The 115343-nt window shown below is 60.6% G+C and carries 92 protein-coding genes, 1 tRNA gene and 7 pseudogenes (2 of these 100 cut by a window edge); 39 read left to right on the top strand and 61 right to left on the bottom strand.

Features of this window, described 5'->3' with window-relative positions:
- The 6 genes from C6382_RS01005 to C6382_RS00980 all read left to right on the top strand — a co-directional run.
- Positions 1-293: the 3' end of a sugar ABC transporter ATP-binding protein gene (locus tag C6382_RS01005; RefSeq protein WP_107022698.1), read on the top strand. Its footprint begins 1258 nt before the window's first position; 293 of the gene's 1551 nt are visible here — the last part of the coding sequence; its start codon lies beyond the left edge, outside the window; it ends in the stop codon at positions 291-293.
- Positions 290-1282 carry an ABC transporter permease gene (locus C6382_RS01000; RefSeq protein ID WP_107022697.1) on the top strand — a complete coding sequence of 331 codons (993 nt, stop codon included), beginning with the start codon at positions 290-292 and terminating at the stop codon, positions 1280-1282. Before C6382_RS01005 ends, C6382_RS01000 begins: the two co-directional genes overlap by 4 nt.
- 3 nt (positions 1283-1285) lie before the next feature.
- Positions 1286-2308, top strand: a complete 1023-nt coding sequence (locus tag C6382_RS00995) for a LacI family DNA-binding transcriptional regulator (protein ID WP_107022696.1) — start codon at positions 1286-1288, stop codon at positions 2306-2308.
- A gap of 13 nt (positions 2309-2321) precedes the next feature.
- Complete coding sequence (gene rbsK, locus C6382_RS00990) at positions 2322-3230, top strand: ribokinase (RefSeq protein WP_107022695.1); 909 nt, start codon at positions 2322-2324, stop codon at positions 3228-3230.
- The gene (gene rbsD / locus C6382_RS00985) at positions 3227-3631 is read left to right on the top strand and encodes a D-ribose pyranase (protein WP_107022694.1); all 405 of its coding nucleotides are present in this window, start codon (positions 3227-3229) and stop codon (positions 3629-3631) included. The genes rbsK and rbsD overlap by 4 nt, the downstream gene beginning before the upstream one ends.
- Before the next feature lie 77 nt (positions 3632-3708).
- Positions 3709-4683, top strand: coding sequence for a nucleoside hydrolase (locus C6382_RS00980; protein WP_107022693.1), 975 nt, complete (start codon positions 3709-3711; stop codon positions 4681-4683).
- Here the strand turns inward: C6382_RS00980 and C6382_RS00975 are convergent.
- Positions 4655-4861 carry a hypothetical protein gene (locus C6382_RS00975; RefSeq protein WP_107022692.1) on the bottom strand — a complete coding sequence of 69 codons (207 nt, stop codon included), beginning with the start codon at positions 4859-4861 and terminating at the stop codon, positions 4655-4657. The two genes, C6382_RS00980 and C6382_RS00975, sit on opposite strands and share 29 nt — an antisense overlap.
- A gap of 191 nt (positions 4862-5052) precedes the next feature.
- Here C6382_RS00975 and C6382_RS00970 point away from each other — a divergent pair, with 191 nt between their 5' ends.
- Together C6382_RS00970 and C6382_RS00965 are read left to right on the top strand one after the other, a co-directional pair.
- Entirely contained in the window at positions 5053-5355 is a 303-nt protein-coding gene (locus C6382_RS00970; RefSeq protein WP_107022691.1) for a hypothetical protein, read from the top strand.
- A 144-nt stretch (positions 5356-5499) separates the two neighbouring features.
- Positions 5500-5808 carry an I78 family peptidase inhibitor gene (locus C6382_RS00965; RefSeq protein ID WP_107022690.1) on the top strand — a complete coding sequence of 103 codons (309 nt, stop codon included), beginning with the start codon at positions 5500-5502 and terminating at the stop codon, positions 5806-5808.
- A 104-nt stretch (positions 5809-5912) separates the two neighbouring features.
- On the opposite strand, the gene C6382_RS00960 is transcribed toward C6382_RS00965, so the two are convergent.
- Both C6382_RS00960 and C6382_RS00955 read right to left on the bottom strand, forming a co-directional pair.
- Positions 5913-6125, bottom strand: a complete 213-nt coding sequence (locus tag C6382_RS00960; RefSeq protein ID WP_007956027.1) for a cold-shock protein — start codon at positions 6123-6125, stop codon at positions 5913-5915.
- A 160-nt stretch (positions 6126-6285) separates the two neighbouring features.
- On the bottom strand, positions 6286-6585 hold the full coding sequence (locus C6382_RS00955; protein ID WP_107022689.1) for a hypothetical protein: 300 nt from the start codon (positions 6583-6585) through the stop codon (positions 6286-6288).
- A gap of 324 nt (positions 6586-6909) precedes the next feature.
- On the opposite strand from C6382_RS00955, the gene thrS reads away from it, so the two are divergent.
- From thrS to C6382_RS00895, 12 genes are all read left to right on the top strand, one after another.
- The gene (thrS, locus tag C6382_RS00950; RefSeq protein WP_107022688.1) at positions 6910-8832 is read left to right on the top strand and encodes a threonine--tRNA ligase; all 1923 of its coding nucleotides are present in this window, start codon (positions 6910-6912) and stop codon (positions 8830-8832) included.
- On the top strand, positions 8832-9383 hold the full coding sequence (gene infC, locus C6382_RS00945; protein ID WP_174446961.1) for a translation initiation factor IF-3: 552 nt from the start codon (positions 8832-8834) through the stop codon (positions 9381-9383). Before thrS ends, infC begins: the two co-directional genes overlap by 1 nt.
- A 60-nt stretch (positions 9384-9443) precedes the next feature.
- Positions 9444-9638 carry a 50S ribosomal protein L35 gene (gene rpmI, locus C6382_RS00940; protein WP_027620572.1) on the top strand — a complete coding sequence of 65 codons (195 nt, stop codon included), beginning with the start codon at positions 9444-9446 and terminating at the stop codon, positions 9636-9638.
- A gap of 29 nt (positions 9639-9667) precedes the next feature.
- Entirely contained in the window at positions 9668-10024 is a 357-nt protein-coding gene (rplT, locus tag C6382_RS00935; protein WP_081818697.1) for a 50S ribosomal protein L20, read from the top strand.
- Positions 10025-10128: 104 nt separating this feature from the next.
- The gene (pheS, locus tag C6382_RS00930; protein WP_028941672.1) at positions 10129-11145 is read left to right on the top strand and encodes a phenylalanine--tRNA ligase subunit alpha; all 1017 of its coding nucleotides are present in this window, start codon (positions 10129-10131) and stop codon (positions 11143-11145) included.
- 36 nt (positions 11146-11181) lie between these two features.
- Positions 11182-13557, top strand: coding sequence for a phenylalanine--tRNA ligase subunit beta (gene pheT, locus C6382_RS00925; RefSeq protein WP_107022687.1), 2376 nt, complete (start codon positions 11182-11184; stop codon positions 13555-13557).
- Between the two features lie 3 nt (positions 13558-13560).
- Positions 13561-13863 carry an integration host factor subunit alpha gene (gene ihfA, locus C6382_RS00920; RefSeq protein ID WP_002553164.1) on the top strand — a complete coding sequence of 101 codons (303 nt, stop codon included), beginning with the start codon at positions 13561-13563 and terminating at the stop codon, positions 13861-13863.
- Complete coding sequence (locus C6382_RS00915) at positions 13844-14200, top strand: MerR family transcriptional regulator (protein WP_010222411.1); 357 nt, start codon at positions 13844-13846, stop codon at positions 14198-14200. Before ihfA ends, C6382_RS00915 begins: the two co-directional genes overlap by 20 nt.
- 106 nt (positions 14201-14306) lie before the next feature.
- Positions 14307-14383: transfer RNA gene (locus C6382_RS00910), tRNA-Pro, on the top strand.
- Between the two features lie 1032 nt (positions 14384-15415).
- Complete coding sequence (locus tag C6382_RS00905; RefSeq protein ID WP_107022686.1) at positions 15416-16786, top strand: hypothetical protein; 1371 nt, start codon at positions 15416-15418, stop codon at positions 16784-16786.
- A complete protein-coding gene (locus C6382_RS00900) occupies positions 16783-18675 on the top strand; it encodes a hypothetical protein (protein ID WP_107022685.1) in 1893 nt (630 codons plus the stop codon). Before C6382_RS00905 ends, C6382_RS00900 begins: the two co-directional genes overlap by 4 nt.
- Complete coding sequence (locus C6382_RS00895; protein ID WP_107022684.1) at positions 18668-21391, top strand: DEAD/DEAH box helicase; 2724 nt, start codon at positions 18668-18670, stop codon at positions 21389-21391. The genes C6382_RS00900 and C6382_RS00895 overlap by 8 nt, the downstream gene beginning before the upstream one ends.
- A 151-nt stretch (positions 21392-21542) precedes the next feature.
- On the opposite strand, the gene C6382_RS00890 is transcribed toward C6382_RS00895, so the two are convergent.
- Genes C6382_RS00890 through C6382_RS00825 form a run of 14 tightly spaced genes read right to left on the bottom strand, consistent with a single transcriptional unit; the run spans position 21543 to position 42727 of the window.
- Entirely contained in the window at positions 21543-24887 is a 3345-nt protein-coding gene (locus C6382_RS00890; RefSeq protein WP_107022683.1) for a DUF2357 domain-containing protein, read from the bottom strand.
- Positions 24877-27432 (bottom strand): chromosome partitioning protein ParA, encoded by a 2556-nt coding sequence (locus C6382_RS00885; protein WP_107022682.1) that lies wholly within the window; start codon positions 27430-27432, stop codon positions 24877-24879. Before C6382_RS00885 ends, C6382_RS00890 begins: the two co-directional genes overlap by 11 nt.
- A 3-nt stretch (positions 27433-27435) precedes the next feature.
- Entirely contained in the window at positions 27436-29376 is a 1941-nt protein-coding gene (locus C6382_RS00880; protein WP_178082723.1) for a hypothetical protein, read from the bottom strand.
- Complete coding sequence (locus C6382_RS00875) at positions 29370-32813, bottom strand: DEAD/DEAH box helicase (RefSeq protein ID WP_107022680.1); 3444 nt, start codon at positions 32811-32813, stop codon at positions 29370-29372. The genes C6382_RS00880 and C6382_RS00875 overlap by 7 nt, the downstream gene beginning before the upstream one ends.
- On the bottom strand, positions 32810-34144 hold the full coding sequence (locus C6382_RS00870) for a serine/threonine protein kinase (RefSeq protein WP_107022679.1): 1335 nt from the start codon (positions 34142-34144) through the stop codon (positions 32810-32812). The genes C6382_RS00875 and C6382_RS00870 overlap by 4 nt, the downstream gene beginning before the upstream one ends.
- The gene (locus C6382_RS00865; protein WP_107022678.1) at positions 34131-34847 is read right to left on the bottom strand and encodes a PP2C family serine/threonine-protein phosphatase; all 717 of its coding nucleotides are present in this window, start codon (positions 34845-34847) and stop codon (positions 34131-34133) included. Before C6382_RS00865 ends, C6382_RS00870 begins: the two co-directional genes overlap by 14 nt.
- Positions 34844-35311 (bottom strand): hypothetical protein, encoded by a 468-nt coding sequence (locus C6382_RS00860; protein WP_107022677.1) that lies wholly within the window; start codon positions 35309-35311, stop codon positions 34844-34846. The genes C6382_RS00865 and C6382_RS00860 overlap by 4 nt, the downstream gene beginning before the upstream one ends.
- Positions 35308-37092: a Card1-like endonuclease domain-containing protein gene (locus C6382_RS00855; RefSeq protein ID WP_107022676.1), complete on the bottom strand. Its 1785-nt coding sequence runs from the start codon at positions 37090-37092 to the stop codon at positions 35308-35310. The genes C6382_RS00860 and C6382_RS00855 overlap by 4 nt, the downstream gene beginning before the upstream one ends.
- Positions 37089-39854, bottom strand: a complete 2766-nt coding sequence (locus C6382_RS00850; RefSeq protein WP_107022675.1) for an FtsK/SpoIIIE domain-containing protein — start codon at positions 39852-39854, stop codon at positions 37089-37091. Before C6382_RS00850 ends, C6382_RS00855 begins: the two co-directional genes overlap by 4 nt.
- Positions 39851-40081, bottom strand: coding sequence for a hypothetical protein (locus C6382_RS00845; protein ID WP_146146882.1), 231 nt, complete (start codon positions 40079-40081; stop codon positions 39851-39853). The genes C6382_RS00850 and C6382_RS00845 overlap by 4 nt, the downstream gene beginning before the upstream one ends.
- On the bottom strand, positions 40074-40409 hold the full coding sequence (locus C6382_RS00840) for a hypothetical protein (protein ID WP_107022673.1): 336 nt from the start codon (positions 40407-40409) through the stop codon (positions 40074-40076). The genes C6382_RS00845 and C6382_RS00840 overlap by 8 nt, the downstream gene beginning before the upstream one ends.
- On the bottom strand, positions 40406-41716 hold the full coding sequence (locus C6382_RS00835) for a hypothetical protein (protein ID WP_107022672.1): 1311 nt from the start codon (positions 41714-41716) through the stop codon (positions 40406-40408). The genes C6382_RS00840 and C6382_RS00835 overlap by 4 nt, the downstream gene beginning before the upstream one ends.
- A 16-nt stretch (positions 41717-41732) precedes the next feature.
- Positions 41733-42002 carry a WXG100 family type VII secretion target gene (locus C6382_RS00830; protein WP_107022671.1) on the bottom strand — a complete coding sequence of 90 codons (270 nt, stop codon included), beginning with the start codon at positions 42000-42002 and terminating at the stop codon, positions 41733-41735.
- On the bottom strand, positions 42002-42727 hold the full coding sequence (locus C6382_RS00825) for a VWA domain-containing protein (RefSeq protein WP_256588875.1): 726 nt from the start codon (positions 42725-42727) through the stop codon (positions 42002-42004). The genes C6382_RS00830 and C6382_RS00825 overlap by 1 nt, the downstream gene beginning before the upstream one ends.
- Positions 42728-43798: 1071 nt before the next feature.
- Between C6382_RS00825 and C6382_RS00820 the strand changes: the two are divergent.
- The 5 genes and pseudogenes from C6382_RS00820 (at position 43799) to C6382_RS00800 (ending at position 56396) form a co-directional block, all read left to right on the top strand.
- A pseudogene (locus tag C6382_RS00820) lies at positions 43799-44990 on the top strand (IS3 family transposase).
- A gap of 427 nt (positions 44991-45417) precedes the next feature.
- Positions 45418-49824, top strand: coding sequence for a hypothetical protein (locus tag C6382_RS00815; protein WP_107022669.1), 4407 nt, complete (start codon positions 45418-45420; stop codon positions 49822-49824).
- Entirely contained in the window at positions 49824-52988 is a 3165-nt protein-coding gene (locus C6382_RS00810; protein ID WP_107022668.1) for a hypothetical protein, read from the top strand. Before C6382_RS00815 ends, C6382_RS00810 begins: the two co-directional genes overlap by 1 nt.
- On the top strand, positions 52985-55402 hold the full coding sequence (locus C6382_RS00805) for a hypothetical protein (RefSeq protein WP_107022667.1): 2418 nt from the start codon (positions 52985-52987) through the stop codon (positions 55400-55402). The genes C6382_RS00810 and C6382_RS00805 overlap by 4 nt, the downstream gene beginning before the upstream one ends.
- Positions 55403-55552: 150 nt before the next feature.
- Positions 55553-56396 (top strand): annotated as a pseudogene (locus C6382_RS00800) (IS5 family transposase).
- A 310-nt stretch (positions 56397-56706) separates the two neighbouring features.
- Here the strand turns inward: C6382_RS00800 and C6382_RS00795 are convergent.
- The 5 genes and pseudogenes from C6382_RS00795 to C6382_RS00775 all read right to left on the bottom strand — a co-directional run.
- A pseudogene (locus C6382_RS00795) lies at positions 56707-57584 on the bottom strand (cation:dicarboxylate symporter family transporter); the annotation flags it as partial.
- Positions 57585-57895: 311 nt separating this feature from the next.
- Entirely contained in the window at positions 57896-59242 is a 1347-nt protein-coding gene (locus C6382_RS00790; protein ID WP_107022666.1) for a hypothetical protein, read from the bottom strand.
- The gene (locus C6382_RS00785; RefSeq protein WP_107022665.1) at positions 59239-65547 is read right to left on the bottom strand and encodes an AAA domain-containing protein; all 6309 of its coding nucleotides are present in this window, start codon (positions 65545-65547) and stop codon (positions 59239-59241) included. Before C6382_RS00785 ends, C6382_RS00790 begins: the two co-directional genes overlap by 4 nt.
- A 14-nt stretch (positions 65548-65561) precedes the next feature.
- Positions 65562-66197: a 4Fe-4S single cluster domain-containing protein gene (locus C6382_RS00780; protein ID WP_107022664.1), complete on the bottom strand. Its 636-nt coding sequence runs from the start codon at positions 66195-66197 to the stop codon at positions 65562-65564.
- Positions 66198-66199: 2 nt separating this feature from the next.
- On the bottom strand, positions 66200-68032 hold the full coding sequence (locus tag C6382_RS00775) for an AAA family ATPase (RefSeq protein WP_107023008.1): 1833 nt from the start codon (positions 68030-68032) through the stop codon (positions 66200-66202).
- Between the two features lie 399 nt (positions 68033-68431).
- Between C6382_RS00775 and C6382_RS24100 the strand changes: the two genes are divergently transcribed.
- Positions 68432-68656 carry a hypothetical protein gene (locus C6382_RS24100; protein ID WP_178082722.1) on the top strand — a complete coding sequence of 75 codons (225 nt, stop codon included), beginning with the start codon at positions 68432-68434 and terminating at the stop codon, positions 68654-68656.
- Positions 68657-68683: 27 nt separating this feature from the next.
- Positions 68684-69976, top strand: coding sequence for a DUF4303 domain-containing protein (locus C6382_RS00765; RefSeq protein ID WP_158262093.1), 1293 nt, complete (start codon positions 68684-68686; stop codon positions 69974-69976).
- 650 nt (positions 69977-70626) lie between these two features.
- On the opposite strand, the pseudogene C6382_RS00755 reads toward C6382_RS00765, so the two are convergent.
- Positions 70627-71074 (bottom strand): annotated as a pseudogene (locus tag C6382_RS00755) (transposase); the annotation flags it as partial.
- 157 nt (positions 71075-71231) lie between these two features.
- Here C6382_RS00755 and C6382_RS00750 point away from each other — a divergent pair.
- Both C6382_RS00750 and C6382_RS00745 read left to right on the top strand, forming a co-directional pair.
- A complete protein-coding gene (locus tag C6382_RS00750; RefSeq protein WP_256588874.1) occupies positions 71232-72278 on the top strand; it encodes a DUF1837 domain-containing protein in 1047 nt (348 codons plus the stop codon).
- Positions 72275-74914, top strand: a complete 2640-nt coding sequence (locus C6382_RS00745) for a DEAD/DEAH box helicase (RefSeq protein WP_107022661.1) — start codon at positions 72275-72277, stop codon at positions 74912-74914. The genes C6382_RS00750 and C6382_RS00745 overlap by 4 nt, the downstream gene beginning before the upstream one ends.
- A gap of 258 nt (positions 74915-75172) precedes the next feature.
- Here the strand turns inward: C6382_RS00745 and mobH are convergent, their stop codons facing one another.
- The gene (mobH, locus tag C6382_RS00740) at positions 75173-76912 is read right to left on the bottom strand and encodes a MobH family relaxase (protein ID WP_107022660.1); all 1740 of its coding nucleotides are present in this window, start codon (positions 76910-76912) and stop codon (positions 75173-75175) included.
- Between the two features lie 511 nt (positions 76913-77423).
- Here mobH and C6382_RS00735 point away from each other — a divergent pair.
- Entirely contained in the window at positions 77424-77789 is a 366-nt protein-coding gene (locus C6382_RS00735) for a histone-like nucleoid-structuring protein, MvaT/MvaU family (RefSeq protein ID WP_107022659.1), read from the top strand.
- 86 nt (positions 77790-77875) lie between these two features.
- Here C6382_RS00735 and C6382_RS00730 read toward each other — a convergent pair whose 3' ends face one another.
- The 3 genes from C6382_RS00730 to C6382_RS00720 form a co-directional block, all read right to left on the bottom strand.
- Complete coding sequence (locus C6382_RS00730; protein ID WP_107022658.1) at positions 77876-78814, bottom strand: ArdC family protein; 939 nt, start codon at positions 78812-78814, stop codon at positions 77876-77878.
- Between the two features lie 86 nt (positions 78815-78900).
- Positions 78901-79224 carry a hypothetical protein gene (locus C6382_RS00725; protein WP_256588872.1) on the bottom strand — a complete coding sequence of 108 codons (324 nt, stop codon included), beginning with the start codon at positions 79222-79224 and terminating at the stop codon, positions 78901-78903.
- 301 nt (positions 79225-79525) lie between these two features.
- Complete coding sequence (locus C6382_RS00720) at positions 79526-79891, bottom strand: DUF3085 domain-containing protein (protein WP_107022657.1); 366 nt, start codon at positions 79889-79891, stop codon at positions 79526-79528.
- A 464-nt stretch (positions 79892-80355) separates the two neighbouring features.
- Here C6382_RS00720 and C6382_RS00715 point away from each other — a divergent pair, with 464 nt between their 5' ends.
- Entirely contained in the window at positions 80356-80712 is a 357-nt protein-coding gene (locus C6382_RS00715) for a hypothetical protein (RefSeq protein ID WP_107022656.1), read from the top strand.
- Positions 80713-80716: 4 nt separating this feature from the next.
- Here C6382_RS00715 and C6382_RS00710 read toward each other — a convergent pair whose 3' ends face one another.
- From C6382_RS00710 to C6382_RS00695, 4 genes are read right to left on the bottom strand one after another with little or no spacing between them, the layout of a single operon-like run.
- Positions 80717-82255 (bottom strand): conjugal transfer protein TraG N-terminal domain-containing protein, encoded by a 1539-nt coding sequence (locus C6382_RS00710; protein ID WP_107022655.1) that lies wholly within the window; start codon positions 82253-82255, stop codon positions 80717-80719.
- 10 nt (positions 82256-82265) lie between these two features.
- Positions 82266-82571 carry a hypothetical protein gene (locus C6382_RS00705; RefSeq protein WP_107022654.1) on the bottom strand — a complete coding sequence of 102 codons (306 nt, stop codon included), beginning with the start codon at positions 82569-82571 and terminating at the stop codon, positions 82266-82268.
- Complete coding sequence (locus tag C6382_RS00700; RefSeq protein ID WP_107022653.1) at positions 82568-83923, bottom strand: integrating conjugative element protein; 1356 nt, start codon at positions 83921-83923, stop codon at positions 82568-82570. The genes C6382_RS00705 and C6382_RS00700 overlap by 4 nt, the downstream gene beginning before the upstream one ends.
- Positions 83923-84900, bottom strand: coding sequence for a TIGR03756 family integrating conjugative element protein (locus C6382_RS00695; RefSeq protein ID WP_107022652.1), 978 nt, complete (start codon positions 84898-84900; stop codon positions 83923-83925). Before C6382_RS00695 ends, C6382_RS00700 begins: the two co-directional genes overlap by 1 nt.
- Here C6382_RS00695 and C6382_RS24240 point away from each other — a divergent pair.
- Positions 84899-85027, top strand: coding sequence for a hypothetical protein (locus tag C6382_RS24240; RefSeq protein ID WP_256588871.1), 129 nt, complete (start codon positions 84899-84901; stop codon positions 85025-85027). The genes C6382_RS00695 and C6382_RS24240 overlap by 2 nt on opposite strands.
- Positions 85028-85120: 93 nt before the next feature.
- On the opposite strand, the gene C6382_RS00690 is transcribed toward C6382_RS24240, so the two are convergent.
- Genes C6382_RS00690 through C6382_RS00650 form a run of 9 tightly spaced genes read right to left on the bottom strand, consistent with a single transcriptional unit; the run spans position 85121 to position 92546 of the window.
- A complete protein-coding gene (locus C6382_RS00690) occupies positions 85121-87862 on the bottom strand; it encodes a conjugative transfer ATPase (RefSeq protein ID WP_107022651.1) in 2742 nt (913 codons plus the stop codon).
- A complete protein-coding gene (locus C6382_RS00685) occupies positions 87862-88281 on the bottom strand; it encodes a TIGR03751 family conjugal transfer lipoprotein (protein ID WP_107022650.1) in 420 nt (139 codons plus the stop codon). The genes C6382_RS00690 and C6382_RS00685 overlap by 1 nt, the downstream gene beginning before the upstream one ends.
- Positions 88244-89752 (bottom strand): TIGR03752 family integrating conjugative element protein, encoded by a 1509-nt coding sequence (locus tag C6382_RS00680; RefSeq protein ID WP_107022649.1) that lies wholly within the window; start codon positions 89750-89752, stop codon positions 88244-88246. Before C6382_RS00680 ends, C6382_RS00685 begins: the two co-directional genes overlap by 38 nt.
- Positions 89742-90548, bottom strand: a complete 807-nt coding sequence (locus C6382_RS00675; RefSeq protein ID WP_107022648.1) for a TIGR03749 family integrating conjugative element protein — start codon at positions 90546-90548, stop codon at positions 89742-89744. The genes C6382_RS00680 and C6382_RS00675 overlap by 11 nt, the downstream gene beginning before the upstream one ends.
- Complete coding sequence (locus tag C6382_RS00670; protein WP_107022647.1) at positions 90548-91186, bottom strand: PFL_4703 family integrating conjugative element protein; 639 nt, start codon at positions 91184-91186, stop codon at positions 90548-90550. Before C6382_RS00670 ends, C6382_RS00675 begins: the two co-directional genes overlap by 1 nt.
- Positions 91183-91584 carry a TIGR03750 family conjugal transfer protein gene (locus C6382_RS00665; protein WP_107022646.1) on the bottom strand — a complete coding sequence of 134 codons (402 nt, stop codon included), beginning with the start codon at positions 91582-91584 and terminating at the stop codon, positions 91183-91185. The genes C6382_RS00670 and C6382_RS00665 overlap by 4 nt, the downstream gene beginning before the upstream one ends.
- 7 nt (positions 91585-91591) lie before the next feature.
- A complete protein-coding gene (locus tag C6382_RS00660) occupies positions 91592-91969 on the bottom strand; it encodes a TIGR03745 family integrating conjugative element membrane protein (protein ID WP_107022645.1) in 378 nt (125 codons plus the stop codon).
- 15 nt (positions 91970-91984) lie between these two features.
- Entirely contained in the window at positions 91985-92224 is a 240-nt protein-coding gene (locus tag C6382_RS00655; protein WP_041167230.1) for a TIGR03758 family integrating conjugative element protein, read from the bottom strand.
- Complete coding sequence (locus C6382_RS00650) at positions 92211-92546, bottom strand: RAQPRD family integrative conjugative element protein (RefSeq protein ID WP_107022644.1); 336 nt, start codon at positions 92544-92546, stop codon at positions 92211-92213. Before C6382_RS00650 ends, C6382_RS00655 begins: the two co-directional genes overlap by 14 nt.
- Before the next feature lie 215 nt (positions 92547-92761).
- Between C6382_RS00650 and C6382_RS00645 the strand changes: the two genes are divergently transcribed.
- Both C6382_RS00645 and C6382_RS00640 read left to right on the top strand, forming a co-directional pair.
- The gene (locus C6382_RS00645) at positions 92762-92971 is read left to right on the top strand and encodes a hypothetical protein (protein ID WP_107022643.1); all 210 of its coding nucleotides are present in this window, start codon (positions 92762-92764) and stop codon (positions 92969-92971) included.
- Between the two features lie 201 nt (positions 92972-93172).
- Positions 93173-94156, top strand: coding sequence for an IS5 family transposase (locus tag C6382_RS00640; RefSeq protein WP_107022642.1), 984 nt, complete (start codon positions 93173-93175; stop codon positions 94154-94156).
- A 294-nt stretch (positions 94157-94450) separates the two neighbouring features.
- Here C6382_RS00640 and C6382_RS00635 read toward each other — a convergent pair whose 3' ends face one another.
- Both C6382_RS00635 and C6382_RS00630 read right to left on the bottom strand, forming a co-directional pair.
- The gene (locus tag C6382_RS00635; RefSeq protein WP_107023005.1) at positions 94451-95623 is read right to left on the bottom strand and encodes an MFS transporter; all 1173 of its coding nucleotides are present in this window, start codon (positions 95621-95623) and stop codon (positions 94451-94453) included.
- Between the two features lie 184 nt (positions 95624-95807).
- A complete protein-coding gene (locus C6382_RS00630; RefSeq protein WP_178082721.1) occupies positions 95808-96734 on the bottom strand; it encodes an alpha/beta hydrolase in 927 nt (308 codons plus the stop codon).
- A 121-nt stretch (positions 96735-96855) separates the two neighbouring features.
- On the opposite strand from C6382_RS00630, the gene C6382_RS00625 reads away from it, so the two are divergent.
- From C6382_RS00625 to C6382_RS00615, 3 genes are all read left to right on the top strand, one after another.
- Positions 96856-97794: a LysR family transcriptional regulator gene (locus C6382_RS00625; protein WP_107022641.1), complete on the top strand. Its 939-nt coding sequence runs from the start codon at positions 96856-96858 to the stop codon at positions 97792-97794.
- Positions 97795-97986: 192 nt separating this feature from the next.
- On the top strand, positions 97987-98313 hold the full coding sequence (locus tag C6382_RS00620; RefSeq protein ID WP_256588912.1) for an iron-containing alcohol dehydrogenase: 327 nt from the start codon (positions 97987-97989) through the stop codon (positions 98311-98313).
- A gap of 218 nt (positions 98314-98531) precedes the next feature.
- The gene (locus tag C6382_RS00615) at positions 98532-99038 is read left to right on the top strand and encodes a substrate-binding domain-containing protein (RefSeq protein WP_107022640.1); all 507 of its coding nucleotides are present in this window, start codon (positions 98532-98534) and stop codon (positions 99036-99038) included.
- Between the two features lie 18 nt (positions 99039-99056).
- Here C6382_RS00615 and C6382_RS00610 read toward each other — a convergent pair whose 3' ends face one another.
- Both C6382_RS00610 and C6382_RS00605 read right to left on the bottom strand, forming a co-directional pair.
- Positions 99057-100004 (bottom strand): nuclear transport factor 2 family protein, encoded by a 948-nt coding sequence (locus tag C6382_RS00610; RefSeq protein WP_107022639.1) that lies wholly within the window; start codon positions 100002-100004, stop codon positions 99057-99059.
- Positions 100001-101005 (bottom strand): LLM class oxidoreductase, encoded by a 1005-nt coding sequence (locus C6382_RS00605; RefSeq protein WP_107022638.1) that lies wholly within the window; start codon positions 101003-101005, stop codon positions 100001-100003. The genes C6382_RS00610 and C6382_RS00605 overlap by 4 nt, the downstream gene beginning before the upstream one ends.
- A 235-nt stretch (positions 101006-101240) precedes the next feature.
- On the opposite strand from C6382_RS00605, the pseudogene C6382_RS00600 reads away from it, so the two are divergent.
- Positions 101241-101366, top strand: a pseudogene (locus C6382_RS00600) (transposase); the annotation flags it as partial.
- Positions 101363-101752, top strand: a pseudogene (locus tag C6382_RS00595) (transposase); the annotation flags it as partial. The pseudogenes C6382_RS00600 and C6382_RS00595, both read left to right, overlap by 4 nt.
- A gap of 271 nt (positions 101753-102023) precedes the next feature.
- On the opposite strand, the gene C6382_RS00590 reads toward C6382_RS00595, so the two are convergent.
- The 17 genes and pseudogenes from C6382_RS00590 to C6382_RS00510 all read right to left on the bottom strand — a co-directional run.
- Positions 102024-102752, bottom strand: a complete 729-nt coding sequence (locus C6382_RS00590) for a TIGR03747 family integrating conjugative element membrane protein (RefSeq protein WP_107022637.1) — start codon at positions 102750-102752, stop codon at positions 102024-102026.
- A 35-nt stretch (positions 102753-102787) separates the two neighbouring features.
- Complete coding sequence (gene traD, locus C6382_RS00585; protein ID WP_107022636.1) at positions 102788-104914, bottom strand: type IV conjugative transfer system coupling protein TraD; 2127 nt, start codon at positions 104912-104914, stop codon at positions 102788-102790.
- Between the two features lie 9 nt (positions 104915-104923).
- Positions 104924-105343, bottom strand: coding sequence for an integrating conjugative element protein (locus C6382_RS00580; RefSeq protein ID WP_107022635.1), 420 nt, complete (start codon positions 105341-105343; stop codon positions 104924-104926).
- Positions 105340-105894, bottom strand: coding sequence for a transglycosylase (locus tag C6382_RS00575; protein WP_107022634.1), 555 nt, complete (start codon positions 105892-105894; stop codon positions 105340-105342). Before C6382_RS00575 ends, C6382_RS00580 begins: the two co-directional genes overlap by 4 nt.
- Entirely contained in the window at positions 105876-106595 is a 720-nt protein-coding gene (locus tag C6382_RS00570; protein WP_107022633.1) for a TIGR03759 family integrating conjugative element protein, read from the bottom strand. Before C6382_RS00570 ends, C6382_RS00575 begins: the two co-directional genes overlap by 19 nt.
- A gap of 10 nt (positions 106596-106605) precedes the next feature.
- Positions 106606-107277 carry a hypothetical protein gene (locus C6382_RS00565; RefSeq protein WP_107022632.1) on the bottom strand — a complete coding sequence of 224 codons (672 nt, stop codon included), beginning with the start codon at positions 107275-107277 and terminating at the stop codon, positions 106606-106608.
- Entirely contained in the window at positions 107274-107771 is a 498-nt protein-coding gene (locus tag C6382_RS00560) for a PilL N-terminal domain-containing protein (RefSeq protein WP_107022631.1), read from the bottom strand. The genes C6382_RS00565 and C6382_RS00560 overlap by 4 nt, the downstream gene beginning before the upstream one ends.
- Positions 107772-107900: 129 nt before the next feature.
- Positions 107901-108185 carry a hypothetical protein gene (locus C6382_RS24235; RefSeq protein ID WP_256588869.1) on the bottom strand — a complete coding sequence of 95 codons (285 nt, stop codon included), beginning with the start codon at positions 108183-108185 and terminating at the stop codon, positions 107901-107903.
- Positions 108186-108245: 60 nt separating this feature from the next.
- Positions 108246-108617, bottom strand: a complete 372-nt coding sequence (locus C6382_RS24230) for a hypothetical protein (protein WP_256588868.1) — start codon at positions 108615-108617, stop codon at positions 108246-108248.
- Between the two features lie 65 nt (positions 108618-108682).
- The gene (locus C6382_RS00550) at positions 108683-109177 is read right to left on the bottom strand and encodes a JAB domain-containing protein (protein ID WP_107022630.1); all 495 of its coding nucleotides are present in this window, start codon (positions 109175-109177) and stop codon (positions 108683-108685) included.
- A gap of 66 nt (positions 109178-109243) precedes the next feature.
- Positions 109244-109501 carry a hypothetical protein gene (locus C6382_RS00545; RefSeq protein WP_107022629.1) on the bottom strand — a complete coding sequence of 86 codons (258 nt, stop codon included), beginning with the start codon at positions 109499-109501 and terminating at the stop codon, positions 109244-109246.
- Positions 109502-109568: 67 nt separating this feature from the next.
- Positions 109569-110108 carry an STY4534 family ICE replication protein gene (locus C6382_RS00540; protein ID WP_107022628.1) on the bottom strand — a complete coding sequence of 180 codons (540 nt, stop codon included), beginning with the start codon at positions 110106-110108 and terminating at the stop codon, positions 109569-109571.
- Between the two features lie 741 nt (positions 110109-110849).
- On the bottom strand, positions 110850-112817 hold the full coding sequence (locus tag C6382_RS00535) for a DNA topoisomerase III (RefSeq protein ID WP_107022627.1): 1968 nt from the start codon (positions 112815-112817) through the stop codon (positions 110850-110852).
- Positions 112818-113064: 247 nt separating this feature from the next.
- Positions 113065-113301: pseudogene (locus C6382_RS24225) on the bottom strand (helix-turn-helix domain-containing protein); the annotation flags it as partial.
- Positions 113302-113720: 419 nt separating this feature from the next.
- A complete protein-coding gene (locus C6382_RS00520) occupies positions 113721-114149 on the bottom strand; it encodes a single-stranded DNA-binding protein (RefSeq protein WP_107022625.1) in 429 nt (142 codons plus the stop codon).
- 5 nt (positions 114150-114154) lie between these two features.
- Positions 114155-114649: a DUF3158 family protein gene (locus tag C6382_RS00515; RefSeq protein WP_107022624.1), complete on the bottom strand. Its 495-nt coding sequence runs from the start codon at positions 114647-114649 to the stop codon at positions 114155-114157.
- On the bottom strand, positions 114646-115343 hold the 3' portion of the coding sequence (locus C6382_RS00510) for a PFL_4669 family integrating conjugative element protein (protein WP_107022623.1). Its footprint extends 58 nt past the window's final position; 698 of the gene's 756 nt are visible here — the last part of the coding sequence; the start codon falls outside the window, past its right edge — the gene reads right to left on this strand; it ends in the stop codon at positions 114646-114648. Before C6382_RS00510 ends, C6382_RS00515 begins: the two co-directional genes overlap by 4 nt.

Genomic DNA, 115343 nt, shown 5'->3' with positions numbered 1-115343 from the left:
CGGTGCTGCTGTTCGACGAGCCGACCCGTGGCATCGACGTCGGTGCCAAGTTCGACATCTACGGCCTGCTCGCCGAACTGGCGCGCCAGGGCAAGGCGCTGGTGGTGGTCTCCAGTGACCTGCGCGAACTGATGCTGATTTGTGACCGCATCGGAGTGCTCAGTGCCGGACACCTGATCGACACCTTCGAGCGCGAACATTGGACCCAGGATCAACTACTGGCCGCAGCCTTTGCCGGCTATCAGAAACGTGATGCGTTGCTGCATGAAGCGGCACCCAGGACACCCTCATGAAAACCACTCCAGTGGACAGCGCTGCCCCCAGCGCCAAGCGCAACAGCAGCTATTACGGCCTGGGTACTTACCTGGGCCTGGCCGGCGCCTTGCTGGCGATGATCGTGCTGTTTTCCTTGCTCAGCAGTCATTTCCTGACTTACGGCACCTTCAGCACCCTGGCCAACCAGATCCCCGACCTGATGGTTCTGGCGGTCGGCATGACCTTCGTCCTGATCATCGGCGGCATCGACCTCTCGGTGGGCTCTGTGCTGGCCCTGGCGGCCTCGGCGGTCAGTGTGGCGATCCTCGGCTGGGGCTGGAGTGTGCTGCCGGCCGCGCTACTCGGCATGGGCGTGGCGGCGCTGGCCGGGAGCATCACCGGTTCGATCACCGTGGCCTGGCGGATTCCATCGTTCATCGTCTCCCTGGGCGTGCTGGAGATGGCCCGGGGCCTGGCCTACCAGCTGACCGACTCGCGCACCGCCTACATTGGTGACGCCTTTGCATGGCTCTCCAACCCGCTGGCTTTTGGCGTGTCGCCATCGTTCATCATCGCCTTGCTGGTGATCATCCTTGCCCAGCTGGTGCTGACCCGCACCGTGTTCGGCCGCTACCTGATCGGCATCGGCACCAACGAAGAAGCGGTGCGCCTCGCCGGTATCGACCCCCGCCCGTACAAGATCCTGGTGTTCTCGCTGATGGGGCTACTGGCCGGGCTGGCTGCGCTGTTCCAGATTTCCCGCCTGGAAGCCGCCGACCCCAATGCCGGCTCCGGCCTTGAACTGCAGGTCATCGCCGCCGTGGTTATCGGCGGCACCAGCCTTATGGGTGGGCGCGGTTCGGTGATCAGCACCTTCTTCGGTGTACTGATCATCTCCGTGCTGGCCGCAGGCCTGGCCCAGATCGGCGCATCGGAACCGACCAAACGCATTATCACCGGGGCGGTCATTGTGATCGCCGTGGTCCTCGACACCTACCGTAGCCGACGTGCAAGTCGGCGGAACTGACCCATGGCAACCATCAAAGATGTCGCGGCACTGGCGGGGATTTCCTACACCACCGTGTCCCATGTATTGAACAAGACCCGACCGGTCAGCGAACCGGTGCGCCTGAAAGTCGAGGCGGCCATCGCTGAACTCGACTATGTGCCTAGCGCCGTGGCCCGTTCGCTCAAGGCGCGCAGCACCGCCACCATCGGCCTGCTGGTGCCCAACAGCGTCAACCCGTATTTCGCCGAGCTGGCCCGAGGCATCGAGGATGCCTGCGAGCGCAACGGCTACTGCGTGATCCTGTGCAACTCCGACGACAACCCACAAAAGCAGCGCAGCTACCTGCGCGTGCTGCTGGAAAAACGCATTGATGGCTTGATCGTTGCCTCGGTGGGTGAAGACAGCGACCTACAGGGCAGCCTGGCCAATGTGCGCACGCCGATGGTGATCGTGGACCGCGCCCTGGACGGCGTCGAAGCCGATCTGGTGCGCATCGATCACGAGCTGGGCGCTTACCTGGCAACCCAGCATTTGCTTGAGCTGGGTCACCGTGATATCGCCTGCATCGGCGGCCCGGCCAACACCAGCACCGCGCAATTGCGCCTGGCCGGGTTCCAGCGCGCCCTCGCCGAAGCCGGGATCACAGCGGCTGACGAGCACATCGTCAACAGTGATTTCACCAGCCTGGGCGGCTATGCCGCCGCCGCGCAGTTGCTCGACGGTCAGCGGCCGACGGCGATTTTTGCCGGTAACGACATGATCGGCATCGGCGTGTTGCGCGCCGCCGCCGAGCGCAACATCTGCGTGCCCGGCGAGTTGTCGGTGATCGGTTTCGACGACATCCAGCTCAGCCGCTACGTGTTCCCGGCGCTGACCACCGTCGGCCAGTCGATACGTGAACTGGGCGAGAGCGCCGCAGCCCTGTTGCTGTCGCGTATCGCTCAGCCGCTGCACGGCGCGCCGGAGCAGCGCATCGTCGCGCCAAAGATCGTGTTGCGCGAGTCCACCGCCCCGCGTCCAGACCTTTTCAATGATTACCGCTGAGAACAGAACAGCCATGCACGCCAAGGTAGTAGTGGTAGGTAGCCTCAACATGGACCTGGTAGCCCGCGCCCAGCGACTGCCACGTGCCGGCGAGACCCTGGCGGGCGAGTCGTTTGCCACCGTGCCGGGCGGCAAGGGCGCCAACCAGGCGGTGGCCGCGGCGCGCCTGGGGGCGCAAGTGGCGATGATCGGCAACGTCGGCGACGATGCCTACGGTCAACAGCTGCGCCAGGCCTTGCTCGACGAGCAGATCGACTGTCAGGGGGTAGCAGTGTGTGCGGGGGTATCGAGCGGCCTGGCACTGATCGTGGTCGATGCCAGCAGCCAGAATTCCATCGTCATCATTCCCGGTAGCAACGGCCAACTGCTGCCTGCATCGGTGCAGGCCTTCGATACCTTGCTGCAAGGCGCCGAGGTGATCATCTGCCAGCTGGAAGTGCCCGCGCAGACCGTGGCCTATACCCTGGAGCGGGGTCGTGCGCTGGGTAAGACGGTGATTCTCAACCCGGCGCCATGCACCGGCCCGTTACCGTTGAGCTGGTACAACGCCATCGACTACCTGACCCCCAACGAAAGCGAAGCGCAGGCGCTGACCGGGCTGCCGGTGACTGACCTTGCCGGCGCCGAAGCCGCGGCCAGCCATCTGCGCAGCCTCGGCGTGAAAAACGTCATCGTCACCCTCGGCGCCCAAGGCGTGTTGTTTGCCAATGCTCAGGGAGTCACACACTTCCCGGCGCCTGTGGTGCAGCCAGTGGACACCACGGCGGCGGGCGACACCTTTGTCGGTGGTTTTGCTGCGGCGCTGGCGCGCGGGATGGAGGAGGGCGAGGCGATTGCCTTCGGCCAGCGCGCTGCGGCCCTATCAGTCACCCGCGCTGGCGCCCAGCCGTCGATTCCCTATCTGGCCGAGTTGCAGCCATGAAAAAGACGCCCTTGCTCAATATTGCCCTGTCACGGGTCATCGCCTCGCTGGGCCATGGTGACATCCTGGTCATCGGAGACGCCGGTTTGCCGGTGCCGCCAGGCGTCGAGCTGATCGACCTGGCGCTGACGCCCGGGATGCCGGACTTTGCCAGCGTCCTGCGCACTGTGTTGAGCGAGATGCAGGTGGAAAGCCATGTGCTGGCCGATGAGATCTTCAAGGCCAATCCCCCAGGCCTGACCGCCATCGAGCAATGTCACGCACAGGGTCAGCTCGGTGCCCGCAACCTGCTCAGCCATGCCGAGTTAAAACAGCTCAGCCGTGGCGCCCGCGCCGTGGTGCGTAGTGGTGAATGCAAGCCCTACAGCAATATCGTCTTGATCGCGGGCGTCACTTTCTAGAAGCTTGCCTTACAAGGACCTGTGCGACGAATGAATGGATTCAACCTGCCGAACGTTTGCTTCAAGGAGTACTGCTGATGTCTCTGCTGTCGGCAGGTGCCGCCCAGGCTGCACCGATCGATCTGATCATCGACACCGACCCCGGTGCCGACGACGTGGTGGCCTTGCTTCTGGCCATGGCCGCGCCGGATGAACTGAAGATCCGCGCCATCACCACTGTGGCCGGCAACGTACGCCTGGACAAGACTTCGCGCAATGCGCGGCTGGCCAGGGAGTGGGGTGGGCGCGAGGACATTCCGGTGTATGCCGGTGCACCCAAGCCGTTGCTGCGCACGCCCATCTATGCGGCGAACATTCACGGCGAAGAGGGCCTGCCCGGTGTGCCGGTGCATGAGCCCAGGCAAGGCCTGGCCAAGGGCGGCGCCGTGCAGTACCTGATCGACACCCTGGGCAAGGCCGAGCCGTATAGCATCACGCTGGCCATGCTCGGCCCGCAGACCAACCTCGCCCTGGCCTTGATCCAGGCCCCCGAGATCACCCGCGGGATCAAGGAAGTGGTGGTGATGGGCGGTGCCCATTTCAATGGCGGCAACATCACCCCGGTGGCCGAGTTCAACCTGTTTGCCGACCCGGAAGCCGCCGAAGTGGTGCTCAGCAGCGGGGTCAAACTGACCTATCTGCCGTTGGACGTCACTCACAAAGTGCTGACCAGCGACGCGCGCCTCACCCAGCTGGCAGCGGTGAACAACCAGGCCAGCAAGCTGGTGGTAGACATTCTCAATGCCTACATCAAGGCCGACATGGCGCGCTACGGCATGCCCGGAGGCCCGGTGCATGATGCCAGCGTGATCGCCTACCTGCTTAAACCTGAGCTGTTCAACGGGCGGCAGATTCATCTGCAGGTAGACAGCCGAGAAGGCCCGACCTATGGTCAGACCATCGCTGACTGGTACAACACCCTTGAACAGCCGAGCAACGTGATGTGGATCGACAGCGCTGATGCTCAGGGCTTTTTTGACCTGCTCAGTACGCGGCTTGCGCGTCTGAAGTAGCGTGCGAATAGTGTTCAAAGACCTGGTCGACGAAGCTGCGCGCAGCCTCGTTGCCCAGGTCTTTGACCAGCAGGTCGACGGCGATCAGCATCAGTTCTTCGGCGCTGGCGGGGCTATAGGCGCTCTGGCCCTCGGGCCATTTGACCTTGATGTCGGCATCGATGATGTGGCTTGTCATAAGCTGTTCCGGGAAAAAACTGCGCGCACTGTGGGTTCAAATGCCGGGCCCTGGCGTTTGAAGGGGAGGCCTGACTGCGCTCCACCCAAGGCAGCAGTAAATCATGCCGTTGCCTGCCAAGGCACTGCGACTTAGGCATAAGCGCGGGGGTCGTGGCAAACTAACGGTTTCCAGCCAGTCGGAACAACGCTGTGCAGATCGATTTGAACAACCCCGAACAGTTCACCCTTGAGGCGGTGCGCAGCTTGCTTGGCGCTGGCAGCAATGCCGTGCACAACCAACTGCGGGTCAACCGCAGCGGTATCGCCTGGCTGTCGCAGGTGGTCGGTGGCCGCGAACTGCAGGGCCTGGCCTTTCGTCTGGAAACCTGGGCGGCCGGTTCTGGCTGCGTCGGTGAGCAGGCCGCGGCGGACGAGCGCTGGGTGCTACAGGTGTTCAACGTGTTACAGGCCAACTGGCCGAAACCTTCAAGCGATTACATCGACCTGTACTGAGTTGCGACGGCGTTTGTGCAAAATTCCGTGACGATTGCGCTTTTACCTGAGTGCGCTGGCTCAGGCAGACTTGACGGGTTTTGCAACGAAAAACCAGCGAGACTGTCAGATAGGCAGCAGTATTTCTGTATTTAAGGAGGATTCATGTTCCGTGCATCATTGATGAGCCTGTTGGCGGTTGCCGTTCTGGCCGGTTGCAGCAGCACTGGCGGTTCGTCGTCGAAAGCGCCAGCGGCGGCGAACAACGATGGCCGTTGCCAAGCCCGTGGCGCTGAGTTCGCCATCGGCAAGCAGGCCACCCCGGCGCTGGTCGAGCAGGCGCGCAAAGCCAGCGGCTCGCAAATGGCCCATGCCCTTGGTCCGCGTGATGCTATGACCATGGACTACCGTTCCGAGCGCCTGAACCTGCACACCAACGCCCAAGGCGTGGTCACCAGCGTCAACTGCGGCTGATGTGTAGGCGCCAGCAACGCTGGCGCCTACAGGTGCTGTGCATGGGCAAATGCCAGGCACAAAAAAACCCGTCACATGGACGGGTTTTTTTATTCGGTCAGAGCTTACTCTGGACGAACTTGTGCAGCCTGCATGCCCTTCTGGCCTTTTTCGGCAACGAAGGAGACAGTCTGGCCTTCCTTCAGGCTTTTGAAACCGTCGGTTTCGATAGCCTTGAAGTGAACGAACAGGTCGTCGCCGCCACCTTGTGGAGTGATGAAGCCGAAGCCTTTCTCATCGTTGAACCATTTTACGGTGCCGGTTTGGCGATTAGACATGGGTGTATCTCCAAGAAACATGATTTTCAGTAGTGCGGTGTTGCCGAGGCCAACAGGGTGCACGCCGACCATCATAGTCTAATTATGGGCTTGTAGCCCCTTTTACCTTCGCAGATTGCTGATCTGGAGCAAAATAACGATGGATTACCTGGCCAAAGGCCTATTTTTTCGGGGCGCAAGCAGCTGCGACCTGTTTTCGCGTGTTCTCCATTAGTGTCGCATTGACGCCATCCTGCAGGGTGTCCAGGTCTTTTATCTGCTCATCGGTGAGGTTTTTTTCAAGCACCTTTGCGGCGCAGCTGCAGTGCGCTTCGGCTTTGTCCTTTGTCACGCCTTGCTGCTTCAGCGCCTGAGCCACGCAGGACGTCTGGTAGTCGGCGGGTAGCTTGCCGGCATTGGCGCTTAGCGGTAGCAACAGGGCAGAGGCAGCGGCCACGGCCAGAAGAGACTGAAGTCGCATAACCAAACACTCCTTGGGGGGGGCTAGTTTCACAAGAGTAGGACGCTTCACAAACTCTGAGCGGAAAATTTCCACCCAAGTTCCCCGCAATCGCCGCAAAGCTTTGTGCTAGCATGCTCCGCTCGGAAACGCCGCCAGCACCTGCTGTAGCGCGCCGCTCCCAACTTTTTATTCCAGTCACTCTGGTTCGTTCCCTGGCAGGCTTTCGGGCTTCTGCCACTGTGAGGCAGGCTTTGCTTGTGCAAAGACAGGGGCGGATCGCGTACTGGCTCATCCCAACCCACGTGACCTTTGGTAGGGGTCACCACTAGGAGAGGAGGCGCCATGCCCATTATTACTCTTCCCGATGGCAGTCAACGTTCTTTCGACAAGGCCGTATCCGTAGCCGAAGTCGCCGCATCCATTGGTGCCGGCCTGGCTAAAGCCACCGTCGCCGGTAAAGTCGACGGCAAACTGGTCGACGCTTGCGATCTGATCGAACACGACGCTAGCCTGCAAATCATCACGCCCAAGGACGAAGAGGGGCTGGAGATCATCCGTCACTCGTGCGCCCACCTGGTCGGCCACGCGGTCAAGCAACTGTACCCGACCGCGAAAATGGTCATCGGTCCGGTCATCGACGAAGGCTTCTATTACGACATCGCCTACGAGCGTCCTTTCACGCCTGACGACATGGCTGCCATCGAGCAGCGCATGCAGCAGCTGATCGACACCGATTACGACGTGATCAAAAAAGTCACGCCGCGCGCCGAAGTGATCGAAGTGTTCAAGGCCCGCGGCGAAGACTACAAGCTGCGCCTGGTCGAAGACATGCCGGATGAACAGGCCATGGGCCTGTACTACCACGAAGAATACGTCGACATGTGCCGCGGTCCGCACGTGCCGAACACCCGTTTCCTCAAATCGTTCAAGCTGACCAAGCTGTCCGGCGCCTACTGGCGTGGCGATGCCAAGAACGAGCAGCTGCAGCGCGTCTACGGCACCGCCTGGGCCGACAAGAAGCAGCTGGCTGCCTACATTCAGCGCATCGAAGAAGCGGAAAAACGCGATCACCGTAAAATCGGCAAGCGCCTGGGCCTGTTCCACCTCCAGGAAGAAGCGCCGGGCATGGTGTTCTGGCACCCGAACGGCTGGACCCTGTATCAGGTACTGGAACAGTACATGCGCAAGGTTCAGCGCGACAACGGCTACCTGGAGATCAAGACTCCGCAGGTTGTTGACCGTTCGCTGTGGGAAAAGTCTGGCCACTGGGCCAACTACGCCGACAACATGTTCACCACCCAGTCGGAAAACCGCGACTACGCCATCAAGCCAATGAACTGCCCTTGCCACGTGCAGGTGTTCAACCAGGGCCTGAAGAGCTACCGCGAGCTGCCGCTGCGTCTGGCCGAGTTCGGTGCCTGCCACCGTAACGAGCCGTCCGGTGCCCTGCACGGGATCATGCGCGTGCGTGGCTTCACCCAGGACGACGCACACATCTTCTGCACCGAAGAGCAGATGCAGTCCGAATCCGCGGCGTTCATCAAGCTGACCATGGATGTCTACGCCGACTTCGGCTTTAAAGACATCGAAATGAAGCTGTCGACCCGCCCTGAAAAGCGCGTCGGATCCGATGAGCTGTGGGATCGTGCCGAAGCCGCCCTGGCCGCCGCCCTCGACAGCGCCGGCCTGCCGTACGACCTGCAGCCGGGCGAGGGCGCCTTCTACGGTCCGAAGATCGAGTTCTCGCTCAAAGACTGCCTGGGTCGCGTCTGGCAGTGTGGTACCCTGCAGCTCGACTTCAACCTGCCGATCCGTCTCGGTGCCGAATTCGTCTCCGAAGACAACGGCCGCAAGCACCCTGTGATGCTGCACCGCGCGATCCTCGGATCGTTCGAGCGCTTCGTCGGAATTCTCATCGAGCACTACGAAGGTGCGTTCCCGGCCTGGCTGGCGCCAACCCAGGCGGTGATCATGAATATCACCGACAAACAGGCTGAATTTGCTCAGCAAGTGGAAAAAACTCTGGCCGAAAGCGGTTTCCGTGCCAAGTCCGACTTGAGAAATGAGAAAATTGGCTTTAAGATCCGCGAGCATACCTTGCTCAAGGTTCCTTATCTCCTGGTTATCGGGGATCGGGAAGTCGAAACGCAAACTGTCGCTGTGCGTACCCGTGAAGGTGCAGACCTGGGCTCGATGCCCGTCGCCCAGTTCACGGAGCTGCTCGCGCAAGCGGTTTCCCGGCGTGGTCGCCAAGATTCGGAGTAATTACTATTAAGCGTGATATGAGACAAGACAAACGAGCTGTACCGAAAGCCCCGATCAACGAGAATATCTCGGCACGTGAGGTTCGGTTAATTGGCGCTGACGGCGAGCAGTTAGGCATCGTCTCGATTGAAGAAGCGCTTCGTATCGCTGAAGAAGCGAAACTGGATCTGGTAGAAATTTCTGCTGACGCTGTTCCACCTGTGTGCAAAGTCCTCGACTACGGCAAGAGCCTGTTCGAGAAGAAAAAGCAGCAGGCTGCGGCGAAGAAGAACCAGAAGATCATCCAGATCAAAGAAATCAAGTTTCGTCCAGGGACGGAGGAAGGGGATTACCAGGTAAAACTACGCAACCTGGTACGTTTCCTTAGTGATGGGGACAAGACCAAAATCTCTCTGAGATTCCGTGGTCGTGAGATGGCCCACCAGGAGCTGGGTATGGAACTGTTGAAGCGGATCGAAGCTGATCTCGCCGAATACGGGACCGTCGAACAGCATCCTAAGATGGAAGGACGCCAGCTTTTGATGGTCATCGCCCCCAAGAAAAAGAAATAACCACCAGGGCACGGCAGGCCTTGCGGTTATGTTTATCAACTGAATGCGGAGTATCCGAACATGCCAAAAATGAAAACCAAAAGCGGTGCAGCCAAGCGTTTTTTGAAAACCGCTAACGGCATCAAGCACAAGCACGCTTTCAAGAGCCACATCCTGACCAAAATGTCGACCAAGCGTAAGCGTCAACTTCGCGGTAGCAGCCTGCTGCACGCGTCGGACGTGGCAAAAGTCGAGCGCATGCTGCGCCTTCGTTAATTTTTGGTTCTAGATAGAGGAAGTTACTCATGGCTCGTGTAAAGCGTGGCGTCATCGCTCGTAAGCGTCACAAGAAAATTCTGAAACTGGCTAAAGGTTACTACGGCGCTCGCTCGCGCGTTTTCCGTGTTGCCAAGCAAGCGGTCATCAAGGCAGGCCAATACGCCTACCGCGACCGTCGTCAGAAAAAACGTCAGTTCCGCGCTCTGTGGATCGCTCGTATCAACGCTGGTGCGCGTATCAACGGTCTGTCCTACAGCCGCCTGATCGCTGGCCTGAAAAAAGCGTCGATCGAAATCGACCGTAAGGTTCTGGCTGATCTGGCAGTGAACGAAAAAGCGGCGTTTGCTGCGATTGTCGAGAAAGCTAAAGCCACGCTGGCTTAAGTACCCCCGACAATCACCTGGCGTCATTTCCGGCGCCAGGTGTTAAACGTCTTAATAGGGGAAGAGCCTGCGCTCTTCCCCTATTTTGTATCTGGAGTCTGTACATGGAAAACCTGGACGCGCTGGTCTCCCAAGCCCTGGAGGCCGTGGAACGCGCTGAAGACATCAATGCCCTGGAACAGATCCGGGTTCAATTCCTTGGCAAGAAAGGCGAACTGACCCAGGTGATGAAGACCCTGGGCAATATGCCTGCCGAAGAGCGGCCAAAAGTTGGCGCGCTGATCAACGACGCCAAGGAACGCGTCACCGAGGTGCTCAACGCGCGCAAGGCGGCCTTCGAAGAAGCCGAACTCAGCGCCCGTCTGGCCGCCGAGTGCATTGATGTGACCCTGCCGGGCCGTGGCCAGACCTCCGGTGGTCTGCATCCGATCACCCGCACCCTGGAGCGCATCGAGCAGTTCTTCACCCACATCGGCTACGGCATCGCCGAAGGCCCTGAGGTCGAAGACGACTACCACAACTTCGAAGCCCTCAACATTCCCGGCCACCACCCGGCCCGGGCAATGCATGACACCTTCTACTTCAATGCCAACATGCTGCTGCGTACCCACACCTCGCCGGTGCAGGTGCGGACCATGGAGTCCAGCCAGCCGCCAATCCGCATTGTCTGCCCGGGCCGCGTATACCGCTGCGACTCGGACCTGACCCACTCGCCGATGTTTCACCAGGTCGAAGGCCTGCTGATCGATCGCGACATCAATTTTGCCGACCTCAAAGGCACCATCGAAGAATTCCTGCGGGTGTTCTTCGAAAAGGAACTGGCGGTACGTTTCCGTCCGTCCTTCTTCCCCTTCACCGAGCCATCGGCTGAAGTCGACATCCAGTGCGTGATGTGCTCCGGCAAAGGTTGCCGCGTGTGCAAGCAAACCGGCTGGCTGGAAGTCATGGGTTGCGGCATGGTTCACCCGAACGTGCTGCGCATGTCTGGCATCGACCCGGAAGAGTTCCAGGGCTTTGCCTTCGGCATGGGTGCCGAGCGCCTGGCCATGCTGCGTTACGGCGTCAACGATTTGCGCCTGTTCTTCGACAACGACTTGCGGTTCCTTGCGCAATTTCGCTAGGTCGCGCACCCGTAACGAATCTTTCAGGAGAGCAGGATGAAATTCAGTGAACAATGGCTGCGCGGTTGGGTCAACCCGCAGGTATCCCGAGACGATCTGGTTGCCCGTCTTTCGATGGCCGGCCTTGAAGTCGACAGCGTAACCCCGGCTGCCGGTCAGTTCAGCGGCATCGTCGTCGGTGAGGTGCTGAGCACCGAACAGCACCCCGACGCCGACAAACTGCGCGTGTGCCAGGTCAGCAACGGCAGCGAGACCTTCCAGGTAGTGTGCGGCGCGCCTAACGTGCGCCCTGGCCTGAAAATCCCGTTCGCGATGATCGGCGCCGAGCTGCCGGGCGACTTCAAAATCAAGAAGGCCAAGCTGCGTGGCGTTGAGTCCAACGGCATGCTGTGCTCGGCTGCAGAGCTGCAGATCAGCGAAGAGAACGACGGCCTGCTGGAACTGGCTGCCGACGCCCCGGTGGGCGAAGACATTCGCGTGTACCTGGACCTCGACGACGCCAGTATCGAGATCGGCCTGACCCCGAACCGTGGCGACTGCCTGTCGGTGGCGGGCCTGGCGCGTGACGTCGGTGCCTTGTACGACGTACCGGTGACCCGCCTGGCGGTGCCGGCCGTTGCTGCCGCCCACGACGAAGTGCGTCCGGTTGAGGTGCTGGCTCCAGCGGCCTGCCCACGCTACCTGGGTCGCGTTATCCGTAACGTCGACCTGTCGCGCCCGACCCCGCTGTGGATGGTCGAGCGCCTGCGTCGCTCCGACGTGCGCAGCATCGACGCGGCCGTCGACATCACCAACTACGTGATGCTCGAACTGGGCCAGCCGATGCACGCCTTCGATCTCGCCGAAATCAACGGCGGTATCCGCGTGCGCATGGCCGAGGAGGGCGAGAAGCTCGTACTGCTTGACGGTCAGGAAGTGGCGCTGCGTAGCGACACCCTGGTCATCGCCGACCACTCCCGCGCCCTGGCCATCGCCGGCGTTATGGGTGGCGAGCACAGCGGTGTTTCCGCTACTACTCGCGACATCTTCCTCGAAAGCGCCTTCTTCGAGCCGATTTCGGTCGCTGGCAAGGCCCGTTCCTACGGCCTGCACACCGATGCCTCACACCGCTACGAGCGTGGCGTCGACTCGCAGCTGGCCCGCGAAGCCATCGAGCGTGCGACTGGCCTGCTGCTGGAGATCGTCGGTGGCGAAGCCGGCCCTGTGGTCGACGTCACCAGCGAAGCGCACCTGCCGAAGGTTGCGCCGATCACCCTGCGTGCCGAGCGCCTGACCCAGATGCTGGGCATGGAAATGGCCAGTGCCGAAGTCGAGCAACTGCTCAACGGCCTGGGCCTGAAAACCACCGCGGGCGAAGGGCAGTGGCAGGTTGAAGTACCAAGCCATCGCTTCGACATCAGCCTGGAAGTCGACCTGATCGAAGAGCTGGCCCGCCTGTACGGCTACAACCGCCTGCCGGTGCGTTACCCGCAAGCGCGCCTGGCCCCGCAGGCCAAGGCCGAAGCCCGTGGCGAACTGCCGGCCCTGCGCCGTCTGCTGGTTGCCCGTGGCTATCAGGAAGCGATCACCTACAGCTTCATCGACCCGAAACTGTTCGAGCTGTTCACTCCTGGCGTCGAGCCACTGCTGCTGGCCAACCCGATCTCCAGCGACATGGCGGCCATGCGTGCCTCCCTGTGGCCGGGCCTGGTCAAGTCGCTGCAGCACAACCTTAACCGTCAGCAAGACCGCGTACGCATGTTCGAAAGCGGCCTGCGCTTCGTCGGCCAACTGGGCGACCTCAAGCAAGAGCCAATGCTTGCCGGTGTCGTCTGCGGCAGCCGCCTGCCGGAAGGTTGGGCCAACGGTCGCGACACCATCGACTTCTTCGACGTGAAGGCAGACGTAGAGGCGGTGCTGGGCTTCTCCGGTTCCCTGGCCGAGTTCAGCTTCGTACCGGGCCAACACCCGGCGCTGCACCCGGGCCAAACCGCACGCATCGAGCGTAATGGTCGCGAAGTCGGCTACCTGGGTGCCATCCACCCGGAGCTGGCCAAGACCCTCGGCCTCGACCGTCCGGTGTTCGTCTTCGAGCTGGTCCTGGGCGAAGTGGCCGATGGCCGCCTGCCGAGGTTCAGCGAACTGTCGAAATTCCCGGAAGTGCGTCGTGACCTGGCTTTGGTCGCAGGACGTGATGTTGCTTCGAGCTCGGTGCTTGAAGTAATTCGTGACAATGCAGGCGAATGGCTCACGGACCTCAGGCTGTTTGATGTTTATCAGGGTAAAGGCATTGATCCTGATAGAAAAAGCCTGGCCGTAGGCTTGACCTGGCAGCATCCGTCGCGCACTCTTAATGACGAAGAGGTGAATACTGCGACACAAAATATCCTCACCTCGCTCGAACAAAGGTTGAACACCACGTTAAGGAAATAGCGTATGGGTGCTCTGACGAAAGCTGAGATGGCCGAACGGCTGTACGAGGAGCTGGGCCTGAACAAACGTGAAGCCAAGGAATTGGTTGAACTGTTTTTTGAGGAAATCAGGCACGCTCTGGAAGACAACGAGCAGGTCAAATTGTCCGGATTCGGCAATTTTGACCTGCGTGACAAACGCCAGCGGCCGGGCCGCAACCCCAAGACCGGGGAAGAGATCCCGATCACGGCGCGTCGAGTCGTCACCTTTCGTCCAGGGCAGAAGTTGAAAGCCCGAGTTGAGGCCTATGCTGGAACCAAGTCATAACGACGAGCTTCCGCCGATTCCAGGCAAACGCTACTTCACCATTGGTGAAGTGAGCGAGCTTTGTGCGGTAAAACCGCACGTGCTCCGCTACTGGGAGCAGGAATTCCCGCAACTCAACCCGGTGAAGCGCCGCGGTAACCGGCGGTACTATCAGCGTCAGGATGTGCTGATGATCCGCCAGATCCGCGCGCTGCTGTACGACCAGGGCTTCACCATCGGCGGGGCGCGTTTGCGCCTCTCTGGCGATGAAGCCAAGGACGACACCACCCAGTACAAACAGCTGATCCGGCAGATGATTGTCGAGTTGGAAGATGTGTTGGTGGTGCTGAAGAAGTAGCCCGTATCGGGCCGGGAATTTTGGAAAAAATGCTTCCATAATTCAAAAGGTTAGGGTACATTCTTCAACGTTCTCAGCAACTAGGGGAACATGCTTCAAGCCCAGTCGGGGCGTAGCGCAGCCCGGTAGCGCACTTGCATGGGGTGCAAGGGGTCGAGTGTTCGAATCACTCCGTCCCGACCAAATAACTCCAAAAAATCCAGTCACTTAGCAGTGACTGGATTTTTTTATGGCTGTCCGCTTTTTCCTTGTTAGCAATTTTGCCCCACTTTTTGCCCCACCGAATTTCAGCTGCCCGCTTCTCAAAAATTCTGAGTCGGCAGAATCTTAGGCACTGCACCGCTCATGCAGAATGGCGTCTAGCCGACAAGGGGGGGTACTTGATGGTTCGAATTCCTACGCTTCCGCCACTAATTTTCATCAAAGCCCTGATTTTTCGGGGCTTTTTTGTGTCTGAGTGTTTTTGGTCCCCCATCTGGTCCCCCACTTCTAGTTTGGCTTCCTCTGGTCTTCTGCGGATTGTGATGGACTGGCTACGTTCATGAGGGCGGCTGGTTCAAGCAAGCGAGGGGCGATTTTTCGAAGGCAGTATTGGTGGTAGATATGCTTGGCTCTTGCCGGCATCGACCCGGCGCCTGACTATTGGGGCCGCTTCGCGACCCCATCGACGACAAGCGCGGCTCCCAAGGGAGGTGGTGCAGGTCTGGAAGCTGGTGATATCCAAAAAACATCTGGACATGTCTCTAAAGCGGTATTTCTGGTTAGCAAAAGCATGAATGTACCCCCAGAAATACCCTTCGATACCCCCAGCAGGATGCGCGATCGAGAATGGCGATTCCTGACAGCTGTCGTGGTGGTGCACCCTGGACTTCAGATTAGCTACATGGCGGGATGGCCAGAAGCAGGGCGAGGCCGCGCCTTTAGGGGGGCGCTTGTCTCGAGCGGCAGCTATATCCACCCTGACTGTGTGATAACGGCCCGAGCACATCAAATATGAGGGGAGGTGGATTAGCCCTGCGGATCCAGAAGATGAAGCGCGGATCATTTTTTTTCACTACCCCGGAGCAGGGCATCTTGGCTTGAAAAATACCCTACTCAACGACGGCACCGGCCTTGACAGTGATAGTGGCAAAATGCAATTTTTCGGGCCGGGTTGGATCCAGCCAGCTTCAAGGGCGGATACAAAGGGATTGTCCGTTTTAGAGGTGTCCGGGTGTGTTGCTAGATGCTTTTCTGACCGAGTACGACGAAAGCCTCGGTAATGAACTGAATATCGACCCCTTGGGGTTGCAGGTGATCTGGTCTGGGTTTGGCCAGCAGATTTTCCAGAACCGGATCAGTTCCATTTCCAACGATATCCGCAATTTCACCCTGAACCTGTTCAATCACTTCTTGATCAAGAGCCTGGTCGAGGACGACTCGATTGCGCTAGGCATCGGGTTGAGGAAGATCTACAACGGCAAACACGACCTCAAGTTCAAGCATGCCTGTTTGGTGTACTTGGAAAACCTCAACGTCTACAGCGTCATCGCCCATGAAAATACCGCGGGCCTCGAAACCACTGGCGTGCTGGGGATCAGCAAGGCGCGAAGAGGGTGGTTCGACAGTACAGGGAACCCTTCGCTCACCTTCAGCCATGTCCCCGAAGCGCAGGTGCTGGTTCGGCAAACCCTGCTGGGCGTGAGCGGCCGCTACAAGACGCCGTTGGTGGAAATGGGCTTCTTCGACCGTCACTATCGCTACAACCTGCCCACGGCCACGCTGCTGTGGAAAGACGTAGATGCGTTGATCAGCAACACTCCAACGCTTTTTCGTCTCTACAACCTCCTGCGTCCTCACTTGAAAGACCTGCTGGCAAGCAGTCGCAGCCAGCCTAAGACTGACTTCCAGGACATACCAGCAACGCTTCCCAAGGCTATGGTCGAGGCCTTTGCGTCATCGGCGGCGGTAGGTGCCAGAACATGCGATTTCTGGTTGTCCATCACAGGCCTGGATCGGGGTGCCCCGGGAGCCTTGTATAACGTGTTGAGTTCGCCCAAGCACGGCGACGGGTCTGCTGCGAATGTCTTCGAGGAGGCGATGAAGCAGCCGCTGGCGAAAGACGCACAGCGAAAGCTCGCGCATGTACGCTTGCTGGAACCGCTGCTCAGCGAGGTGGACCTGTTGTTCCACCTGATGCTGGCCGAGAAGTCTCAGCCCGTCAGAAGGGTCTGGCAGCGCTGGAAAGCCTTGGGGCGTAATACCTCGACCCTGGCCACCTGTGCGGCTGCCATCAATGCAGACACGTCCATGACGACGGTGCTTTCCACTACCGGGCAAGCACGTCTGCAAAGTTTGTTGAACGTGGCAGGGCAGGGCGGTGCCGACGCACAGATGGACACATTGTTGAGCTATCACGCGCTCATTATGGAAAGTCGTGGCCAGTCGCCGTGGGTGACCCGGGCAGATGGTAACCAGCTAAAGATTCATGTGCGGCCCCGTAGTGAGCCGACCCCTGCCGAGCGACCGTTGGGTGGCTGGGTGCACCAGTACTACATTCCCCAGTTTCGGCACTTGCTTGCGGGCTTGCACGGGGTGGCCGCATGAAACTGATCGAGGCCTTCAAGCAGCAACTGAAGGAAATGGGCGAGCTCAAACGGGTCTGGCTGACCACCTTCAACCTCAATCTGGGTTTTGTCGAATCCCATCTGCTGCCGGCAGTGCTGAATATGGACCCGCCGCGCAACCGCCTGGACTTCGAAGGCTTCCAGGCACACCTGGTTGAGAAAGACATCGACTTCCGGGTGTTCTGCGACAAGCGAATGATGGGGGCCGACCAGTACAAGCGCACGGCCATCAACGTTCACTGTGTATCTGCTCGCGCCCTGAACACTTACCCTGGTTTTACCGAGCACACGTTGTTTCATCCCAAGCTCATCTTTCTGGAGAGTAAGAAAGGGGACATGGTGTTGGGTGCGGGCAGCGCGAACCTGAGCGTCGGCGGCTGGGGGCGCAATCAGGAGGTGTTCACCTTCCAGCGCGTCTGCAATAACGAGCAATACAGGCAGATTCAGAAGTTCTTCGATGCCTTGGCCGAGCCTCTGGAACTTGAGCTCCGCTGGCGCACCCAGCCTCGTCTGGCCGAGGGGCCTGATTGGCAATTCGTGCACAGTTTCGACAAACGCACCTTCCTTGAGCATCTCATGGTGCAGGACCGCATCACCTCGCTGCAGGTCTGGTCCCCCTACCTGGCGGCCGACATGCCCGACTTGCTGGAGCGACTCCGGGCGCAATCAGGTAATCCTGATTTGAAGGTGGCTCTGGTCGCAGACCGCTTGGAGGGCCGGTACTTCCGGACGCCCTGGAGCGAGGCGTTGGCGGCCTGCATCGAGACGGACGCGCTCGCGTTCCACAAAAACCCGTCTGCGCCTGATCCGCTCACCGAAATCACCCATGCCAAGGCCTGGCTCTTTCACGCCCCTCAGGGGGGGCGCCTGGCGATCGGCTCGTGGAACTTCACCCATGCCGGGACCAGCAGTTTTGATCAGCGCAATATCGAAGCCGGTATCGTGCTGAACGTCAAACGCAACGCAGACATGCTGGGAGCGCGCATTGACGTCACCGAGGCCGATTTTGCCAGCGACCAGTTGTTGGCGGAGGATCGCCTGGATGTGCCGCAAGAGCTGCCCTTCGACCTGCAAGTGCACTACGACTGGAAGCGTGCCTGTTTTTCGGTATCAGGCAACTGGTGGGTAGACAAACCCGGCAATGTTTATTGGCTGAAGTTGCCGGGTGTAAGCGAACCGATACCCCTGCAGTGGCGCACACGGCGCCAGCAGGGCAAGTGGTTGCTGATACCGATCGAGCAGGTGACGCCGGATAACGAGGCCATGCTCGCCGACCATAGCTACGCCATTCTTCTGCGCAAGAAGGGCCCAGCGGTGTTTAGGGGCATCATTGTCGAGAGCGACCAGTCGTTCCGGCGCGTACAAGGTTTCGAATCGCTGAAGGACCTGCTCGACAGCCTGGTGGCTGGGGTCGATCCGAACAGCGATACCAACACCGTGTTGCGTGCCTGCCTGCGCAATGGTGCCGGGCCGGATGAGGACCCAACGGCGCCTTCACCTGTCATCGAACAGGACGCGTTGTCTTACTTCCGGTTGTTCCAGGCAATCGAGCAGTATCGCGAGCGTTTGCGCGCAGCTTCCGATATCGAACAATGGGCATTCGTTCATCCGGGCTGCCTTCAGGAACTGGCGGCCAAGGCACGCCAGCAGATTAGCGGCAGCCAGCCCAGCGTGTTCAACTGGTTCCTGGCCCAGGAGGTCAATTCGCTTCACCAACTGGCCGCCGGGCTGTACCGCAAGGCCGGGCACCGTAAGCCTGGGGACGAACTGTGGTCGACACTGAGGGTGCAGACGCCGCGCTTGCCAAAGGAGCTGCAAAGAAAGCTGGCCTATGTTCGCCGCGTGCAGAAGGAGTGTGGCTATGCGTGAAATCGACTGGGGTGGTTTGAAGCCGGAACAGGTCGCGAACTGGATCAACTTCGACGCAGGCAATGACGCGTGGCAGTACTCGGGCCAGGACATCTCCATGCCCGCCCGGCAAATCGAAGGTGTTGCCGGTTTGTGGAACAAGTTGTCCATGCACAATGTGGCATTGCTGGCCGATGAGGTCGGCATGGGCAAGACGTTCCAGGCATTGGGCATCATCGCGTTGCTGTGGAAGCTGAAGCCCAATGCCAAGGTGCTGGTCATGGCTCCCAGGGAAGACATCTGCCACCAGTGGGCGCGTGAGTATGCCGCGTTCCTGCGCGATCACTATAAAGGCGGTTCGCACCTGACCTGCAATGGGCCTGAGAAAAAGCCGTTGCACGAGGCGCAGATTTACAAGCGGCTTCGTGAACTGAGTGATGCGGTGAAGGAGGGCAGCGGGCAGTTTTACTTCACCACTATCCATTCCCTCAGCAACCTGGTTGAGTGGCAGGACAAGCAATCGGGTGATGTGGCCGGCAAAGCCCAGGTTGAGGCTGCCAGGATTCACCGTGAGCTCAAGTCATCGCTGGGAAACAAGGGTTTCGACCTGGTCGTGGTGGATGAGGCTCATTATTTCCGTAATGCCGATGGCGGTTCTCAACGTGCCAAGGCCGCACGCAGGTTCTTCGGGGAAGTGGGGGGGCGGCTCGGGCAGAAAGTTTTGTTGCTTACCGCGACGCCCAGCCATTCCTCGCTTCGGGACATAGCCTCCATTCTCGGCTACTTCATCGACCCACCGGCTGACGGGTCGCAACCCGCTCCGGATAAGCTGCTGACCCAGTATGCATTGCGTCGTTTGCGCCTGATGCAGGGGGCTGAGGGTTACCGTAACAAATATAACTACCGTCATGAAAAAACGCTGCCAGCCAGTTTCCATAACAACCCCGAGGCCGAGATGTTTTTCGCGCTGTACCAGAAGAAGCTGGTGCAGCAACAAGGCCATAAGAGTGGCGGCCGCAGGTTCCTGTACGGCTATCTCGAAGGCTTCGAGTCCGTTGGTACCCAGCCAGGTAGCGCGGCCAGCGCGACCGCACCGCTGGAACAGGAACACTCCGCTCAGGCATTTTCCGGTGCCCCGGATACCGGGATCCTGACTCAGCTTACCCAGCTGCACCGTGAGTACTTCCAGAGCCACCCTGATCATCCCAAGTACGACACGTTGATGCTTGAATGCCAGCCCGAGGATGTCTTCGACACGCGAATACCGTTGCAAGAGCACAAGCACCTGGTATTTGTGCGGCGGATCGCTTCGGTGCGGGAGATTACCCAGCGCATGAACGCGGACAGTGACCTGAAGCTGGCGCGGCGTATCGTCCAGGCCTGGCGTCCGGAAGACTCGGAAAGGCTGTTAAAGGGGTGGCAGAAGAAGAACTGGTCGCGGGCGTTTTTCAGCCGGTATGTCTGCCAGCAGACGGTCGAAGAATCGGACGACCAGGATCTTCTTCACGATGACGACCAGGCGCAAGCCATTGATGGCCTGGAGGGTGATGAAAAACTGGCCTCGCACATTGCTGACCTGTTCGTGGTCAAGAAACAGGGAAAGGACCGCAGTACGGATTGCTCGAACTTCAGCTTGCGCTTGCGCAAGCCGGACAGTCTGTTTTCGTTGTTGCTGGAGCCGGCAAGTGACTACCGCAAGGGCGGATACACCGGGTATGACCGCAAGCGTGTGGGCGAGCGTAATCGGGACGACTATGGCGGTGCGGCGCTGCGAGCGCGTCTTGTGCTGCACGGGGAACACGCGTCGCCAGCGGGTGAACAATACGAAGAAATGATGCCGACCTTGTGGGGCCTGATGTATGAAGGGTTGCCTGATGCCACACGCCGGCGGCTGGAGGCGTGGTTGGCGCTTGGGCCACACGGCCGAGCGATTGCAGAAAATTTCGCCAATTATGTAAAAGCGGGTTTTCTGTTTGCCAGCCCGGTCATCATTGAGCTCTACAGTTGGTTCACGGAGTTTCGTCGCCAGCATGCGGGGGGCGATGCTCAACGTCGTTATCTGGATTTCATCGATTGGCTGAGCCCGCGCCTTCACGACTCGTTGATTCGGCAGTACTTCATTGCGGCCTTGGATTGCTTCGAGCAGATCTGTGGAAAGATCACGGCCCACGGGCTGGCCGACTGGAAAAAAGACTGGCGTATCCTTACCAGCCTGCAAAGCCCTGCCTGGTACGCCAGTAGTCATTCTGGCGATCGCCGGCGCTTGATTCTCGGTTTTAACAGCCCGTTCTACCCCAACGTGCTGGTAGCGACTTCGGTCTTTCAGGAGGGTGTGAACCTGCATCTTCAATGCAGCAAGGTGCACCACTACGGAATTGCCTGGACACCCGGTGACAACGAGCAGCGTGTCGGGCGTGTGGACAGGTTGTTCGGCCGGGTGAACCGGCAATTGCAGGAGAAGGGCGAGGCTGAGCTGGCGATCCACTATCCCTATCTCGCGCAGTCGTTCGACCAGGAACAACTGGCTTCATTCGTGCTTCTCAAATACGCGGTCGAGGCGCGCATGGATGCCTGCCGACATACGTCGTTCGATGATGAAATCGACTTGCGCCATGTTGCCGATGACTGGAAGCGATACCTGCGAACGCCAGTGAAGGGGATGAATTCGGCGGACCCGTTCCCCGCGTGTTTTGGCACGGGGTCGGTTCCATTGGAGGCCTATAATCCGAGTGAGTGAGGTTGGGAAGGTAGTTGCTGAGCTGGGCATACGGACACAGCATGCCCAGCAAGCGCGGCCTTCCCGTTACTCCCGCGTACGAAGCCTTCCAACGCCCATCGTCGACCACAACCTCACCAAACCCAGGCACCTTCGCCTGGGTTTGCGCTGATCATGCGTCCTGACTGTCGGAAATTCTGGTTATGTGGATCGCGTTCGCGCCATCGTCGCCGGTCAGATAAAGGCGCAGGGCAAAAAGCAGGTCCGGGGTATGATCACCTTCGGGTTTTTCGATATTGATCTGTACCCGGCAAGACAAAGCGACAGTCGATTGTGCAACGAGTTCGCTCACCCGCTCGACGCTGCGGGCCAAGGCCTTGGTGATCTGCTGATGAGGCTGGAGCAACATCCTCAGTTGCATATCCGCTGCATCTCGCGTTCGAAGCACACCCAGCAGGAGTTCAAGTAACTCGGTGGTTGTGCGCATCCAGTTGACAGCAGCTCTGTTGTCATCGGCACCTTTTATCCCCGGGCATGGATTGATCTGCCCCAACGCCAGGTTGAGAGACTTCAGCACCATTGTCATTTGGGTCGCTTCGAATTGTTCAACGAAGTGCCGGTCTCGCCAGATCGCACAAGCGAAGGTGCGCAGAACGCTTTCCGTGATGTTGCGCATGAGGCCCGAGAAAAGCGCCCGCTGCCAGGGTTGATCCAGGCGTCCCAGGGCGAAGCCAATGGCTTGTGGGTTGCGAATGCTGCCGTTCTCGAGCTGCCCGGACAGATGCTGGATGAAGCCACGTGGGACGTCCTTGTGCATGCAACACATCAGCACGAGAATTACGCTTTTCACCGACGTTGGAAAATCGTTTTCCTGCAGCAGAGAAACGAGGTAGTCGATATTGCTGCGGGCTGCTTTGGCAAAAACACCGGGGCAGTCGATATCGTCGATGGAGCGACCATCGCGCCATATCTGGATGATGGGGTAATAGACAGATTTGCGGATCTGGATAACGAGATTCTTGCTGGTTGTTTCGTCGAACCGCTTGAGTCGTTCCACCTCCTCGTGATACTCGCCGGCAACCCGACGGCCAGAGCATTTGCCGCCCTGCTCATGGCGTTCGTATGAAATGGTGTCGCCAACGCCGAAGTCCGTGTACACATGTCCGTCCAAGATATTTTTCTGATGGACGAACACTCGTTCCTGAGTGGCGCTGGTGGTAGCGAACGTGAAATAGCCTCCGTTCTTGTCAGGGCGCCACTCCTTGTTGATCACGGCCTTAGCCCTGGCCTTGGGACGGATGTAGATATCCTGGTCCAGTCGTGCGATCGCGCGGGTTATCCAGTTGAGCAAGTCAGTGGTTTCACTGCTGCCGGGTTTTGGCAAATGACGCAGATCGGCCCAGGCCATCGGAGCGGGGTACTCCGGAGCGGGGGCATCGGTGACGACCAGGTCCCTGGTACGCCGCCAGGTAGCCTGCACCTGTGCAAACGCGCCATTGCGCGGCATGAAGGTCAGCTGATAGGGGGCGTCCGCACCGTATTCGAACGTCAGGTGGAGCGCACAGTCGACACTTTCCTTGAGTGGAAACGCGCAGGAGTCCAGGCGGGCCGAGTAGCCCAAGTCTTCGCGGCTGTCGCCCAGGAAGAGGGGGAACTGGTAGAACGGCCTGTCCGCCGGGAGGGTGAAATCTTCCTTTACCTCTATGCTGACTGGCCTGCCACGGATCGGCGTGACCGTCGTGCCACGGGACACCAGTTGGAAGCGCTGAGGACGTCCGTCCTTGAACACCTTGATCGTCAGTTCAGGTATCTCGTCGCGCCACAGGGGGATATCTCCCGCACGTTGTTGCAGCGTATGAAAATGAAGGCCTCCGGATACCGGGCTTTGCGTCACGGTGATGGCGAAGGCGAAGCCGCCGATGCGCGGGTCCTGTTTCAGCACCGAGTTGTCGAGGGCGGGAGGCCTGGCGGCGATAGCTGGCGGTTGCCATTGGTTCTGGCCATCGATGGACGTAATGGCGCAGCCGGGTTCCGACTCATCCGCTGGGGTGTCCGAAATGATCACCGAAGGATGCCGCTCCCAGTAGAAACCTCTCGTTTCCGGGAGTTTGTCCTTGAGGGCCGGGTCGAGCCTGGCTACCAGTTTCGTGACGCAGGTTTTGCCGCCGACATTGTCGATCACGACTATCGGATAGCCAGCGCTCACTTTCGAGTAGTCCACGTGTTGAATCGCAGCGGCAATACTGCGCGGCAGGGGCACTGCGCCCTGGAAGCGAGCATTGAGATTGCGTCGGGTGACGTCGAGTTCGAAATCATTGAGGACATCGGGCACGAGCCAGATCAGCGTGTCGTGCCTGAACATCTCCTGCAGTCTGCCGGTGAAGGCGTGTGCGGCGCGCTCCAAGTGCTCGTGCGCGGCTTGGGAGAAGAACAGGTCCGTCGGGAATAGGGTCGTCACCTGCGGGTGCCGATAGATCGCATCGGAGGTAAACAGGTCGAGTGCTACCTCGGCATCCTCGCCTTGCCATTGTTGCCATGCAAAAGAACCAGGTAGGTGCCTGGCCATTTTGCCCGCAGCATAGCGTGGGAGTGAGGTCGCCAGATCGACGCACACCGGTGTATGGATTTCGATCCTGGCGCCGCGCTTGATCTTTTCCTGTACCGACTGCATCGCGACGCTGTTGAACCAGGGACGGATCTCGAAGGTATCGAAGTCGAAGAAAACCGGCATGTCCGCCAGGCAGTGGCGGCCCTCGCTCCATATACGGCTGTAGGTGATCCAGCGATGCCGGGTCTGGCGACGTGCGTGGACCTCGGACAGGTCGCGAGCAGTGTCATCCTCCAGGGACTGCAGCCAACGCCAGGCGTCCCATACCTGTCGGTAATCGCGATGTGACAAAAGCGTGTTGTTGGGCGGCAGGTTCTCCCAGCGGCCAATGTCCCGCGCTTCGCCGGAGCGCAGCCAGGACAGAATCGTCAACAACAGGTCGTTCTGGTGTTCATGGCGCTCGACGCACAGCTCCAGGTATTGCGCCAGACGCACCATGCATGCCTTGAACAGGCGGTTCTCCGGCAGGTCGACGGACTGGGAGCGCCGAACGCCTTGCAGATAGGGGTTGCCTGCCAGCTTTTCCCTCAGTGTGCGTCCCGGGCGATTGCTCAGCTTGATGAAGCTGTTGGCATCGAGTTCGCGTACCGCATGGGCGGGCAGTAAAGCGTGTTCCCGGCGAGGAGCCTCGTTGAGGCAGTGGACAAGCCGATCCACCGCCGCGCTGCAATGTTCGGTGATGCGCCACAGGCGGTCGCGGTACGGGGACCCGGTCTCGGGCGGTGAGTACCCTTCGATCCTGGCCAGAAACACCGACAGCGATTGCGGCAGTGCCTGCCCGCTCCTGGGGTCGAAGTCGACGGCATGGCAGAACCAGTCCGACTGCTCGAGCACCTCGCTGATGGCGGTGCTGTCGTGCGCCTTGTTGCGGGGCACGGAGTCAAGGCTCGACAGGTGCTCACTGGTCATGGCCGGTGATTCCCCCTTTCCTGGCGTTCTCCTCCAACGTCTTGCGCAGTTCGTCTCGTTTCTCCGGGGACCTCAGGTTCCAAGCCCTACGGCGCTCGTCAGGATCTGTCAGGCCGATGTTGAACAGTGACGGCGGTTCTTCCTGGGTGTTCGAGGCTGTGGGGGCAGGGTGGTCGACCTGTGTCGGCGCTGTTGACGAACCAGGCGCGTTGAGATAGTTCGCCGATTGCCAGATGAACTGGCCGTAGCCCAGTTCGCAGGCAATATCGAAGTCCTCGGTGAGGTGGAAAGGACGGCCAGCGATGCCCCTGTCCAACTGGTGGCGGATCTTGTCGAGGCAGTCGGTCTTGCTCTTGCCGCGGGTGTCGATGCCGCGGAGCTTGGGCATGACCTTCTGTACCAGCTGGTCTTCGAACGCAGTATGCATCGCCTCGGCAAGTCGGGATGGGGAGTTGTCATTCTTCGCCGCCCGGACCTCCGGGTAGTTGGCCATGTAGTACTCGATGGATTGCCATACCCGATGGCCAAGTGCCCGGCCAGCCACGCAGAGTGCTCCATTCAACGCCTCTATGAAGGCCATGTACGGCTTGACTTCGTCTTCCGAGAAGCTGCTGCCCTCTGCCAGCCAGCTTTGCCAGACGGATTTGTGCAGCGCCGGGCCGCGATTGCGCTCATCGAGCGGCAGCAATTTCAGGCGGCGTTTCAATTCGGTCGGCCGCGGGAAATTGACGATGATGGAGCGGTCCAGCACCTTGTCGGAAAGAGACTTGGTGGTTTCATCCTGGTTCATCGTTCCAGTCCACAACACATTCCGGCCCAGTGGTAGTTTGTAGGCTGGCATGCCTGCGCCGACCTTCACCGGCAGCCAGGGCACGTCGCTGCCCTTCCTGCCACGGCGCAGTTCGAGCTTGCTCAGGAATTCGGCAAAGTACAGCTCCGGATGGGCAAGGTTCATCTCGTCGAGCAGGACCAGGCACATGGCCTCGGACAGGCCGGGGTAGTCCTCGCTCCAGGGCTTCTGGCTCTGTGCGAGGAAGTTCAGCACCGGTTGGGCGTCGAATTTGTTGTCGATTGAGTTGAAGAAGCCGAGCATGGACTCCTGCGAGTCCCAGTTTGGCTGCACCGACAGCGGCTCGAAGAAAATGCCGCCGAAGTGGGCGTACAGGCGCGGCAGTTCGGACTTGCCGGTACCGGAGACGCCCGAGAGCACGGTCAGGGGCGACCACTCTGCGGTCTTCAGGGCCGTGTGGAAGGCGTTGAGGATCCGTGGGTTGAAACTCAGGCCGTAGTGGCTGCACGCATTGCCGATACCTCTGAGCCAGGTCAGCTCGTCGATCTGCGCCTTCACCGGCAGCCTGGCTCGGTCCACGGCAAAATGTGGCCGTTCGATTTCCTTGTGCCGCGCCTCGACCTCGGCAGGGCGTTCATAAGCGGCCCGCAGCCGGTCGAGCTCGACTTGCGCTTCGTTTGCCGCGCCTTCGAAGATCGAAGCCTTTTGCATCAATGACTGGTTTTCCGCAGTGAGCTCGGAGTTCTTCCGGCGTAGCTGACCGACCTGTTCATACTCCGCTTCCCTGATCGCGATCTGTCGCTCAAGCTCATCCGCCCGGGCCTTGTGGGCCTTGGTTTCGCTTTCAAGCGCGCGGGCTCTGTCGCGCATCTCCTCGGTGGGCCGGTTGGCGAGCTCTTCGCGCAGGCGCTTCAGTTCATCGGTCTGGCTGTTCAGGTTTCGCAGGATCTCGGACGGGTCGGTGTCCCCGAGCTGGCGTTTCAGGAGCTCGAACACGCCCAGCAGGTCGGCCTGTTTGGCAACGGTTTCACGTAGGCGCCGGTTGTCCTCGATGCAGGACTGCTTCTGCATTTCCAGCGACCGGCGCTCTTCCTCCAGGTTGCTCTCGAGTTCGTCCGCGAATTTTTCACTACGCCGCCTGGCGTGCTCCTCGAGCCGCTGCTCCTTGCGTTCCAGGTTGCGCTCGGCGGCTTCCAGCTCCATCGCTCGCCCGTGCACTTCGCCCTGCAGGGCGGTCAATGCACCCTTCTGCCTTGCCAGTTCGGACACTTCTGCATCCAGTCGCGCGCGGGCCTCGTCCTGTTGCCTGGTCCAGGCATCACGCTGCCTGCTGAGCTCTTCGCGGATGCGCTCGCGCTCGGCGTCGCCGGCGGCCGACATTTCCGACAAGCGTTTGACCCGGAGATTGGCAAGTTCCTCTTCCAGCGCCGATAGCTGCTGCTCGCGGATTTCCGACATCCGGCGCTCGCCCTCGGCGCGCTTCTGGCGCAATTCCGTATTCAAGGCTACGCGCTCTTCGTCATGGCTCGCTGCGCGTTGCTGTTCGACGACCTTGAGCTGTTCTACCCGCTTGCTGAGTTCGGCGGCTTTTCTGGCGAGGGCCTCTTGCTGGGAAGCCAGCCGCTGCTCTTTTTCCTCCAGGATTTGCTGGCCCTTGGCAATAGCTGCTTCGCGGAGCGCGATTTCGGCGTCACGCAGCAAGTGCGCGGCGGCATCCTGCTTCGCGACGTCTTCCCTCTTGTCGGAGTGCTCCATTTCCTATACCTCGATCAGTGTTTTGATGATTTTGTACGATGCCTCGCGCAGCTTCGCGACATCCGTGCTTGCCAGTGGCAGTGGTTCATTACCGTGCCCGCGTCTGGCGATGAGCGCGGCTACATCGTCGACAAAGGTCGGTTGGGTCGCCGCGATCGACTTTAGGGTCTGCTCGTCGGCCATCAGCAGGAAGGCGATCATGCAGGCCCCGAGCGACTGGCCGCTGCCTTGCAGCGTCTGGCGTACAACCGAAGCCCTCACGGTGTGCAGGCTTGACGGCAGTCGATGGCACAGGCCGGCCGCGATGGCCTTGTCTTGCGCTACCTCGATCAGCAGCGCATCTGCCATGTCCGGTGGCAGCCAATGGTTCAGCGACAGCTCGAGGACGGACTGCACAGCCGCATAGAGGTCGCGGGCGAACGCCAGGGCATCGTCTCCCTCCTGCCAAGAGAGAAAGACCCGTTCCGCATGGACGAGCCGCTCCTTCACGTTCGTCCCGAGGCGATTGAATGCGCCGAAGCCAAACTCGTCCTGGATGCCAGCACGGGCATCCAGCAACACGTCCGCATAGGCGTCAGGGTTGCTGCTGGCGGTCGGCTCGCGGGAAAAGGCCACCTCCGGCACCATGGTCTCGATGATCTCGCGCACCAGCGGTTCTGCCAGCAACTCCGATTCCGGGGCGTCGGCACTGCCTTTCCCATGCCCCTTCTCGTCACGTGCCTTCTTGATTTCGAGCAGGTGGCTGATCAGTGCGGGATCGCGCGCGGCCAGATGTCGCAAAGGATGAGAATCATCGTCCTGCGCGCGAAGGATGCTCAGGGCGAGCAGCGTTTCCAGCTCTGCCTTTCCCTCCTGGAAGTCCCGTAGCTTGCCCTCCCGAACAGGCCTGAAACCGGCTCCCGGTGGTAGCAGCCCAACCTCGCTGGCCGCGAGGCCAAGCAGTTGTGCGTGCTCCGCCTGCGGGGTGAATTTCAAGCGCTGAATATCACCTTCGAAGGGGCGCCTGGCACAGGCATGGAACAACGACCACTCCACGGCGGCATAGAGCTGGGCGATCGAGCGGAATGCGGCGTTCGGCAGCAGCCGCAAGTTGCTGAGGAGCTTGGGGTAGCGCAACTGGTTGGAAGGAGTGTCGAAGGGTTCTTTTGCACGCTGATCGGGGGATGGCGAGCGTGGCTGACGCAGCGCTGCCTTCCACTTGCCCAGCCAGTCCGCCGTACGTTCGTCCTGCTCTAGCAACTGTTCGAATGCCCGTTCAAGTATCAGTGAAAACCCGTTGCCGAAGGGGTCTGCGATGCGGAACTCGCCGTCGCGTCTCTGAATGGCGATAGGGCAGTCCAGGTAGTACTGTTCCGGCTTCTCCATGATCACGATCTTGTGCAGTGCGGGCAATTGCTGCCCCTTCCCGAAAACTGCGGATCTACGCTGCATCGCTCGCGCCACCTTGATCACATCGCGCTGGGTGAGCGGTGCGGATCCGGTACTGATGGATCGGATCCTGTAGGCGGCCTGCTTCTGTTCCTGCTTGCACAACGGCTGGTTCTCCAGCAGTTGCATGAAGGGCAGGACCTGCCCGCTGACCCGTTCGCGAAACAGCAGTGCGGTCACGAATGCCGGGTTGTTGGCCTCGCTTGCCGTGTTGCTGTCGGACGCTTCGAGGACGCTGTTGAGATCGTCGATCAACCCTCGGTCCCGAAGGCGCAACAGAATGCTTTCGACCAGGTCGCGCGGAATGCACGTGTCCTCGGCCAGTGCCTGTGAGGTCATCCTCCCAAGGGAGAGCAGACTGAGGATGACCTGCTCGAACGGGTTGAGGCTCAGGCCGTCTTCGTCAGGCCTGGGCAGGGTGATCCGGTAGGCATCGACGGGCCAGGACAGATTGCGGCGTCGGCCGACAATTGCCCCGAAGGGATCAGGGGTGCCGTAATCCAGAAGTTTCAACATTCCAGCACGACTCCTTGTTCGCGGCAGAGCTTATGGAAATCAACGAGCCCGGGAATGAACTCGGCTGCAAGATCGCCATCCAGCAGGCTCGGGTCGCCGACCACCACCAGCAGTTTCTTCTGGCGGCTCATCGAGACATTCAGGCGGTTGTAGAGGCAAAGGTGACCGAACAGTGATTGCGCCTGTTTTTCGCGGTCATCGGTAGCGGGTTTCCACGACTGCGGCACGGTCCTCACCGTCGATAGGAACACCACGTCGAACTCCATGCCCTGGAACGAGTCAACCGTGCCGATACGCAGTCGCTTGTCATTGTCGCCGAGCGTGCCGAGCTGCTGCCTGATGTATTCGGCCTGCGCCTTGTAGAAGGAAATCACCCCGAAAGTCAGGTCTTTGCCTGCCTCGCAATTCATCCATGCGAGCAGTTGGTGCGCGATCACCGTGGCCTCGATCGGGCGAATCCAGCTGGTCCCACTGCGTCGGTGCTTGCCTTTTTCCACGGGTACCTCCAACCACGCGGCGGGTTTTCCGCCGGTATCGGGGAGGGCGTGGGCAAAATTGACTGCTGGCCTTCCTGAGCCGAACTTCTCGGAGGGGTCGAAGCGCTCGTAGAAGTTGCGGCTGATGAAGTCGCCCAGCAGCTCATGCATGCGGTACTGCCTGTCCAGCGTGACCCGGCGAGTGATGTTGTCGCCTTCCTCCAGGGTTTTCAGGCGTTCCGAGAACAGGTAGTGGAACATCGATTTCTTCAGCCAGTCGGTTTCCGACGGGCCGTTTTCGCCGTCTTCCATCTGGCGTGCGACCTCGTCATCGATAATATGCGGCAGCTGGCGGTGGTCGCCGACCAGGATGATGCGCCTGCCCTGTGCCATCGGCACCATTAGGTCACGTGGCGAGACGCGAGCGGCTTCGTCGACGATCACGTACTCGTATTCCAGGCGCTGCTGGTTCAGGTTGGTGTCGCCCCCCTTGATGCCTTTCTGGAATTGCATCCTGCGGTTGACACTTTGCTGACACGTCGCGGCGAAGGCGAAGCTGTAGTCGGATACAGCCTCCAGCATGGCGCGCGGATTGTTGTCGAGCTGGGCGAGAAACTCCGCCAGCGCGGCGGACTTCCTGTCCCGGCCCGAGTGTCCCTTGAGTTTGATCTGCTCGATTGCTACGTCTGCCAGGACGACGATCTCGTCGTTGGCTTTCTCGATGCGGAAAACCGGGGGGGCGCTGAAGCGGGTGAGCAGCGTCCTCTTCAGTGTCGCCAACCGCTGCAGGAACGGCGGAAGGCCATTTTCGTTACGCCACAGGCTGGCATCGTCGAGCAACGCAAGGTCCTCGCTGTCCAGCACCTCGCCGAGATCGGCCAGCGCGTCGGTGGCGCGTTCGGGACCGTCGTCAGCAAAGCTTTCCGGCCGGCAACGAAGGCGACGCACAACGTCGAGCCATTGGTGGCTGGTGTCATTGAGCTTTTCTTCCAGGCCCATTTTCTTCTGCAGGTTCTCGGCCTGACGTACCCGCTCCTCGCCCAGGACCGCAATGCCGAGCGCTGCGATTCGGGAGGCAAGGCGGGCGCCGAGTACCCGTGTCGGCGTCTGGAGGTATTGCAGGTACAGGTGCCTGATCTCCGTTTCCTGTTCGATTTCGGCGATCTGCGGGTTGCGGTCACGCAATTCGGCGGCGAGCTTCCCACACCACTCATCGAGCCGCTCCTCGAATAGGCTAGCGTCATCCGTGGCTGCATTGGAGCGCTTGCCGAATTTCGGAACGGGAAGGCTGTTGAGCGACAGGCGCTCGATCATGTTCTCGACCGCGTCGTGCTGAAACCCTGTCAGCAGCACCTGGCCCTTGATGGCGATGCCACGCTTGTCCGCCATTTCGTTCAAACGCTCGAGAATGGCCGCGATGACCGTAGTCTTGCCGGTTCCGGGAGGTCCCTGGATAAGGGCGATGTCTGGGGTTTCCAAGGCACAGCTGATGGCATCCAGCTGTTTTGGCGTGGGCGTGTTCTTGAAGACCTTGTTCAGGACGAACGCCGTCAGCGGCTTGACAGGTGACGGCCTGCGGGTCTGGGTAATGACGCCTTTTTCCTCGATCAGCAGGCCGAGCTGGGGATTGGCGGCCCGGCCTTCGAGAATCATCCGGCGCGCCACCAGGCGGCGCTTGATCTGGGCAACTTCGCCTGCTAGGGAGAGGATGAGCATGCCCGACTTTTCCGGCAGCCTTTCAGTCTTGAGCTTGAGAGTGTTCGATGCCTTGTCGAACTCGCTCACCCCGTAATGCCTATTTCTGACCTGTGTTTCTTCCTGGGGGGGCGCGGGTTCCCGTTCCGCCGTGTGCTCGATGCCGCTGGCGAAATCCTTGAAGCGCAGGGCGGGATCCAGCAGATAGTCCGGGAGTTCCTCTACCCACCGGAGTTCGCCGACCTGGCCCTTTTCCAGGGCCTTGAGTGCGGCCTCGGAGGCTTGGGTCACGCGTACGGCCACGGTTCCGTCCCTGTTCTCGACGCTGCCGGCGACGTGCAATACCCCCACCAGGCGCGCCTTGTCCAGCAGCAGTTCACCTTCGAGATCGCCGAACTCATCCCATTTCCTCAAGTAACTGACGTGGTCCTGCGTCAAGGCTGTCATCTGCGCTTTGGCGAGGAGACGGATATGTCCGGTCCGGCTCCAGTCTGCGAAGTGAAGCTTGCCCTTGACCAGGCGTAGTGCACGGTCCGGATGCTTGCGGGCCTTGGTCAAGCGTGTGGTGAGGAAAATCGATTTGCCCTGGGGTAACGGCGTCTCTGTCGCTACGAAGCGCAATCCATTCCCGCTGATGCAGAACGAGTTGCTGCGGTTTGGTTGCTGGCTTCGAGCGGGCTGTACGGCGCTGGGCGCTGCGTCCTGGCTAGCTTGCGATTCCGGATCCGGCACCAGGTCGTTAGCGTCTGCTGCTTCCTCTTCCTGGACGGGGTCGGGCTTGAGCATCTCGTCGATGGCCGGACCTGCGGTCAGGAAAAAGAAGTCGCTGTCGCCTTGTCGAAAGCAGAAATGGCGCTCCAGCAGCTTGTAGAGTTGTTCACCCTTAGGACCGTTTCTGCGGCGCTCGAGGTCTGCAATTGCTCGTTCGGCATAGTCGTCCACGCCGATTTCCAGTTCACCCATCTCCAGGCACGGGCCGGAAAAAAAGGCGATCTGCAGTTCCATGCTGCCGTCGGCAGCACGATTGGCCAGTTGCGCGAGCAGTGCGCGGCCAATGGCGAGTTCGGCGTTCAGCCGCCGGTTATCGATAGATGTGACGGTCTGCACCGCGATCATTGCGTCCTTGAGACGCAGGTCGAACTCATTGGGGCGCGAGAGATCGTTCTCGATCGAATAGACGGCCTGGTCGCGCCACTCTGCCGAGCCGTGGCCAACCGGTCGGACGCGGATGGTAAGGATATCGGCTGGTATGTCCTGGAACTTCATTGCACGCCCGCCTCGAAGGTGAAGGTCAAGCTATCGGGGAAAGCAGGGGTGCCTCGGACAGGACGTGCCGTCCTGGCGGCGAAGTCAAGGTCGACTTCGTACGCCTGCGTCTCGTTATGCTCGAATGAAAAAGGATGGAAAAGTCGGTGCGGCAGGGCGAAATGCCGGGTGGTGGAGGGAATCACGATCTCGCCCCGCGATGCCTGGGCGCGGGCAAACGGCGCACGGGGTGCATCGCAATAAGGGCAGTTGTTGTGTTCGTCGAACAGGTAGCTCATCGTGCAGGCATTGCAGTGCAGCGAGCGGTCGAACGCCTTTTTCAGCTCCATCGCCCAGAGCGCCATGGTGGGGCGGCGATGCGGCTGTAGTCGCCCGGCCCCGAATGTTTCCTGGAAGAGCCGGCGAAGCCCATGCGTAGTCACCAGCGCACGCGGCAGCCCGCCAACCCCAGAGTTGGAATCATCCTTCGCGTCATCGATGAAGGGCAGATACCCCGCGTACGCCTGTTCATCCAGGTCGGCGGTCTGGCCGTCTTCATCTGGCTCGGAGTCCCAGCCACCGTCATCTTCCTCGGGCTCGAGCACTGCCTTGCCGATGAACGGATGGCAGAGTGCAAGGGTCTTGAAGGCCATGACGGCAAATGCCCAGCAATCCGAGCGTGGGCGCGCGGTATCGATGCCCCGCACCACTTCCGGTGCACCGTAAGCCGGCGTGTAGACCGAGATACCTCCGCTGGCCAATTCAAATCGCAGGTTGTCGGCATCGATGAGCCAGACATCGTTCGATTGCGCACCGATGAAGGCGTTGTTGCTGGAGATGTCGCCATAGACGATGCCCGCACAATGCAGGCGGGCGAGGATGGCGGCGCATTCCGACAGCGCGAACAAGCGGCGGCGGGTCGAGCCCGTGCGAGCGTAATGGACGAGATGCAATGCCAAGTCCCTGTCAGGGACCTTCGCCAGCCATTCAGGAAGAATGAGCTGCTGTTCTTCGAGGACCTTTTTCGTCTTGCCGTCGAGATCGAAGACGCTGAAGGGCGTCATGTCGTTTAGCAGGCGCATCACGTAACCTGGCTGATCCCGCAGGATGGCCAGCGGTAACGACAGTGGAACGCGCGGCGGCAGGGGCAGCAGGCGGATATTCTTGAAGCGTTGAAGCAGGTCGCTGCTGGTGTCCGGCTCACCTTGGGGATTGAGCGGTTGCTTGATGGCCAGGTCCGCGTCCTTGGTGCGGAACACGACGCCTTGACCACCCCTGGCGAGCTCATCGGCAAGCGTATGGTGATTACCGTATTCGTCGCACAGCGGCGGTGTTCCTTCAGTCTTGTCCATGGTGAGTCTCCTCGCGACAGAGACAGGCGATGGTCTTGTCGTCGCTGTGCTTTGGGGTGGGCCATTTTTCGAGCATCGCTTGAAGACGCCGGCTGGCGGTGACCGCGGCCAGCGAACGGTGCGCATCGATCAAGCCGGTCACGAAGCCGGGAATGTCCTCCAGGTCGTCCGCCACGCCGTCGGAGCAGAGCAGGATGGCCAGGCAATCCCGCTCCGGCAGCGAGGCGACCTGCCAGTCCCGTTCGGACACACGCTGGGAAAGTGCTGCCGTGATGTTGGAAAAACCTTGCGACTTGTCGTCCGCCAGGGACATCACCGAACCATCCGACCTGATTGCGGCGACCAGGCCATCGCCCAGCATTCCCAGGTGGATTACGCCGTTTCCCGCCCGGAAGGCGAACAGGCACGTGGCGGCGCAATCACGGGGTTCGAGTGGTGCGACGAGAGACAGCCAGTTCGACGTAATGCGTTGTAGCAGGGGCGCCGGGTCGGCTTCGGTGCGGGAGCGGAAAGCCTGTGCTACAGCCTGGCAGGCTGCATTGCTGCCGAAACTGGAAAACGGCTTCGAACCGAGGCCGTCGGAAACCACGATGCCGTCTCCCCCGTCGCGGTGGAAGGCTGCCCATGCGTCCTGGTTGGGGAGGCCGGCAGCCAGGTGCGCGGGGCCTGGAACGCTGGCACCGAAGCTCTTCCACAGCGTCATGCCGAGGGCGCTTCCAGCCATTCGTCCAGCGCAGCGAACAGGTCCTCGGCAAGGAAAACGTCCGGACCCTTGAGCTGCGGATTGGCGTCCGCACCGATCTTGATGACGCGTACCGAGTCGTCGGGAAGCCGCGACCGCCACTGTTTCAGGTGTCGGGCATCGGTGCTGGACCAGAAACCGTCGGTCAGCAGCAGTATTTTTCTGCTCGGTGAATCACCCAGCAGACGGGTCAGGGCGGTCGCACTGGAGGTGCCGCGGCACACCAGCATGTGTTCCGGGTAGTCGTCGGTCATGGTCCAGTCGTTGAAGACCGCTTCGGTCCCCCAGGCACACAACCTCATCTGTTCCTTTCTACCCGCCAGAAGCATCCACTGGGCGATAGTCGTGACCACCGTCCTCGTGATGAATGGCTTGCCTCCCTCGCTCATACTGCCGGAGGTGTCGCACACCAGAAAGAGCGTCATACCGGCTCCCTGGCCAGCCTGGCGCGTGCGGCGATCCCGCTCATCAAGCTATCGAGCTGTTCCAGGAAGGAGCCGCCGCAACAAAGTGCCAGCTTCGCGTCGCTGATTTTCTTGCGCACTGAGTCCGACCTTGGAGGGAAGCAGCAGGCGACGATGCCGCGACCTTCGACCCCACCATAAAAGCGGACGAGGTTCTGCAGTTTCATCACTTGCTCCTGCGTGACCTTGCCCGCCTTGCACTCGACGATGTAGAGCGAATGCCCGTCGGTAAAGGTGACGTCGAGCTCGTTGTGTTGCACGTCGCGATGGAATGAACCGTCCTGGTTGAGTTGCAGGGTGAGGTTGATTCGCAGGTCCCGGATGACGCCGCGCTCCTCGTAGGTTTTACACTGCAGATAGACGAACTCTTCGAACCAGCCACCGGACATGTATTTGGCGAAGCCCGCCCAATGCTTGAAGTGCAGGTTCAGGCCGTTGCCGACAACCGATGCCTCGGCTTCCCGAGTGAAGGCGAATACGAACCCGTGGCATTCGATGCGAAACGGTATCAGTGGCTCACCTCTTTGCAGGCTTCTTTCGTGTTCGTTGTTGTACCTGCACAATTCGGGGTAGGCGTCAGCGACTTTGCTCCGGTATTTCCACAGTGTCTTGGTCAGGCGGCGTCGGTCCGGCGATAACTCGTCCTGGGGCTCGACGGTCGACACTTTCAGCCCATCGCCATTGAGCAGCAGGAAGGTTTCGATCGAGTCGATGGGCCGGATGGTCTCCCGACGCAGGCTATCGACATAGGTCACGCGCTGGTTGCGGCTGTCGAAGTAGAAGGGCACTGCACCCAGTGCGCGGGCTGCGGAGAGCGCGCCGGCGAACATCAGCTTGGTGCCGCCGGTAAGGTTCATGCCGATACGCGCGCCAGGCGGCAAGGTCCTGGCGTGGGCGATGATCCTTTCCTGCACGTCCATGGCATCCCACGGGTTGACCGGGAGTTCGTCGAAGTCCGCTTCCTGGATGAACGCGCTCATGCAGGTCGCCGGGAAGTCCAGGGAGTTCACGAACACATGCCGGTCGGAGGCGAACTGGCGGATACCCAGCAGCGCTGGCATGCGTTGCTCGCCGAAGAGGTGATAGGTCACGGCGAACCCTTTGTGGGCATTGCCGATCGCGGCCTGGCTGGCACCGTGGCGCTCCAGCCATTCGGCGGGCAGGGCAATGGCTTCCGGCGGTTTGCCGACAACGGGCGAGACGATGAGGCGTTTCTTCAGGTGAGGATGAGCCAGGGCCGCCAGTGCCCACATGAACGCCATGACCGGCGTGCCAGGGCTCAGGTACAGCGTCACGAGTTTCTCGCCGGCGGCCTTGGCGACAAAATCCAGGGCGCGCATGGCACAGGCGTAGATGCCTTCGGAGTCGTTCAGTTCGCGGAGTGTTTCGCTCTTCAGCGAAATGCGTGCCTGCCTGGCGAACCGTGGCAGTTGCGCCTCCAGCCAGCGGGCGAAGTGCGCGTGGGCGGCAGGCGTATTGGCGAAATTGGAGACGAAATCGTTGGTAACGCCGCGATCCTGTTGCTGGTTGGCAGCATGGATCGCCGCCAGCCGTGTCGCCAGGTCCGCGCAGGTGGGTGTCGACACGTGATCCTGGAGGTCGTTTCGCGTGTAGCCAAGAATGACGATTTCGCTATAGTCCTCTGCCGCCAGCGCTGCGGCGATCGGACCTTCCGTGCTTTCGAATCCCAGCGACGCGCGAAAGTCCGTGATGCCATACCAGGTGAGTAGAAACTTCTTCATAGGGAACTCTTGGCGACGTAGGGGCGGAACCAGGTCGTTTCACTGGTCATTCGGTTTACCAGAACGGCCCGGTTGGGCTTTTCGAGACCTTTGAACTTGCCGATGCCGGTGGAGACCAGCGAGCCGGCGTCATCTTCGCTCATGCAATACCCCAGGCGCAGTTCGAAGTACGAAAGGAGGTCCTTGCAGGTCGATGCGCAGCGCTGCCAGCGCTCGACGAAGGCGAATACGAACACCCCCTGACGCGGGCCATCCTCGGCAATGCGCTTGAGCAGATCGCCAGGGCCGAGTGGTTCACCCGGCTTGGGGGGCCTGAATGCGGTCGGTGGGTGCAGCAGTCTTTCCGAATCGAGACCGTCGATGATCAAGGCGACGCGGCGACTGCCGATGGCATCGGCTATCGCTTGCAACGGGAGTGCCGCGATGTCGTCGAACACTTGCACGGGACCGCCGGGCGCGCGCGTCCCTGAGGTGAATTCGCCTTTCGCGGTGACGCCGCGGGCGTTGAAGAAGATGATCTCGTCGAAACGGCTGGATGCCACCAGGCTGGACAGCGTTGCGTTGAGCAAACCGTCGTGGATGGCATCGTTATAGCCGCTGAACAGGACATTGAAGGCCGTGCGCTGGATGAGCGGGACCGTGAGCATGTCGGCGTCGAACGTCAGCTGTTGCCCGAGGAGCAGGGCACCGTCCCCTGAACAGACGTTCTGGTAGGTAGTGGCGCAAGGCGGCTCAGGCAGGTGGGCGCCATTGAAGATCCGGGTCTTGTCCGCCATGCCCTGACGCGAGGCATGCTGCGCCAGTGTGCTGATGTGTTCGCGGCAAGTGTCGCTGTCTGCTAGGGGTATCAGGAACTTGACGTTGCCGGACCTGGCCCCGTTGGCATTGTTGATGATGCCCTCGGGCGGGCTCTGCAGCTCCGCCGCGGCCCAGTTGTTCGCGCCCAGGATCATCGCCGAATCTTCCTGGCCGCAGGCCAGGGCGATGCGGCAGCCCAACTGGGTGATGATGCTCCCCAAGGACATGGCATTGATGCCCTTGAGAGTCTGCGTCGCGAGCAGGACATGAATACCGAATGAGCGCCCCTGCTTCAACAGTTGCGACAGGAATTGTTCTGCCGCCTCTGCCACTGAGCGTGTGCCGGCGAAGAGCACCTGGAACTCGTCGATGACCAGGAGGACTCTGGGTAGCTGCTCACCTGTGCTGGCGCGGAAACTGGCGAAGTCAGAGACCTTGTTCTCCTTGAATATGCGCCCGCGCCTCTGCAATTCACCCACCAGGTGGCGAAGGACTGTGATGCCGTATTCGGGATCGCTTTCCGTGGCGACCAGCCGGGCATGGGGAAGGGGCGGGTCGGCATAGACACTGAATTCCGTCGATTCCTTGTAATCCAGCAGATAAAGGTCGACTTCCGCCGGTGAATAGCGCTGACACAGGGAGTGGATCAGGACGTGCAGCAGGTTCGACTTGCCTGACCCGGTCTTGCCAGCGAGCAGTGCATGGTGTTCGGATGTTGTGGCACCGAGGACGAAGGAAGCGGGCGCGCCCGCGGTTGACCAGCCGATCGGGATGTCGAAGCCTGTGCAGGTCGTGGCGCCCTTGGAGAAACCGGACCAGAGATCCTTCATCGACCGGCTGAAGCGCGCCTGCCGGGCACACTCTTCGGCGAGCGCCGAAAGGTAGGGGCCTAGCTGTTCCTGCCTGGGCCATTGCTCAGTCTTGCAGCTCGATGAAAGGCCGTTGCGCGCGACGGACGAGGTCGCGAACAGGGCGTCGAACGCTGCGACAGCCTGTGCTGCGGTTGCGCGGAATTTCTCGTAGCGCTGGTCCTGCAGGCGGTGCTCGTTGATCGCGATGATCGGCAGGACGCCGCAGCGCGGGCCGCTCTCGCACAATCGCTGGAGGAACCACAGACTTTTTTCGGACAGTTGCTCTGGCGCATCGAACAGCACCAGCACTTTGTACGCAAGACGGCAGTCGGGGTTCTTCGCGTTGTACGCCGACCAGTTCGCGGACTCGTCATTGAAGCGATGCTGGAGCAGTTCCTCGATGTCATCCGTCAGCCGGCCGAGCGCAGTCTCGATCTCGTCCGCGCGCGTCAGCACCCGTTGTGCCGGTACCAGTTGCTCGACCTTGAGCAGGGGCAGGAACGGCTCGACTGATTGTCCCAGTCGTAGCGGATCGATGAACGTCAACTCCAGCTGCGCCGGGGGCAGGGCAGAAAGCAAGCGCAACAGCAGGCCGGATATCCACTGAGCGTGGCCCGTGTGGCCTTGGGAAAACGCCAAGGCGCTGGAGAACGGGAAGGGGATGGCGTTTGGCGTCGAACAGCAGAGGTCCTCGAAGCCCAGTTGCCGGGAGCCGAGGTACAGACGCGCAGGCATTTCTGTGACCGCCCATGATGTCGTAGGGACCAGATCCGTCAACGCGGGCTGTTCGCGGCGAAGCCGCTCACCCGAACGCATCGCGTCCGTGGCGATACCTTCCCATTGCTGCACGAACGCCGATCGCCAGGCCGTTGTCCGCTGCGCGCGGCTGGCGTTCGTCTGTCGTTCTTCATCTGCCAGCCGCCGCAAGGCCTCTTCCGTCGAGGCAGCCAGGGGCGTTTGCAAGTCTTTGCGCAGCCCCTGAAGGGTTTGCTCTCTTCTGCTCGCGGCGGCATTGAACTCACGGTCGATGCGGGCCAGGCCTTCCTGATAGTCGGCGATGGCTTGCATGACCCTGGAGACGATTTGGTCCGGATGCTCGGGCGATCCCTTCATACATCACGCTCCCCTCGTGAAGTTCCGACGTCTTGCGCTTCCTCGAGGATGCCGTCGATGGCCGTGACCTGACGCTGGTAGTCTTCGTTGAAACTCCGCAGGCAGGCGATGTTCTCCTGGATCGGGGAGAGCACTTCGTTGGCGATGGAGATGCCGAATCCATCCCGCACCCCAGTGTTGAACCTGTTTGCGCAGGCCGCCATCAGACCCATGACATCGTCAAACATCGACATCTCCCGACTCATCGTCCATGGGGATTTCCAGGATATGCGCATCGGTGGAGATGCCTGGAAACAACGACGTACAACGCTTGCCCGGCAGCAGGTAACGGGATTCGAAGTCCGTATCCTCGCGCCTGATCTCGCTCAGGAACCTCTGCCACCGCTCCTCGGACAGGTCGATCGAACGGCAGCGTGCGGTCAAGTTCAGCAAGTGCGCCGTGGCCTCGTCCACGTCATCCATGTCGCCGGTATCGACCGCGCGTTGCAACTGTTCCACTCCTGCCCGGACCTGTTCAAGGATGGCAGGCTCCACTATGGCGAATCGCACTTTCATGGCTGTTCCTCCTGGCTCTGGCGGATGAAATCAAGACAGGACCGGTCTATCTCGTTCTTGCTCGGCAGCATGCCTATCAGAGGCGAGCCCGCCTCGCGCAAGGCATCGCGCAATTCTTTTTCTTTCTCGGGCGAAAGGACCTTGATGTCCCGCGAGCAGAGCGTGCATTGCGCATCCGCTTGCTTGTGTCCTTCGGCCTGGAACACCATGTGGTCCTTCTGCGCGAAGAGGTACTGGGCCTTGCCGCATTTCACCTCCAACGCCAGCGAGCCGCCCACCGGTGCCCCCATGCCCGGCCCACGCCCCAGTACGACTGGGACACGCAGGTCGGTTATCAGCAGGTCGGTCTTGGTGTAGCGGCCGTTGTCGCCAACGAACGTCCGCCCTTGTGTCTCGATGCGACCACCCAGTGGCGCCAGGGCGTGGCGAGCCAGTTGCTCACCGAATTCGCCGCACAGCTCGATGCGGACCTTACGCACGACCCCGTTGCGCTCGACATCGCCTTTCGCGGCAACCCATTGCTCGCGGAACCTGTCGACCTTCGCCCGATACTCGGGATTTCGTTCGTACAGGTACTCCTGGAGCATCTGCCGATGCTCCGCCGACAGGTTCATTCGATCCCGCAGTACATCTGGTGTGACGACGCCACCCTGTTTTACCGGGTCCCACTTCAGCCAGGAATGGAAGTTCGCAGCGACGGGATGGGTCGCGAGGTAGGCCTCCAGCGCTTGTTGGGCAGCAGAAAGGCGTGCAACACCCAGAGCGATGGCCTGGCCGACGCTGAAAAGCCGTGCATTGCACTCCTGATGCGCTTGCGCCAGTGCCTGCGCAGCCATCGAGGCCGCCTGCCTGGTCATTTCCAGGCGACGTTCCATCGCCATTCGGTTCTCCATGGCCCGTTCGAGGTCGGCCCCTGCCTGCTCCAACGCGTTGCAGGCCTGGTCCACCTCGGCCCTGGCCTGGTCAGCGCAGTTGTGTTCCCAGGAGCAATCAGGACTCGACCCATCTTCGTCGAGCGGTTGGGCGACACAACTGGACAGCGAACTCTCGGCAGCGTCGAGACTGGCGTATGCGGTGTCCACGGCCTGCTGGGCGTGCTCGGACGCATGGCTGGCGTCCACTTCCTGCTGCATGGCGTCGTCCAGCAAGCCCTCGCTGTGCTGTGAGGCATTTTGAGTGTCTTCGTACTTGTGCTCTGCCAGGGCAACCTGTGCACGGCAGGATGCCTCCAGGGCCTCATGCACGGTCTGCAGGTCGCGCACGAGGTCTTCGAGATTTTCCACTTGCCCTATGGATACGAGTGCCATTGCGCTTGCGACGTCCTCAGCTTTGAAGGTAATCGCGCAGGCGCGAAGCCAGGGTGATCAGGTAGGGCACCTGCTCCGTCGCGTTCGCGTTGAACTGATGGAGTTGTTGGACGAGCATGTTGAACTCCTCCTCGAACTGCGAGCGCTTCTCATCTTGCCAGGTATCGCCGAGCGACTGGAATGCGCCGCCCAGGGCGCCAACACTGTCGTTGAGCGAGTCGGTGAATTGCCGCAGCGCATGCGCGAAGCGTTCCAGCTCTTCCGGATCCCCGATTGCCTGTGCCATCACCAGTAGCCTCCGACGTCTGCTTCGGGTGTCGTTGACTCCATCGGCTCCTGTCGGGCCCCGATGGTCGCTGGTTGGACATCGATCGAACTCGCGGGCGGTATGGTGTTTGGCGTCTGCGACCTGGCGCGGATGGTCACCGACATGGACACGTACTTGAAGAAGCCCTTCAGCTGCCGGGCATTCTCTGCGTAGTAAAGTGAGTGCTGCGTGCCCTCGATGAATGCACCGAGCACGGTCTTATCGGCGTCCGCACCGATTGCCATGGCCATGCGATCGCATTTCGCGGAACGTCCGTCGTTGACGAATTCCCGCAATGCGCCTTTCCAGCCATTGTCCGGTTGTCCGTCCGAGACCAGCACCACGGTCGGACGATAAGCGCGCGATGGTACGACGTCCTTGTCTTCGATCATTGCCTTGGCCATTTCAAGCGCGACACCCAGTGGGGTCATACCGCCGGCCGCCAGTGGCTGCCACTGAACGCCATTGGCGCTGGCCAAGGGCTGATGCAGCTTTACCTGTTCTCCGAACGTGATGATCGAAACCCAGATTTCGGTCTCGCTGGTCTCGTTGCCACGGAACTCGTCGAGCATGTCGCGCACCGCGACATTCAGGTTGTCGATCTTTTCCCCGCCCATACTGCCGCTGACATCGAGCAGCAGAATGACGGGTAACGGCTTGGCTTTCGGAGCCGTGAATTTCGAGGGATCGAAGGGAGTGCTCACGTCCGATACTCCTTGGAAGTTATGGATTGAGAAGGTCGGTGTATTGGCCGCGCTTGTCGCCACGAATCCGTTGGAAAAGCGGGAAGCACTTCGAAGACTCGCAGGACATTTGGCCGCATAGCAGCCGGTGCGGTCGGGAAGGCGTGGAGAAAGGGGCTGACGGAGGAGAAACAGCTTGGGCAAGGTGAAATCATCTGACGCATGAAACATCCTTGTTCTTAACTGTCGTATATCGATTTCAGGTTGCGAGATATGAGGCTATGCTAATCGCTGGCTGGCACTGTGCCACTTTCAGCAGGGCGAAAGCAAGCACGATTCGAGCCTCCAGACCTGAGCCCTAGCCGGGGAAATCAACCCGCTTTAGCTGCTCTGAAAGTGAACCTCGCATGTCTGAAGGCGTCACAGAATATTGCGATCACCACTGGATGAGATGGTGTCCGCCTAGTTTAAGAGGAAAGCATTTCTTGCCGCGACGTGCGATTTAAAGACTTTCAGGCAAGCCAAAAAACATCTGGACATGTCTCTAAAGCGGTATTTCTGGTTAGCAAAAGCATGAATGTACCCCCAGAAATACCCGTCGATACCCCCGGCAGGATGCGCGATCGGGAATGGAGATTTCTGACAGCTTTCGGAGTGGTGCACTTTGGGCTTCAGTGTATATCGATGGCGGGGTGACCAGAAGTCCCCGGGACTGTGCCCATATGGGGCCGTTTGTCACGAACGGGCGCGTCTGACCCTTTGAGCGCAATGCTCTTGTTCATTTGTCCAAGGTTGACGCGAGCCTTGTGTGGGCTTCACCCGAGAGCGCAGGTGAAGCCGATACCATTAACCGTGGCTGCTAAGGGGCCTGAATGTGTGATACGGCTCTAAGCACATCGAATACCTACCACAAGCTGCGCGACTATTTGGAAAAGGCCGTCTGTGCGGTGAAGCAGGCGCTGGCCGCTAATCGCCGACAGTGCCTGCTGGCCATGACATGAATGACCCCCTCGAAACACAGGACACCGTTTCCCCCTTACCATAAGGGATAGGCAAACGACTGTGTTTATGACTACCAGCAAAGACAAAACCATCGAAGTGCTCGGCCAGGAGCGGTGTCGCTGCTGGAGCGTCGAGGAGAAACTGGCCATGGTGCGCGAAAGCCTGGAGCCTGGGCAAAGCGTCTCGGTGGTGGCCCGGGGCAACGGTATCATCCCAACCAATTGTTCCACTGGCGCAAGCTCTACCAGGACGGCAGCCTGTCGGCGGTCAGTGCTGGTGAGGCGGTGGTGCCCGCTTCCGAGTTGGCCGATGCCCTCAAGCAGATCCGCGAACTGCAACGGATGCTCGGGAAGAAGACCATGGAGGCCGAGATCCTCAAGGAAGCGGTGGAGATCGCCCGCTCGCGAAAATGGATTGCGCACTCACCCTTGTTGCCGGGGACGACCAGTGAAATCGGTCAGTGAGAGTCTCGGTGTGGCGCGCTCGCAATTGACGGCTCGACTCAAACAACCCGCGCAAGGGCTGCAACCCCGTTGGCGCCGAACGCTCAACGATGCGGCCCTGGTCGAGCAGATCAAGCAGGCAGTCAGCGTGTTGCCCAGCTATGGCTATCGTCGGGTCTGGGGTCTGTTGCGTCGGCAGCATGAGCAGCAGGCTCTGCCACCGGTTAACGTGAAGCGGGTTTACCGCGTCATGCGTGACCACGCTCTGTTGAGCGCCGGCGCAAACAGCCGGGCGTGGCGCGGCGTCACGAGGGTCGTGTCGCGGTGGATATGAGCAACACCCGCTGGTGCTCGGATGGCTTCGAGTTCCGCTGTGAGGATGGCGAAAAGCTGCGCGTGACTTTCGCTCTGGACTGCTGCGACCGCGAGGCCATCAGCTGGGTGGCCAGCCCAAACGGCTACAGTGGTGACGATGTCCGCGACGTGATGCTGGAAGCCATCGAGCAATGCTTCGGTGGTGAGCTACCGGCGTCGTCAGTGCAATGGCTGAGCGACAACGGCTCGGCCTATAGGCCGAACAGACTCGAGCCTTTGCCCGGCAGATTGGCTTGCTGCCCCTGACAGCCCCGGTGTTCAGCCCGCAGAGCAACGGCATGGCGGAGAGCTTCGTGAAGACAATGAAGCGCGACTACATCCGCCACATGCCCACGCCCGATCGAGCGATGGCCCTGCGCAACCTGACCATCGCCTTCGAGCATTACAACGAGGAACATCCGCACAGTGCACTGAAATACCGCGCACCTCGGGAATTCAGACGCTTGGCTGAGGCATCAACCTAACGGGGTGTCGGTGTCCGGTTTGATAGGGGCAAGTCCATGACAAGACGCGTACCACCATCGCCTGAGGTACCGCCTGCTGAAGGCCGAGCGGCTATCGAGGCACCAGTCCTTCACCAGCGTGCCCGAGCTCGCTGGCGGGTCCGACTATCGTCCGCGACGAGCTTAGCATTCCATCCAGTGACAGAGGCTGGTGGAGAAGTCGTCGAGACTATGAAATGAATTTGCATGGGCTGCAAATAGCAGAGGAGGGCGAGACTTGCGTTCAGCGGTGGGAGTGTCTTAGATAAAGATATAATCGTTCGCCACATCTTCAAGGCTGTAGGTCGCACTGCTCGACAAGAATTATAAGGAACGACACGATTGTGCCTTTGCCGGGCGGCGCTGCTTTATTAATTGATGGCCGGATAACTGGGGCGGAGAATTGACGATGGCTATCGAGCCTGCGCGGTTGCTCTATCCTCTCACCGATTTTGTCGATCGCAGTCAGGTCATCCTTTCCGACTTCCTCCATGACGTCGCGGACGAGGTTTTCGACGAGATCATGGTCGCCAATGCCTGGACCGATCTTGGGCCTGATGGTTTTACCCTGGATGCTGAATTTTATCTCGATGGGTTGGGCGAACTCAGCCTGCCGGGCCTGGGCCAGTTCGCCCTGTCGTTCGATCCGTGGCAGGCGGCGCACGGCACATTGGTCTGTGGTCCCGAGCCGTCGCTGACAATCGAGCAGATCGGCGTCACTCTCCGGTTCGATCCTTCGATATTGGCCAAAGCCGACGATCCGGCCAAGGGCGCGGTGATCCGGTCGACCTGCTGGCTGCGCTTCGACCGCGACGGTTTCCATTTCGAAAGTTTCACCGAGGCCGACCTTGAAAAGGCGCGTATCGCCGGCACTGAGGCCGAGATTGAACTGACGGGGATCGCGCTTGCCGACCAGGGCGAGGATCTGTTCAGCGTCCGAAAGGCGAGCCTAACTCTTCCGATGTTTGCGCGCGGACAGGACAAGCTGACTCTCGAGGCCGAGAAACTCGCTTTCGGACGTTATGGGCCGAGCGGCCTGTTCCGCTTGGCCGATGGCACGCCGATCGATTTCTCGATCTACGATTTCGACTGCGAGCTAAGCCGCGCCGGAATCGAATTGCGCCGTGGCCAGCTGGTCGGGGTCGAGATTGGCGGGCGGCTCGATCTGGGGGCATTTCTGGACGACGGCCGCGCGGATGGCTGGGTCGATGTTGACTTCTCGCTGGGTCCCAAGGGCGTGGTGGCGTCGCTTAGCGACGACGAGCCGATCATCGATATGCATGTCGCCCAGATGTTCGCGCTCACGGTCGATACGATCCGGCTCGAACAGGGTGACGGTGAGAAGGACGGCACCTTGTGGTTGTCGGGTGAGCTCACCCCTGAGATTGAGGGTGTCGAGGGCAGCTGGCCGAGCTTCGCGTTCGATGAGATCGGGATCAGCTCCAAGGGCGATCTGCGCTGGAGCCGCGGCGCCAGCATCGCGACGACGCAGCCCTTTGTCGCCCAGTGGAACTTCCTGCGGCTGACGGTTACCGCCTTCAGTCTCGGGCGGCCGGAGAAAGGTGGCCTCGAACTCAGCCTTTCGGCGGGCATTGAGATTTTGCAGGGTATTCCAGCGGGGGCGTCGGTCGAGGGGCTGGTCGTCTGGAAGCCGCCCAAGGGCGTTCCCAAGATACGATTCAACGGAATCGGTCTGACCTTCAGCACGCCGGGCGCCTTCGCGGTCAATGTGAAGCTCGCCTGGGACTTCGCTCGACGAGCGCTGAGCGGCTCAGGACATCTCGACATCCAGGCGATCGACATACGCATGGATGTGGTGTTCGAGGCGGCATCCGAGGATGTGGACAGCGAGCGGGTGACGAACCTGTTCCTGGCGGCCGAGACCGATCTTGTGCCGGGCGGCATTCCGATCGGTACGACGGGTCTCTCGCTTTATGCTATCTCGGGACTGCTCGCCTACAACAAGGCGATCAAGCTCGAGGGCACGGGTCCGAAGCGCTATTATGAAGCGTTCAAGGGCGATCCAAGCCGCAACATCAAGCCTGGTTTCGCCGACCTCGGCAAATGGAAGACCAGCAAGGGCGATCATGCGCTCGGCCTCGGCGTCGTGATCGGCACCTCCGACGATGGCTGGATGTTCTCGGCGCGCGGCGCGCTGCTTCTCACCATTCCGGATTTCGTGCTGCTGATCACTGCGACCGCCGAGCTGATGCAGGAGCGGCCGTCGATGGCCGACAGCAGCGAGGGCGTTCTAAGCGCGGTGTTGGCGGTGATCCCGGCCGAGAAATTGATTCGGCTCGATTTCGGCGCCGAGTGGAAGAGCCCGCCCTTATTCGAGGCCGGCGGCGAGGGCGGCGGCAAGTTCCACTTCGACAAGCCGCTCGACTGGGAGGTGTGGCTCGGCCTCCCGCCCGATCAGGGCGATCCGGTCTATGCGCGCGCGATTAAGGTCGGCTCGTGGCTGGTCGACGGCGATTTTTATTTTCTGCTCGGGTCAGTTCGATCGGCGCGGACCGGCGTCCGCTCGCGCTTTGAGCTCAAGGCAGGTGCTGCCGGCGTCTATGTCGAACTCGTCGGCGAAATTGGCGGCGATGCGACCCTGAGCTGGCGGCCCGCGCAGTTCGAGGGAACGCTACATGTGGCAGCACACGTGCGACTGACCGGTGCCGGGGTTACGCTCGGTTTCAGCTACGAGTACGACCCGCAGGTCAGTATCGCCCGACCCAAGACGGTGGTGATCCCGATCAAGGCCTGCATCAAGTTCGGGCCAAAATGGAGCCCGGTCCGCCTTTGCCTCCAGTTCAGCTTTTCCTGGCGTGACGAGAAGCCGCCCGAACTGCCCGCGCTGATGGAAGGTCTCACTGCGGTGCCGCGGCACTGGAACCCACGCACGCTATCGCCCGGGGTGATGGATGACGGCCGAGTAGGCCATGTGGGCGATCAGGAGAATGCCATCCCACTCGGCGCGGTCCATCCGCACAGCGAACTGGCGCTCGAGTTCGGTAAGCCGATGCTGGTCGACCTCGTTATTCCTGCGGGCGGCGCAGCGGTCGACCTCAACGAGCCGGCAGTGCCGCGCCCCGAGCTGATTGGTAAGGACAGCCGCTGGAAGCAGCGATGGACGCTGAGCGGCCTCCAGCTCCTGGATTTGGAGGATGGCAAAGCAGTCGAGATCTTCGGCACCTTTCAGCAGTCGGTGCTCGCCCGTGAGGGGAAGAACGGCCCCGAAACGCCGCGACCGCCCAACACCCAGCTGCGGCTGCTATCGTCACGGCGCTTCGGCGAGGATGGGTCGCTCAGCGGCGGCGGGGTCGAGAAGGTACCGCCATCCGATTGCAGCCCGCGCAGGACGACCAAACGGCGCTCGGTCAGCCTGGCGGGTCTCGAGCCCGGCTTCGGGGTCTTGCCGCATGGCTGGCGGTACGAATGGATACGCTGGGCTGATCCGACCGAGCCGCTCGACAATCGCTATGGTGTCGGCATGCAGAGCGACGACCTGTTCTACATCTATCCGCCGGAAGGGATCACCGGGTTCTTCCTTCGTCATACCGCCTATCAGCCGGGTCAGCCGCCCGGCAAAAGGGGTAGCTCCTCCTTTTCGGCCAGTTTTCCGGACGCCGTGAGACTCGGCCAGAGTGGCATGCTCCTGACCCGGATCTGCTGGATCGAGCTGGTCGCCGATGACGGCCGCAACCAGCCTGCCGAGCGCCATGGCAGCAGTGGCGCCGAGCAATGGACACGCGATGCCGACAAATGGCTGCTGCGGCCGGGGCGACACTATGAACTCCGCGTCGTGACATCGGGCCATGTCCTGCGCGACGACGCTGTTCACGGGGCCGCCCAGCAGCAACGCACCCGGACCTATAGCTTCACCGCACTACGTGCGCCCGACTGGACTGGCGCGCTCGATAAAGCGGTGGCCGCCGTCTATCCGAGCGATGGCGAACGTCCCGCCTATCGTGATTATGACCTGCTCGTCCGGTTTAAAGATGTCTATCTCGATGCGCTCTACCGGCTCGACAAGCGCCGGCTTGCGGTCCGCTTGCGCGACGCCAATGGCCAGCTCGTCACCGCGCCCGATGGCAGCGAGGTGCTGCTGCCGGTCGCCTGGGTCGACGGCGAGATCGAGAAGAGCCCGGTCGAGCGCTGGTGGGGCCGCGCACGGGCGGGGGCCAGCGCCTGCGAGGGCGGGCTGGTGCCACCCTCCAAAGGCCCCACCGTGCTGCAGATCCGGCTCAAGGACCTGAAGCTGAAGCCGCTCACCCCTTATGCCGCCGAGATCGTCGCCGTCGATGATGAATATCAGCCGGACATGGCGGCGTTGCACAGCTGGAAGTTCACCACCTCGCGCTACCATGATTTCCGAGAGATGGCGGATGCCCCGGCAAGGATACCAGCACTGGGGCTGGCGCAGTTGCAGCCGGCGGTGACCAAGGATTTCGACGGTCTGCTCCGGTCGTTTGATGCACCGGTCGTGACGCTCGCCGAGGCGGCGCGGATGACACCGGTTCGCCAGGGCAACAGTCTGGCCTTTGTTCTGATCGAGGCACCCGAGCCGCTCGACGACAGCAGCAAGCGTCTCGTGATCACAATCGGGGGGCAAGTGGCGGAGGGCCACCCCAATCTCGACCGGACGCGGATCATCGCAGAGTTGCCGACGCCGATCGCGCTCAAGGGGCCGGATGATGTGGTCGAAGTGGTGCTCAACTGGTCGTACGATGTCGAACACGCGCCGAGCGAGACCCGGCGCACGATTGGCGGCACGCCGCAAACTGCCCAGTGCAGGTGGCGGGTTCCGCTGGGAGGGTTGTTCTGATGCTGCTGCGTCCGCTCGACATCATTGCGCGCCACCGCACGGCCGAGCTGGTGGCGGTGCGATGGAGCTTCGCCGAGGAGTACTGGCCACGCGGGGGCTTCGAGGTGACCCGTGAGCTCGATGGCCAGAGCAGCGTCATCGCCGGAATTGGACAGCTGCCGGGTGGGGTAGAGAGGGCGCAGGGGCAATGGGATATCGACCCGCAGCAGCTGGAGGCCGATTGGACCGCGCGTGGCACCGAGGTTTCGGGACCGCCGCTCCCCTCGCTAGTCGAGGCGCTCGCGCTGCGCCCGGCGCTAGTCTTCGCTTTGCCGGATGCCGACCCGGCGGCGCTTGACCGCGAGTTGAAGGAAATGGCCAGGATCGCCGGCCAGTCGCATGCGAGCGATGAGGGCCTCGATCTGAAGCATTGGCGCGGCGCGCCGCCGAGCATGGACGATCTGTTGGCGATGAGGGGCGGCACCCCCGACCAGCAGCGGACCTATCATGATGTGATCATGCATTATCAGCGCCATGCGCCGATCTTGCTGCTGGCGCTCGCGACCGAGTTCGGGGTGGCGCGTTTCCTAGGTCTTGGCGTAGAGGATCGGCCGCTGCATGCGCCGGCCAGGTCCCTACGCTATAGGGTTGCGGCAGACTATCGTGGTCGGCCAGCGAATTGGGATTGCGAGGCTGCTCCGATCGATGCCGCTTCCCCGCCGCCGCCCGCGGCACCGACGCTCACACCGGCTGCGCCGGAGTTCGTCCTCTACCCCGCGTTCGGCCGCTTTTTTGCGGGCGCGGCCTGGCAGCCGGTGATGGCGGCGGGCCCGGACCCGCTCCTGGTCGAGCGGACCGCAGTCGCCATGACGCCAGTCCGCTCGGTCGCGACCCCGACCGCACTGATTGAATGGGTTGGTCCGGGCGAGGACGCACCGTGCGAGCGCGAAGTGATACCGCAGCTGTCTTCGCTGGCGGTGAGCTGGGCGATCGAGCGGCACAGCTTTGGCGCCGGCCATGCGCAGGAGGATGTCCCGCCCGCGCCCGGTGTGGCCAATTTCGTCAGCGTCCATCTCGGCGAGAGGATCATAGAGCAGGGGGATAATAGCTTCCTCGACAGCCGCGAAATCCCGTTGGGCGAGCCGCCTTATGATGGCTGGCACAGCTATCGGATCAGCGGGCGCGACTTGCTGGGCTTCGATGGCCCCTGGTCGGATGAAGCGACAATCGAGATGCGCGATCCTGCGGCACCGCCCCCGCCGCTAGTCCGGTTCGACACCGAGATCGTAGTTTTTAAGGCCAGCGGGGACACCGCCCTTGTCCATCTTGACTGGGGGGCCGAACAGGAGCTGGTCGCCCCCGATGCGGCTCTCTTCCAGATCCGTCAGCTATGGCAATGCGACTGCTATCATCCGCTGGTGATCGCACCACTGCTCGCGCCGCCCGATGGCCCACCGCCGCTGCGCGACGACCTGAATATCGTCCAGGCGCAGATCCGAGTAACCGACGACGGCCGAGAAATTCCCAAGGTTGAACTTGAGCTGCTGATCGGCGGCACGCTGGTCCAGGGCGGGGTGGCGTTCGCGATCCTGGCCGCCCCGGGCGACTCTACCCTCATCGTCCGCCGCTCGGCCGGCCGGGATCCGCTCGCGGGTGATGCCCAGGCACGGATCGGGATCTCGACCCCGGTGCGGAATGTAATTGCCGAGGACGTACGCACGCCGGCGGTTGCCGCGCATGTCGAGGTCAGGACCGCCGCGCCGCTGACCGTCTCTCTCTATCATCGCACCGTCAATCCGGGCACGGGGGGTGTGACCGACAGCCTAATCCCGCCCGAGAACGGCGTGGTTTATCTGCATCTGCCGGGTCTCAACTTCCGGGCTGAACCGAGCCAGAATGGTGCGGCTTTCGTGCTCGCGCTGCCGGACGGTGCGGGTCCGGCTTCGAAGGCGATGCTTGAGGCGATGGATAAGCTCAGCGCCGCCGAGTTCGCCGCCTGGCTCGACGCATCGCCCGCCCTTTGGCTGCCGGCCCACAGTACGGCACTAGCGCTCGACCCGCCCGAGGGGTTTGTCTCCGGTCGTGTCCAGCTCGAGGTGCGGGCAGTCGATTGCCATGGCAAAGAGGGCAATCCGCGCCAGGCGAGCGCTCCGGCCCGGCTGATAGCCGCGCCGGCGACAGTCCGGATCCCGTGGGTGCCGCGGATTTGGGCGCATGACGCGGCCGAATATGCCGAGACGGCGCGGGCACGGATCAGCTGGCCGGAAATGGCGGGGGCGATGCGCTATGAGATCGAGCGCGCTATCGAGCCGGCGTTGGGACTGACTCCGCAGAGCGCCGACGAGACCTTGCTCGACGAGGCCGCCAGACAGGGGGCGGCGTTCGAACGTATCAGCGACGCCGCTATATATCCGCGTTTTGAGGATCTGCTGCCGGGCCGCGCGCCGACCCGCGCGGTCTACCGGGTGCGCGGCGTCTCGGCCAGCGGGATGGCCGGCGACTGGCTGATCGTGGCGCTGGTCTGGGTGCCCGATGTCCGGATCGCACCGCAACCGGTGCCGCTCGGCGCCCGCCCCGATCCAGGCCGTGAGCGAGCCGTGATCTGCAGTTGGACCCAGCCCGGTCCGGTTGAAGGGATAGGCTTCCGGATCGAGGCGCGGCCAGTCCTTCAGGGACAGGTCCGCGACGAGGACTGGACCGTGGTCAGCGAGCTGGTGCCGGGATCTGTCGCGCCGGTCGGAGCGGGTCGTTACACTGTGACGCTCCAGGATCGGGCGCCGGGTTTCTGGCAGGATTATCGGGTGACCGCAGTCCGTCATGCCCTCGATCCGGACGATCCGCGCGGCCGCGCGATTCGCCGGATCATGGGCGCCCCCTCCGACCCGATGCGGGCATGTGCCGAAGGCGATCTGCGCCCGCCCGAATATCTGCGGGCGAATGTTTCCGACACGGGTGTCGTAACGCTCCGCTGGACCAAGCGCGACCGTTATCAGGCGATCGAGGTAAGGCGCTGGGAAGAAGGCGATTGGCGGGTGGTGCGGGTTACGCTTCCGGGCGAAGCAGAAACCTACGTTGTGCCGGACCGTCTCCCCGCCGACACAGTCTGGCTGTTTGATCTTACCGCGATCGGCCATGACGCGCGGCCGCGCTGCGGGCCAGTTTCCGTGCGGAGAGCCGAGCCATGACCAAGAGTCCCGGCTTCGGGCCATTCTTGTTCCGCCTGCCGATCGCGCCCGGCGACCGTGGCGATATCGACACACCGGTGGTCGCCGATGGAAGTACGCTGGCCGGCTGGCCGGAGGAAGCACTCGTCATCAAGGGGACCTGGCAGCCGGACAACAAGCGATCGCTAATGTTGCGACCGGTCTTTCCCGGCGCCCTGCAGTTCCTGGCCGACGACCCGGTGCCCTCGCCCGAGGCGATCGACGTCGATGCCCAGGGGAGTGTGACGTCGGCTGGGCTCAAGGCCTGCGCTCTCACCGGCAAGCTCTATATCCGGATCCGCTCGGGAGCGCATCTCGAGGATATGAAGAAGTGCGGCACCCTCCCCGCAATCGGGGTCGCGCCGATCTGGGCGGCTTACGGGCCGGTGAAACTCGGCCCGAATTTTCTAGCCGATACCCTGCTGGGCCGCAACAATGGCCTGTATCGTCGACCGGTAACGTCTGCCGACGGCGAGCAGGTGCCGCCGACCGATTCGCGCTGGGAAGCACTTGCACTGCACGCATTCCTTAGCGGTGCGGTCGGGCCCAATCTGCTCTACGGCACGTCGCTCAACGATGATGCGGCCAAGCTGGCAATGCCGGAACTCGTCATCGGCACTGACAAAAGTTTCGCGGTAGGGATCGCGTTCGGTTGGCTGCGCGATGCCAGCAAGGATCTGCCCACGCTACGTGACAAGATGCGTGACAAGAATGTTGAGATCGTTCCGGCTCTCCCCTTTATTCGGCATATCGGCAAGGAGGTGCTCGAGGCGGCCAAAGACTCGCTCGTCGACCGGATCTTCGAGGGAGAGGACGACAGCAAGGGCTGGCACGCACGGCTGCGCGCGGTGCTGATGGCGATGGGGTTCGGCGACCTCGGTGGCAATATGCCCATCGAGGCAGTCGTGCGGGAGTTCCAAATCGCCGCATCGGCGCGCGTGGTCGCGAAAGCCAAGGATCCGGAGGCGTCGGTGGATCAATTAGCCGAGCGCGACTTTCGCGACCTTGTCGCGGTGGCGAATGGGGCGCACTATAAGGGGCCGATCAGCGGGCGGGCTAATCAGGAGACGCGCCGGCTGATCCGCGAATGGGCGAGGCTCGGACAAAGGTCGCCTCTGATCATAGCGGCCTACAGCGGCTTGAGCGATGCCAAGCTCGAAGTGCCCAACGGTAAGGCCGCCGACCATGCGGATCTGTGGCGGCGTAAAGAGACCGAGGACAACAAGCTGAGGATGTTCGCCGCGGACTTCACCCGCTTGCGCCCGGGGGTGGGGCTCGACGAAAACGGCCTCGAACTGATCGGTTATTATGGCCCCTATGATGAATTTAAAACGGGAGGGCCGGCGTCGCTGAGACCTACGCCCGCACGCCATGTTTTCTTTGCCGAATTTCGGCCCGGCCGGATTGGACTCGATGAGTCGAAGCTCGCTGCTGCCAAGCGCAATGACCCCCTCTATCCGGCGGCATCGACATTCCGAGTGATCCGGGCGGTATCGGAGATCGAATGCTTGGGGCATCTCGATCAGATCAACGCCCTCGACGATGCCGGCATCTCCTACGGTCCGTGCCACTGGTCCATGGCGAAAGCAAAGGACAACGCGGCTAATGCCACCGAGTTCGGCGCTCTGTCCGCCTATCTTTTCTATCTCGATAAACGAGGTGCCTCCCCCGGTGTCGATGTTCTCGCGCGCCAGGGTTTCCGCCCCTTTCTGTCGACGGAGACGCAAGCTCTTAGGGCTGTGCGTGAAAACTCGAATGGCGCTTTCAAATGGCGCCTCGGACTGATCGACGATCTAGGTGAGAGCCGGCAAATGACGCTCGACGACGTACTCAATACCGTTCCATCCTGGCGCAATTTCTATCGCTGGGTTGATATCGGGCGGCGGGATCAGCTGATCGGTCCGCCGACATGGACAATGGCGCTTCGACGCCTCCACCAATTGATGACGGTATCCTTCCCGTCAAAACGCCTGACGGCGTTGCACAAAAAGGAGATGGCGGCACCGACATTGAGCAGCGTATTCACGTCTGAACTTGCGGTCGCAATCTTGATGCGCTGGCATGTCAAGTGGCCGAACCATATAGTCGAGACCAAAAAGGTCGGCGATCAGCTCTTGCGAACAGCCGATGATCATATAGTCAGGGCTTACGCAGCGGCAGCAAAGGTTGCCGATCCGGCGAAGCGAGACGCTTGGCAGCTAGCTTTGGTCGACGCTCTCAAGACGGAGTCACAGAAGGTTGACTACCGCCTAGAGGGGGATTTCGACAAGATGATCCAACAGCCTTGGTGGAATGACCCGAAGGAGTCCCGCGGCCATGAGATCGACCGAGCGCTCACCACGCTCGACTCGGCCCATGGATCGTTCGTGCTGCTCGGGCCGGACCCGGGTCCGTAACCCCTATGGCCCCTCGAGTTGCGCGCGTTAGTTAGTCGGACGTTCCCGACAGTGCTAGGCTCTGTACGAAATCCCGAGAAACTGAATCGGCGCCCCTCGGAAGCTGAAATTCTGTAGGGTTCCCCGCCATCTACGGAAAGGAACTCTGTGATGGCGAAGCGATACGAACTCTCGGATGAGGCCTGGATTGTGGTTGCCGATCTCTTCACCGAAACCCATGGCCGGGGGCGCCCCCGCCTGAGCGACCGGCTGATGCTTGATGGCGTGCTCTAGGTGCTTTGCTCAGGTGCCGCGTGGCGAGATATGCCCGAGCGCTTCGGCCCGTGGTCGATGATGTATCAACGCTTTCGGGGTTGGCGAAACCAGGGGACATTCGATCAAATGCTCAAACGCTTGCACCTGAGATTGAATGAGCAAGGCTTGATCGACTTGCAAACCTGGATGATCGACTCAACTGCTGTACGCGCAACCCGAGCCTTTCCTGGCGCCGGGAAAAAAGGGGGCCTGACGAGCCTGCCGATCACGCTCTAGGCCGCAGTCGCGGTGGCCTGACAACCAAGATCCACATGCTCTGTGACGCTAACGGGACACCGCTGCGTTTTCTCCGCTCTGGCGGTCAAGCCAGTGACATTAGCTACGCCCAGCCACTGCTGGACGACGTCAGCATTCCATCAAGCCAACGAAGCGCTGCAAATGGCTGCTTGCCGACAAAGGCTACGACGCCGAAGCGCTTCGCCGGTACTGCGACCAATATCGAATGCAACCCGTCATCCCGCTGCGCTCAATTAAACGCAAACCCAAGCCCGGCTTACCCAGACTGTTTGATCGGCCCAAATACCGACAGCGCAACATCATCGAGCGCATGTTTGGCTGGCTAAAAGAGAACCGCTGCATCGTGACACGCTTTGACAAACTCGCGAAAAGCTATGCCGCTATGGTCTCACTGGCTTGCTCCATGCGATGTTTGCGACATATCTTTTCGTACAGAGCCTAGGGCTCTGGTGAAGGTCGGGATATGACAGCTTTGAGCTACAAGTCCTCGAGGATTTTCTACGTAGTTGCATGGCGGCATTCGACAAAGGCACACATGACGGTCGGCATGCCATGGCGATGGGTGAGACGGTTTCGGTGCGCAGAGTGATGCCATACAACTGGCCGCTTGAATCGGCCCTGATCCAGTCGCAGAATTCCTGTGGTAAGCCGGCTGTGAGGAGATGTTCGCAACGAGAATAGGTTCAATTCAGAGGTCATACGACGGGTCAGCAATCGACCCGCCATGGACTTACCGGCTCTTGGTTACCTTTTCAGCGCCGCATCGGATGCCTTGCCGGTTCGCTTTCCGAGCCGCTCACCTGTTCGCAACGCTCCTCCCAGCGTGCGATCACCAAGGGCGCCAATGCATTGCCCAGCACATTCAATGCTGTGGTAGGCATTTCCATTAGCCGATACACATCCGCGATGAAGGCGATACCTTCCAGTGGCAGCCCTGCGCTGGCCAGGGTCGCAGAGAGAATCATGAACATGAAACCCGGTACACCTGCTGCACCTTTCGAGGTCAGGACCATGGTCACCACCAGTAGCGCCTGGTCGGTCAGCGATAGCTCGATGCCATAGAGTTGCGCCACGAACAGAGTGCCGATGCCCAGGAACAGGGATGCGCCGTCTAGGTTGAACGAGTAACCCACCGGTGCCACGAAGCTCACCAACGATGGCGGAACGCCATAGCTTTCGAGTTTCTTCGTCACAGCGGCATCACTGCGGCCGAACTGGCACTGGAGAATGCCAGCAGCAACTCTTCACGAATGTGCCGCATCAAGCCGAACAGACTGATACCCGCCAGGCGGGCAATGCTGCCCAGTATGATGAAGGTGAACAGCGCGATGACGACGTAGCTGACCAGGATCAGCATGCCCAGCGGCAGCAGCGAACTGAAGCCGAAGTTGGCGACATTCACCGCGATCATGCCGAACACGCCGATGGGCGAATACGCCATGATCATCGAGGTGACCCGGAACATGGCGTCCGATACTGCACGCAGCACGGCTAGCAGCGGCGCCTTGCGCGCTTCGGGCAGTTGCCCGACACCCAGGCCGAACATCACCGCAAAGAACAGCACCGATAGCAGGCTACCCTGGGCCATGGCGTTGACGATATTGTCGGGGATGATGCCGAAGAGCATTTGGACAGGCCTCTAGAGCGGAATTTCTGGTCTCAAGAAGCGAGAATGTACCCCCAGAAAAACCCGCGATACCCCCAGCAGGATGCGCGATCGAGAATGGCGATTTTTGACAGCTATCGAGGTGGCGCATACTGGAATTCAGTGTACCTCCATGGCGGGATGGCCGGAAGCAAGGCGGGGGGCGCCGATACAGGGCCGTTTGTCACGAACGGCAGCTATCGATTCATTGCGGCATGTCTTTGGGCTCGTGCCGATCGGCTTCTCCCGCCTTCAGGCAACGTTGCCCGTTTGCTGCCGGAATAGGCGCCGCCAAATTACTTCGTCCGTAGCTGTGTAGCAGCTGCCATGTCTTCGTCTTCAGCGACAAGCACTTCTTTAAGTGGCGTCTCTCCCACCCCCATCGCTCGCTCGATCAGCAGTTCGCCTCCATTACCTTGAAGCATCGCTTGCAGACGCCCGAACTCGTTGCACCAGATGGTCTCGATATCCTTCTCGCGTTGCGTGTCGCGATCTCGGCTCAATGCCACCGCACGCACCTGCATGCGGCCGTTCTCGGCCTTGCCGCCCAGCTCCACGCCGTAGCCTGGCGTGGCCGACTTGCGCAGCACTATCTTGCCCGAGTCGGCCCAGGCGGTGGTCATGCCTTCGCGCACTTCGTAGCCAAGTTCCGCCAGGCCCTGGAGCATGGCTTGGCGACGGGCGAGGGCGGCTTGCGCTTGCACATGGGTTGCGAGAATTGCCTCGCAGCGGCTCCTCAGCTCGCTCACTATTGCTTGCGAGGTACTGGCCGTGCACTGGCTGACCTGCTCGAGCAACGCCTCGTTCCCAGTATCCAAGTGGGTTCGCACTTCGTTTGCCAGGTCGTGGAGCTTGGCGAGCGAATCGCGAATTAGCTGGAAGTCGTGACTATTGTCGGCCAGCTCGATCATCAGGCTGTCGAGCAGCAAGTTTCGTTGTTGCGACCGGGGCTGTGCTTCTGCCCGGGCCAAGGCTTGCACGAAAGGCGCCGCACAGGCTGCGCCTTGCAACAGGTGCAGTTCGGCGATATGCCGATCGATCTGCAGCAGGCGTGGGTCGCGGGTCGTTTGTGCTCGCTCGGCCAGCCACGTGGTGAGGTCGGGCGACGGGGCATCATCCTTGAGCCGCTGAGCCAGTGCGTGTTGCTGCTCGCCTAATGTTTGCAGTTCATTGCTGCTGCTCAATTGAGCGAAGCCTTGAGCAAGCAGCTGCTCGGCATTCTCCAGTTGGGCGCCATTGGCCAGTTGTGTCAGGGCTTGCACCACCTGCGGGGCGGTGTCGGTGCGGCTGACCAGCGCCTTGAGCAGAAGCGCTGCATTTTCCTGCATGCGGCGTTGATGCTGGCGCTGCTCGGTCGCTTGCCGAACAGCGCGTTCCTCGCGGGCCAGCTGGTCGCGCTGCAAGTGCTCGATCTCGATGGGGACGGCTTTCTGCAACGCTTGGAGCTGGTCCTCGGTGAGCAAGGCGCGCAACCGCCCTTGCCGTGCTCGGGTGGCCGCGCGCTCCTGCTCGTTCAGCTGGCCAAGCTTTTCGGCCTGGGCTTCCCAACGGGCCACAGCCTGATCAAGGCGGCGCAGATGGCCTTCGCAAATGGCGATGATTTCTTCACGGGTGACGATGCGCACCACCTTCGGGCCACTCATTGGCAGGTCTCCTTGTCATTGGATACGGCCGCTGGCTGCGCCGGCTGCCCGGCTTGCATGGCGCCCTCGATGGCTGCGCGCAAGCGGGCTCGCTCATTGTCGCCGTCGTGGTACCAGGCCTGGGACGAGACGCGGTGGATCTGCGGGATCGCCCGGCGCAGTACCGAGGGTCGCCAGATTTCCCGGGCCCGGGCGCGCTGGAGCAGGGCGTGGCTGGGCGCGTCGCACTCGATGCCGATGGCATAGGTGCCGGTCTCCGGGCTTGCGATGGCGAAGTCCAGGCCAAACGCGTCGCCTTCGCTGGCTGGCGCAGCATTCCAGCCCAGGGACGCGATAAACGCGCCAACGATTCTGGCGAAGCCGTCGCTGCCCTGGTCGTGCCCATGCACTTGCGTGCTGCGGTCGGTTTGCAGGCGACCCAGCAGCTTGCCACTGTAGTCGAATTCGCCGGCACACAGCGCTCGTGCGTATTCCAGATAACCTTGCAGGTAGTCGCGTGGGCTGGCGGGGGCGCGTTGGGTGTTGAGCATGTCCGAAATGTCGGCGATGGGCATCGAGGTGATCATCACAACCTTGCGCCGAGCACGGGTCACCGCCACGTTCAGACGGCGTTCGCCACCGGTCTGGCCAAGCACCCCGAAGTGGCGGCGGAAGGTGCCCTGGCTGTTGCGACCGAAGGTGGAGGAAAACACGATCACGTCGCGCTCGTCACCCTGCACGTTCTCGACGTTCTTGACGAATACCGACATGTCTTCACCGTCCTCGCTGCGTTCGCGCTCCTGGGCGTACGCGGCGCGGAAGGCTTCGTTTTCGGTGGCGCGAGCTTCCAGATGCTCCTCGATCAGCTCGGCCTGCTTGCGGTTGAAGGTCACCACGCCCACTGACGGGCGCTGCGCGTAAGGGAGCTGCCAGAGCGCCTCCAGGTGCTGCAGGACATGCTCGGCTTCGGCAGCGTTACTCTGGTTCTGGTACAGGCCCTCGACCTGGATCAATTCCAGCGGCTTGAGCTGACGAATGCTCGCCTGGGGGTGGCGTACCGGAACGTTCAGGCGGTTGCCATAGAACGAGGCATTGGAGAAACCGATCAGTTCGCGGTAGGCGGAGCGGTAGTGGATCTGCAGGGTGGTGCTGGGCAGGGCGTTGCGCGCCAGTTGCAGCAGGTCCGGGCAGTCCTTGATCTCGCGGCGGTTCCAAGTGTCCTCGAAAGCCTCGCGTTGTTCTTCGTCGGCGTCCTCGTCCGGTTCGTCGCCATCGAACAGTTCGGCCTCATCGCTTTCTACCCGGCTGGAGAAAAACGCGGTCGGCGGCATCTGCTTCTCGTCGCCGCTGACCACGGTAACCTGGCCGCGGAACAGGGTCGGCAGGGCAAACTCCACCGGCATTTGTGATGCCTCGTCGTAGATTACCGTGTCGAACAGGCCGTTCTTCAGTGGCAGCACCCGGCTGGCCACGTCCGGGTTCATCAGCCATACCGGACGCAATGTCATCAGGCCCAGCGGAGCACCCAGTTCGAGGAATTCACGTAGCCGGCGCGAGCGCTTGCCGGTCAGCCGGGTCACATCCTCCCACTGCTTGCGGCTGCCCAGGCGCGTCGGGTCGATGCCTGTGGCCAGCAGTTGGCGGTTGAGCTCACGCATCCGCTTATCGGCTTGAGCCAAGCTGGCGACCTTGGCTTGGGCCTCTTCCTGGCTGAACAGCAGCTCCGGATTGGCCTGTTCGATGCGGTGCTTCCAGCCCAGCCGCGCTTCGCGGTTGAGCAGGCGGCGCACGGCGGCGTCGAGCTGCTCTGCGGGCAACGCGTCGAGTTGCGCCTGGCGCTGGCGCAGCAGGGCCAGCAGGTCCAAGTCAGCCTCGGTGAGCTGTCCGGCGCGGGCGCGGAAGCCCTGGTAAGCCGCCAGGTAGGGCAAGGTGTCGTGCAGGCGGCCGAGGGCCAGTTCGTTACTCAGGTTATGTTCCACGGCATGCCGCAGCTGTTGAGCCAGTTCGTTGCCGAGCCAGTCGTTTAGCAGCTTGAGCTGGTCAAGGCTGGATTGGCGCACGCCTTGGCGCAGCAGCGAGGCATCCAGATCGCCAAGCAGCGCTTCCAGGTGTTGTTTGTCGCCGGTAAGCACGGCGTCGTCTGTCTGGCGTGCGCGGGGCGACTGCGCCAGCGCTTGCGCCAAAGCCTGGATCTCGACGAGCTGGCGGATATCAGACTTGACCAAGGCAGCCAGCTCCAGGCCTGCCTGCGGGGCGACGCTATCCAGGGCCAGGGCCTGGTTAAGTGCAGCAAGTTCGGCGCGCAAGGGGCGCCATTGCTGTTCCAGGTCGATGGCCGCGCGCAGCCCTGGCAGGGCTTGATCCTTACGGGCGTCACCCTGAGCTTCGAGGAAGTCGTGCAGGCGCTTGCGCCTGATCAGGTGCAACGGGTTTATGCGCGCCAGCCAGGAGCGAGCGGCCATGATCTTGGCGCAATCGCTTTCCAGGCTGCGCAGCAGCTTGCTATCGACCAGGCTCAAAGCGGGCGACAGCGCTGGCAGGTAATCGCTTTCGGGCAGTTGCTCGAGCTGCTGTTGCAGTTGCCGCAGCTCGTTCAGCATCGATTCGCCACGCGGCAGCTGTTCGCCGTCCTTGCTGCGGAACAGTGGTAGCCAGCGGGCCAGGCGCAGCCGCTGTTGCTGACTCAGATCGAGCAAGGCCGCCACATGGGTGGACATCCATGCCCGGTACGGCGCAGGGTCGTCGATCTCGAAGCTGGCCGGGTGAGCTTGCAGGATCGCCTGGCGCTGTAGCTCAGCCTGGCTGAAGGCCTGCAGACTGTCGGTAAAGGCCAGCAGGGTAGAGCGGTCCGTGGCGAACGGCTGCAACTGCGCCAAGGGGCTGCCTTCGTAGCGGGCGGGCAGCCACAGGCGTATCAGCGGCGCGCAGTTTTCTTCCAGCCGTGTCAGGCTGGCAACGTCAAGCACGGCCAGGCGCTGGCGCAACGCCGGAAACTCGAGCGGTGCCGGCCCGTCTTCGAGGGCGATCAGTTCGCCCAGTAGGCGCCGGTAGCTCAAACCGGTGGCCGGGTCCGGGCGGTGAAGGCTCAGGTGGAAACGGTCCAGCTCGCCCTCGAGTGTCTCGATGCGCGCCGCCACTTGTTCGCGCTGGCGGAGCAGGCTCTGGCCTTCGTCACCACCGATGAACAGGGTTTCCAGCTGTTCGCGAATGCTGCGGATGATCGGTTCGCGGTCGCGGTTGACGTCGTTGAGCATGACGATACGCTGGCCCAGCCCTTCGGCCACCAGGCGCTTGTACACCACTTCCAGCGCCGCGTGCTTCTGGCAGACGATGAGCAAGCTGCGCTGGCGGCCAATGGCATCGGCGACCATGTTGACGATGGTTTGGCTCTTGCCGGTGCCCGGTGGCCCCTCGACCAGCAGGCCCGGGCCTTGGCGCGCCTGTAGCACCGCCGCCTCTTGGGAGGGGTCGCTGGCGACGGTGAAATAGCGCTGCAGTTCAGCCGGCGGGGCCACGGCCTCGGCTTGCTCGTCGGCCCTGAGCCGCAGTGCGGTCTCGAGCCCGCTGCCGGCAGGCGAGAGCGACTTCAGTTGGCGCAGATCCTCACCGATGGCCTGGCCCATGAAGGTGACGTGGAACAACACGCCGGCGCATGCCAGTTCGTCCTGGTAAGGCACGACTTCCACGCTGCTGGGCGGTAGTCCGACGATGCTGCGCGAGCGCGCGGTTGCAAGCATGCCGAACGCATCCATCACATCGCTGGCGCGGATTGAGGAGCGGCCAAGCAACTCGTCGGCCGTCTTGCGCCAGCGCTTGCATGCGTCGGCGCCAAGTACGCTTTCCAGCGCGGGGTTCAGGCGCACCTCTTCGCGTTCGTTGTCGAAGGCCAGGGCCGCAAGGCCGCGGCTGCCCACTTCCAGCAGCAGCTTCACCGGCCACAGCAACAACGGAATGATGCGTGTGCGAGTGGTGCCGCGTGGGTCGCGACTGAGCAGGAACGGGAAGCCCAGGTACAGCCCGTCGATGCCGGTGTCGCGTTTGTACAAGGCGCTCTGCCGGTGCAGCGCGTGCAGGCGCGAGGCAATCTGTGGCATGGCCTGGAAGCACTCCGGGTCCAGGTTCACGGCCCGTTCGTTGCGCAGCAGCAGGTGGTCGAGCAGGGCGGCGGCCGGGTGGCGCTCGCTATGCAGTTCGCTGAGATCGACTCGGGCGGTGGTCTTGCCGATGCTCATGCGCACCAACGGCCCGCGCATTACTGCGGTTACCACCTTCTTCTCGAAGAATTCGAGGATCTGTGACACATACTGCTGCTTTTGCGGCTCAAGCCACTGGCTTGCCGGAATGGCCAGCAACACCAACGCCTTGGCCAAGGGCATGCGCCGTTCAAGGCGGAACTGCTCGGCCCATGCATCTACCGCTGCGACGCCGCAGCGGGCAAACCCGCGTATGCGCTCATCGACGCCGTGGTAAAGGTCCTGGCGCGGGTGCTGCAGCAGCGCTGAGGCAGCTTCGCTGTCGAACCAGCCGACTTCGACGCTACTGGCCAGCTCAGCCGCGTCTTCGATGATCGCATCCACCGAACGGAATTGGCCGATCGAAGCGCTGAGCAGCACGATCAGGTCTTCTTCGGCGATGATCCGTCGGTCCGCCAAAGCCAGCAGGCCGGGGTGCTCGGTATCCGGCAGCAGGCGTTGGCGCGCCTGCCATTCGCTGGTCAGCTTTGCCCGCGAGGTCGACAGCAGGTACACCCGCAAGGTCTCCCCCACCAGTTCGATCTGCTGGTGCAGGGCGCGCTGGCGAACCTGCTCGGCGCGCAGTTTGAGGCGAGAAAGCCAGTTGTCGGTCTGCAGTTGCTCTAGCAGGTCGGGCACCGAGCCACTGATCAGTCGGTAGCCTTCCAGCGGATGTTCAAGCAACCAGCCTGGGGTGACGATATCACCGCGGTGGATCAGTGGGATTTCCGGGTTGAGCAGTTTCAGCGCGAGCATCAAACGGAAATCGTCCTCCAGCCCCTCATGCTGCACCACTTGGCGCAGGCCGGCGAGCAATGAGGGGGGAAGGCCGAGCTGCTCGGCCCACGTGACGATGACGCCGCGCAGCAGGTGGTCGAGTGCCTGCTGCCAGTGTTCAGCGTGCGCGGCGGCGAGCGCGAATACCGCCGGCTTGTGATAGTGCGACTCGCCCAGTTGCAAGGTGGCACCTTCGCCGTCGTCGCGTTCGGCGAAGGCTGACGCTGGCGCCTGCACCGGGCGGCCGTCGAGCCAGGCCTCGACTTCGGGCCATTGCCAGCGCTGGTGCCGGTCGCGTGCCAGCAGACCGCGCAACAGCAGATTCAGCTGTGGGTCGAGGTCCTCGGGAATCGGCACGCCGTTGGCCAGTACATGGATGAGGAAGGCATTGGCATGGATGCCTTCGAAGCAGGCACCTCTAGTCAACTGTTCGAGCAGAATCATGCCCAGGCTCCACCAGTCCGAGGCGGTCGCCACACCGCCGACGATGGCTTCAGGGGCCATGTAGCGGCTGGTCTCCAGGGGCGAGACGATGTCCAGGTCGAACTCCGACAGCCGCGCCGAACCGAAGCCGCTGATCACCAGGTCCAGTGGGTCATGGGCGCGTACCAGCAGGCTGGCCGGTCGCAGGTCGCGGTGGCGTAACCCGGCCTCGTTGAATGCGTGCAGTGCCTGGCCCAGCTCGCGCAGCACATGGCGCACGCTGTGGGCGTCACGGATCACTCCGTCGAAGTCGGCCAGGCTGCCGCCGGTCAGTTCCTCGACCACTTCGAATGCACGGCCATCCCAGCGGCCGGTGGCGATGATTTCGGGCACATGCTCGCGGGGCAAGCGGCGGATCACGTCATAGACTGCAGGGTCCGGCTCTGCGCCTGGTCGGTAAAGGGTGAGCACCGCTTGGCGAGCGGTTTCCTGCTGCATTGCAAGGTAGCGCTCGCGGACGCCGTCGGTATTGCTGATCTGGCGGATCAGTGACCAGCCTTCGATCAATGTTTCGCTGGCTGCGGGCGCATCGTCGAGCGGAGCAACTGTGACACCGTTGGTTGCAGACTGGGCAGGTGAGGCGTCGCACTGCAGGCACATCAGATCGCCGGGGTCCATGGCATGCCCGTTTTCACAGGCGATGCCGTGCGCGACCGGAGTTGTATCTGTCGGGGGCAGATTTTCCGCGGTCTGGATGACTTGCGGGCGCCAGCCGTCAGCGTGGATAGGCTCGCCGGCCAGGTCCCAATTGCACGGGTGCTGGTCGACGGTGCCCTCGCAGAACATTTCCTGTACCGGGCGTGCGGTGTTGCAGTTTGGGCAATAGCGAATCATTGGGCGAATTCCGGTCAGTGGCGGTGCGCGCTGGTGCGGACCTGGTGGCCTTGCGCGTTCAAAAGGTCGCGCAGACGCAGTACGTCGTCACGCCGAGGGATCCCCGCCATCCACACGCTGCCGTTCTCGTCGAACATGAGGTCAAGGGACTGGTCGGCGGGTTGCAGGGGGCGTTGGTAGCTGGACATGCGTTCACGGCCAAGCGAGGTCAACAGGTTCAGGCGCTGATTGTCGCTGCCACGCAGCGCCAGAGATTGTTCGCGGCGCTCGTCGAAAGGGTCGCTGATTAACGCATCGATCAGGCCTTCGGCTTGTTGCAGTTGGGGTTGCAGGTGCTCCAGCGAGTAGCCGCTATACACCAGAATGTCCAACGGACTCGACTGGCGTAGCCCGTGGAGCAGGGCGAGCAGGGCAGGGAACTGGTCGAAGGGTTCGCCGCCGGAGAGGGTGATGCCTTCAGCCTCGGCCAACCACGGCGTCAGTTGCGCCAGCAGCTGTGCTATGCCCACGCGGCGCTTGCCTGGCCCCCAGGTGTCAGCGGAAATACACCCAGGGCAGCGGATGCTGCAGCCTTGAAACCAGATGCCCAGACGACGACCGGGGCCCAGGGTTGTGACCGGGAAGTGCACGCGGGATAGGCTCAGTTCCATGGTCAGCGACGTTCCAGGGTCAATCCGCCGACCTCCAGTCGGCTGATGGCGAAATGCTCGCCAGGTTGAGCGTCCTGGTCGAACAAGGCCCGCGCCAGCGGGTTGAGCAGATGCGCCTCGAGCTGGTTGCGGATGCCACGGCCGCCGTTGGACAGGTCGCGCAGGCACAGAGCGTGCAACGTCTGGCGCGCCTCAGGGACGATGGCCACGTGCAGATCCTGCTGTTGCAGGTCCTTGAAGGTGCCATCGACCATCTGTTCGAAGATCTGCTGGCCGACCTCTTCACGAATGAAGTCGAAAACGATGACGTTCTCGCCGATACGGTTGAGGATTTCCGGGCGATTGAGCACCAGCTTGAAGTGCCGGTCGATCTCGCTGTGGACTTTCTCTCGGACCTGCTCGTAGGGTTCACCCGGCAGCACGTTGGCAACACGCTCGCCGTTATCGCCCAGGCGGTAGATGCCCAGGTTGGAGGTGAACACGATCAGCGCCTCAGAAAAGTACACCCGATCACCGCGGCCTGAGGTCAGCACGCCGTCGTCAAGAATTTGCAGGAATTTGTCGAGGATGCGTGGGTGGGCTTTTTCGATTTCGTCGAAGAGCACCACACTGAAGGGTTTCTCGCGAATCGCATTGGTCAGTTCGCCACCGACGTCGTAGCCGACATAGCCGGGAGGTGCACCAATCAAGCGCTGGTCGGCATGCTCGGCGCTGAACTCCGACATGTCGAAACGGATATACGCGTTTTCGTCGCCGAACAGCAGGCTGGTGATGGTTTTGGCTAGTTCGGTCTTGCCCACCCCGGTGGGGCCGGCGAGGAAAGCCACTCCACGCGGGCGGTTGCCCTTGCGGCTGGCGCCGACGCCGGTCATCGCCCGCTTGACGATGTCGAGCATGTGGGTCACGGCGTGGTCCTGGCCTTTCACCCGCTGGTACACCAACTCGTCGCCCTGGCGGATGCGCTGGCGGTCTATGCGTAGCCAGGGGTCTTCGGTGACACCCACTTTATATCGGCGCACGGCATCGGCGATCTGCAGCATGGCCACACCCTCGACTCGTGCGAGTTGCGCGATGGCGCTGAGGTCGAGCAGCAGCAGGCCCTCGGTGTTCTGCACGAAGGCGTCCGCGGCCTGGGCGAGGGCGTCCTGACCTGCCTCCTGGCTACCGGCGAGGCCCTTGAGCAGGGCCGGAGCCAAGGCGCGGCGGGCCAGTTGGTCGGGTCTTGAGACCGGAATGTGGCGGATGCGTGGATTGTCGACCAGTAGCCAGTCTGGCAGGTCACCTTCTTTTTCCACCAGCCATAGCAGCGTGTTGAAGAACGGCTTTCGCGTTTGTGGCTGCGGCCGGCTGCGAGCCTGATGGGCGTGTACCAGGGCCTGGGTGAACAGTTGATGCTCGGCCGCGCTCAGCGCATCGTTGCGTACCACCAGGCGCGAGGCGAAGTCGATGATCAGGGCGACCGGTGTATCGCTGCGGGCTAGCAGCCGCTGCACGGTGGCGGCCAGCAGGTCTACACCTGCAGATGCGGCACCGTTTACCGGGGTCAGGCCGAGTTCCTGGAGCAGGGCATGGCCCGGTGCCGGGTCGCTGCCGGGCTTGCCAAGCACACGAAAACCAGCCACTGGGTCCCAAGCCAGAACGTGGCCATAGCCAGCGTCGAGCAGGGCGTCGGACAGGGTCTGGCTGAAGCTCTGGGCCGTGACCGTGCCAGGGGCGACCTCGCAGGCCTGGAGGTCGCGGATGTTGCCCGACAGGACGAATTGGCTTTTAAGTGGCAGGAAACGGACGAGGTCACGCATCCAGCGCGGGGTCTGAAACGGTGTATTCCCTGACATGATCAACTCGTCTAGGTTGTGTACTGGGCAGGGTATTGTTCCTTGCGCGTAATTTCCAGTATTGCTGTCTGAAAGTTCAACGCGTTGGATTACAGTATTTCTGATATGCCTCGATACCCCCCTCATGCCGCGTAAATTAATGACATGGGGTGGCGTTTTGGTTCAACAACTGACCGCTATCGACCCCTTGCTACCCTTGGCGACCGACCGCAATAGGCCGAATTCAGCCTATTGCGACAGACGCCTGCCCCCCCTTGAGCACGCCTACTTATGAGCGACATTGAAATACTGTCCTTGTCCCCAGACGGTCGCTACCAAGTCCAGGCGACCCCGTGGGAGGCAGGCAACTCCCACTAGCTGTTCCCGCCGCAAATCATAGATACCCAAAACGGAAACGTGGTGTTTGGCTTCGAGGATCCTTTGTGGTCAGCAGACCGTAGCACCTGGTTAAGCCCGACCCGGGTCGAACTCAAGCTACGCAAATACCCCGGCCATCGAGCACCTCGAGGGATTAAGGTGATTATTGAGTGTGCGCTGCGTATCGCTGAATATGGCGATGGTACGCACATTGAATCAGCCCGCCTGGAAAGCACCCTTGAAGGGATGCTCGATCTGCTCGGCTGAACTCACTTTTCAGCAAGGACCTGAATGATGAATTGGAAAGCGCTGGAACAGGCGCTGTTCGACGCCGCCAGACAGGCGTTGCAAACGCTGCTTGATAAGGGGGGCAGTCCTTTGTACGGCGCAGCGTTTCATGCCAGCTACCGAGAAGAAGAGGCGGTTCTGTCGCTGCCCAACTTTGCCGCAAACAGCCTGCAAGCACTCAGCGAAGACTACCCCGACGAGCAAGATGAAAGCTTCAGTTCGGTGAAGTGGAACCCGGCGGACTGGCGCTGGGATTGGGAGATCTGCGCTGGTGAGCCGTTCACGCGGCTTGATGATGAGCTGCAAGCCTACGCCAATCGGTTTGGCCCGCGCCAATGGCAAGCGACTGAGCAGCGCTTGCTGGTCACCGTTAGCCGTGCCGCCAGGGCGCTGGGCCGCCATTTCAGTCAGCATCCTGGTGTGACGCCTGGCTTCGTGGTGATTTTTCATGACTTTGCTGGCTATATGCCCTTGGCCAAGCGCAGCATGACCCGCCAGCAGTTCGAGGATAATTTCCCTATCGAACTGGCCATTGAAAACGCCCTGCGCGATGTCGCTGCCTTGCCGCTCGCCGAGCAGGTCGCGTTCTACGTCAGCCGCCTACATTGTTCGGATGGTATCTCGGGAGAGGACGCAGAGCGCTGGCTGATTGCCAATGGCCGTCCCGCACAGGCAGCGCTTATCGAACTGCTCAACGGGCATAGAGCGCCTACCGCTGCCGCGCGTATTCTCGGGCTAGCCGGCATGGCTGATGAGCCCGTCATCCAAGCCCTGCGCCGACAGGCGATTGAGGCCTGTAAGCAGCCGACCCGCAACTGGTGCGCAAATGCCTTGGGTTACCTTGAGGATTTCGACTGGCTTATGCAGCAAGCGCCCGACGTCGCTGTCGCGGGTATTTGCGCTAACTTCGACGGTTTCCGCCGGCGGGGCGTGCAGCCACCGGTGCTGAACTACACACCTGTTGAGCGTCTGCTTGATCAGCATCCTGAGTTTCGGGCTGCTGTTGAAGAGACCCTTGAAGAAGTCTATGACCAGATTGATACCACCACTGCCGATGTCAGCGAAGCCTTGCGCGGTTTGGTTTCACCTCACGTAGCCATTCGTCGTCATGCTGTGAGTGGATTGAATAACCGTGGCCTGCTGCCCGACGACTCGCTTCGAGCCATCGAGGCGCTACGCCTGGCAACACAGGATACCGATGAGCAGGTACGGCACGTCGCGGGCCTTGGCCTGGAAACTATGAAACCCAGCCTGGCTCATCGTTCTGAGTGCGTCGCAGATGGAGAGCGGATGCCATAGGAACTCAGTGGCTCGGTTTGGCGGACTACGCTTCCGCCACTAATTCTCGTTAAAGCCCTGATTTATCAGGGCTTTTTTGTGTTTGGTCGGTTTCGGCCCATACCTTGGCCCATACTTTGGACTCTGGCTTCCAGTGAGCCTCCTTGGAATTTTCTGCCCAACGGCCCCTTGTTTCTGAAGCGCTCGTGAGTTTTTGCGCTGAGAAGTGCCCAGAAGCACCTGGACTGAGAGGGTGTGGGGCCTCTGTTGGCCACGGCACTCATGTAAATTGCCCACCCCTACGTTTTCGCACTCATCTTCAGTAAGTCTGAAATGGCACTTTGATAGCATTCAGTTCTCCGCTAGCATGCCGTGAATTCCCTGTCGGGCAAGGGCGCATTCCATACTTATCGGGTACCCACGCGAGACAACTGTAGGCCAGCGGTAGGCCGGTGGGGATAAAGTACGAACAACTCGCTGCGCTGGCGCCGATCGATAAAGCGCTGGAAGAAAGCGGGGGTAAGGGCAAGGGGGAAGACGCCAAGCGTCTCGTATTGGAGACGCTCATGTCCTACGAGAAACTCAAGAAGCTGGTCCCAGATCCTTTAAAGGATGTGAACCGACCGATGTCGTGAAGCGGGTTGAAGAGCTGAGTGCAACAGAAGCTGCGGTCAGGGGCGCACTGAAAACTGATTCTGGGTCGGCAACCGCGCAGCACATCTTTGAGATAGGTATACGGATAATGCCCATTCATGCTCGCTGATTGGATCGGGCTCATAATTGCAGTCGCCCGGTTACCGCTGCGCAGCGACCCGGCAAACAACCAGTTCGAGCTTCCGAGCGCCTATGGCCGTATCTGGTTCTCAACCTGATTGTTATCGATGGGCACAGCCCATCGTCCAGGTAGCGCGTCAGCGCTAACCAGCTTTTCAGGCTGTAATCGAGGGCTCTGGCCGTGGCTGATCGGTTGGGCACCAGGTCGCGCTGGGCCAACATCCAGTCATGAAGTGTTTTGACGATTCATGCCGCCATGTCCTGACGTATTCGCCAGCGATCTTCATCTATCATGCCCCGCGCTTGGCGTTCGACCTGGTACAAGCCACTGATCGAGTGCAGCGCTTATTCGGCCAAGCTGTGCTCCATGGCTGACTGCGCGGCGAGTGTGATTAGGGTGATGGCCATTTGGCTCTTTTCGAGTCATGATCTAGTCCTGTGCTCGCAAAAACGTACTTCACAGTGCCAGCCTATGGCATAGGCCAAACCAGGGATCGGATCAGTGTCGACATCTGTAGGTAGTCCGCCATCGCTCAGTAGTGTCATCCAGAAGCTCTTGGATAAATCTCCTCTTGATCGTTTCGTGAAGTGTGCGGTGGACTTAGCCACCGTGCCGCCACACAAGGCTCCTCGGGTCGCGCTTCTGCACGTCCGATTCAAAGAAGATATTCCCAGTATTAAGGCGTTTGCCGATTTCCTTGGTAACCAAGCGGCGAACTACGCGCTAAGCCGTCGGCGTCGAGATGAATACCAGGCCCGTATAGCTTCAGCGGAAAATGGGGATGTTTCAGCTGCGCAAGAGCTCAGTCGGGCTGTTAGGAGTGCGTTCATAGAATTTCGAAAAGCTCACCCGTCCAGGGCGAGCGAGGTGGGGGAGGTACTGGCTTACTGCGTCGCCGTCCACCATCTGCAGGCCTCTCAGCTGATCGCCAAGATGGCCTTGAAAACCAGCAATAATATGCCGGTTTATGGCCTCGATGGCATTCACGCCTCCGTGGTCAACGGTGAACTGAATGTATTTTTCCTTGAGTCTAAGCTCGCAGGTACTGCCGCAAGTGGCACAGCTGACTACGCGGAATCTGTCTCAGGCTTCCTCAAAGACAATGCACAATACCAGCGTGAGTACGGGCTGGTTACTAGCCTAGGGAATCTTGATGCGCTTGATCCAGTCGACAAGAATCTAATGATGGACTATCTGGATGTATTTGGTAATCCAAATGCGCCCAAACGTGAGCGATCCGTGGGAGTAGTTTGTTACTCGGAGGTTAAACATTTTGCGAGCAAGCTTGAAGTCGATGAGGGCCCAATGTCCAAACATGAGGATCATTTTGGGGAGCTCTATAAAAACGATTTCAATAGGCATCATACAAATCTTAATAATCAGCTAGGTGTTAAGAAAGTCGATGCGAATAAATGTATGGTTTATTTGGTGGCCGTGCCTGATGTCGATGAGCTGAGAGAAATGTTTTATGACTCGATAGGCCTTACTGGTTTGGAATCTGACGTTCCTCTCACTCCATCCTCCGTCATCAAGCAGGACGCACAATGAGCACTTTTGCGGCGGAGCTTTCCTCAAGGTTTGTTCAGAATGAAACCTTCAGGCGTGCGCTAGGTCACCTCCAGGCTTGTGGTGCCGCCAGTGCGCTGCCCGGCTCTATTATACAGCCGCACGGAGTACCCGATCAGAATGCGATCGGGAAAATGCTGTACTGCGCATCAGTGTTTGCACAATCTGGGGCTGAGTCGCATGTTAGCTTGGCTCAAACGATTGCTTTTAATGCAATGTTGATTTCGCAGGAGTCGAGCGTGCTTGAGCGGTGCGCAACGATATTAACAGAGATTGGGAACTTTCCGAGTTTGACTTATGCTGAGAGGCGGAATTCTACAAGACCTTCAACATTGCTAGGGATGATTCAGAGAAATGTTGTTGAGCAGCTGAACACTGTTAATGTGGCAGGGTCAGCTATTGCTCTAACCGATTATCAACGTAAGGTGTGGGACTCCCTCCAAGAAGGGCGCTCTTTAGCCATGTCTGCACCTACTTCCGCTGGCAAATCGTTTCTGGTAATCGAGCACTTGTGCAGGGACGCTTTGACACTTTCGCGTTTTGTGTTCGTTTATATCGCACCAACGCGAGCGCTGTTGTCCGAAGTTCATTTGAAAATAAAAGAGCGCCTTGCAAGTGATGTGGCAATTCGGGTCACAGATATTCCCACTTTTGAGAGCGTGCCTCGGCAAATTTTCGTACTGACTCAGGAACGGTTCAAAGTTCTTCTTTCAATAACCTCATCTCCAATAAATCTTGTGGTCGTCGACGAGGCTCAAAATTTATCAGATGGCGCCCGCGGGATGATACTGCAGGATTGCATTGAGCAATGTCATGCCCGCGATCATAAAACTCACGTGGTCATGCTTGCTCCTGGCGCTCAAGGTTTTACCGCTGCGCTGGAAAGCCTGGGGTTGCCTGGCATTCCGGAAGTAAGTACCACTGTCTCCCCTGTTCTACAAAACCGAATTGTGGTTTCGAAGACTCCGTCTCTCAATCAGCTTGACTTCAAGCTGCTCAGTGCTCATGGATTCTCCCATATAGGAACTATGCAGTGCAAAGTCGGCCTTGACTTGGTTGAAAGCAAACTCGCGGCTGTCGCTTTGGAGTTGGGCAGCGGTGGTGGATCCTTAGTGTATGCAAAGACGCCTACCGAGGCGGCAAGCCTAGCCGGTTCAATTGCCCTAGGTTTAGATGATAAGGCGGATGCTGACGCTAATAATGAACTGGTAGAGTTCATCAAAGATCACATACACCATGAGTATCACTTAATCGGGATGGTTAAGAAAGGTGTGGCCTTCCACTATGGACAAATGCCATCCCTGCTTCGTGAAGCCATTGAGGCAGCGTTTCGTGCCGGCACTATAAAATTCTTGGTGTGTACTACAACCCTGTTTCAAGGTATCAATCTCCCTGCTCGTAATGTTTTTATAAACACACCAGCTAGGGGGCGGGGAGGCAAGGTAATGCTGGATCCTGCCCTGCTTTGGAATTTTGCCGGTCGAGCAGGGCGTATGGCAAAAGACATCGTCGGGAACGTATTCCTCATCGATTACGATGAGTGGAGTACCCAGCCAATGGATACGTTCTATAAGTTTACCATTCGATCCGCGCTTTCGGAATTTGTCACTGAGAATGCTACGGATGTCCTTACGGTGTTAAGCAAAGGAAAGCTCGATTCCAAGCCAGGGGATGAGCGCTCTCGAAATGCTATCGCTTCAGCTGGTATGCTTGTAAGCAAAGCTAGACAGGGCGACGTCGCAAACTACCTGAGTCGGGTCGCTCCGGCGTTGGATTATTTTGACTTTCGGCATATTAGAGAGGCAGCTGAGAAAGCGTCTGAAGAGCTTCTGCTACCTCAGAATGTAATCGAAGGAAACTGGACATTAGACTTGTTTGCGCTGGACAGGTTGATGGCTTACCTCGTCGAGCGCCTCAATGATGGCACCTTAGATAGCTTGGTGCCCAAGAGTCCACCGGACTTAGGTAAGGCGGCTTTCAGTCATTATCAAGGGATTTTTAATGTCTTGTTTAAGTATATAAAGGGCTTCGATAAAAATTTTGGGGCTTATGTGGCGCGTATTGCAGTCAAGTGGATGGAAGGAAAGCCTTACCCATTGATTTTGAACTCTGAAATCAAATCCGAAAAGCTTCGTATTACGAAGAAGCGCAACCTAGAGAAACTCAATCTAATGGCTGATCCCGGTTACAGGGTCAGATCTATCGCTGATGCCAATCCAAGCAAGGTCATCAAAAAGACCTTTGACACCATTGAAGACGTCGTTCGTTTTCAGCTGGTGCAGATGGGCAAGGCCTACAACGACATATTGATTCATATCTTCAACGATAATGGTCTGACGCATAAAGTTTCCGAGATTTTTGATTTCGCGTTGGCCTTAGAGCTTGGGGTTAGCACAAACACGGGACGTGCATTCTTGGAGTTGGGTCTCTCTAGGATTGCCGCTTCTGAGCTTCAGAAAATCTTTCCCGATAGTGAGCTTGATATTTCAGGCGCAAGGGAAAAGCTATTGGGTTTTGATACGTCGCTGCACGAGTTGAGCTCGGTTATCGTGGCGGAGATAGATAGAGCGAAATCTACCATCGAACCTGCTGATACTGACTCAAACCTGTCCTCGTGACCATCGGTCTGACGTCTTCCTTCCACCAACCCTTGACGGTACGCTCGCCGCGCTTCAGGGGTGATGGTCTTGTGCTCGGCCAATAGAGCATGGCGATCTGTCAGGCTCATGAGAAAGCGCGCGATACGAAGCGTGGCGTCGATCAGGAGGGTTCGGTGTTACCAAACTGAGTGGCGCGTTCACAGAGGCAGATCAGTCCCCGGAATGCAACTAAACGCGGTTGTCTTCAACCTAAGATGTTGGTATCGAGCAAGCAGCCTACATTTCGGCGGGCCTGAGGCAGTCCAGCGTCCCCTCCAGGCGGAGGAACGGATTATCTGTTGGCTGCCTAGTCGATATAACGCTGCCGTCGCGCAGTACATAGCCATTTAGGACGCTGCTTTTGCGAGGTCCTTTCACCTTGCATGACCAAATGTTCTGTCCGCTAGGTCGTTTCAAATGTTTATTTAGCCGTTCAAAGTTCCGCTGGATATCCTTCCAAGCCTCACTGCTGCCATTGCTATCAGCAAACTCTGAATGCTCGACCACGTAACGTTGGAAAATGCCCGGTGAGACCAAGAAAAAGCAACCGTCCACGGTATGAATCTTTGCCTTGCTGTCGTTGACCACTAAGCGATGACTGTGGATTCCCTCGCGCAGCCATTCGATAAAGGCCAGCCCCTTGGCATCACTAGGTGGAGCAGTTGCTGATTTCGGACATGTTGGGCTCGGTTCACACTCCGCATCGCCCGGGTCATTCAGCATGTCCATCAAATCGTCGAGATCTGAGTCCTTAATGAGGGGCTCGGGGCAGGTTTGTTTTTCTGCCGGGGCTATTTGTTGTCGATTAGATGCAAGCGACTCGGACGAACCGCCTTGCTGGGGATGCTCCATCACCGGCCCAACCGTGCCGCCAAAGTTCTCTGGACGGGGTTCATCGGCCCAAATCAGGTCTGGCCTTAAGCGGAGAAAGGTAAAACGATGCTGCCAGCCATCCTCTGTGACGACAGCACTCCAAACCGCTTTACCTTCTGGTGTAGCGTCGACCAATCCATGTGACTGCAGCTCATCGAACAACGCAATATTGGAGGACGGGATACCATCCACGGATTGAGCCAGCAGATAAGATCGTAGTTTGTCGGTCGCGGTTTTACTGACCAACCACAGATGATCTTCGGTGAGCCAACCGGCAGCCCCGGGCTGGTTGAGTTTGAACTCATTCCTAACCAGGTGGCGCAGGCCCGTGAGTAGGTGATGCTGCAGTGAGTGTTTCGGTGCCTGCAGGGCCTTAGTGGGATTGGCACCGATATTCTGCGCGGTGGACACCCGATCAGCTTGCAGCACCAGTTCCCCGAGGGTGCCAGCATGCTCGTAGTGGTTGGCCAGCAGGAAAAGTAAGTGGCGCCACAAGACCGGGTAGCTGCTGAGCCAGTCGAGGTGGTGGGGTGTCAGAATTTGTGTGTAGAGCAGCCCCGCAGCGACACCGTGAAGCTTGTAGTCGCGACCGACCACGAAGCGAAAACGATAGGGTTGGTTCATAGGGCCGTGCCAGGGGTGCCATACCTCGCCGTTCTGATATTCCACCTGCAGGTCGACGGCAATTTTGCCAATGTCGTGGAGCAGGGCACCGTAGGCAATCGCCGCGCTCCAGGCTTCGGCCTGCGCGGTCTGGTCTTCCGGTGCGGCGCCGCTGGGGAGTAGGTACAACTGGCGCAACTTCAGGCTGCAGGCCACTAATTCTAGTCCATGGTCCAGCATGCCGCCCGGATAGGCATGGTGGTGGCTTTCACTGGCCGGGAGTTGCTGTACATAGCTGGCGTAACGGCGGATCGGATTAAGGTAGAGTTGATCGAACTGTGGTTCGGATAGAGCGGTGTATTGCCAGATGCGCTCCAGCAGTCTTTTCCGGTGGCTGGCAGCAAGCAGTGATTCCGCCGACAGTGGTTGAAGAAAGCCCCCGGCGGCGGGGATGATCTGTTCGGGCACGCCTTTTTGAGGTTTGAGCCACCAGCGTTTCATCGTAGTACCTGCCTTGCGTTCAGAAGGTCCTTTTGCCTTTCGGATAAGCCTCTTACCCTTGCGTCCCCTTCCATTGTCGCCATTACCCTTTACCGTCTTGGCCTTTTTCGCGAGTGTGTTAATCCGAATAAATGCGCATCGGGTTAGCCTTCAGGTATAGCCGGACCCGGCATCATGTTTCTGAGCTGGGGCGTTGGCTGAGTTATGCTGTATTGATCATGCTGCTGGCAGACCGGATTCATGGCACAGATGCTGCCACTCGGTCTGCCGCCAAGCGCTGTGCGAAAAAGTTGCCGCGCAGCCAGCGCGATCTCTTGTTCAAGATTGGCAGCAGCGCGGCGCCTCGCGAAGTAGTGGCCCACCTCTGCATAAACTTGGCTGACTGATCTTTCACAGAGGTTTGCAAAGAACGAGCACGAAAAAGGATCTTAAACGGGGAATAACCACTCGGATATTGAATGTGGCTCAGTTACTATTCATTCACGTGTCTCATACTTAGGAAAGATTTCTAATGTCCAAACTTGCCGAATTCAAAGCACTGGAAGCGCAGCTGGCCGCGCAACTTCAACAGCTGGATGCAATGAAAAACGATTCCGGCCTGAAGCAGGAAATCGAGTTTGAACAGAAGCTCAAGGCCTTGCTGGAAGAGTACGGCATGAGCCTGCGCCAGGTGATCACCATTCTGGACCCGTCCAAGGGCGTGAGCGTGAGTGCTGTAAGCGCGTCGAGTGGTGCTCAGCGCAAGCCGCGCGAGGTCAAACGCTACAAGAACCCGCACAGTGGCGAAGTGGTGGAAACCAAGGGTGGCAATCACAAGATCCTCAAGCAGTGGAAACAGGAACACGGCTCGGATACCGTCGAGAGCTGGCTGCAGTAATCGACTGCGCATTTGCAGTGGCCGATACACGGCGCTGCAGGCAAAACAAAGGCCCCAATCGGGGCCTTTTTGCTGGTTGAGGGAAATCACGCCGTGAGTCGCTCCGTCGCTTCAGTGGCGTGGTCGGACTGCAGTGCCAGCAGGAATTCTGAGGCCTCACGGGCCTGGCCACTGGCACGGAAGATCGCGCGCTTGTCCTCCTTGAGGATCTTCAACCAAGAGGCCAGGTACTCCTCGTGGCGCAACTCTCCCTGTGTGCCAGTCAGTGCGCAAAGAAATGCTGCACCCATTTCCGCGACCAACTCCTCGAAGGCATAGGCTGCGGACCCGAACGCGTGCCCGCCGGTGATGCCATCGCGGTTCAGGCGCGATCGATGCCCCGACCAGTGTGTCAGCTCATGCAGGGCCGTCGCGTAGTAGCTGCCGACGTCCTCGAATTGAGCCTTGGTGGGCAGCTGGATGCGATCGCGCAGCGGCTGATAGAACGCGCTATCGCCATAGCAATGCTCGATCTGCGCGCCGCTAGCTAGCAGCAACTGCTCGGCCGGGGCATGGTCGATAAAAGGGGGTGGCTCGATGTGCTCAGCGGGTTCTGGCTCCTCGTCAGGCAAGCCTTCGGTCTGCTCGATGTTGAACAGGCAATGCGTGCGCAAGAGGGCGAACTGCACCATTTTGATATTGCCCTGGTCATCGCGAACGACCTGGCCGTCCTCGTCGTGCGCCTCCTTGCTCATTGGTTTGTACAGCACCGCGAGGGTGGATTGCTCGCCCTTGCGTACATGGCCACCAGCTTTGCGTGCCTGGTTGAAGGTCAGCCAACGATCCTGGGTGAAACCTCGCAGGCGCGCCTCGGCCCACAGCAGTGGAATGTTGATGCCGGCGTAGGGGCGTCTGGTGATGGCGTTGATGGGAAAAGGGGAGTCAGTACCTGAACCGGTGGTGGTCCAGGGTTTGATCCAGGGGATCACGCCTTGGCTCAAGGCGCTAACGATCTTGTTGGTGACATCCAGGTACATATCGGACATGGCGTTCTCCGGGCGTGTAGGGGGAACGCTGCCCAGCCGGGAAGGGTTCCCGGTGGGGTAGTGAGGCAGTAGCGGTGCTGGCAGGTTCAGAGGGCGGCGGTATCTACTACAATCTCACCGGGCAGCCGGATGAGCAGAAAAGCCGGGCCGCTGCGTGGGGTGATGCGAGTCAGCTGGAGCTGCGGCAAGTGAGCAGATACTGAATTGCCATTGCGCCGCGAGCGGTCGAGTTGTAACTCGATGGGGCAGTGTGAGGTACGCGGTGTCGAGGTCAGCACGCTGTTGAGCAGGTCTGCCAAGCGCAGGGCTGACTGGCCGATGGGTTCCTCACCTGTGGCAGGTGCAATGAACTGCTGCCAAACGCCTGGGCTCAGCACCACAGCGTTGGAGAAGAGCTTCATCGTGGACATTGGGACCTCCGCGTAGCTGATCTCGCGGCACCTCAATGTGAGGTTCGTGCGTGGATCTGCTCAATCTCAACAAGGCATTGAACAGGGTGCTTCCATGTATTAAACCGCGCTTGGACGTGAGGTCAATCTCCGATCTTTACCTCCAATGGAGGTCTCTATCCAGGGTGTTCCAAGGGAGACTTTCCGGCCTCGGATCCCTGACAAGCGGTGATCTTCAATCGACTGAAACATGATGCGAGAGGCGTCCAGAGAGGCCCGGTTAAGGTGCCGCTCTGGTTACGCGAGGTGCTCGCTTCTGCGTTCAAGATTTTCCTGCGGGGTCAACCTCGGCGGCCAGGTACAGGTGGGTAGAAGTGGCCTCCACCACGAGCGATCCTGCGGTACCGCGAAGGCTGGCGAGGACAGGATCATCGATGTCGAAGTACTCGGCAAAATCATCGCCGCCGAATTCATCGCGGGCGCGATTCCACCAGGTGTCGAAGTCGTCGACGTCGGGGTTGCAGCCGGTGGCATAGGCTACGCGTTTGCGGCCGCCACCGTCCGGTTTGCTTTCGCCGATCTCGGACATGAGGTAAACACCGTGGTCCTTCACCAATATCAGTCTGCAACCATTGATACCGGCCTCGGCCAACACGGCGTGAAGTTCAGTGCCTGTGAAACGCAGCATGATGAGATCCTCCAGAGGGTGCGGAGGAACGTCACCCCGTGTGGGAGAGTTCCCAGCACTGGAATGGATGTGAGTAGGGTGCAACGAAGACGCAGGTTCAGTGAACCCGGGGGATTAGAAGGCGTTCATCACCGGGGAACGGTGACCATGCGAGCTGCCGAACGCGTATCGCATTTCGGGGTAACCATCACATGCGTGACGTAGCCTCAAAGGTTATGGCTACCTGGGGTGCTGGAAAACCAGCGATTGCACAATTGGTGTACCAAGCGAACCGATATAGCGTCAATGGCTTTTGGGGTGGAGTCAGTGTTCGCGATCCAATGAGCGCCATCGGAGATAATTCGCGTTGTCCAAGTGATCAACGGTCAAGGAATTTAGCGATGGAGGAGTAAGCTAGAGCTTGGATCCAAATTGGCGCTAGCGGCTTGGCCGCGATCGCAGTGACGGGTATCGGAGGCAATCAAATGTCGACTCCAGCATCTTCGACTTCTGGCCGGACCGGCATCGGCAAGTATTTTATTCGCGCTGCGGTTGGTGCTGGTCGAGTGGTGAACAGATTCGAATCCAGGGTTTTGAACTCCGGCGTTTTGGCCTCCGTGCCGTTTAAGTATCGCAAAATTGGCTTTTATGTATTCAAGTTGATCCTGATGCTCGCCGTTGCTTCAGTTGCGATTTCTCTCGCGCTCGGGATACTTGCTGTATGGACCATTGCTGCGCTGCCAATCAGTACTGATAGTCAGCCCCGGATTCATGAAATGAGCCACCCTCGACATCATCTCAGATTCCCTGAAATGTACGACGACAATGGAGCCCCCAGGTGATTGATTATTTCAGTCTGCGGGCACCGGACATGACCTGTGAAGATCCCTTTTCTGCTTGTACCTGAGCACCTTCCGTCCCCCGGGTGAGGAGCGTTTGCATACCGCTACCCACGTTGTATCCCGCCCAGCTCATTACGCCGAGGAAAAACATCGGCAGTACTACGAACATTGCACCCATTACGTACTCGATCACCTGAGCGGTGACTGTCCCATCCATGAACCCTGCTGTCGGCAACGACAACAGCGCTTGGTCTGTGGCAGAAACTTGGTTGTACAGTGTTTCGAGCATGCTCGAGTCGATCCAGCGCGCGAGCTCCCACCAGAAGGTGAGCATGTGCAGGGTGAACAGCGCGAATGTGATCGTCATGAGCGCCTTGAGTTGGTAGGTGCTGATTAGCAGCACCAGCGGCAGGCTGATGATTGTGCCCATGATCAGAAAGGCCTGGACCATCGGCAATGCCGCGCGCAGCGCATTCATCGCCGGGAAGTTACTGAACGAGCCCAGGGCCAGGCCGGTGTTGGTGGCCAGGTTGTTCAGGCCTTGCGTCAGCGAACCGCCCCGCGCGCTACTGCCGTAGTCCTGGAACACCTGCCCAGGCGCCATGTTCAATGACTGCTGCCGTGGGCTCACCAGCTCGCGCAAGGTGGCGTCTTCGACCTCCGTAGAGGTGCGCCCGGTCAGCCATCCCCGTAGCTGCGATAACAGTGATGGATCAAGCTCGGCCACCAAGCGATCGCGCAGTCCGATCGTGCTATCGCTCCACCACTGCTTGCAGGTGGGGTAGCCGGCGCCGTTGTCGAGCTGGGGTAGGGAGGTGTCTCTCGTCTCTTCGTATGGCCAATCGACCCTGGGCATTCGCGAGCGATCGGTATCGTAATATCCCGGCGTGTTGAGCAGGTAGGTCGAGCCAATCCAGGACGCGTCGTAGCTCTGCGATTCGTCCAGCTCGGGGCGATTGGTGAACAGCCGTGAGCGCGAAAAGCCGTAACAGTCCCGGGTGAAGTCAGCGACTTCCTGCAGCAGCACCTGGTCGTTGATCCGCGAACTGTCGATCTCCATGCGCATCGCGCGGATGTCGGGCGCGCAGGGAATCGACGCGGTCGCTGCGGCGGTCATGCCCTTGCTCATGGCATGCACGAGGAACCACCACACCGGCACGTTTGCTGACCTGTCACCGATGGTATTGAAGGTCGTGCCCCAGGCCGTGTCGGCGGGCCTGGCCATGGATACACCACAGCGCTGGCTCGCCGCATCGTCGAAGGTCACCGAGGACAGGTTCAGCGGGAAGAACGGCATGCAGCCAAACAGAATGACCACGTAGCTCATCCACAGCCGGTTCTCGACGCGAGGGATCGACAGCAGGCCCTTGTTGCCCTCGTCGGCACCCTGCTGGCGGGCCGACAGCCATTCCTGCAGGATGATCGCGCCGAAGGGGGCGGCGAACAGCCCGGTGTCCGCCAGCGTGTTCCAGATGCCGTTGTTGATGATCCAGGCCAGCAGCGACAGGTAGTACTCGAGGTAGCTGTTGGTGCTCATGTTCATGGCTGCCACCTCACACGCGAGACAGTTCGACCAAGATGATAGAGCTGAAGCCGATCAACCCCAGACTCTTTAGCCGTTGCTGGTCCACAGGCGCAGCCCGCATACGCAACGCTGCGGCCCAACCGGCGGAGATCAGGGCGTACAGCAGAGCGCGCCACCACGCGAAGTAGGTGGCAGTTGCTCGCGCTGGTGCGAGCCAATCCAATTGGGTGGCGGGCAGTTGCAGTGCTATCCAGGCAATCAGCAATATGACCAGCAGGGTGCCGAGGATCAGCAGCACTTGGATGATCAGGGATCTCATAGATAACGTAATCATGGCGTGCTCCTCTCCTGTTCAGCCCGGCGCAGTCGGTCTGGCTCCGGGTCGCGCTGATTGATGCTGCGCGAGGCGTCGGCGCCGCCGGCGTGGCGATCGAGGACCAGGCTGGCGGTATTGGTGGCCAGCGACTGGCGTACCTCCAGCTCGGTTTGCAGCAGGCGAATCTCACGCTCCAGGGTTTCGACGTTGCTGTTGAGGGCGGTGGTGGCGGGCTGTGCCGAAGCCACATTGGGCTCATGGCTGCCGGCGAACAGCGTGCGCTGCAGCAGCATCGCCTTGTAGATCACGCTGGACAGTGCGGTCTCACTGGCCAAGCGTCGGGCCAGCAGGTTCTGGTCAGGGTCATCGCGCAGCCCCTCAATGACGCCGCGGGAGACCTGCAATAATGGGCTGGAGACTTTGCCGAGGTTCTCCGGGCTGGGCTGGTCGGCGCCCGAGACCATGCGCTGCAGGCCTTCCAGGTGTTCCGCGTAGGTTTCCTGGATCAGCGGCGACAGGCCCGTCCCAGCAGTTACGCGCAGCGTCTCGCAGTCATCGCAGGTCTCCACCTCGGTTTCACCGAGCACACGCGTCGCCCACTCGGAAGCCTCCTCGGGGCTCGACCAGGCTTGGCAGATAGCGCCATTCTGGCAGCCCGAGCCGACGGCCGAGGTGTCCTCGACGGCCCTGTTGTGCAGCAGGTTGTAGCCAGCTTTGACCACGTCAGACGTCACCCGGATAGGGTGCTGGCCATTGCCGCCAGCCTTCTGCCCACCGACCCAGCTGACGCCGTTGTTGCCGTTGTTCGATTCGGTGTCCTTTACCGCCATTACGGCATCACCGCCGGACTGCTCGAGGTTGTGCTGCATCTCCTGGTTCTGGGCCAGCGCGCCCCAGCCGGCTTGGTCGACCTTGTCGGCCATTTTCGCCGCCATCGCCTGGCACGTGAGCTTGGAACGATCGAAGTCGATGCGACCCTGCAACACGCCATTGCTCAGGAGCTCATACAACCCGGGGTTGGCGCGCTGGATGATCATCGCCGGTAGCGACATCACTGCCTGCGTGGCGTTCTGGATGACGTTGCCCATGATCTGCTGGAAGCCCTGGGTGGCACCATTGAGCTGGTTCTGCAGAGTGTTCGAAAGGTTCATGTTTCCGCACATCATGTTGGCGCGCCAGGACATGCCCACGCCGAGGCCATTGGGGCGGTAGAGCGAGGAGGGCGCTCCCGCCGCCGAACCGCCGCCGATGGTGTACATCACGCGGTCGTCGAGGACCGGGGCCTGGTCACCGAGGTGGTAGCCGTTCTCAGCGGCGTAGCCCGCGGCGCACACGAGGAAGCACACCAATCCGAGCGCGAAGTTGTTCATCATTGGCCTCCATCAAAGTCGATGCTGAACAGAAACGTCTGGCCCATACGCTGGCAGCAGCGGTAGGGCCGCCACAGCGACCAGGCGTAGGCACCGTCGGTGTTCTGGATCGTCTCGCTGGGGAAGATGGCGCAGGTGTTCTGGACTACCGGGGTAAGTAATTGCCAGCGGTGGTTGTTGACGTTGTTCTCCATCACCGGCTGCGGCGGCCAATAGCCGGGAGCCGGCATCGGCTGCAGCGGCAGATAAACGTGCGGCTGGCCGACGCGGGTGATGACGTCGCTGGCGCGCTGGGCTATCACGGCAGCCGCCTTGAAATCATCGGGCTGCACCAGAAAACCGTGGCGAGGGTAGACGCTGCCCCACATGTCGCCGAGTGCCTGGTTGCCGATCTCGCGCATCCCTGGGACCAGTGCCTGCGGGTAGACGGATTCGGGAACGGCCTGGCGCCACGCCAGTGGGTCGAGTGTGCTGAGGTAGTAGGGCGCAAAAGGCACAGCTCCGCTAGGGCATGCATAGCCGAACGTGTGCGCCAAGGCCGTCAGGGCTGCCCCGCCGGGATGCCCAATGCCGTCGACATTCTTGAACCGTGGCAGGTTATCGCGCTGCGGCGAAGGTGTGATCAGGTTGCCACCCCCTTGCGACGCCGGCATCGGCGTCGACAGCGCTGACATCTCGCTCCAGGGATTGCCGCCGGTGTCGGCATAGCTCGACACCACCAGCTCGGGGATGAAGTGACGGATCTTCGGTGAAGTTCGCACGGTGCAGCCGAACGGCGTGCAGAGCAGCCAATAGCAGATCCCGACGACCCGATACTCCAGGCACTGCAGCGAAGTGACGGAGGCGATAATGGCAGGCGTGGTCAATGCCAGGCACTGCTCGGCAGCGACCAGCAAAACGGCTGCGGTGAATGCACGGCCACGGCGAGCTTTATTGAGACTTCTTGATCTGATTCGTGTGGGGGCGATCACGTTCATGGGCAACGCTCGGCAGGTGGCAGCGGTGTGCATCCGTGCGCCAAGTTTCAGCATCCCGGATCCGGTACTGGAGGAGGGCGGACAAACCGAGTCCGGAGTGATCGGTTTTGTCGGGCCCTCGATTTAGCGGCGCGAGATAAGCAAAATGCCGGAGGAGTACAAATGTGCTCTTGTCGGTTTTTGCTGAACAGAGGGGCTCGAATTGCCATGACGGTGTCGTTCACGACATGCCGCGCAGGCGATCAATCTCCGCTGCGACCTGCAGGGCGGCCTCCAGCTCAGACTGCTGGTGCTCTTCCATCAATCGCCAGCGCTGAGCTTTTTCTTCGGGCTCGGTCATGGCCAACGCGAGGTACAGGCTCGGTGGTACCGCGCGGAATAAAGTCTCCAGATTCTTCGACAGGACCACGCCCTCGGTGTATTTGCCCGAGGCCTTGCTCGCGGAGAGCAGCAGCGCCTTCTGTGCCGGCGTGAGTTTTTTGAAGCGAGCGATCTCCTCGATTTCCGCCGGCGGCATGTTTAAGCAGATCCACCATTCGATCATGTTGAGCATGGTCTGCGCCGCGTCGGGCAAGTCAGCCATGTTCTGCGTCGCCAGCCAGAACCAGGCGCCGAGCTTGCGCCACATCTTCGTACCCTTGACCACGAAGGGAGCCAGCAGCGGGTTCTTAGTGATGATGTGGCCTTCATCGGTGACCATGATGATTGGACGCCCCAGGTACTGATCGCGCTCGGCGATGTTGTTCACCGTGTTCATCAGGCTGATGTAGCTGATCGACATTTGCGCCTCGTAACCCTCACGGGCATAGGTGGCGAGGTCGACGATCGTCACGTCGCTTTCCGGCCAGGGTGTGCCGGGCCGGTCGAACAAGGCGCCCTCAAAACCCTGACAGAACAGGTCGATGGACTCAGCCATCTCCTGAGCTCGCTCACGGCGTTTGTCGGGCAGATGGGTGTCGCTGGCGACTTTGCGCAGGGCATCGCGGACATGCCGGGTCAGCACTTGCTGCTCAGTCGTCGCGCAGTGTCGGGTGGCATCGAGGATGCACTCGCGGATCAGGCTGCGGTCCGCCCGGGTCAGGCGCGCCTCTTCTTTGGCTTCGCCGCCGGTGATCATCAGCCGCGCAGTGATCTCCAGCTCGCCCAGCACATCGCGCTGCTCGTCACTGTCCGGAGCAGCCTCATCCAGGTCTTCGGTCGACAGACTGGCGACCTGGTCCGGATGTTCGATCAGGCGCCGGGCATGGGCGAACGGCGCCAGGCTCACATCACTGCCCGGTTTGAGCTGAACCTTGTTGACGGAAAGTCCGAGGGTGGCGAAGTAGTCGCCCTGCAGGCCAAAAGAGTTGCCGGCTTCAACGATGAACAGTCGCGGCCGGTACACCGCCATGACCTGCATCAGGATTGAAACCAGGGTGGCCGACTTGCCGGCACCGGTCGGGCCGAACAACAGCAGGTGACCATTCATCGAGCGGTCGAAGCGCGACAGCGGGTCGAATGACAGTGGCGCGCCACCCCGGTTGAAGAAGGTGATCCCCGGGTTGCCGGTACCGATGCTGCGCCCCCAGAGCGGTAGCAGGTTGGCGACGTGCTGGGCAAACAGCAGCCGGGTGTACCAATTGCGTGTGTCCCGCGCCGGGTTGTAGACCATCGGCAACCAGCGCAGGTAACTGTTGCAGGCGGCGACTTCATCACCCTCGCGCACCGGCTGCAGGCCAGCGCCGAGCAGGACATTGGCAGCCTGGACAGAGCGCTGGCGCAGCTGCTGTTCATCGGCGCCGCGCAGGTACAGTGCCAGGGTGCTGCGGTACAGCTTGTGCTGGCGTCCGATCAGCGCGCGCGCTTCTTCCACGTTCTGGCGGGTCTGGGTCGAGGCGAGGTTCTCGCCGATGGCTTTGCGCGCCAGGCGGTTGAGCTGCTCTTCGAGCACATCCTGGGGCGTGATCACCAAGGTCAGGCTCATCACCGCCTGCTCAGGTAACTGATCAAACAAGGCGTTCAACGCCTCGGCCTTGCGTGTTTCGCCGGTCAGCTGGCCGATATGCGGTGGCCTGCGCAGCTTGTCGACCACCATCACGGCGTGCGGCTGCTGATCGAAGTACCACAGACCCTGCTCGCTATCGGAGCGCGGTTCCTGAAAGAACAGCCGCTCGGCGAAATCGTGGTCGAACGGCAGCGGCAGCTCCTCGCCGTCATCCACTTCTGGGTAAGGCACACGTCGATAGAACGCGCCAGGGGATTCGCCGGTGAGGGCAGGGGCTGGGTTGAACCAGGGCAGCAACCAGGCGTAGAAGTCGCGCCCGGTCAACCGTCGAGGGCTGACCCCGCAGGCCTGCAGCGAGGCCACCAAGCGGTCGCAGGTGCGGTTCAACAGCTGAACTGGGTTCTGCCCATCCTCGTCGGCCTGCTCCCCGAGCCAGCGATAGACCACCAGGCGAATCCGCCGATTGCTGCCGCGCCAGGGGAGGTGAGACACCACATGGTCGTCGAACAACCCGCCCGGTTTGCCGACGGCTTCAAGGTGACGTTGCATCGACGCAAGGAAGGCTTCGGTGAACTGCGTACCTCGCACGCGCGGCGCGATGTAGCGCTCCAGGCGTTCAAGGTACGGGGCAAAGTCACTGTCGTCCTGGCAGAAGAACTGCACCACCCAGGGCGCCTGGTCGAGCTCGTCGAAGCTGTCCTGCAGCGCATCTTCCAGGGCGTCGCGTGCCGCCATCAGCCACTCGGGTTCACGGCCCTCGGTGCCGATCGGCTGCAGCTCGAACACGGCGCCCACCGAACGGTTGTCATCAAGCAGAAAGCACTGCTGCTCCTCGAGATACTCGACCCAAGGTAGGTGGTCGGCGAAGCTGGGGTTGTGCGCATACTGGGCAGCCTCGTCGGCCAGCGTGGCGCGCCGACGCTGTGCCGCGCGCCAGGGCTTCCAGCGGGACGGTTCGCGACTCGTGTCATCGGCCATCACAGATCGTCCAGGCGCTCGCCGGGCAGCGCGTACTGGACCTTCTCGTACAACGGGAACACGGTCGAGTAGCCAGGCACCGGTGTCTGTTGGGTTCCGGCCAGGTGCGGATACACGTACATGACCAGGTCCGGGTTGGGCAGGCGCGGGAACTGGGCGCGGATTTCGTTGGCAGCCGTGCGCGTGTAGGCGCTCTGCTCGTTGATCAGGCGCTCGGGATCCAGTACCGGTCGACGCAGCTCGCCACGCGCCTCCTGCAACTGCTGCTGGGTGCCAACCGAGCCACCGCCGTTCCAGATATCCAGCATGGTTTGATCACCATGGGGCAGCATTTCCTCCTTGCTGGTGGAACAGCCGGCCAGGTGCAGGCTGAGCAGCAGGCTAATCCAGATCCAGTACCGAGACGGATGGGCTTTCATGGTTCACTCTCCGGCCTTTGGGTTCGTAGTCGATGCTGATTTCGTGATCCAGGTGCAAGGCCACCTTGGCCCCGGGCGGCACGTAGATGGCGGCGAAGGCTTCGCCGTAGAGCTTGTTGATCCAGTCACGGATGTCGCCGATGCCGCCGCTGATGACCGAGTTCAGCGCGCTGTTGCCACTGTTCTGGGTCAGCCCCAGGCTGCTGCTCGCCGAGTTGATGAACGAGGTGTTGGTCTGCTCGCTGCCCAGGGCCGAGGCGAAGCCAGCACCGGCCGCAGTGATCAGGCTCTGGCTGCCCAGGTACTGCTGGGCGTTGGAGCGGCGCTCGCCGGAAATGCAGGGAATGCCGTAGGGATCGGAGATGTAGCCCAACCCACCACGGATCTTCTCGGTGTCCGAAGTCTGGGTGCTACTGCGATTGCGGCTGACGACCTTCTGCGGCTGCGGCACCGTGCGGACGGTACCGTCGCTGAAGACAAAAGTGATCGACTCGACCTGGCCGCGCACGCATGACAGCGTCCAGTCGCCGGCGGCGGTGCCGCTCATGACCGCGCCGACCACGTCCGGCAGGTCGATCCCGTTGGCGGTGAGGTTGTCCGGCCCCACCAGCACCTTGAACGGATAAGGGTCATTCACCGTGCCGTCTACCGGCACCCGGCCAATCAGCGCGGTCATGGCGATCGAGCCCATCAACGTCGAGTTCTCGGGGATGGTGTAAACGGGCCTGGCGCCTTCGGTAGGGTCCTGGGCGTTCTCCAGGTCACGCTCGCCTTTGGCGACGGCACGCAAACGGTCCTGACCACGGTCGATGGTGTTGTTGTCCAGTCCGTGCAGGTCCTTGAACTTCGAGGTCAACGACGACAGCGGACCGTCGGCTTTGGCGGTGTCCTCTTGCCCGACGCGTGCATTCGACGGTTCGATCCACTGCATCGCATCTGCCGGTGCCTGAGCCCCTGCAAACTGCTGCTCGTCGCCCGGTTCAAGACCGAAGCCTGCAGGAATATCCGACTTTGCGGCTGGCTTGCCGGTGAGCTGGTCCTTGAGTCTGGACAGCAGCCCCTGGGTCTCGCGGTGCTGCTGCTCCGCCTTCTGCCGGGCATCGATGGCTTGCTGGCGCTGCTCGGTGACCTGTTGGGTGACACTGCTCAGCGTGCTCTGGATGCGCGTGTCAATGTTGCCTTCGCGCGTGCGCAGCCGGTTGTTCTCAGTCTGCAGCGCATCGTTGCCTTTCTTCAGCGTCTGCATCTCGCTGCGCATCGCCTTGACCTGGCCAATCAGCGTGGCCACGGTATCGCGCGGGGTATCGCCTGCGATGCCCAAGGCTTTTGCCTGTTCTGCGCTGAGCGTGGCGTTGTCCGGATCGCGGGCGGGCTCGCCGTCCGGCGTGGCCATCCAGGATTTGACGATGATCAGCACGATGCCCAGCAGGACTCCGGGCACCAACCATTTCAGCAGGCCGTTAGCTTTCATGATCGGCAGCCTCCGGTTTTGGCGGGGGCAACAGCAGCGCGTGCTTCAGGTCGCCGCCGCGGGTGACAAGATAGGCCACGGTGGTGTCTTCAGGCGTGCCGGCGAGGCCAAGGTCCGTGTGCTGGAACGTCGCGGCATACAGCGTGGCCTGCAGGTGGCGCGGGTCCAGCGCCACCTTGCCGGGGCCGCGGTTCACAATCTTCACCGCCGTTACCCAGTAGTCGCCGAGCCGCCAGGCCGCGAGTGCCTTGATCGAAACTCGTTCGGTGGGCAGCAAGGTGCTGAACGCGGCGGAGTCGCTCAGCGGCACCCTCCGCACACCGGGCAGTGGTGCCACGGTACGCAGGGGCGCATAGAGGTTCTGCGCCGCATAGCGGGTGAGCACCACCGGTACCGGCGTCGCTGCAGGTGCCGCCTCCTTCGCAGCTTCCACGTCCGGTGCCGGAGCCTGGGCCACGATCTTTACCGGCTCCAGTGTCTCGCTGCCCTCGAGCGCCTCGATGTCGATCAGGATGATGTCGCCCGACTTCACCGATTGCAGTTGCAGCCGGGTAGGGGGAAGGGTTTCTGCCGCGCGCAGGTACACCGTGCCGCCGACGGACTGCACGCGGAGCTTGCTGGAGATCGTACTCGGCAAACCCACGCGAACGTCTTCATCCAGCATCAGGACCCGTTCCTGGCCAACCGTGAGTGGAACGGCCAGCGGCAGGCGGTCCCAGTATTTGACCTCGACTGCACCGACGGCTGAACACCAGCCAGCGGCCACCACCAGCATAAGAATCAAGAAACGCGTCATCACGCACCTCCCGGCAGCGCCAGCTTCTGCGGTGTGCCTTCGTAGCAGTCCAGGGCCAAGCCCCACTTGTTGTGCTCGGGGTCGACGTCGAAGCGCACCACGCGTAGCGGATAGCGCACGACCACGCGCTTCACCGGCTCGGCGGCGTAGTACTCGTCGGCGTTGAGGTCGAGCTTCACCAGCCAGCTGTGCTTATCCAGCTGCTTCACCCGCAGGTCGGGGTTGTCGCTGTAGCCGCGGCCCAGCACCTCGTATACGCCGCGCACCCGGCCGCGCAGTTCGCCGGCGGCCTTGCGGTACTCGAAGTCGCCGTCGAAGAAGGTCTTGCACGCCGGTGTCAGGTAGGGCTGTAGGGCAAAGATGGCACGGTGGTAGTCGACCTCGCCATCTGTGGGCCAGCGATTGAGCTGGCCGAAGATGTACAGCGCGAAGGCGTAGATGTTCTCAGGCGGCACATCCCACCATTTGCGCGTGCTGCCGGAGCGCAGATCGGGTGGTACGTGAATGGTCAGCTCGGACGGAGATGATTGCCAGCCGTACCAGAGGCCGGTGCACAGCAGCGTCAGGATCGCCACGGCCAGGCGCAGGCTGAGGATGTGCGCCTGCTGCGCATCCACCTTGTTACGAAAGCGGCTCATGGGGCGGTCCTCGCATGTCGACGCGTACGGCGGACGGTCCAAGGCCCTGAGTGCAGGATCAACTGATGAGTGCCGACACCCCAGTGCACTGCCAGGTGCCACTGCAGACGCCTGTACAGCCAGGTTTCGGGGCGGGCGCGCTTGGCTCGGCGCAGCAGCTTGCCGCCGCCGAGCAACACCAGCGCCATGCAGATGAACATGCAGGTGGGGAGGGTGGCGATGGAAGTGGTGGCCACCGCCAGCGGTGCACCGAGAATCACACCCAGCCCGGCGCCGGCGATCAGCGCGACCCACATCTCGTCGTTGGTGAGCCCGCGAAGAACGGCCGGGTCACGGTTGAGGCGCTCCGGGAGGAAGGTCAGCGTTCCGTCAGGCAGGGTGGCAGGGGCGTCGGACATGGTGACCTCACAGGATCGTCGCGGCTTTGGTGAGGAACCAGAGGATCACCACCACCAACAGCGCGCCGACACCGACCACGGCGCCGAGGTCCTTCCAGGTCTTGCGCTGGTTCTGCACGTCGGCGTAGACGGTGAGCGAATGCCAGGCCACGCCGAGGAAGGCGAGAGTGGCGATCAACAGGCCGAGCAGGATGCCGCCGTCGTAGGCGTAGTTCTTGATGGTGTCGATCAGTCCCGAACCCTCGCCGCGGGAAGGCGCCTCCATAGTCGGCAGGTCAGCCCAAGCCAGTGTCGAGCTCAGCAGCACCAGGCCACCGAACAGGACTTGCGAACAGGACTCCCGCAACAGAGCGAGCGGGCGGTGGCAACGACGGGAGAGATTCATGGCAAGGTCTCCTGGTTACGACAGCATGAAAAACATCAGCACGATCAGGGCGAGTGCCAGGCGCAGTGTGCTGCCCCCAAGCGCGCCGAAATTGAGGTTGCCTGCCGCCCAGCCGCGGTAGCCGGTCCACAGGGCCCAGGTGCACCAGAGCAATGCGAGCACGAGCACCGATGAGCGCCACAGCACCGAACTGAGCTGCGGGGTAAACCCGGCCACGGCCGAAAACGCGCTGAGTTGGGCGTCAGTCATGCTCATCGGATGGCCTCGCGAGGGACGCTTCAGCGCGGTAATCACCGGTCAGCTCAACCATGTCAGCTGGCTGCGCGCGGGAGGGCGAAAGGTATTTGTGGATGCCTTGACGCATACGCTTGAGGTCTGCAGCGAACCTCGAATAATCGAATCGATAGCGGGCCCCAGTGGCATCGACTGAGCTGCTACTTGCGCGGTATGCCAGCAGTTCCATGGAAGTGATCTGCCGCTGCACCAGGTCCAGATCCGAGCGCTCGCGCACGTCTTCAGCGGCGGCAACGAACGACACCAAGCAGACAAGCAGTAGGGTAGAGGAGGTTGTCTTCATGGCGAAATCCAGATCAGCTATCTGGAATTCACTCTGAGGATTTAGGCAGCTTTTGGCATGGATTAAATAGATCTGTGAGGCTTCGCTTTAGAGTCGAGACGCCGTGGACTGGGAGCGTTGCCGGCCTTGAGTTGTTGAGCTTTCCGAGCAATCAATCCGTCAGGATCAGAATCCAGCTATTATGAATTGACTGTCCGTGCCTGCTTGAGAAATAGATGAAGAAAAAGTCGCTGCAGGTCCTCTATCCCGACCATTCCATGTACAAGGATGCCGTAGACGCAATGAAGCGGTTTCACGATGCGCGAGCTGCTGGCATACCTGCTGAGAAGGTTGAACGTCTGCGCCTTATCGCCGAGGCGCATTTCCAGGCGGTCAATGAATATCAGCGCAACGCTTTCGGCGCCCGACTAGTGGTATCTCACTGAAAGGCACCGTCCTCCACGGGCGTCACATCTGCAGCTCTCAACGGCTGTTGTCGAGCCTAGGAATTGTCAGTAGAGTGGATGGTGAAGGCGCATTGACATTATTGGCGATTTGCAGTTAAGGATTCTCCGAACAAGTCAGCACGGGTCAGCCGACCTGTGCTGAAATAGCCGTCCGCTCAGCCACCCCAACAAGCCTTTCCCATGAGTCAAATGAGCTTCTCCGATTTCGAGTACGCCGGTAAGCGCAAGCAGACCCGCCGTGAGCGGTTCCTGGCAGAGATGGAGCAGGTCGTGCCGTGGAGCGGATTGGTCGCGTTGATCGAACCGCACTATCCAAAGGCCGGTGGCGGTCGTAAGCCGTATCCCTTGGAAACGATGCTGCGCATTCACTTGCTACAGAACTGGTTTTCGCTGAGCGATCCGGCGATGGAAGAAGCGTTGTACGAGATCACCTCGATGCGCCAGTTTGCTCGGTTGACGCTCAGCGCCCCGATCTCCGAAGACACGACGATCATGAATTTCCGGCACTTGCTGGAGAAGCACCAATTGGCGGCAGGCATCCTGGAAACCATCAATGCCTACCTGCAAGACAAGGGGCTGTCGCTGCGCCAGGGCACGATTGTCGATGCCACGATTATCCACGCGCCCAGTTCGACCAAGAACATGGAAGGCAAGCGCGATCCAGAGATGCATCAAACGAAGAAAGGCAACCAGTACTTCTTCGGCATGAAGGCCCATATCGGTGCTGATGCTGAGTCCGGGCTGGTGCATCACGCTCACGGCACTGCGGCGAACGTGGCCGACGTAACGGAGGTTGCACATCTGCTGCATTGCGCAGAGAACGTCGTCTGTGCCGATGCGGGCTATACCGGCGTTGAGAAAAGACCAAAGCATGAAGGGCGGCCAGTGATCTGGCAGATCGCTGCGCGACGCAGTACTTACAAGCACTTGGGCAAACGCAGCGCGCTCTACAAAGCCAAGCGCAAGATCGAAAAGGCCAAGGCGCAGGCACGTGCGAAAGTGGAGCACCCGTTCCGGGTGATCAAACGCCAGTTTGGCTATGTAAAGACTCGGTTTCGCGGCTTGGCCAAGAACACGGCGCAACTGACCACGCTGTTTGCACTGTCGAATCTGTGGATGGTGCGCCGGCAATTATTGACCACTGCAGGAGAGGTGCGCCTGTAGCGCGCTAAAGCCAGGGCAAAGCCTTGGTTTTGAGCCAATTGACGGCTGAAGAATAGGTCTGGCGGCGTCAAATCGCTGCTCATTGCGCGCTCAAGGCCGCTTGTTCGGAGTTTCCTTAGGGCTCTTTTTGTTAGCTCTGTCACCAGGGGCTCACTTTTAGTAGTCGCCCGTGATGCATGTGAAGCTTATATATCGAAGCGCATGTTTCGCGTGTGGCGGATGCATTCGGTCGTTGCTTCAGTGCTGGCCGGCGCTCCCTTAAAGCTCAAGGCAATTTCAACCATCGGCCTACACTCAGCCATTATGATGTACGTGGCTGCGTTCGATTTTCCGTCGGACGCACAGCGTCAGAGCAATGAAGCATGCACCGACCCATCCTACGGCGCCAACGCCGACTCTATCGATAAGCAATCCCGTGCTCGCTGCACCGATGCCGATACCAAGATTTATCATTGATACGTTTATGGCGTTGATCAACTGACCAGCGTTCCCAGCCCTTTTTAGCACGTCTATTCCGATAAACAGACTGACACCAGCGTGGCTGCTGGCAACGATGATGACGGCGAGTGGTACAGCCCATGTGAGATTGCCAAATATTGACAGGGCACACATGCCGACGGCCATGGTCACCAAGACCCGTCTGAACAGTGGCTCAAGATCGTCCTGCACCCGCTTGGACAAAATTAGATTGCTCGCAATGTCAGCGATGCCGTAGAGGCACAGGATCAAGGTGACGTTCATCTCACCGAAGCCGGTCTCCCTTTCCAGGAAGGTAGCCAAGAAGTTGAATACCGAGGCTACGCCAGCAAACATTAAGCATGAACTGACCAAGGTCATTGAGACGTCAGGCTTGAAGGCTATACGCAGGGTGTCGCGCAGATTTTCTTTCTGCCGTGACTCCTCTGAGGGCTTCACCCAAATCCAGACGGCTAGTAGAGCTGCGCTGCTCAGCGCCGTCATCATCCACATCGCCATTCGCCAGTTGGTAGCGTCTGCGATGAGCTTGCCGACCGGGGCGCCTACAACAGATGCGATTGATATTCCCACCAGGACTCTACCAATCGCCATGCTCTCATTGCGGCCTTGTGAGAGTGACTTCGCGGCCAGAGCAGCGTTCGTCCAGAAAACAGCGACACCAATACCACCCATCACGCGACCAGCGAGGATTACGTAGTAATCATTGAACGCTGCGGAAATTCCATTCCCGAGAACCAATGCCAAGCAAGCGCATATGAGAAGGGATCGTTTCGAGGCCCGGTGTGCTAGAACACCAATGATCGGCGCGCTGATGCCCATGCCTAAAGCAAAAGCTGTCACGAGCCCACTCGCGGCACCGATAGTGATGGCCAGCGATGTTGCAATTTCAGGCAGTAAACCTGCGACGATAAATTCAGAGGAGAGCATTACAAATGCAGTGAAGGTCAGCGCATAGACCCTCGGGTTGATCGTGCTGCGATCTGGTGTCATAGGAAAAACCATCTTCTGAGTTCAGTGGACACGGCCTGCCAAGAAGGGGCGTTTGGTGAAATTTGCTCGGGTAGGGTAGGGCAGGGCGCTTGCTCAGGTTTTCTGAATAGCCTGATGAAGCTTTTGTAGAAACAGCATGAGCAGAACCGCGACAGCCAGAAAGCTGTCGCGATCGGTCTGCGTTTTAGCGGTTAGCGTCGGCCAGGCCAACCTCAATGAAGCGCACAGAACTCTCCATAGCCTGCTGACCTTCTGGCAGCATGGTGGCGTAGAAGTGCCAGGCGTGGAACATCGCAGGCCATACTTCCAGGTTAACGCGAACGCGGTGATCAGCCAGGTGAGTTGCAAGGCGCATTGCATCACTCAACATCAGCTCGTTCTCGCCGATCTGCACCAAGATTGGTGGAAGACCGGTGACGTCCGCGAACACTGGAGAGGCCAGAGGATGATTGGCCAATGTGTCGCCTAGGAATGCTCTGGCGAGGATGTCCAGGACGGGCTTGGAGTTCAGAGGATCCAGCCCTTCACGGTTGCTCATGGAAGCACCGGTGTGTTCAAGGTTCGCCCATGGTGAGATGGAGGAGCCAACCGCAGGCAATGGAAGCCCTTTCGATTTAGCCGCCACCATGACGCTGACAACCATCGCGCCGCCGGCTGATTCGCCAGAAAATGCAATCTTGTTGGCCGGGATCTTCTGCTCAAGCAGCCACTCGTAGGCGCGCAGTGTGTCGTCAATGGATGCTGGAAACTTGTGCTCAGGGGCAAGGCGGTAGTCGGGCATGTACACACGAGCACCGAGCATTTTGGCGTAGTTGCCGCCGATGCCGTGGTATCCGTCTGGACGACCAACAATGTACGCCCCGCCGTGGATGTACATCACCACTGCATCGGTTTTGATCTCGTCCGGAATTACCAGTGTGCCTGGCACTCCACCCATGTCGACTGCTTCAAATTTAACGCCAGCAGGCGCTGGATTTTGCGCGAGCATTTTGGCGTAGGAGTCGCGGATGTCGCTCATTTTTGTGGTGGTATCGATTCCCTTAAGAACGGGTACCAGATCGCTAAGGCTGTTGGCCCAGGTTTGGACGGCTGCTTGGACTTTAGTGTTCATCATGACCTCAATTGATCGTTGGGAGTGGATTAGCTAATTGAGATACTATGCTTAGTATTGGGGAATAGGGTTCCCCATAACAGGTGCTAAGCCGCCCGAACGTTGAGACCACTGAGGCCGTATGGAACTCCATAACCTGAATGATATCGCCGCGTTTGTAAGCTCGGTAAACGCTGGAAGCTTCACTGCGGCTGCGAAGCAACTTGGCCTCACGCGGTCGGCGGTGGGGAAGTCGATAGTGAGGCTCGAGGCTCGTTTACAGGTACGTCTACTCAATCGCACCACGCGTAGTTTGAGCATGACCGATGACGGCCAGGTTCTTTATGAGCGCTGTGTGGGCGTTCTTCAGGATCTGGATGACGTGGAGGATGCCCTTGCGTTTCGTCGTTCGACACCCAGTGGGCGACTGCGGATGAGTCTGCCGGTTGCGTTGGGCAGACTTCATGTCCTTCAGCACATTGAGTGCTGCCTGAAGGATTGGCCCTCCCTGAGCGTGGATATCACCTTTTCTGACAGGCTGGTCGATTTGATCGATGAGGGATTTGATTTGGCCATGCGCATCGGGCCACCCAAGGAAGATTCTCGGTTGCTCACGCGCACCGTGGCCTACCAACAAATGATTACCTGCGCTTCACCCAAGTATCTGGCTGAGCATGCCGAGCCTAAAACGCCTGAGGATTTATCCGAGCACCAGTGCCTGCATTTCGTGAGCGGTGGGAGATTGCTTCCTTGGAATTTTCGCGTGAATGGGAGCTCTGTGCCCGTTACTCATGGTGGAAGGCTACAGATGGACAGTGCTGAGTCATTGCACCAGTCAGCTGTCGCTGGCCTGGGTATCGCGACTCTGCCTTCCTACGTGGTGAACGACGATTTGAGGAGCGGCAAGCTTGTTCAATTGCTCGCTGGGTATGCAGAGGCCGCAGAGCCTATTCGGGTGATCTACCCTAGCAAGCGGCACCTCTCTCCAAAAATTCGACTCTTCATCGACAAGCTCGTGGAGGCTTGGTCACCTTGCCCACCCTGGGAACAGCATTCTGCGGAGGGCATTCACTCTGCCTGACCCGTGAGCGAAGCCCGCGCGGCTAGTCGATACCTAGCATATGCATCGCGTATTCATCTCACTTGAGCATCGACTTCCAGGCGTGGGCACTGCGCCCGTATTCCGTGCATCTGCCAAGGGAGCCAGTGCCACAGAGGCTTAGTGCGCCGGTGTTTTCCACATCCTCAATATGATTGGCGCAGATGCTCATGACTGCGTTTTGTAGGAGCTACTGGCGCTCCTTACGACGAAGCGCACAAGGTCGTTGGTGTCGAGTACCTGAACATGAACCCCTCCGCAGTCGTCGTTGACACCGAAGTGATTGTCCGTGCGCCTGCAAGGTTTTTCGCCGCAGGCATCGGCGACGCCATCAGTAAAAAGTTTGAGGCGCAACAATGTCAGTCTGCCGGAGGTAATAACTCATTTGGTACTCCAGCGTTGAACACTGCATTGCTGCTAACAGAGGCAGTGTTTACGACGTTTATGACCTACGGGTACAGCGCTTACCAAGCAGTAGGCCGGCACGAAGTTATCACCTGATCATTTCTTCCCATGAATACGACCAGGCGCAAGAACTGGTAAACGTAAGGAACATGATTGAGCGGGGCGTCGAAGGCCTACTGTTGGTGGGTACTGAACACAGTCCTGAAATTTATGAAGTACTAACTGCCGCCCAATGCCCATTCATCCTCATTTGGTCGCTAGATGGTGCTCACAACCATCACTGAGTGGGGTTCAGCAATGAGGAGGGGGGGCGATTGATAGCCAAGCGCTTGCTTAGCCTTGGTCATCAAAGTATCGCCATGATCAGTGGAGTTGTTTCTCACAACGAACGGGCAAAATACCGTCTGAAAGGAATCACCGCTCAGCTACTCGAGTCAGGGATCGAGCTTTCAAGTGAACGGATTATTGAGCAGCCATTCACGATTGAGGGAGGGCGCGCCGGGCTGCGGATTGCTATGGAGCTTAACCCCAAGCCTACAGCCATTGTCTGCAGCACTGACCTCACCTGTATCGGAGCGTTGGCGGAAGCGCGTTCCAAAGGGATCGACGTCCCCAAAGAACTATCAGTCAGCGGGTTCGATGATATCGAGTTCGCGGCTGCCTACGTACCAGCCCTGACGACCGTCAGGGTGGCGACTTCGAAAATTGGTATCAGCAGCGCCAACAACATCGTTGCGCTGATCGAGGGGCGCCCACTTGCACGCCGCGAGCGCATACAAATCGAACTCGTCGTCCGAGATAGTACGGCGCCACGGCCTTAGAGCGTTTTCAGGAAGGGACTAAACTCTTGGTGCTTCATTGGCATTGAACCAGCCTGGGCGGTACTCGCTCCAGGTCAGTTGCCAGAATCCCTCATGCTTGCGACGAAGCCGCATCCGGTAATGCGCGCCATAGAGAGGCGTGCCATCTTGCGTGTGTGAGTTTCCAGGAATGACTCTGCCGACAATCATTTCCGCTACACCCTTTTCCTCGTCGGACTTGATCTCCAGCACGTCCGCGAAATGCTGCATCCACGGCCAGGGCCTGCGAAACTCTTTGAAGGAGCCGATGATCGCGTGGCGCCCTTCAATAAGGCCCATCGGTTGGAAATCACCAGCGGCGTCGTTGGTAAAGCAATGAGCAAGCAGCTGCATGTCAGCCTGATCCAGCGCCCATGAGTAACGAGCGTAGGTTTCAGCAATACACTCCGCGCTGGTCACCGAAGCCGTTGAGTTAGGGAAAGCAAGCCATGGCGAATCCAGCTCGCTAACGATGGTCGGGGCTGGGTCGCCAATCCTCCATCCGTCGTCACCTGGTGGAAGCTGCCAGTGAATTGCAAGCGAGTAGTCCCCGGTTACCCAATTCAAGGCAATCAGCACGCTATCGAGGCGCCAGGTGCCTGCTGTCTTTTTCAGAGAGCCTGTGACAGTCATTCCAAATCCGAGCGTGGCCGACTTTGTGGCTTTGCTGATATGGCCATAGGCGTAGAAACTGAAATTGGCGTCGGTTTCTCCACCACCCACATAGTGATTGGTTGCCGTCACTGAAAAGCCATCAGCCTTTGCACGGTCTTGCTGGAAAGCTCTGACAATCTTGCGTCCACCCTCATGAGCGGACATGTGGCTTGTTACCAGCTGGCAATTGTCAGTGAATATATCCCCAGCAGATTCCCAATTACCGCTCTCCCAGGCTTCCAGAAAGGTGGCTATAACGCCCTTAATGTCGGTGCGATCACTCGAGCCGGTCACTGGGTCACCTTCGAGACAGGTTGGCCAATTGGGAAGTGTGGAAGGACATACTCGGCCATCTCCTCCAGGACATCAGATGCTGGGCGCTGTAGGGGTTTTATATTTAAGGCAACGTGCGAAACACCTTCATCCTGCTGCCGCTTCCAGAGCTCCACGAGAGCATTACGCCCGATCCTTATTCCGTTGTAGCCGCGTTCCAGCGGTGTGCTCGGATCCTTCGCCAGATCGAAAAACGTCGCGTAGCCGTATGGTTTTGCATTGCCGGTCTGACTGGCAGAACGGAACTCGCGGATGAGGCCGGGCAAACGATTGAAGTCGCTCAGATGCCAAATCCAGGCATCGGCATTATTGGCTATCCACTCAAGCGTCTGACGGGCCCGGCCTACGACAATCATGGGGAGTCGAGGGCCAACTGGCTTGGGTACCATGTCTAGCAAGCCTTCCAGCTGGCCGAAAAGTTTGGTTGAGACGCTTGGGAAGCTGTTTTCAGTGACTGTCTTAATCAGCTCGAAGCCTTCCCGGTATCGTTCTTCTCTCGCTTCGAAATCAATCCCGAATGCTGGATATTCAATCGGGCGATCTCCGCTGGAGAGCCCTAACAAGAATCGTCCACCGGTGAGCTGGTCAACCGACACAGATTGTTTAGCAACGATCAACGGCTCGCGCAGTGGAAGAACGATTCCTGTCGTTCCCAAAGCAATTTTTTTAGTTACGGCTGCCAAATATCCAAGGTAGACGAAGGGGTCGATCATCTGCCCGGTGTCACCAAAGCTTGGATCGTAGAAGGGCACGTCCCTCATCCATAAACTTGCAAAACCAGCCTCATCCGCGATTCGAGCAAGGCGCTGATGATCCTGCAAAGTAGGGAACGGCGAATTTGGGTAGCCTTCCAGAGGCATGATGTATCCGAAGGTGAGACCTTCGGGTTGGAACACTCGCGAATAGGCTGGGTGAGCTGCAAGCTCGGGACTGAGCTCAAGGGAAGGGCTGAGAGAAGTCATTGCTAAACCTCATTATTTCAAGCCGATTACTACTGTGTAAGCGGCTTTCAGATAAACAGGTCTGCATGGTAGTGAAGGTATTGGGGAAAATGTGTCCCCTCTGATGGGGCGCGATCCACTGGTGGCCGCTATCCACTCAATGAAAAATCTGTTGGGTCAATCGCTTGAACTCTGAATCGCCCCGGGTTTCGTAGACACATCCAAGCCTCATAATGAGGCCCAAATAGGAGGTGCCATGAGTCGTCAGCGTTACCCCGAAGAATTCAAGATCGAAGCGGTCAAGCAAGTGACCGAAAAAGGCAAACCTGTCGCCGATGTCGCCCAGCGCCTGGGCATGTCCGTGCACAGCCTTTACGCCTGGCCGACGTAACGGAGGTTGCACATCTGCTGCATTGCGCAGAGAACGTCGTCTGTGCCGATGCGGGCTATACCGGTGTTGAGAAAAGACCAGAGCATGAAGGGCGGCCAGTGATTTGGCAGATCGCTGCGCGACGCAGTACTTACAAGCACTTGGGCAAACGCAGCGCGCTCTACAAAGCCAAGCGCAAGATCGAAAAGGCCAAGGCGCAGGCACGTGCGAAAGTGGAGCACCCGTTCCGGGTGATCAAACGCCAGTTTGGCTATGTAAAGACTCGGTTTCGCGGCTTGGCCAAGAACACGGCGCAACTGACCACGCTGTTTGCACTGTCGAATCTGTGGATGGTGCGCCGGCAATTATTGACCACTGCAGGAGAGGTGCGCCTGTAGCGCGCTAAAGCCAGGGCAAAGCCTTGGTTTTGAGCCAATTGACGGCTGAAGAATAGGTCTGGCGGCGTCAAATCGCTGCTCATTGCGCGCTCAAGGCAGCTTGTTCGGAGTTTCCCTAAGTTGAGCGCGCCCTAGCTGCATAGGGCGAGTGCTCTGATTATTAGTTTGAGTTCATAGTGCAGTTATTAATTCTTTGTTGTGTCAGTAGTTTGAGGATTTGTAGGCTGGCTTTATTTAGAAATTTGGTAGTAATCTAGTTTAATGACGCTTGCTAAAGATATTTTTTAAAAGTGGATGTTGTAATAGCTACCATGAAGCCAAGCAGTGCAGCGCACGGTAGCAATATCCAGCTAGGATTAAGTGACCAGGGTAGCGATAGGTAAATTACCCAGGGTGCGAGAATCAGTGACAGCAATGTCCTTTTTGCTCTGTGGTAGACAAAGCTACTCTCGCGGCCTGCCCCGAACTTACGAAGGTCACGACGCATCAGCCCGTCGATCGCTCCGGTGATCAACGCGAGCAAAAATAGGGGGGTGGCCAGAGTGAGAACGGCCAGGCGCACAACGAAAGTGAAGACCGTGAACAGGGCCGCCAGCAGGTAATCCTGCATCACAACGTAGACCTGCGCGAACTGCCCCTGCAATGAAGCTCCTCGACTGAGCAGCTTCAGCTGAGTGTCGGATTGCGCCCATCCGGAACACACCACGACCCAGTTGTTCAGGTGTTCAAGTACCTTCGCCGTCGCTTGTGCTGGTTCTTGCACAAGCAGCGAATTCTTGAAGTGGCCACTGAGCCAACCCAGCTCGCTTAGCCACATGGCATGGCTGTGATGCCAGCCCTGCTCGGGCCAGAACCACAGCATGCCTACGAACTCCAGCACGATGGAGAAGATCAGCGAAGCGAACAGCAGGCCGAGCAGGCGCAGACAAAGTTCGAGCATGCCGAAGATGAGGCCCGGACGTCGTTGCACTGCAGGTGGACTGGCTGGGGTGGTAGGCATATCGACTCCACAGTGTTCACATACTCACGGCGCGCTCATGAGGCATGCCTGCGCCCCGGTGGAGGCATCTCGGGATCGAAATCTAACGTTGGTGCACCGCCAGCGCTGCTCCACCAGCCCCCCGCATTGGCGTTGTAGGACTCGCGCATGCGCGTAGCCAGGATCTGAAGGTCCGCCGGCATCGCATCGTCGCTAGCCGGCTTTGGTAGCGGCATGCGCACCTTCCACAATTGTCCTCCCTCCTGGAACGAGAACATCTGGCCCTTGGGCAAGGCGATGATGTGCGCCGGTTCGATTAGGGGCACGGCGGTGGTGGTCACTCGGTCCTGCGAGGAGGAGGTGAAGTCGGTACGGGCATCAGGATCGGCGGTGTCCGTCGCGCCAGAGACCAGGGTGCGGCTCTGCACGTTGACCTTGGGCAGTTGGTTGGTCAGCAGTTCTGCGGTCGCGGTTTCCCGCACCCGCAGCATCTGCAGGGTGTTGAAGTTGCCGATGACCTGGCCGGCCTTGGCCCTGTTGCCGATACGCGCTTCGATGTCGCTCAAGGTCTGGGTGTAGGCGGTGACCTGGATACCGGCGCCACCACCCTTGTTGATCAATGGGATGAACTCATCGCCCATCAGTTCGTTGAACTCGTCGGCATGCAGATTGATGGGCACCTTGTCCGCTGCGCTAGAGGAGCCTGGCAAGCCGTGGTCGATGCCGTGTTTGTAGATGTGGCCGGCGACGGAGACCAGGTCGGCAAACATCGAGTTACCGACGGCAGCGGCGACTTCGGCATCGGACAGCGCATCCAGGCCGACGTAGACAATGCCGCGCTTGCGGATGACCTGCAGCCAGTCGAAGATCGGCCGTGGATCGTCGAGGTCGGTGTAGTTGGGAGCCAGCAGTTGCGCGGTCTTGCCGCTGGTGAGTTTTTCCAACAGCGGCAGCAATGAGGCCACAATCTTGTCGAAGTAGGTGCGGTCGTAGCGCACCGCCGAGCGCAGGCCGTCCATCACCGGGTCGAAGATGCGCTTGGCAGTCAGGTAGTGCTCGATGGCGACCACGCGCTTTTCCCGGCCAATCATGTGCCGCGGTATGTTCTTTTCGTTCAGGCGACCTTCGATCTGCACGATCGCTTCCCAGGCCTGCGGATCATGGCGGGCGAAGAAGTGCTGAGCGTACTCGATGAACAGCGCATCGATGTTTACCACGTGCCGCTGGATCTGCAGATAGTCCGGGCGCCGGCCGAGCTCGATCAGCGCCCGGGCGATGATGTTAACGAAGCGCCAGGCGAACTCGCGAAACGCAGCCGAGTTGCCTTCGCCGCTCAGCTGGCCGGCAATCCGGGTGGCGACTTCGGAAATGCGGCCGAAGCGGCCGATAGCGTTGTAGCGGGCGGAAATCTCCGGCCAGCCTAGGTGAAAGACGTAGAACTCGTGCTCGCGGCCGGCGCGCCGTGCTTCCACGTACATGCGCTTGAGCAGGTCGGCGTCGCCCTTGGGGTCGAAGACGATGACCACTTCCTGGCTTGGCCGGTGGATGTCTTGGGTGATATACACCTCGGCCAGGCGCGTCTTGCCGACCCGCGTTGTGCCCAGCACCAAGGTATGTCCGACGCGTTCGCCTAGCGGCAAGCTGGCTTCCTGTTCCTTCGGCTCGACCCCATGCAGCAGTGGCGAGCCACCCACCGGGGGCAGCGGCCGCACCGGGTTCAATGGGCTGTCCCAGGCGGTCAGGCGGTGCAGCAGCGACAGCCCGGGTGGGGCCTTCTCCAGCAGATGCTCCAGCCGCCGCGCCCATTGGTGGGCGGCCGATTGATTGACGTAGTGGGCCAGTGCCGGGTCCTGAGCCTCGAGCAAACGCTGCGTGTGCAGGCGCGTCCAGCGAAAGCCGCGCCCCATGAACAGGCGCTTGCCGCTTACCGGTATCTGCCGGCTGGTCAGCGAATAGCGCGGCAGGCGGCGGATGTTGCGCCGATAGCGCAGGACAATCCGCGCTTCGTTGAGCCGCTTCAGGCCGAACGCGGTGTAGGCCAGGGCCATGCCGGTCCCTACTTCGGGCGACAGCGCCACGGCCCAGGGCGAGTGCAGGCACAGCGCGCCAGCGCCGACGCAGATGCCCACGGTGTACAGCTCCACGGCAGGGCGCAGCAGGGATTCCATCGCATGCTCACCCATGATGCACTCTCATTGTTCCAGCCCGGTGGGCGTGATCAGCACCGGGTAGTGCTCCAGCTCCAGCCGCTCGGCGATGTCGTCGCCACTCACCGGCCAGATGTTCAGTCCCGGAGCTGCTGCCTGGATGCGGCGCAAGGCCTGGGCGTCGGCAACTTCGACGGCCAGACCGCTGGCACCCAAGTCCTGCAGCGTCTGTGCATGCTGGGCCAACCATTCCAGGGACGCGGCATCTTGCCCGACCAGGAACAACGACGAGATACCTGGCAGATTCAACGCCCTCGGCGGCACGGCACCCGGTGAGAGGCGCGCGCTGTGCACGGGCAGGACCCAGGTCAGCGTGCGGGGATCGGGGAGCTGGCTGGGGGCAGCGAGCGCGAAAACCGTCCACCACAGGCAGGTGCACAGCGCCAGCCAGCGCGGGCGGTTCATGGCTGCGGCCCTCTCGGAGAAGACACGACCGCCTGAACACGTTGCCAGTGCTGGCTGAACTGTCGGCGGTAGCGCACTGCGGGTGTACCGCCAGCAGGCCGGTGATAGCGGCCCGCCGCCACGACCCAGTCACCGCTGTCGGCATAGTGGGCGCGCAGCAGCTCGGCAGTGACGGCTAGGTTGGCGCGTGGATCGAGGGCATCGCAGGCGCTGCGGTAGCGGTCCGGATGGTAGCCGAGGTTGGTCTGTCCCAGCCCGACATCGATGCGCTTGGGGGCGTGGCGGATCAGTGCCAGCTTGAGTGCGGCACAAGCCTCATCACGGCGGGCAAAGCGCTGCGGCGTGCCGGCGACATTCAGGGTCCAGGGCCAGGGTATAAGGTGACCCCGCAGCGACGTACCGCTCTCCTGCAGGGCGATGGCGAACAGTACGGAGGCGGGGATGCCGGCCCGCGCGGCGGCCAACTGATAGGCTGGCGGCGGCAGGGCTCCCGGCTGAGCGGCGCTGACGCCAGTCAGGGCCAGCGCGAGGATCAGTCGAGGCGCTGCCATTTCCCGTCCACCTGCTGGAAGCGCGCTGGCAACGGGCGGCTGGCGCCCAGGGCGAACCAGCGGCCGCGGTCATGGTTGAGCGTCACTTGGCCGTTGTTGACGTGGGCGGGGGTAATGCCCACGTCATGTGCCCATTGGCGCAGACGCCCATCATTCCCCTGGCTGCCGACCAGGTACACGTCGAGGTGCGCGCCGGCACGCAGCCACTGCTGGGTGTTGGTGACGCAGGGAGCGCAGCGTTCCTCCACAAACAGGGCAAAGCGGCTGTTGCTCACCGTAGCGGACTCATCGGCCAGACCCTGCACCGGCAACATGCCCGGGAACAGGCGCACCCAGGCGGCGGTATAGGCCTTCTGGTAGGCCAGCTCACGCTCGGCGCGTTTGGCTTCGAGACGGACCTGCAGTTCGGCGTAGTGATGCCGTTCCTGGTCCGAGTTGGCTTCCACCCCGAGGGTGGTGAGCGGGTCGAGCTGTGGCGACCAGTAGTGGCGGGGCCCAGCCTGCAGGCGCTTGAACTTGGCCCACTCATCATCCGTCAGCCCCCAGGCCTTGGCCCGAGCCGCATCGGATGGCTGCCGATCCAGCCGCGATTGTTCGCTGAACTGCGGGGCAGAGTCGACCAGCTTTGGCACGCTCCACGCCACTCCTGCGAACAGGCAGTTGGGGAGCAGGATGAGCGAGAGGATAGAGAACCGAGCCATAAGCACCTCTTTACGGCAGGGGCAGTGTGCGGTCGCCATGCCCAGGGATGTGGAACACCACTTGGTCCGCGCGAATCGTGCGCAATTGCCAGCTGTTCAAACTGTCGCCCGGTTGCAGCAGGTGCACGGTCGAAAGCGAATGCTTACCTGCGGGCAGGACTGCCACGAACCTGACGTCACCTCGGGTCTCGATACCCAGCAAGGTGAAAGGCGGGGCCAGAGCCTTGGCCTTGGCTTTCTCACTGGTGGAGGCCTGCGGCCGTGCGTTGGCGGCCGCAGGCACAGAAGGACGGGTCGACAGTTTATCGAGCGTTACCTCTGCCGTGGCTAGCCGTTGTTCCAGTGCTGTCAGATCGCTGCTGCTTGGACCTGGCGGTGCTGCCTGGAGCGCCTTCAGCGAGACGGCCAGCTCATCCTGCTGCCGGCCGAGGGCGGCCTGCGCCGCAGTGTGTCGACCTTGCGCCTCGCCCAACGCCATGACCTGCGGCTGCAGCGTCGCGAGCCTGTCACCCAATGCACCGATATCGCGGCGCAGGGCCGGCGCTGGATCGGGTGGAGCATTGCGGGCGGCAGCCTGCAGCTCGGCCAGCTGCTGATGATGGTTGTACGTTTTGGCGGCGAGCACCGCGGCGCCCAGGCACAGGGCGCCCACCACCAGGGCTTGAAAATGGAGGACCTTCATCGCGTGATCTCCAGTGTCGAGTAGGGTGGTGCGGGCGGCGGCACGCGCAGGGCATAGCACACGGTCCGATCGACCGGATCGATGTCGAGTCGCCAGGCCGGGCCGCCGATAATGGTCAACGCGTCCAGCAGTGAGATCGGCCCGAGCTGGTGCTGCACCGCAGGCAGTGGGCGGCGGAACAAGCGATCCGCCGCTGCGCTATCGGCACACAGCGCGTAGCCCGAGCGTTTCAGCACGTGACGCAGGGCTTCACCAATGGAGGCGTGCAGGGCCGGGGCGATCTGCACGTTGACCAATTGATACAGCGGCTGGCGCTGCTCCAGCGTCGGTCGGGTGGTGACCAGGGTGTAACGGTCCTGGCGGCCCCAGGCCGGAATCTGGGTTATCGGCTTCGGCGATGCGGGTGGTTCCGCGGGTGCGGGGGCCGGGAGCGGCGTGCTGCAGCCAGCCAGGGCGATCATCAGTCCGAGGGTGGGGAGTGTGGGTGTGTGCATGACCGGGTCTCGACAAATGTTGTCGATACCATGGCGAAGGCGCGAGTCGTGTCCCCACTGGAAAACCGAATCCGGCGAGCCAGATTTTCTGCCGGCTACCACAAAAAAGCGCCCCGTAGGGCGCCTTGGTCAGTCTTCGGTGAATAGCGGTAGTTCCGTCAGTGGTGCGGCGTCCGGGTCAAAGATCAGAAGGCGAGTGTCCGCCTGGCCTGCCAGCATGAGCAACTGGAGTAGTACCGGCGGGACACGGTCAGCGAGCATCCGCGCACTGACTTCGTCGGCGCTGCAACTGCTGCCGCCGGCTTCAATTTCTGCTACCCAGGGCGTCGAATACAGCTTGCAGCCGACGGCACGGCTGCTGTTGAGCTCGAAGCACTCGAAAAAGCCCGCCGGTGAATTACACCAAGCGCGCACTTGCAGGTACTCGAAGTCGTCCGCAGGCAGGTGAGCGCTGCTGATTTCCCAACTGCGACTTTAGTGCCCGGTGGCAAAGGACAGGTGCTCGATCAGGTTACGCGCGGCTTCCACGTTGCCGAGGTCGCCGATATGCATCGGGCGTCCGAGCTGATTGCCCATGATCTGGTAGAACCCAGTGCTCACCAAGCCGTCGGCCGGGCAGCGCATGCGTAGAAACTCGGGTACGCATACACCATCGGTGATAACCGCGACGTCGTCATCGAACAGGCACGGCTGCAGAATGATGGCCTCATTGGGCAGCTCGTTCTGAGCCGGGTGCAGTGCGCGGTAGCACGGTGGGCAATCGTCGGCATAGCTGATCTGCACGACACGCTCGTAGCGAAGGTCTTGGAAACCGCGAAGAAACGGATTTGGTAGGGAAGGGTGCATGGTGGTTCTCCGAAAGCGCCGAGGTCACCCCGAACGGGCGGTGACCTCATGGGCAAGGTGGGCTGTCAGATCCAGCCGTATTCGGCCAACGAAAGCGGGGTGCCTTCGCCGACGATGATGTGGTCCAGGACGCGTACCTCAACCAAGGCCAAGGCTTCGGTCAGGCGGGTGGTGAGCACCCGATCGGCGCCGCTCGGTTCCGAGCAGCCGGAGGGGTGGTTGTGGCTGAAGATCACGGCGGCGGCATTGTGTTGGAGTGCCTTGATGACCACCTCGCGGGGATACACGGTTGCACCGTCAATGCTGCCGGTGAACAGGATGTCGAAGCTCAGTACGCGGTGGTGGGAGTCGAGGCAGAGAAGGGCAAACACTTCGTGGTGGTACGGTGCGAGCTGCAGTTTCAAGTAGGCCGCGGCATCGGCGGGGGTTATCAGCACCTCGCCGCGCTGGAAGTGACGCTGGTCCAGCAACTGCAGGGCCTCGCTGATCAGCGCATCCTCGCGGGCGCGTTGGGCGAGTACGGCGTCGAGCGGCTCGACCAGGTTCAAGGCGGTATTCATGGGCATTTCCTCGTGAGAGATGGAGCGCCCCCTGGCGGCGTGCCCCAGGCTGGTTTATGTGTGTGATCAAAGGCGCGTGAAGCGATGCCGAGTGCCGTGCAGCGGGCTTTGGCAGCCCTCGCACGGTTGCGTGGAGCAGGCCTCGATACCGGCGCCGGTACGCGGATCGTAATCGGCGCTCAGGGGTAGCAGGGCCTGCAGCTGGGTGCGCATGTGGGCGATGCGTTGCTCGACTTCAGCCTCGCTGTAGTACAACGACAGCGCGCTGAAGTCGTCGTAGGCGACCGCCTGCAGGCAGTCCTCGCAGAGCCAGAAGCTTTCCATGGCGACCTCCGACGTGAATGAACAACAGGCGCTTCTAAGGGCGCCTGCTGCTGGCGGTCAACCTGCCTCAGGCAGACTGACGTGCGGCGGTGGATTTGCGTGCGGTGGTCGGGGTTGGCTGGCCCTGTTCGGCGTCACCGAAGGTGTCCGCTTTTTCCGACTCTGCTGCTTCAGCAGCCTCAGGGGCGGCGGCAGCGTCTGTGCGAGCCGGCGCACGGTAGCTGAACTGGCCATCGACCTTGATCCACTCGATGAAGATCAGTCGGCCTTTGAGGCTGGCGCCGGGTTGCCCCTTGCGCTCGCCTTTCTCGTACATGAAGGGATCGACCCAGAGGTCACCGATGCGAAACGCGATGAGGACTTTGCGTTCAGCGCGGACGTCTTCCAGGTGTTCACGGATCAGCCGGTCGGCTTCACCGCTGGCGACCTTGCAGTCGAAGCGGGTGTACTCGACGTCGTCCGAGGCACCGTGCAAGGCAGCGATGTCACAGGCCATGAACGCTTGGCCGCGGCGAACCGGGACTTCGCGAACACGGTTCAGGTAACCGATGCCTTGGGTGTGCAGGTTGAAGTAGGTGTTGGGGGCGTTATTGCTTGCAGTAGTCATGATGGAGCTCCTGTTCAGCAGAAACGCGGACATCCACCGACCCTGGCGGCTGGTGAGTTCCGCAAGGGGAGGTGCAAAAACGTGATCGGTAGAGAAGGCGCTCATCACCGATGGAGCGGTGACCGTGCGAGCTGCCGAGCGCGAGTCGCACTTGTGGGAGAACCACCCGAAGCGGGCGTAGCCTTGAAGGTCCTGGCTACCTGGGTGCTGTCAGCGACAGCGGTGTACAGTTCATCTATAAAACGCGCTCTAGAGCCCGTCAACCGTGGAATGCGGGCAGCCCGGGCAAGTGGAAATCGGTGGCCTTCAGTGGATTTTCGGCGGCGAAAAAATAGCCCGACGGTCATCAGGCTAGGAGGAGCTGGACCACCCTTGACCCGGCGATGTGGCACCGGAGTCCGTCGCAAACCTCCACTGCCGATCTAACTGGATCAACCGACCCTTGTCGTGGCCTGGGTCGGAATCAACTGGCACGCATCCGCGCACAAAAGGTGCCCAGTGTTTCGCCGGCGGGCACCGGAACTGAGCATCGTCGCCGAAGAGGATGACCCGTGCGGCCTGGTACAAGCCGCACGGGTCATCCACCTGGGAGACTTGGAACGCTGAATAGACATCCGCTGATGCCGTGAGGTGTGGCTCCGAACTCTACGAGTCTGACCGAGCTGCCCGGAGCGAATCGGTCTGGGTCGCCAAGCGGCGAGGGGCTAGATCACTACACCAGCGTTGCGATTTCCCGTCAAGTCAGGTGCTCTTCGAAGGCTTGGTTTTCGCCACTGGCTTGGTGCCTTTGCATTCGGGGTAGCGGATGCACGACCAGAAGTTGCCAGTGCGGCCTTTGCGCTGGCGCATGGTGCTGCGGCACACGGGGCAGAAGGGACCCTTGCTGGGTGGCGGGCGCAGGGTGAGCGTGGCGTGACTGCGCACCAGCCGAGTCAGCCATTCTGCTTGCTTGGCGAGAAAGGTCTCGACGCTCAGCTGGCCCGACTCGATGCGGTCCAGCGCCTGCTCCCACAGTGCGGTCATGACCGGGTCGGCCACCTCTGGTGGCACCGCTTCGATCAAGGTATGCGCCGCCGCTGAGGCGGCCAGGCTGCGTTTTTTCTTGGCCAGGTAACCGTGGTCGATCAGGCCCTGGATGATGGCCGCGCGGGTGGCCTCGGTACCGAGCCCGCAGCTGTCCTTAAGCTTCTGCTTGAGCCGTGGCTCGGCCACCTGGTTGGCAATGGTTTTCATCGCTTTGACCAACGTGCCTTCGGTGTAGGCCTTGGGCGGTTGCGTGCGCTGTGCGTTGAGGGTGGTGTTGATCAGCGCCACCGTCGCGGATTCACGCAACGTCGGCAAGCACTGAGCCTGTTCGGCCGGCTCGTCGCCGTCTGCCTCGTTGATCACCGCCTTCCAGCCGCGAACCAGGATCTGCTTACCGCGGGCCAGCAGTTGGTCCGCCTCACTATGCAACAGTGCCTGGGTTTTCAGGTACTCGTGTTCGGGCAGAAATTGCGCGAGATAGCGGGCGCGGATCAGCGCATAGACCGCCCGTTCGCGTTCCGAGAGCTGGGCCAGGTCCAGCGTGACGGCAGTGGGGATGATGCCGTGGTGAGCCGTGATTTTGCCGCTGTTCCAGGCGCGGGAGCGGCGGCTAGGGTCGACTTCTTTCAGGATTGGCCCCAGCGAAAGCGCGGCCACCGCTAGAGCGTGGAGGATGCGCGGCACCTCATCAAGCATGCTGTCGGGCAAGTAGCCGCAGTCGGTGCGCGGGTAGGTCGTCGCCTTGTGGGTTTCATACAGGGCTTGGGCGATTGCCAGAGTCTCCTGGGCACCGAGCCCGAGCTTGGCCGAGCAGATCTCCTGTAGCGTGCCTAGGTCGAACGGCAGCGGCGGGCCTTCGCGTACCCGCTCGACCTCCACGCTGTCGATCTGGGCGGTGCCGCGCTCGGTGAGACGCTTGAGTGCTTGCTGCGCGGCGGGTGAGTCGATGCAGCGTCCGGCGACGTCGCAGGCTGTGGCCGGGGGTTGCCAGCGCGCCTGAAAGCGCATCCCGTTCTGCTCCATTTGGGCATCGACGGTCCAGAAGGGCTGCGGCACAAAACTCGCGATCGCCCGGTCGCGCTCGACCACCAGGCGCAGGGTTGGCGTCTGCACACGGCCCACCGGCAGCAGGCCATCAAAGCCGACGCGGCGGCCTAGGAGGGTGAACAGCCGGCTCAGGTTGATGCCGACCAACCAGTCGGCACGGGAGCGGGCCAGTGCACAGTGGTATAACGGCAAGGTCTGCTCCCCCGGACGCAAGCTGGCCAAGGCCCGGCGGATCGAGGCCTCATCCAGCGCGGAAAGCCATAGGCGCAGGATCGGCCCCTGATACTGGCAGCGCTCGAGAATCTCCCGAGCGATCATCTCGCCCTCGCGGTCGGCGTCGGTGGCGATGACCACTTCGCTACAGGTGCGGAGCAGTTGGCTGATCACCTTCAGCTGGCTGGCGACCTTGGGTTTGGCCACCAGTAGCCAGCGGCTGGGAATGATTGGCAGATCGTCCAGCGACCAGCGTTTGTAGTCGCCATAGGCTTCAGGAGGCGCGGTTTCCAGCAGATGGCCGACGCACCAGGTGACGGTGATGTTCTGGCCCTGCAGGCAGCCATCGTCGCGCCGGCTGGCCTGCAGCACCTGGGCGATGTCGCGGGCTTGGGATGGTTTCTCGCAGATGAACAGGCGCATACGCGGACCCTCTCGGTGGGTACCGACAGGGTGGGGGGGCGGTTGGGGAACGCCAGGGTAAATCCGAAGATGCCGAACTCATAACGGCGGGCGAGTGTGACTTGCGCTGTGCAAGGTGGGTCGCCAGGGATTGCAGAAACTCCAGGGCAAACTGCTTATCCGCCTCGCTCAGTTCCTTGATGATCGAGGTGATCTGTACGCCCAGGTCTTGTGACCGAGGACTGATGGTCAGCAAGAGCTCATCGGCGGGGCAGCCGTACAGGTCGGCCAATTGCAGCAGCGTACTCACTGAAAGCTCAACCAAACCACGTTCCAGGCGCGACACGGCTTCGCCGGTAACGCGCAGGTGCTCGCCAACCTGCTCGTGGGTCAAGCCACGCGCACGGCGATACTTTGCCAACTGGCGACCAATGAGATGTGGGCTAGGCTCTTTGACTGGCAATGAGGGCGCTCTCCAATTCGACCCATATGGTTGACTAGCCACCCAAAGTTATGAACGCCTCAAAAGGTTGACTGACTACCCTTTGAGGCGTATTACCGAAAAATGGTGTTTGACTCGCCCGTCAACGCGGAGGCGACGAATTGCACGGATCACACCAGAGTGAGGTAGATGCGTTAGCGGCCAAGGTATATGAGCTGTTCATGGCCCCCCACCTGGAACCGGACAATCTGGAGGCGCGTGCCCGGTTGATCGCCTGGGTTCAGGTACACCCGGCGCGCTGGCGGGCCTTCCTTGCCCTAGACCAGTGCTTGGTGGAGGTGAAGCAACTGCTGGAGAGTGAGCAGCGCGGGAAAGCTCGGCGAGATTGAAGAAGCTGCAGCAGCCAGTGCTGCCCGCCGGGTAGGCTGCCCAAATTCAGCGATACCGCGCTGCGGGCGGCGATTCCACTGAGTTCCACGCGCTTACCCGGTCTTGCGCGGCGTTTTCTTGCCACCTCCTTTGCGCGAAGAACTGGCGTTGTCATTGGCCTTCTCGCGCATGGACACCGAGGCCAGGCGGTGCGGCAGGATACCGATGCGCCGCGCCTCGACCTTGAACGTCACCCGCGCGTTGTCCTCGCTGTCCTCCCATTCCTCTTTGACCGTCCGGCCCTCGACCAGGATGCGCATGCCCTTCTGAAACAGCGTGCTCCAGTGTTCGGCGTCGCGGTGCCAGAGCTCGACGGGCGCCCAATAGCCGCCGCGATCCTCGTAACCGCCTTCGCGCGGCACCGGGTTGTCGAAATAGACATTCAGCCGTAGCAGGCGCCGCGGTTCATCCGGGTTGGTGTTGAACTCCTGAAACTCCGGAACACTGCCGATGTTGCCTTCACCTACAAAGAAAGTACTCATGCGTGCTACTCCTCGGTGCGGGAACGGGTAAGAGCGAGCTCGGCGGCCTCAAGCTTGCTGACACCGGCGATGACCTGGCGATACAACGACTGCAAGCTGCTCATCTGCAGGTTCAGCACCACGCGGTTGGTCTCCAGCTGATACAACGCCTGCCGCAGCTCAAGGTGCAGACGCGGATGAACCATTGCCTCCTGCCACACCTGCACGCCCATGCGCTGAAAGTCCGGACTGCGCCAGCGCAGGAACTCAGTGCCCGTCGAGCTGTGCTGAGCGACCAGTCGCAGGTCCAGCAGCGAGAAGGGTGGCTGCGCCATGATCGCGAGCATCACCCCCATCAACTCTGCGATCTGGGTGCGCAGATGCAGGATCGTCTCGGCGAACTGCTGCAGCTCCCCCTTACCCTTAAAAGGCTTTAAAAGGCCTTTTAGGGAGGCACCTTGTGCGAACTCGCGATAGGCATCGGCTGATAAACGCCGGGCAATTGCTGCGGCCAGGTTCATGCGTCACCCCCGTCGCTCGGGGCGTCCGGCGTAGGTTGGTCCTCGGCTTCTGGTGCATTGGGGCCTTCAATCTCCGACTGAGCGTTGCTGCGGATGATCGGCGGAGCGAATTGGGAGCGGCGGGCACCTTCCAGAATGTCCTGCGGTGGGATACCGAATCTATCGATGGCTTCGCGGGCGCGGGCGTTGTTGGCGGCCATGTCGTCCCGACTCACCCCAGCCAAACGGTAGCGCTGCGCCAGGCCGAACAGACTACGCAGCAAATGTGCACCGCCATCGATCCAGGTTTCCATGTTGACCCGGCCGATCAGCGCCGTGTGGTGGGCGAGCAGCACCCGCCGGATCAAGGTGTCGTAGTCGGTCAGCAGGTAGATCGCGAGAAAGCCTAGCTGGCTGCCGATGAACAGTGGCAGGGTGACGGGATGGATGTTGAGGTTGTCGCCAACATCGACCTGAGTCGGCAAAGCGCGTTCGACTTGGCTGACCTGCTGGGTCAGCGTGAGCATTTCTGCCCTGGCCTGCAGCAGCTTTTCCTCCAGCTGAAGGATGAACCAGTCGGCGTACGGATCGTCCTGGCCGCTGGCCTGCTTGAGCAGGTTGGTGACCGCGATGTAGCCGGGCATGCCCAGGATCGGGTGCACCCCGTCGCGGCCGCTGCGGCCCTGCCACAGCCGCGCCGCATGGTGGGTGTGCA

The sequence above is a fragment of the Pseudomonas sp. BBP2017 genome (genome assembly GCF_003024385.1).
In the GTDB taxonomy this organism is placed as follows: domain Bacteria; phylum Pseudomonadota; class Gammaproteobacteria; order Pseudomonadales; family Pseudomonadaceae; genus Aquipseudomonas.
The sequence above is the reverse complement of the archived record's forward strand: the minus strand, read 5'-3'. Positions and strand labels throughout refer to the sequence as shown.

Excerpts from the sequence above, each read along its gene's own strand:
- C6382_RS01000 (WP_107022697.1), top strand. The coding sequence starts at position 290 with ATGAAAACCACTCCAGTGGACAGCGCTGCCCCCAGCGCCAAGCGCAAC.
- C6382_RS00580 (WP_107022635.1), bottom strand. The coding sequence starts at position 105,343 with ATGAACCGCCCGCGCTGGCTGGCGCTGTGCACCTGCCTGTGGTGGACG.
- C6382_RS00670 (WP_107022647.1), bottom strand. The coding sequence starts at position 91,186 with ATGAGCCGCTTTCGTAACAAGGTGGATGCGCAGCAGGCGCACATCCTC.
- C6382_RS00715 (WP_107022656.1), top strand. The coding sequence starts at position 80,356 with ATGTCGACTCCAGCATCTTCGACTTCTGGCCGGACCGGCATCGGCAAG.
- rbsD (WP_107022694.1), top strand. The coding sequence starts at position 3,227 with ATGAAAAAGACGCCCTTGCTCAATATTGCCCTGTCACGGGTCATCGCC.
- C6382_RS00645 (WP_107022643.1), top strand. The coding sequence starts at position 92,762 with ATGAAGAAAAAGTCGCTGCAGGTCCTCTATCCCGACCATTCCATGTAC.
- C6382_RS00680 (WP_107022649.1), bottom strand. The coding sequence starts at position 89,752 with ATGAAAGCTAACGGCCTGCTGAAATGGTTGGTGCCCGGAGTCCTGCTG.
- C6382_RS00550 (WP_107022630.1), bottom strand. The coding sequence starts at position 109,177 with ATGAATACCGCCTTGAACCTGGTCGAGCCGCTCGACGCCGTACTCGCC.
- C6382_RS00725 (WP_256588872.1), bottom strand. The coding sequence starts at position 79,224 with ATGTCCACGATGAAGCTCTTCTCCAACGCTGTGGTGCTGAGCCCAGGC.
- C6382_RS00705 (WP_107022654.1), bottom strand. The coding sequence starts at position 82,571 with ATGATTACGTTATCTATGAGATCCCTGATCATCCAAGTGCTGCTGATC.
- C6382_RS00790 (WP_107022666.1), bottom strand. The coding sequence starts at position 59,242 with ATGAGTGGCCCGAAGGTGGTGCGCATCGTCACCCGTGAAGAAATCATC.
- C6382_RS00575 (WP_107022634.1), bottom strand. The coding sequence starts at position 105,894 with ATGGCAGCGCCTCGACTGATCCTCGCGCTGGCCCTGACTGGCGTCAGC.
- C6382_RS00980 (WP_107022693.1), top strand. The coding sequence starts at position 3,709 with ATGTCTCTGCTGTCGGCAGGTGCCGCCCAGGCTGCACCGATCGATCTG.
- C6382_RS00860 (WP_107022677.1), bottom strand. The coding sequence starts at position 35,311 with ATGACGCTCTTTCTGGTGTGCGACACCTCCGGCAGTATGAGCGAGGGA.
- C6382_RS00655 (WP_041167230.1), bottom strand. The coding sequence starts at position 92,224 with ATGAGCATGACTGACGCCCAACTCAGCGCGTTTTCGGCCGTGGCCGGG.
- C6382_RS00570 (WP_107022633.1), bottom strand. The coding sequence starts at position 106,595 with ATGGCTCGGTTCTCTATCCTCTCGCTCATCCTGCTCCCCAACTGCCTG.
- C6382_RS00540 (WP_107022628.1), bottom strand. The coding sequence starts at position 110,108 with ATGACTACTGCAAGCAATAACGCCCCCAACACCTACTTCAACCTGCAC.
- C6382_RS00565 (WP_107022632.1), bottom strand. The coding sequence starts at position 107,277 with ATGAAGGTCCTCCATTTTCAAGCCCTGGTGGTGGGCGCCCTGTGCCTG.
- C6382_RS00835 (WP_107022672.1), bottom strand. The coding sequence starts at position 41,716 with ATGGCACTCGTATCCATAGGGCAAGTGGAAAATCTCGAAGACCTCGTG.
- C6382_RS00515 (WP_107022624.1), bottom strand. The coding sequence starts at position 114,649 with ATGAACCTGGCCGCAGCAATTGCCCGGCGTTTATCAGCCGATGCCTAT.
- C6382_RS00960 (WP_007956027.1), bottom strand. The coding sequence starts at position 6,125 with ATGTCTAATCGCCAAACCGGCACCGTAAAATGGTTCAACGATGAGAAA.
- C6382_RS00955 (WP_107022689.1), bottom strand. The coding sequence starts at position 6,585 with ATGCGACTTCAGTCTCTTCTGGCCGTGGCCGCTGCCTCTGCCCTGTTG.
- C6382_RS00660 (WP_107022645.1), bottom strand. The coding sequence starts at position 91,969 with ATGAATCTCTCCCGTCGTTGCCACCGCCCGCTCGCTCTGTTGCGGGAG.
- ihfA (WP_002553164.1), top strand. The coding sequence starts at position 13,561 with ATGGGTGCTCTGACGAAAGCTGAGATGGCCGAACGGCTGTACGAGGAG.
- C6382_RS00840 (WP_107022673.1), bottom strand. The coding sequence starts at position 40,409 with ATGAAAGTGCGATTCGCCATAGTGGAGCCTGCCATCCTTGAACAGGTC.
- C6382_RS00965 (WP_107022690.1), top strand. The coding sequence starts at position 5,500 with ATGTTCCGTGCATCATTGATGAGCCTGTTGGCGGTTGCCGTTCTGGCC.
- C6382_RS00730 (WP_107022658.1), bottom strand. The coding sequence starts at position 78,814 with ATGTCCGATATGTACCTGGATGTCACCAACAAGATCGTTAGCGCCTTG.
- C6382_RS00885 (WP_107022682.1), bottom strand. The coding sequence starts at position 27,432 with ATGGAGCACTCCGACAAGAGGGAAGACGTCGCGAAGCAGGATGCCGCC.
- C6382_RS00850 (WP_107022675.1), bottom strand. The coding sequence starts at position 39,854 with ATGAAGGGATCGCCCGAGCATCCGGACCAAATCGTCTCCAGGGTCATG.
- C6382_RS00875 (WP_107022680.1), bottom strand. The coding sequence starts at position 32,813 with ATGAAGTTCCAGGACATACCAGCCGATATCCTTACCATCCGCGTCCGA.
- rplT (WP_081818697.1), top strand. The coding sequence starts at position 9,668 with ATGGCTCGTGTAAAGCGTGGCGTCATCGCTCGTAAGCGTCACAAGAAA.
- C6382_RS00735 (WP_107022659.1), top strand. The coding sequence starts at position 77,424 with ATGTCCAAACTTGCCGAATTCAAAGCACTGGAAGCGCAGCTGGCCGCG.
- C6382_RS00625 (WP_107022641.1), top strand. The coding sequence starts at position 96,856 with ATGGAACTCCATAACCTGAATGATATCGCCGCGTTTGTAAGCTCGGTA.
- C6382_RS00855 (WP_107022676.1), bottom strand. The coding sequence starts at position 37,092 with ATGAAGAAGTTTCTACTCACCTGGTATGGCATCACGGACTTTCGCGCG.
- C6382_RS00765 (WP_158262093.1), top strand. The coding sequence starts at position 68,684 with ATGAATTGGAAAGCGCTGGAACAGGCGCTGTTCGACGCCGCCAGACAG.
- C6382_RS00605 (WP_107022638.1), bottom strand. The coding sequence starts at position 101,005 with ATGACTTCTCTCAGCCCTTCCCTTGAGCTCAGTCCCGAGCTTGCAGCT.
- C6382_RS00915 (WP_010222411.1), top strand. The coding sequence starts at position 13,844 with ATGCTGGAACCAAGTCATAACGACGAGCTTCCGCCGATTCCAGGCAAA.
- C6382_RS00710 (WP_107022655.1), bottom strand. The coding sequence starts at position 82,255 with ATGAACATGAGCACCAACAGCTACCTCGAGTACTACCTGTCGCTGCTG.
- C6382_RS00845 (WP_146146882.1), bottom strand. The coding sequence starts at position 40,081 with ATGTTTGACGATGTCATGGGTCTGATGGCGGCCTGCGCAAACAGGTTC.
- C6382_RS00650 (WP_107022644.1), bottom strand. The coding sequence starts at position 92,546 with ATGAAGACAACCTCCTCTACCCTACTGCTTGTCTGCTTGGTGTCGTTC.
- C6382_RS00880 (WP_178082723.1), bottom strand. The coding sequence starts at position 29,376 with ATGTTGAAACTTCTGGATTACGGCACCCCTGATCCCTTCGGGGCAATT.
- C6382_RS00635 (WP_107023005.1), bottom strand. The coding sequence starts at position 95,623 with ATGACACCAGATCGCAGCACGATCAACCCGAGGGTCTATGCGCTGACC.
- C6382_RS00520 (WP_107022625.1), bottom strand. The coding sequence starts at position 114,149 with ATGAGTACTTTCTTTGTAGGTGAAGGCAACATCGGCAGTGTTCCGGAG.
- C6382_RS00995 (WP_107022696.1), top strand. The coding sequence starts at position 1,286 with ATGGCAACCATCAAAGATGTCGCGGCACTGGCGGGGATTTCCTACACC.
- C6382_RS00975 (WP_107022692.1), bottom strand. The coding sequence starts at position 4,861 with ATGACAAGCCACATCATCGATGCCGACATCAAGGTCAAATGGCCCGAG.
- C6382_RS00590 (WP_107022637.1), bottom strand. The coding sequence starts at position 102,752 with ATGCCTACCACCCCAGCCAGTCCACCTGCAGTGCAACGACGTCCGGGC.
- mobH (WP_107022660.1), bottom strand. The coding sequence starts at position 76,912 with ATGAAACGCTGGTGGCTCAAACCTCAAAAAGGCGTGCCCGAACAGATC.
- C6382_RS00895 (WP_107022684.1), top strand. The coding sequence starts at position 18,668 with ATGCGTGAAATCGACTGGGGTGGTTTGAAGCCGGAACAGGTCGCGAAC.
- C6382_RS00640 (WP_107022642.1), top strand. The coding sequence starts at position 93,173 with ATGAGTCAAATGAGCTTCTCCGATTTCGAGTACGCCGGTAAGCGCAAG.
- thrS (WP_107022688.1), top strand. The coding sequence starts at position 6,910 with ATGCCCATTATTACTCTTCCCGATGGCAGTCAACGTTCTTTCGACAAG.
- rbsK (WP_107022695.1), top strand. The coding sequence starts at position 2,322 with ATGCACGCCAAGGTAGTAGTGGTAGGTAGCCTCAACATGGACCTGGTA.
- traD (WP_107022636.1), bottom strand. The coding sequence starts at position 104,914 with ATGGGTGAGCATGCGATGGAATCCCTGCTGCGCCCTGCCGTGGAGCTG.
- C6382_RS00780 (WP_107022664.1), bottom strand. The coding sequence starts at position 66,197 with ATGGAACTGAGCCTATCCCGCGTGCACTTCCCGGTCACAACCCTGGGC.
- C6382_RS00685 (WP_107022650.1), bottom strand. The coding sequence starts at position 88,281 with ATGAAAGCCCATCCGTCTCGGTACTGGATCTGGATTAGCCTGCTGCTC.
- C6382_RS00630 (WP_178082721.1), bottom strand. The coding sequence starts at position 96,734 with ATGAACACTAAAGTCCAAGCAGCCGTCCAAACCTGGGCCAACAGCCTT.
- C6382_RS00870 (WP_107022679.1), bottom strand. The coding sequence starts at position 34,144 with ATGGACAAGACTGAAGGAACACCGCCGCTGTGCGACGAATACGGTAAT.
- C6382_RS00830 (WP_107022671.1), bottom strand. The coding sequence starts at position 42,002 with ATGGCACAGGCAATCGGGGATCCGGAAGAGCTGGAACGCTTCGCGCAT.
- rpmI (WP_027620572.1), top strand. The coding sequence starts at position 9,444 with ATGCCAAAAATGAAAACCAAAAGCGGTGCAGCCAAGCGTTTTTTGAAA.
- C6382_RS00560 (WP_107022631.1), bottom strand. The coding sequence starts at position 107,771 with ATGCACACACCCACACTCCCCACCCTCGGACTGATGATCGCCCTGGCT.
- C6382_RS00720 (WP_107022657.1), bottom strand. The coding sequence starts at position 79,891 with ATGCTGCGTTTCACAGGCACTGAACTTCACGCCGTGTTGGCCGAGGCC.
- C6382_RS00865 (WP_107022678.1), bottom strand. The coding sequence starts at position 34,847 with ATGACGCTGTGGAAGAGCTTCGGTGCCAGCGTTCCAGGCCCCGCGCAC.
- C6382_RS00700 (WP_107022653.1), bottom strand. The coding sequence starts at position 83,923 with ATGAACAACTTCGCGCTCGGATTGGTGTGCTTCCTCGTGTGCGCCGCG.
- C6382_RS00900 (WP_107022685.1), top strand. The coding sequence starts at position 16,783 with ATGAAACTGATCGAGGCCTTCAAGCAGCAACTGAAGGAAATGGGCGAG.
- C6382_RS00745 (WP_107022661.1), top strand. The coding sequence starts at position 72,275 with ATGAGCACTTTTGCGGCGGAGCTTTCCTCAAGGTTTGTTCAGAATGAA.
- C6382_RS00665 (WP_107022646.1), bottom strand. The coding sequence starts at position 91,584 with ATGTCCGACGCCCCTGCCACCCTGCCTGACGGAACGCTGACCTTCCTC.
- C6382_RS00675 (WP_107022648.1), bottom strand. The coding sequence starts at position 90,548 with ATGACGCGTTTCTTGATTCTTATGCTGGTGGTGGCCGCTGGCTGGTGT.
- C6382_RS00690 (WP_107022651.1), bottom strand. The coding sequence starts at position 87,862 with ATGGCCGATGACACGAGTCGCGAACCGTCCCGCTGGAAGCCCTGGCGC.
- C6382_RS00815 (WP_107022669.1), top strand. The coding sequence starts at position 45,418 with ATGGCTATCGAGCCTGCGCGGTTGCTCTATCCTCTCACCGATTTTGTC.
- pheS (WP_028941672.1), top strand. The coding sequence starts at position 10,129 with ATGGAAAACCTGGACGCGCTGGTCTCCCAAGCCCTGGAGGCCGTGGAA.
- C6382_RS00695 (WP_107022652.1), bottom strand. The coding sequence starts at position 84,900 with ATGAACGTGATCGCCCCCACACGAATCAGATCAAGAAGTCTCAATAAA.
- C6382_RS00535 (WP_107022627.1), bottom strand. The coding sequence starts at position 112,817 with ATGCGCCTGTTCATCTGCGAGAAACCATCCCAAGCCCGCGACATCGCC.
- C6382_RS00890 (WP_107022683.1), bottom strand. The coding sequence starts at position 24,887 with ATGACCAGTGAGCACCTGTCGAGCCTTGACTCCGTGCCCCGCAACAAG.
- C6382_RS00545 (WP_107022629.1), bottom strand. The coding sequence starts at position 109,501 with ATGGAAAGCTTCTGGCTCTGCGAGGACTGCCTGCAGGCGGTCGCCTAC.
- C6382_RS24240 (WP_256588871.1), top strand. The coding sequence starts at position 84,899 with ATGGGCAACGCTCGGCAGGTGGCAGCGGTGTGCATCCGTGCGCCAAGT.
- C6382_RS00785 (WP_107022665.1), bottom strand. The coding sequence starts at position 65,547 with ATGATTCGCTATTGCCCAAACTGCAACACCGCACGCCCGGTACAGGAA.
- C6382_RS00805 (WP_107022667.1), top strand. The coding sequence starts at position 52,985 with ATGACCAAGAGTCCCGGCTTCGGGCCATTCTTGTTCCGCCTGCCGATC.
- C6382_RS00775 (WP_107023008.1), bottom strand. The coding sequence starts at position 68,032 with ATGTCAGGGAATACACCGTTTCAGACCCCGCGCTGGATGCGTGACCTC.
- C6382_RS24230 (WP_256588868.1), bottom strand. The coding sequence starts at position 108,617 with ATGCACCCTTCCCTACCAAATCCGTTTCTTCGCGGTTTCCAAGACCTT.
- pheT (WP_107022687.1), top strand. The coding sequence starts at position 11,182 with ATGAAATTCAGTGAACAATGGCTGCGCGGTTGGGTCAACCCGCAGGTA.
- C6382_RS00810 (WP_107022668.1), top strand. The coding sequence starts at position 49,824 with ATGCTGCTGCGTCCGCTCGACATCATTGCGCGCCACCGCACGGCCGAG.